General features: G+C 57.8%; 111 protein-coding genes and 2 pseudogenes (1 of these 113 only partly in view). 61 read left to right on the plus strand and 52 right to left on the minus strand.

Annotated elements, in window-relative coordinates:
- The 5 genes and pseudogenes from FHC52_RS10750 to arnF form a co-directional block, all read left to right on the plus strand.
- A partial coding sequence (locus FHC52_RS10750; RefSeq protein ID WP_000641146.1) for an IS1 family transposase occupies nucleotides 1–100 on the plus strand: 100 nt, incomplete at its 5' end.
- A gap of 9 nt (nucleotides 101–109) precedes the next feature.
- Nucleotides 110–307 (plus strand): annotated as a pseudogene (locus tag FHC52_RS10755) (4-deoxy-4-formamido-L-arabinose-phosphoundecaprenol deformylase); the annotation flags it as partial.
- A complete protein-coding gene (gene arnT / locus FHC52_RS10760; RefSeq protein WP_126288612.1) occupies nucleotides 304–1959 on the plus strand; it encodes a lipid IV(A) 4-amino-4-deoxy-L-arabinosyltransferase in 1656 nt (551 codons plus the stop codon). The pseudogene FHC52_RS10755 and the gene arnT, both read left to right, overlap by 4 nt.
- Complete coding sequence (arnE, locus tag FHC52_RS10765; RefSeq protein ID WP_023294741.1) at nucleotides 1959–2294, plus strand: 4-amino-4-deoxy-L-arabinose-phosphoundecaprenol flippase subunit ArnE; 336 nt, start codon at nucleotides 1959–1961, stop codon at nucleotides 2292–2294. Before arnT ends, arnE begins: the two co-directional genes overlap by 1 nt.
- Nucleotides 2291–2671, plus strand: a complete 381-nt coding sequence (gene arnF, locus FHC52_RS10770) for a 4-amino-4-deoxy-L-arabinose-phosphoundecaprenol flippase subunit ArnF (RefSeq protein ID WP_032675597.1) — start codon at nucleotides 2291–2293, stop codon at nucleotides 2669–2671. Before arnE ends, arnF begins: the two co-directional genes overlap by 4 nt.
- Here arnF and acpT read toward each other — a convergent pair.
- From acpT to FHC52_RS10870, 20 genes are all read right to left on the minus strand, one after another.
- Nucleotides 2628–3236, minus strand: coding sequence for a 4'-phosphopantetheinyl transferase AcpT (acpT, locus tag FHC52_RS10775; protein ID WP_021242167.1), 609 nt, complete (start codon nucleotides 3234–3236; stop codon nucleotides 2628–2630). The two genes, arnF and acpT, sit on opposite strands and share 44 nt — an antisense overlap.
- A gap of 2 nt (nucleotides 3237–3238) precedes the next feature.
- Complete coding sequence (locus tag FHC52_RS10780; protein WP_039024272.1) at nucleotides 3239–4468, minus strand: beta-ketoacyl-ACP synthase; 1230 nt, start codon at nucleotides 4466–4468, stop codon at nucleotides 3239–3241.
- Nucleotides 4465–5196 (minus strand): 3-ketoacyl-ACP reductase FabG2, encoded by a 732-nt coding sequence (locus tag FHC52_RS10785; RefSeq protein WP_126288614.1) that lies wholly within the window; start codon nucleotides 5194–5196, stop codon nucleotides 4465–4467. The genes FHC52_RS10780 and FHC52_RS10785 overlap by 4 nt, the downstream gene beginning before the upstream one ends.
- Nucleotides 5193–5666: a 3-hydroxy-fatty acyl-ACP dehydratase gene (locus FHC52_RS10790; protein ID WP_008503092.1), complete on the minus strand. Its 474-nt coding sequence runs from the start codon at nucleotides 5664–5666 to the stop codon at nucleotides 5193–5195. The genes FHC52_RS10785 and FHC52_RS10790 overlap by 4 nt, the downstream gene beginning before the upstream one ends.
- The gene (locus FHC52_RS10795; protein ID WP_032667186.1) at nucleotides 5663–6832 is read right to left on the minus strand and encodes a beta-ketoacyl-[acyl-carrier-protein] synthase family protein; all 1170 of its coding nucleotides are present in this window, start codon (nucleotides 6830–6832) and stop codon (nucleotides 5663–5665) included. Before FHC52_RS10795 ends, FHC52_RS10790 begins: the two co-directional genes overlap by 4 nt.
- Nucleotide 6833: 1 nt before the next feature.
- Nucleotides 6834–7412, minus strand: coding sequence for a DUF3261 domain-containing protein (locus FHC52_RS10800; protein ID WP_008503090.1), 579 nt, complete (start codon nucleotides 7410–7412; stop codon nucleotides 6834–6836).
- On the minus strand, nucleotides 7409–9733 hold the full coding sequence (locus FHC52_RS10805; RefSeq protein ID WP_220420069.1) for an MMPL family transporter: 2325 nt from the start codon (nucleotides 9731–9733) through the stop codon (nucleotides 7409–7411). The genes FHC52_RS10800 and FHC52_RS10805 overlap by 4 nt, the downstream gene beginning before the upstream one ends.
- Nucleotides 9702–10307 (minus strand): outer membrane lipoprotein carrier protein LolA, encoded by a 606-nt coding sequence (locus FHC52_RS10810; RefSeq protein ID WP_045372068.1) that lies wholly within the window; start codon nucleotides 10305–10307, stop codon nucleotides 9702–9704. The genes FHC52_RS10805 and FHC52_RS10810 overlap by 32 nt, the downstream gene beginning before the upstream one ends.
- Nucleotides 10304–10726, minus strand: a complete 423-nt coding sequence (locus tag FHC52_RS10815; RefSeq protein WP_008503087.1) for a thioesterase family protein — start codon at nucleotides 10724–10726, stop codon at nucleotides 10304–10306. The genes FHC52_RS10810 and FHC52_RS10815 overlap by 4 nt, the downstream gene beginning before the upstream one ends.
- A gap of 3 nt (nucleotides 10727–10729) precedes the next feature.
- Complete coding sequence (locus FHC52_RS10820; RefSeq protein WP_069598852.1) at nucleotides 10730–12421, minus strand: glycosyltransferase; 1692 nt, start codon at nucleotides 12419–12421, stop codon at nucleotides 10730–10732.
- A complete protein-coding gene (locus tag FHC52_RS10825) occupies nucleotides 12412–12765 on the minus strand; it encodes a hydroxymyristoyl-ACP dehydratase (protein WP_008503085.1) in 354 nt (117 codons plus the stop codon). The genes FHC52_RS10820 and FHC52_RS10825 overlap by 10 nt, the downstream gene beginning before the upstream one ends.
- On the minus strand, nucleotides 12752–14113 hold the full coding sequence (locus FHC52_RS10830; RefSeq protein WP_039267163.1) for an acyl-CoA synthetase: 1362 nt from the start codon (nucleotides 14111–14113) through the stop codon (nucleotides 12752–12754). Before FHC52_RS10830 ends, FHC52_RS10825 begins: the two co-directional genes overlap by 14 nt.
- Entirely contained in the window at nucleotides 14106–14645 is a 540-nt protein-coding gene (locus FHC52_RS10835; protein WP_023294735.1) for a hypothetical protein, read from the minus strand. Before FHC52_RS10835 ends, FHC52_RS10830 begins: the two co-directional genes overlap by 8 nt.
- A gap of 54 nt (nucleotides 14646–14699) precedes the next feature.
- Nucleotides 14700–14951 (minus strand): acyl carrier protein, encoded by a 252-nt coding sequence (locus FHC52_RS10840; protein ID WP_008503082.1) that lies wholly within the window; start codon nucleotides 14949–14951, stop codon nucleotides 14700–14702.
- 12 nt (nucleotides 14952–14963) lie between these two features.
- A complete protein-coding gene (locus tag FHC52_RS10845; RefSeq protein WP_008503081.1) occupies nucleotides 14964–15221 on the minus strand; it encodes a phosphopantetheine-binding protein in 258 nt (85 codons plus the stop codon).
- On the minus strand, nucleotides 15202–16017 hold the full coding sequence (locus tag FHC52_RS10850; RefSeq protein ID WP_008503080.1) for a 1-acyl-sn-glycerol-3-phosphate acyltransferase: 816 nt from the start codon (nucleotides 16015–16017) through the stop codon (nucleotides 15202–15204). Before FHC52_RS10850 ends, FHC52_RS10845 begins: the two co-directional genes overlap by 20 nt.
- On the minus strand, nucleotides 16014–16736 hold the full coding sequence (locus tag FHC52_RS10855; RefSeq protein ID WP_023326242.1) for a beta-ketoacyl synthase chain length factor: 723 nt from the start codon (nucleotides 16734–16736) through the stop codon (nucleotides 16014–16016). The genes FHC52_RS10850 and FHC52_RS10855 overlap by 4 nt, the downstream gene beginning before the upstream one ends.
- 68 nt (nucleotides 16737–16804) lie before the next feature.
- The gene (locus tag FHC52_RS10860) at nucleotides 16805–17869 is read right to left on the minus strand and encodes a class I SAM-dependent methyltransferase (RefSeq protein ID WP_008503077.1); all 1065 of its coding nucleotides are present in this window, start codon (nucleotides 17867–17869) and stop codon (nucleotides 16805–16807) included.
- Nucleotides 17870–17938: 69 nt separating this feature from the next.
- Nucleotides 17939–18328, minus strand: coding sequence for a hypothetical protein (locus FHC52_RS10865; RefSeq protein ID WP_008503076.1), 390 nt, complete (start codon nucleotides 18326–18328; stop codon nucleotides 17939–17941).
- A 336-nt stretch (nucleotides 18329–18664) separates the two neighbouring features.
- A complete protein-coding gene (locus FHC52_RS10870) occupies nucleotides 18665–19714 on the minus strand; it encodes an AI-2E family transporter (RefSeq protein ID WP_220420070.1) in 1050 nt (349 codons plus the stop codon).
- 145 nt (nucleotides 19715–19859) lie between these two features.
- On the opposite strand from FHC52_RS10870, the gene FHC52_RS10875 reads away from it, so the two are divergent.
- Nucleotides 19860–21077, plus strand: coding sequence for an MFS transporter (locus FHC52_RS10875; protein WP_023345043.1), 1218 nt, complete (start codon nucleotides 19860–19862; stop codon nucleotides 21075–21077).
- Nucleotides 21078–21081: 4 nt separating this feature from the next.
- Here FHC52_RS10875 and FHC52_RS10880 read toward each other — a convergent pair whose 3' ends face one another.
- Nucleotides 21082–21639, minus strand: coding sequence for a DcrB family lipoprotein (locus FHC52_RS10880; protein ID WP_008503073.1), 558 nt, complete (start codon nucleotides 21637–21639; stop codon nucleotides 21082–21084).
- Nucleotides 21640–21711: 72 nt separating this feature from the next.
- The gene (locus tag FHC52_RS10885; RefSeq protein ID WP_008503072.1) at nucleotides 21712–22377 is read right to left on the minus strand and encodes a 7-cyano-7-deazaguanine/7-aminomethyl-7-deazaguanine transporter; all 666 of its coding nucleotides are present in this window, start codon (nucleotides 22375–22377) and stop codon (nucleotides 21712–21714) included.
- A 167-nt stretch (nucleotides 22378–22544) separates the two neighbouring features.
- On the opposite strand from FHC52_RS10885, the gene tusA reads away from it, so the two are divergent.
- Together tusA and FHC52_RS10895 are read left to right on the plus strand one after the other, a co-directional pair.
- A complete protein-coding gene (gene tusA, locus FHC52_RS10890; protein ID WP_017693840.1) occupies nucleotides 22545–22787 on the plus strand; it encodes a sulfurtransferase TusA in 243 nt (80 codons plus the stop codon).
- A 44-nt stretch (nucleotides 22788–22831) separates the two neighbouring features.
- Nucleotides 22832–23092, plus strand: a complete 261-nt coding sequence (locus FHC52_RS10895) for a hypothetical protein (protein ID WP_032635425.1) — start codon at nucleotides 22832–22834, stop codon at nucleotides 23090–23092.
- A gap of 119 nt (nucleotides 23093–23211) precedes the next feature.
- Here FHC52_RS10895 and yhgN read toward each other — a convergent pair whose 3' ends face one another.
- Nucleotides 23212–23805 carry an NAAT family transporter YhgN gene (gene yhgN / locus FHC52_RS10900; protein ID WP_003861574.1) on the minus strand — a complete coding sequence of 198 codons (594 nt, stop codon included), beginning with the start codon at nucleotides 23803–23805 and terminating at the stop codon, nucleotides 23212–23214.
- 177 nt (nucleotides 23806–23982) lie between these two features.
- On the opposite strand from yhgN, the gene asd reads away from it, so the two are divergent.
- The 6 genes from asd (at nucleotide 23983) to glgP (ending at nucleotide 34703) form a co-directional block, all read left to right on the plus strand.
- On the plus strand, nucleotides 23983–25086 hold the full coding sequence (gene asd / locus FHC52_RS10905; RefSeq protein ID WP_021242179.1) for an aspartate-semialdehyde dehydrogenase: 1104 nt from the start codon (nucleotides 23983–23985) through the stop codon (nucleotides 25084–25086).
- 248 nt (nucleotides 25087–25334) lie between these two features.
- Nucleotides 25335–27521 carry a 1,4-alpha-glucan branching enzyme gene (gene glgB, locus FHC52_RS10910; RefSeq protein ID WP_126288618.1) on the plus strand — a complete coding sequence of 729 codons (2187 nt, stop codon included), beginning with the start codon at nucleotides 25335–25337 and terminating at the stop codon, nucleotides 27519–27521.
- Nucleotides 27518–29491, plus strand: a complete 1974-nt coding sequence (glgX, locus tag FHC52_RS10915) for a glycogen debranching protein GlgX (RefSeq protein ID WP_023326238.1) — start codon at nucleotides 27518–27520, stop codon at nucleotides 29489–29491. The genes glgB and glgX overlap by 4 nt, the downstream gene beginning before the upstream one ends.
- A 17-nt stretch (nucleotides 29492–29508) precedes the next feature.
- Nucleotides 29509–30804, plus strand: a complete 1296-nt coding sequence (gene glgC / locus FHC52_RS10920; protein WP_008503066.1) for a glucose-1-phosphate adenylyltransferase — start codon at nucleotides 29509–29511, stop codon at nucleotides 30802–30804.
- The gene (glgA, locus tag FHC52_RS10925; RefSeq protein WP_008503065.1) at nucleotides 30804–32237 is read left to right on the plus strand and encodes a glycogen synthase GlgA; all 1434 of its coding nucleotides are present in this window, start codon (nucleotides 30804–30806) and stop codon (nucleotides 32235–32237) included. The genes glgC and glgA overlap by 1 nt, the downstream gene beginning before the upstream one ends.
- An 18-nt stretch (nucleotides 32238–32255) precedes the next feature.
- Entirely contained in the window at nucleotides 32256–34703 is a 2448-nt protein-coding gene (gene glgP, locus FHC52_RS10930; RefSeq protein ID WP_008503064.1) for a glycogen phosphorylase, read from the plus strand.
- A gap of 86 nt (nucleotides 34704–34789) precedes the next feature.
- Here the strand turns inward: glgP and glpD are convergent, their stop codons facing one another.
- Nucleotides 34790–36298: a glycerol-3-phosphate dehydrogenase gene (gene glpD / locus FHC52_RS10935; RefSeq protein WP_220420071.1), complete on the minus strand. Its 1509-nt coding sequence runs from the start codon at nucleotides 36296–36298 to the stop codon at nucleotides 34790–34792.
- Between the two features lie 188 nt (nucleotides 36299–36486).
- Between glpD and glpE the strand changes: the two genes are divergently transcribed.
- Genes glpE through FHC52_RS10950 form a run of 3 tightly spaced genes read left to right on the plus strand, consistent with a single transcriptional unit; the run spans nucleotide 36487 to nucleotide 38472 of the window.
- Nucleotides 36487–36819 (plus strand): thiosulfate sulfurtransferase GlpE, encoded by a 333-nt coding sequence (gene glpE, locus FHC52_RS10940; RefSeq protein WP_008503062.1) that lies wholly within the window; start codon nucleotides 36487–36489, stop codon nucleotides 36817–36819.
- A gap of 47 nt (nucleotides 36820–36866) precedes the next feature.
- A complete protein-coding gene (gene glpG / locus FHC52_RS10945) occupies nucleotides 36867–37697 on the plus strand; it encodes a rhomboid family intramembrane serine protease GlpG (protein WP_063453584.1) in 831 nt (276 codons plus the stop codon).
- Between the two features lie 16 nt (nucleotides 37698–37713).
- A complete protein-coding gene (locus tag FHC52_RS10950; RefSeq protein ID WP_008503060.1) occupies nucleotides 37714–38472 on the plus strand; it encodes a DeoR/GlpR family transcriptional regulator in 759 nt (252 codons plus the stop codon).
- Nucleotides 38473–38557: 85 nt separating this feature from the next.
- Here FHC52_RS10950 and malT read toward each other — a convergent pair whose 3' ends face one another.
- Complete coding sequence (malT, locus tag FHC52_RS10955) at nucleotides 38558–41263, minus strand: HTH-type transcriptional regulator MalT (RefSeq protein WP_008503059.1); 2706 nt, start codon at nucleotides 41261–41263, stop codon at nucleotides 38558–38560.
- Nucleotides 41264–41850: 587 nt separating this feature from the next.
- On the opposite strand from malT, the gene malP reads away from it, so the two are divergent.
- A complete protein-coding gene (malP, locus tag FHC52_RS10960; protein WP_045353292.1) occupies nucleotides 41851–44244 on the plus strand; it encodes a maltodextrin phosphorylase in 2394 nt (797 codons plus the stop codon).
- A 9-nt stretch (nucleotides 44245–44253) separates the two neighbouring features.
- A complete protein-coding gene (malQ, locus tag FHC52_RS10965) occupies nucleotides 44254–46332 on the plus strand; it encodes a 4-alpha-glucanotransferase (RefSeq protein WP_126288622.1) in 2079 nt (692 codons plus the stop codon).
- Nucleotides 46333–46419: 87 nt separating this feature from the next.
- Here malQ and gntT read toward each other — a convergent pair whose 3' ends face one another.
- From gntT to gntX, 3 genes are all read right to left on the minus strand, one after another.
- Nucleotides 46420–47736: a gluconate transporter gene (gene gntT / locus FHC52_RS10970; protein WP_013099097.1), complete on the minus strand. Its 1317-nt coding sequence runs from the start codon at nucleotides 47734–47736 to the stop codon at nucleotides 46420–46422.
- Between the two features lie 316 nt (nucleotides 47737–48052).
- Complete coding sequence (gene nfuA, locus FHC52_RS10975; protein WP_008503055.1) at nucleotides 48053–48628, minus strand: Fe-S biogenesis protein NfuA; 576 nt, start codon at nucleotides 48626–48628, stop codon at nucleotides 48053–48055.
- A 61-nt stretch (nucleotides 48629–48689) separates the two neighbouring features.
- On the minus strand, nucleotides 48690–49373 hold the full coding sequence (gene gntX, locus FHC52_RS10980) for a DNA utilization protein GntX (protein ID WP_126288624.1): 684 nt from the start codon (nucleotides 49371–49373) through the stop codon (nucleotides 48690–48692).
- Between the two features lie 35 nt (nucleotides 49374–49408).
- Between gntX and bioH the strand changes: the two genes are divergently transcribed.
- The gene (gene bioH / locus FHC52_RS10985) at nucleotides 49409–50191 is read left to right on the plus strand and encodes a pimeloyl-ACP methyl ester esterase BioH (RefSeq protein WP_008503053.1); all 783 of its coding nucleotides are present in this window, start codon (nucleotides 49409–49411) and stop codon (nucleotides 50189–50191) included.
- Here bioH and feoC read toward each other — a convergent pair.
- The 5 genes from feoC to greB all read right to left on the minus strand — a co-directional run bounded on the left by feoC (nucleotide 50163) and on the right by greB (nucleotide 56203).
- Complete coding sequence (gene feoC / locus FHC52_RS10990) at nucleotides 50163–50402, minus strand: [Fe-S]-dependent transcriptional repressor FeoC (RefSeq protein ID WP_008503052.1); 240 nt, start codon at nucleotides 50400–50402, stop codon at nucleotides 50163–50165. The genes bioH and feoC overlap by 29 nt on opposite strands.
- A gap of 12 nt (nucleotides 50403–50414) precedes the next feature.
- On the minus strand, nucleotides 50415–52733 hold the full coding sequence (feoB, locus tag FHC52_RS10995) for a Fe(2+) transporter permease subunit FeoB (protein ID WP_021242189.1): 2319 nt from the start codon (nucleotides 52731–52733) through the stop codon (nucleotides 50415–50417).
- 30 nt (nucleotides 52734–52763) lie between these two features.
- Entirely contained in the window at nucleotides 52764–52991 is a 228-nt protein-coding gene (gene feoA, locus FHC52_RS11000; RefSeq protein WP_008503050.1) for a ferrous iron transporter A, read from the minus strand.
- A gap of 319 nt (nucleotides 52992–53310) precedes the next feature.
- Nucleotides 53311–55641 (minus strand): Tex family protein, encoded by a 2331-nt coding sequence (locus FHC52_RS11005; protein ID WP_150148273.1) that lies wholly within the window; start codon nucleotides 55639–55641, stop codon nucleotides 53311–53313.
- 88 nt (nucleotides 55642–55729) lie between these two features.
- Nucleotides 55730–56203 (minus strand): transcription elongation factor GreB, encoded by a 474-nt coding sequence (gene greB / locus FHC52_RS11010; protein ID WP_008503048.1) that lies wholly within the window; start codon nucleotides 56201–56203, stop codon nucleotides 55730–55732.
- Nucleotides 56204–56431: 228 nt separating this feature from the next.
- On the opposite strand from greB, the gene ompR reads away from it, so the two are divergent.
- Entirely contained in the window at nucleotides 56432–57151 is a 720-nt protein-coding gene (gene ompR, locus FHC52_RS11015) for a two-component system response regulator OmpR (protein WP_001157751.1), read from the plus strand.
- Complete coding sequence (gene envZ / locus FHC52_RS11020) at nucleotides 57148–58494, plus strand: two-component system sensor histidine kinase EnvZ (protein ID WP_008503047.1); 1347 nt, start codon at nucleotides 57148–57150, stop codon at nucleotides 58492–58494. Before ompR ends, envZ begins: the two co-directional genes overlap by 4 nt.
- Before the next feature lie 66 nt (nucleotides 58495–58560).
- Here envZ and pckA read toward each other — a convergent pair whose 3' ends face one another.
- The 5 genes from pckA to FHC52_RS11045 form a co-directional block, all read right to left on the minus strand.
- Nucleotides 58561–60180, minus strand: coding sequence for a phosphoenolpyruvate carboxykinase (ATP) (pckA, locus tag FHC52_RS11025; protein ID WP_021242192.1), 1620 nt, complete (start codon nucleotides 60178–60180; stop codon nucleotides 58561–58563).
- A gap of 353 nt (nucleotides 60181–60533) precedes the next feature.
- Nucleotides 60534–61418, minus strand: a complete 885-nt coding sequence (gene hslO, locus FHC52_RS11030; RefSeq protein ID WP_161495995.1) for an Hsp33 family molecular chaperone HslO — start codon at nucleotides 61416–61418, stop codon at nucleotides 60534–60536.
- Nucleotides 61419–61436: 18 nt separating this feature from the next.
- A complete protein-coding gene (hslR, locus tag FHC52_RS11035; protein WP_008503044.1) occupies nucleotides 61437–61838 on the minus strand; it encodes a ribosome-associated heat shock protein Hsp15 in 402 nt (133 codons plus the stop codon).
- Nucleotides 61835–62518: a GMP/IMP nucleotidase gene (gene yrfG / locus FHC52_RS11040; RefSeq protein WP_023345033.1), complete on the minus strand. Its 684-nt coding sequence runs from the start codon at nucleotides 62516–62518 to the stop codon at nucleotides 61835–61837. Before yrfG ends, hslR begins: the two co-directional genes overlap by 4 nt.
- Before the next feature lie 67 nt (nucleotides 62519–62585).
- Nucleotides 62586–64721, minus strand: coding sequence for an intracellular growth attenuator family protein (locus FHC52_RS11045; RefSeq protein ID WP_032653733.1), 2136 nt, complete (start codon nucleotides 64719–64721; stop codon nucleotides 62586–62588).
- Nucleotides 64722–65045: 324 nt separating this feature from the next.
- On the opposite strand from FHC52_RS11045, the gene nudE reads away from it, so the two are divergent.
- The gene (gene nudE / locus FHC52_RS11050) at nucleotides 65046–65606 is read left to right on the plus strand and encodes an ADP compounds hydrolase NudE (RefSeq protein ID WP_220420072.1); all 561 of its coding nucleotides are present in this window, start codon (nucleotides 65046–65048) and stop codon (nucleotides 65604–65606) included.
- Between the two features lie 80 nt (nucleotides 65607–65686).
- Here the strand turns inward: nudE and mrcA are convergent, their stop codons facing one another.
- A complete protein-coding gene (gene mrcA, locus FHC52_RS11055; protein ID WP_023326230.1) occupies nucleotides 65687–68239 on the minus strand; it encodes a peptidoglycan glycosyltransferase/peptidoglycan DD-transpeptidase MrcA in 2553 nt (850 codons plus the stop codon).
- 120 nt (nucleotides 68240–68359) lie between these two features.
- Here mrcA and pilM point away from each other — a divergent pair, with 120 nt between their 5' ends.
- The 12 genes and pseudogenes from pilM to trpS all read left to right on the plus strand — a co-directional run bounded on the left by pilM (nucleotide 68360) and on the right by trpS (nucleotide 78329).
- Nucleotides 68360–69136 (plus strand): pilus assembly protein PilM, encoded by a 777-nt coding sequence (gene pilM, locus FHC52_RS11060; RefSeq protein WP_123923220.1) that lies wholly within the window; start codon nucleotides 68360–68362, stop codon nucleotides 69134–69136.
- Nucleotides 69133–69627 (plus strand): PilN domain-containing protein, encoded by a 495-nt coding sequence (locus tag FHC52_RS11065; protein WP_045409130.1) that lies wholly within the window; start codon nucleotides 69133–69135, stop codon nucleotides 69625–69627. Before pilM ends, FHC52_RS11065 begins: the two co-directional genes overlap by 4 nt.
- A 3-nt stretch (nucleotides 69628–69630) precedes the next feature.
- Nucleotides 69631–70086 (plus strand): HofO, encoded by a 456-nt coding sequence (locus tag FHC52_RS11070; protein WP_126288628.1) that lies wholly within the window; start codon nucleotides 69631–69633, stop codon nucleotides 70084–70086.
- Nucleotides 70076–70480 carry a HofP DNA utilization family protein gene (locus tag FHC52_RS11075; protein WP_032664745.1) on the plus strand — a complete coding sequence of 135 codons (405 nt, stop codon included), beginning with the start codon at nucleotides 70076–70078 and terminating at the stop codon, nucleotides 70478–70480. The genes FHC52_RS11070 and FHC52_RS11075 overlap by 11 nt, the downstream gene beginning before the upstream one ends.
- Nucleotides 70407–71631, plus strand: a pseudogene (gene hofQ, locus FHC52_RS11080) (DNA uptake porin HofQ). The gene FHC52_RS11075 and the pseudogene hofQ overlap by 74 nt, the downstream one beginning before the upstream one ends.
- 286 nt (nucleotides 71632–71917) lie before the next feature.
- The gene (gene aroK, locus FHC52_RS11085; RefSeq protein WP_003861630.1) at nucleotides 71918–72439 is read left to right on the plus strand and encodes a shikimate kinase AroK; all 522 of its coding nucleotides are present in this window, start codon (nucleotides 71918–71920) and stop codon (nucleotides 72437–72439) included.
- 57 nt (nucleotides 72440–72496) lie between these two features.
- Nucleotides 72497–73585: a 3-dehydroquinate synthase gene (gene aroB / locus FHC52_RS11090; RefSeq protein WP_021242200.1), complete on the plus strand. Its 1089-nt coding sequence runs from the start codon at nucleotides 72497–72499 to the stop codon at nucleotides 73583–73585.
- A gap of 92 nt (nucleotides 73586–73677) precedes the next feature.
- The gene (damX, locus tag FHC52_RS11095; protein ID WP_220420073.1) at nucleotides 73678–74979 is read left to right on the plus strand and encodes a cell division protein DamX; all 1302 of its coding nucleotides are present in this window, start codon (nucleotides 73678–73680) and stop codon (nucleotides 74977–74979) included.
- Nucleotides 74980–75046: 67 nt separating this feature from the next.
- Nucleotides 75047–75859 (plus strand): adenine-specific DNA-methyltransferase, encoded by an 813-nt coding sequence (dam, locus tag FHC52_RS11100; RefSeq protein WP_008503033.1) that lies wholly within the window; start codon nucleotides 75047–75049, stop codon nucleotides 75857–75859.
- Nucleotides 75860–75900: 41 nt separating this feature from the next.
- A complete protein-coding gene (gene rpe, locus FHC52_RS11105) occupies nucleotides 75901–76578 on the plus strand; it encodes a ribulose-phosphate 3-epimerase (protein ID WP_008503032.1) in 678 nt (225 codons plus the stop codon).
- On the plus strand, nucleotides 76571–77332 hold the full coding sequence (gph, locus tag FHC52_RS11110; protein WP_220420074.1) for a phosphoglycolate phosphatase: 762 nt from the start codon (nucleotides 76571–76573) through the stop codon (nucleotides 77330–77332). Before rpe ends, gph begins: the two co-directional genes overlap by 8 nt.
- A complete protein-coding gene (trpS, locus tag FHC52_RS11115) occupies nucleotides 77325–78329 on the plus strand; it encodes a tryptophan--tRNA ligase (protein WP_023298773.1) in 1005 nt (334 codons plus the stop codon). Before gph ends, trpS begins: the two co-directional genes overlap by 8 nt.
- 143 nt (nucleotides 78330–78472) lie before the next feature.
- Here the strand turns inward: trpS and FHC52_RS11120 are convergent, their stop codons facing one another.
- From FHC52_RS11120 to nirB, 4 genes are all read right to left on the minus strand, one after another.
- The gene (locus FHC52_RS11120; protein WP_008503029.1) at nucleotides 78473–78643 is read right to left on the minus strand and encodes a YhfL family protein; all 171 of its coding nucleotides are present in this window, start codon (nucleotides 78641–78643) and stop codon (nucleotides 78473–78475) included.
- Nucleotides 78644–78786: 143 nt separating this feature from the next.
- Nucleotides 78787–80160 (minus strand): siroheme synthase CysG, encoded by a 1374-nt coding sequence (gene cysG / locus FHC52_RS11125; protein ID WP_172513995.1) that lies wholly within the window; start codon nucleotides 80158–80160, stop codon nucleotides 78787–78789.
- 134 nt (nucleotides 80161–80294) lie between these two features.
- On the minus strand, nucleotides 80295–80621 hold the full coding sequence (gene nirD / locus FHC52_RS11130) for a nitrite reductase small subunit NirD (RefSeq protein ID WP_049122957.1): 327 nt from the start codon (nucleotides 80619–80621) through the stop codon (nucleotides 80295–80297).
- Complete coding sequence (gene nirB / locus FHC52_RS11135) at nucleotides 80618–83161, minus strand: nitrite reductase large subunit NirB (RefSeq protein ID WP_063453068.1); 2544 nt, start codon at nucleotides 83159–83161, stop codon at nucleotides 80618–80620. Before nirB ends, nirD begins: the two co-directional genes overlap by 4 nt.
- A 239-nt stretch (nucleotides 83162–83400) precedes the next feature.
- On the opposite strand from nirB, the gene FHC52_RS11140 reads away from it, so the two are divergent.
- On the plus strand, nucleotides 83401–84702 hold the full coding sequence (locus tag FHC52_RS11140) for a cytosine deaminase (protein ID WP_126288636.1): 1302 nt from the start codon (nucleotides 83401–83403) through the stop codon (nucleotides 84700–84702).
- Nucleotides 84703–84720: 18 nt separating this feature from the next.
- Here the strand turns inward: FHC52_RS11140 and tsgA are convergent, their stop codons facing one another.
- Entirely contained in the window at nucleotides 84721–85905 is a 1185-nt protein-coding gene (gene tsgA, locus FHC52_RS11145; RefSeq protein ID WP_126288639.1) for an MFS transporter TsgA, read from the minus strand.
- 278 nt (nucleotides 85906–86183) lie between these two features.
- On the opposite strand from tsgA, the gene ppiA reads away from it, so the two are divergent.
- The 4 genes from ppiA to FHC52_RS11165 all read left to right on the plus strand — a co-directional run bounded on the left by ppiA (nucleotide 86184) and on the right by FHC52_RS11165 (nucleotide 89346).
- Entirely contained in the window at nucleotides 86184–86756 is a 573-nt protein-coding gene (gene ppiA, locus FHC52_RS11150) for a peptidylprolyl isomerase A (RefSeq protein WP_014885514.1), read from the plus strand.
- Nucleotides 86757–86861: 105 nt separating this feature from the next.
- Entirely contained in the window at nucleotides 86862–87446 is a 585-nt protein-coding gene (locus FHC52_RS11155; RefSeq protein ID WP_023294716.1) for a putative adenosine monophosphate-protein transferase Fic, read from the plus strand.
- A gap of 30 nt (nucleotides 87447–87476) precedes the next feature.
- The gene (gene pabA, locus FHC52_RS11160; RefSeq protein WP_008503021.1) at nucleotides 87477–88040 is read left to right on the plus strand and encodes an aminodeoxychorismate synthase component 2; all 564 of its coding nucleotides are present in this window, start codon (nucleotides 87477–87479) and stop codon (nucleotides 88038–88040) included.
- Between the two features lie 85 nt (nucleotides 88041–88125).
- Nucleotides 88126–89346, plus strand: a complete 1221-nt coding sequence (locus tag FHC52_RS11165) for an aspartate aminotransferase family protein (protein ID WP_021242207.1) — start codon at nucleotides 88126–88128, stop codon at nucleotides 89344–89346.
- Here FHC52_RS11165 and FHC52_RS11170 read toward each other — a convergent pair.
- Together FHC52_RS11170 and crp are read right to left on the minus strand one after the other, a co-directional pair.
- On the minus strand, nucleotides 89343–91430 hold the full coding sequence (locus FHC52_RS11170) for a YccS/YhfK family putative transporter (protein ID WP_126288657.1): 2088 nt from the start codon (nucleotides 91428–91430) through the stop codon (nucleotides 89343–89345). The two genes, FHC52_RS11165 and FHC52_RS11170, sit on opposite strands and share 4 nt — an antisense overlap.
- 57 nt (nucleotides 91431–91487) lie before the next feature.
- Nucleotides 91488–92120: a cAMP-activated global transcriptional regulator CRP gene (crp, locus tag FHC52_RS11175; protein WP_000242758.1), complete on the minus strand. Its 633-nt coding sequence runs from the start codon at nucleotides 92118–92120 to the stop codon at nucleotides 91488–91490.
- Between the two features lie 311 nt (nucleotides 92121–92431).
- On the opposite strand from crp, the gene FHC52_RS11180 reads away from it, so the two are divergent.
- On the plus strand, nucleotides 92432–92836 hold the full coding sequence (locus FHC52_RS11180; protein ID WP_008503018.1) for an OsmC family protein: 405 nt from the start codon (nucleotides 92432–92434) through the stop codon (nucleotides 92834–92836).
- Nucleotides 92837–92921: 85 nt separating this feature from the next.
- Here the strand turns inward: FHC52_RS11180 and FHC52_RS11185 are convergent, their stop codons facing one another.
- From FHC52_RS11185 to FHC52_RS11195, 3 genes are read right to left on the minus strand one after another with little or no spacing between them, the layout of a single operon-like run.
- Nucleotides 92922–93791 carry a phosphoribulokinase gene (locus FHC52_RS11185; RefSeq protein ID WP_008503017.1) on the minus strand — a complete coding sequence of 290 codons (870 nt, stop codon included), beginning with the start codon at nucleotides 93789–93791 and terminating at the stop codon, nucleotides 92922–92924.
- A gap of 30 nt (nucleotides 93792–93821) precedes the next feature.
- On the minus strand, nucleotides 93822–94040 hold the full coding sequence (locus FHC52_RS11190; protein ID WP_008503016.1) for a YheU family protein: 219 nt from the start codon (nucleotides 94038–94040) through the stop codon (nucleotides 93822–93824).
- Complete coding sequence (locus FHC52_RS11195; protein WP_008503015.1) at nucleotides 94037–95059, minus strand: hydrolase; 1023 nt, start codon at nucleotides 95057–95059, stop codon at nucleotides 94037–94039. The genes FHC52_RS11190 and FHC52_RS11195 overlap by 4 nt, the downstream gene beginning before the upstream one ends.
- Nucleotides 95060–95287: 228 nt before the next feature.
- On the opposite strand from FHC52_RS11195, the gene mdcA reads away from it, so the two are divergent.
- The 8 genes from mdcA (at nucleotide 95288) to mdcH (ending at nucleotide 102333) form a co-directional block, all read left to right on the plus strand.
- Nucleotides 95288–96943 carry a malonate decarboxylase subunit alpha gene (mdcA, locus tag FHC52_RS11200; protein ID WP_021242210.1) on the plus strand — a complete coding sequence of 552 codons (1656 nt, stop codon included), beginning with the start codon at nucleotides 95288–95290 and terminating at the stop codon, nucleotides 96941–96943.
- Entirely contained in the window at nucleotides 96943–97800 is an 858-nt protein-coding gene (locus FHC52_RS11205) for a triphosphoribosyl-dephospho-CoA synthase (RefSeq protein ID WP_021242211.1), read from the plus strand. Before mdcA ends, FHC52_RS11205 begins: the two co-directional genes overlap by 1 nt.
- A gap of 9 nt (nucleotides 97801–97809) precedes the next feature.
- Nucleotides 97810–98109 (plus strand): malonate decarboxylase acyl carrier protein, encoded by a 300-nt coding sequence (gene mdcC / locus FHC52_RS11210; protein WP_023294711.1) that lies wholly within the window; start codon nucleotides 97810–97812, stop codon nucleotides 98107–98109.
- Nucleotides 98102–98935, plus strand: a complete 834-nt coding sequence (locus FHC52_RS11215; protein ID WP_021242213.1) for a biotin-independent malonate decarboxylase subunit beta — start codon at nucleotides 98102–98104, stop codon at nucleotides 98933–98935. Before mdcC ends, FHC52_RS11215 begins: the two co-directional genes overlap by 8 nt.
- Nucleotides 98935–99735 carry a biotin-independent malonate decarboxylase subunit gamma gene (gene mdcE / locus FHC52_RS11220; protein ID WP_025910348.1) on the plus strand — a complete coding sequence of 267 codons (801 nt, stop codon included), beginning with the start codon at nucleotides 98935–98937 and terminating at the stop codon, nucleotides 99733–99735. The genes FHC52_RS11215 and mdcE overlap by 1 nt, the downstream gene beginning before the upstream one ends.
- 122 nt (nucleotides 99736–99857) lie before the next feature.
- Nucleotides 99858–100817 carry an AEC family transporter gene (locus FHC52_RS11225; protein WP_126288643.1) on the plus strand — a complete coding sequence of 320 codons (960 nt, stop codon included), beginning with the start codon at nucleotides 99858–99860 and terminating at the stop codon, nucleotides 100815–100817.
- 2 nt (nucleotides 100818–100819) lie between these two features.
- Nucleotides 100820–101437: a malonate decarboxylase holo-ACP synthase gene (locus FHC52_RS11230; protein WP_021242216.1), complete on the plus strand. Its 618-nt coding sequence runs from the start codon at nucleotides 100820–100822 to the stop codon at nucleotides 101435–101437.
- Nucleotides 101437–102333, plus strand: coding sequence for a malonate decarboxylase subunit epsilon (gene mdcH / locus FHC52_RS11235; protein WP_126288645.1), 897 nt, complete (start codon nucleotides 101437–101439; stop codon nucleotides 102331–102333). The genes FHC52_RS11230 and mdcH overlap by 1 nt, the downstream gene beginning before the upstream one ends.
- 93 nt (nucleotides 102334–102426) lie before the next feature.
- Here the strand turns inward: mdcH and FHC52_RS11240 are convergent, their stop codons facing one another.
- Nucleotides 102427–103359: a LysR family transcriptional regulator gene (locus FHC52_RS11240; RefSeq protein WP_045909314.1), complete on the minus strand. Its 933-nt coding sequence runs from the start codon at nucleotides 103357–103359 to the stop codon at nucleotides 102427–102429.
- A gap of 13 nt (nucleotides 103360–103372) precedes the next feature.
- Entirely contained in the window at nucleotides 103373–105277 is a 1905-nt protein-coding gene (locus tag FHC52_RS11245) for an ABC transporter ATP-binding protein (RefSeq protein ID WP_021242219.1), read from the minus strand.
- Between the two features lie 135 nt (nucleotides 105278–105412).
- Between FHC52_RS11245 and kefG the strand changes: the two genes are divergently transcribed.
- From kefG to slyD, 4 genes are all read left to right on the plus strand, one after another.
- A complete protein-coding gene (gene kefG / locus FHC52_RS11250; RefSeq protein WP_021242220.1) occupies nucleotides 105413–105967 on the plus strand; it encodes a glutathione-regulated potassium-efflux system ancillary protein KefG in 555 nt (184 codons plus the stop codon).
- Entirely contained in the window at nucleotides 105967–107772 is a 1806-nt protein-coding gene (kefB, locus tag FHC52_RS11255; protein WP_008503012.1) for a glutathione-regulated potassium-efflux system protein KefB, read from the plus strand. The genes kefG and kefB overlap by 1 nt, the downstream gene beginning before the upstream one ends.
- A gap of 13 nt (nucleotides 107773–107785) precedes the next feature.
- Nucleotides 107786–107986 carry a YheV family putative zinc ribbon protein gene (locus FHC52_RS11260; protein WP_008503011.1) on the plus strand — a complete coding sequence of 67 codons (201 nt, stop codon included), beginning with the start codon at nucleotides 107786–107788 and terminating at the stop codon, nucleotides 107984–107986.
- A 94-nt stretch (nucleotides 107987–108080) separates the two neighbouring features.
- Complete coding sequence (gene slyD / locus FHC52_RS11265) at nucleotides 108081–108671, plus strand: peptidylprolyl isomerase (protein ID WP_008503010.1); 591 nt, start codon at nucleotides 108081–108083, stop codon at nucleotides 108669–108671.
- 51 nt (nucleotides 108672–108722) lie between these two features.
- Here the strand turns inward: slyD and FHC52_RS11270 are convergent, their stop codons facing one another.
- Nucleotides 108723–108941, minus strand: a complete 219-nt coding sequence (locus tag FHC52_RS11270; RefSeq protein WP_008503009.1) for a protein SlyX — start codon at nucleotides 108939–108941, stop codon at nucleotides 108723–108725.
- Nucleotides 108942–109179: 238 nt separating this feature from the next.
- Between FHC52_RS11270 and fkpA the strand changes: the two genes are divergently transcribed.
- From fkpA to fusA, 8 genes are all read left to right on the plus strand, one after another.
- Nucleotides 109180–109998: an FKBP-type peptidyl-prolyl cis-trans isomerase gene (gene fkpA / locus FHC52_RS11275; RefSeq protein WP_008503008.1), complete on the plus strand. Its 819-nt coding sequence runs from the start codon at nucleotides 109180–109182 to the stop codon at nucleotides 109996–109998.
- 166 nt (nucleotides 109999–110164) lie between these two features.
- The gene (locus tag FHC52_RS11280; protein ID WP_003861697.1) at nucleotides 110165–110887 is read left to right on the plus strand and encodes a transcriptional regulator; all 723 of its coding nucleotides are present in this window, start codon (nucleotides 110165–110167) and stop codon (nucleotides 110885–110887) included.
- Nucleotides 110887–111273, plus strand: a complete 387-nt coding sequence (gene tusD, locus FHC52_RS11285; RefSeq protein ID WP_220420075.1) for a sulfurtransferase complex subunit TusD — start codon at nucleotides 110887–110889, stop codon at nucleotides 111271–111273. The genes FHC52_RS11280 and tusD overlap by 1 nt, the downstream gene beginning before the upstream one ends.
- Nucleotides 111273–111632 (plus strand): sulfurtransferase complex subunit TusC, encoded by a 360-nt coding sequence (tusC, locus tag FHC52_RS11290; RefSeq protein ID WP_008503006.1) that lies wholly within the window; start codon nucleotides 111273–111275, stop codon nucleotides 111630–111632. Before tusD ends, tusC begins: the two co-directional genes overlap by 1 nt.
- A gap of 7 nt (nucleotides 111633–111639) precedes the next feature.
- Nucleotides 111640–111927: a sulfurtransferase complex subunit TusB gene (gene tusB / locus FHC52_RS11295; protein WP_008503005.1), complete on the plus strand. Its 288-nt coding sequence runs from the start codon at nucleotides 111640–111642 to the stop codon at nucleotides 111925–111927.
- 124 nt (nucleotides 111928–112051) lie between these two features.
- Nucleotides 112052–112426 carry a 30S ribosomal protein S12 gene (gene rpsL, locus FHC52_RS11300; RefSeq protein ID WP_000246815.1) on the plus strand — a complete coding sequence of 125 codons (375 nt, stop codon included), beginning with the start codon at nucleotides 112052–112054 and terminating at the stop codon, nucleotides 112424–112426.
- Nucleotides 112427–112522: 96 nt separating this feature from the next.
- Nucleotides 112523–112993, plus strand: coding sequence for a 30S ribosomal protein S7 (gene rpsG, locus FHC52_RS11305; protein WP_004106370.1), 471 nt, complete (start codon nucleotides 112523–112525; stop codon nucleotides 112991–112993).
- A gap of 96 nt (nucleotides 112994–113089) precedes the next feature.
- On the plus strand, nucleotides 113090–113481 hold the beginning of the coding sequence (fusA, locus tag FHC52_RS11310; protein WP_008503004.1) for an elongation factor G. It continues 1723 nt past the right edge of the window; the window shows 392 of its 2115 coding nt (coding positions 1–392); it begins with the start codon at nucleotides 113090–113092; its stop codon lies beyond the right edge, outside the window.

Below are 113481 nucleotides of genomic sequence, written 5' to 3' on the forward strand. Positions count from 1 at the left end.
TCTGGCAAGGCTGGGCAGGAAGTCACTGTCGTTCTCAAAATCGGTGGAGCTGCATGACAAAGTCATCGGGCATTATCTGAACATAAAACACTATCAGTAAGTTGGAGTCATTACCGGGATTGCGTATCAGCATGATTTCGACGAACTGCTGACGATGGCCGCTCAGGAAGGCATTGCGTTTTGCCCGTTAAGCGAGCTGCTGCCAGACGACCTCAGCACCCTGCCCGTGGGCAAAGTGGTCCGTAATGAACTGGCTGGCCGGGAAGGCTGGCTTGGCTATCAACAAACCGTGAGTCCGGTCCAATGAAAACAGCCCGTTATGGCTTAGCGCTTCTCGCACTGTTTATCGTTTACTACCTCATCCCGGTTGATATCCGCCTGCTTTGGCAGCCTGATGAAACGCGCTATGCGGAAATCAGCCGCGAAATGCTGGCCTCCGGAGACTGGGTTGTCCCGCATTTTTTGGGGCTGCGTTACTTTGAAAAGCCGATTGCCGGCTACTGGATCAACAGCATCGGGCAGATGCTGTTCGGGCACACGAACCTCGCCGTGCGCGCCGGGTCTATCTTCTCCACCGGTTTAGCGGCGCTGCTAGTCATCTGGATGGCCTGGCGTCTCTGGCGGGATAAGCGGACAGCCATTTTCTCCGGCCTGATCTTCCTGACCCTGTTCCTGGTGTATGGCATCGGCACGTATGCGGTGCTGGATCCCATCATCACCCTGTGGCTGGTGGCGGCGATGTGCAGCTTCTGGCTGGCGTCACAGGCCCAAACCGTTGCCGGAAAAGCGGGCGGCTATGTGCTGCTTGGGCTGGCCTGCGGGATGGGGGTGATGACCAAAGGCTTCCTGGCGCTGGCGGTACCGGTGATTGGCGTGCTGCCGTGGGTGATCGCCCAGAAGCGCTGGAAAGAGGTGCTGATTTTTGGCTGGCTCGCGATCCTGAGCTGCGTGCTGATTGTTCTGCCATGGGGGCTGGCGATTGCGCAGCGTGAGCCTGACTTCTGGCGTTACTTCTTCTGGGTTGAGCATATTCAGCGTTTCGCCCAGAGCGATGCGCAGCACAAAGCCCCGTTCTGGTACTACGTGCCGTTCCTGATCGCGGGTAGCCTGCCGTGGCTGGCGCTGCTGCCCGGCGCGTTTCGTCTCGGATGGAATGACAGACAAAACGCGGGCGGCGGGTTCTATCTGCTGGGTTGGGTGGTGATGCCGCTGCTGTTCTTCAGCATCGCCAAAGGCAAGCTGCCAACCTATATCCTGCCGTGCTTTGCCCCGCTGGCGATCCTGATGGCGCGCTATGCCTGCCTCGCGGCGGAGAAGGGCGCCAGAGCGTTACGCATTAACGGCGGGATCAACCTGGCGTTTGGCGTTATCGGCATGGTGGCGGCGCTGGTGGTCTCTCCGTGGGGGTTCGCTAAGCATCCGGTCTGGTCCTCGGTTGAACTGTATAAAGTGTTCTGCGCGGTGGTCGCGTTCCTCATCTGGGCCGCGGTCGGCTGGTTTACGTTCAGGCAGAGTCAGCAGCGCTGGTGGCTTGCGGCGCTCTGCCCTGCGGGCCTGGCGCTGCTGATCGGTTTTGCCATTCCTAACCTGGTGGTGGATTCCAAACAGCCGCAGTCGCTGGTCGACACCGTGCGCGAGCCGCTTCAGGACAGCCGATTTGTCTTGGCCAATAACGTGGGCCTGGCCGCTGGCCTGGCGTGGGAGCTGAAGCGCAATGACATCACGCTGTTTGGTCAGAGCGGCGAACTGCGCTACGGGCTGGATTATCCTGATGTGAAAGATCGTTTTGTCGGTAAAGATGACTTCGCGCAGTGGCTGGCTGAGCACCGTCAGCAGGGACGCGTATCGCTGGTGATTCTGCTGTCAAAACGCGATGATCTTTCGCGGGCGAATCTGCCAGAACCGGACAGCCTGTATATCCAGGGCCGTCTGGCCTACCTGCAGTATCTGCCGAAGTGATGACCTGGATCTGGCTGATACTGGCAAGCCTGCTCAGCTGTGCAGGACAGCTGTGCCAGAAACAGGCTACCCGTCCGGCGAAAGCCGGGCGGCGTGGCGTGCATATCGCGCTGTGGCTTGGCCTGGCTCTGCTGGCGCTGGGCAGCGGGATGCTGGTCTGGCTGGTGGTGCTGCAGCGCCTGCCTGTCGGCATTGCCTACCCTATGCTGAGCCTCAATTTTGTCTGGGTGACGCTGGCGGCGAAGGTATTCTGGCGTGAAAACGTCGCCTTGCATCACTGGCTGGGGGTGGGGTTGATCATCATTGGGATTGTTATCCTGGGAGGGAGCCTGTGAAAGGGGCGTTCTGGGCCTTATGCAGCGTGCTGTTAGTCAGCGCCGCGCAGCTGCTGCTGCGCGAGGCCATGCAGGCTCTGCCTCCGGTCAGCGAGATTCTGACGTTTATTTCCGCGCTGTGGCACGTCTCGTCCGGCACGGGCGCGCTGCTGCTGGGGTTGATGGGGTATGTGGCTTCTATGGGCTGCTGGTACCTGGCGCTGCATCGCATGGCCCTCAGCAAAGCGTATGCCTTGCTGAGTCTTAGCTATATCCTGGTGTGGGGCGCCGCGATCCTGCTGCCGGGCTGGGGAGAAAGCTTCTCCTGGCACGGGCTGGTCGGCGTCGTGTTTATTATGTTGGGTGTACTGGTGATTTTCCTGCCCCGACGTGGATAATCGACTCGGTGGTCAGGGTGTAAGGGGTCGACGTACAAACGGCCAGGCTGAGTGAGCCGATCTGCACCTGGCTGACCGAGTGCGACGGCGCCGTGCTGTCAATGCTGACAATCTGCCAGGCGCTACCGCCACGCTGTTTGATGATCGCCTCTTTTCGCGTCCAGATACGCCAGAAGGCGGCAAGCCGTTCCTCTGGCGCTTCGCGCTCAAGCTCATCATGCTCCGTCATGCTGAAGACGGCATTCGCTAACGCCTGCCAGTTCTTCCTGGGGCGAATCACTTCGATATCACAGCCGACTTCGCCTTCATCGCTCATCAGCAAGGCGATATCGTCACCGCTGTGGCTCAGGTTGAACCACAGCGGATGGCCCTCCGCAAAGGCCGGTTTCCCCTGCTCGCCGTAAATAATGTCGGGGAGCGGATGAGGGGATAACGCTCTGGCGAGCAGCATCCTGCCAGCCAGCCATGAGGCATTGCGAGCACCCTGAGGTGCGCTGTCTGCGAACGTTGACGCCAGCGGGTCCGCGCAAAGGGTGGATATTTTTCCCAGTACAAACTGGTACATAGTTACGCCCAGCGTTTAATGATAATCGAGGTGTTGATGCCGCCAAACGCGAAGTTATTGCTCTGCAGATACTCGCAATCGATCTGGCGGGCTTCTCCCATAATATAATCTAAAGCACCACATTGCTCATCCGGTTGCCTTAAATTGAGTGTCGGGGCAAACCAGCCTTCACGCATCATCTGTAAACTCATCCATGCTTCCAGCGCGCCGCAGGCTCCGAGCGTGTGGCCAAAATAGCTCTTCAGCGATGAAATCGGCACGTTGTCACCATAGATAGCGGCAGTGGCCTGGCTTTCAGCAATATCACCGCGATCGGTGGCAGTACCGTGTGCGGAGATATACCCCATATCCAGGGCGCTCAATCCCGCCATGGCCAGCGACTGCTCCATACAAATCTGCATGGTTTCACGCTGAGGCTGGGTGATATGGGCCGCATCACAGTTAGTGGCAAAGCCCACGATTTCGCCGTAGATAGTGGCCCCGCGCGCTTTGGCATGCTCCAGCTCTTCGAGTATCAGGGTGCCCGCGCCTTCCCCAATCACCAGACCATCGCGCTGCGTATCAAATGGCGAAGGGGTGGTTTTGGGTTCATCGTTACGCTGGCTGGTGGCAAACAGCGTGTCAAACACCGCCGCTTCAGACGGACACAGCTCCTCAGCGCCCCCCGCAACCATAACGGTCTGATAGCCGTGGCGAATCGCCTCCCAGGCGTAGCCAATTGCCTGGCTGCCGGACGTACAGGCGCTTGAGGTCGGGATGACGCGGCCACGTAATCCGAAGAACAGTCCGGTATTCACCGCGGTGGTGTGCGGCATCATCTGCACGTAGGTTGTGCCGGTGATGTTATTGGTGTGCTTTTCGGTGAGCATAGTGGCGAATTCGCTGACGGGCCCGGTACTGCCTGTGGATGAGCCATACGCGATACCCGTTTGCCCATTGGTGAGCACCGTCTCGCCAATCAGCCCCGCCTGCTCCAGTGCCAGCTCCGTGGCGCGGGTCGACATCAACGACACGCGGCCCATGGCGCGGATCCGTTTGCGGGTATAATGTTCCGGCAGCGTGAAGTCATCAATCGGCGCGCCCAGCAGGGTGTGCAGGCCATCATAGACCTGCCACTCCGGCATTTTACGCACCGCGTTTTCATACGCCAGCAGCCTGCTGGACACGGATTGCCAGTTTTCGCCAAAGGCGGTCACGCCGCCCATGCCCGTAATCACCACGCGACGCGTCATAGCATTCCTCCGTTAATGGAAATGACCTGGCGGGTGACGTAACCCGCAATATCTGACATCAGATAGCTTGCCAGCCCGGCGACCTCCTCAGCCTGGCCCATGCGTTTCATTGGAATGATGGACATCGCTTCTTTCAGCGCGGCCTCTTCCATTTCAATCATTCCGGTATCAATCAGCCCCGGCGCAATGCAGTTCACGGTGATTTTGCGTTTTGCCAGCTCAATCGCCAGCGCTTTGGTGGCACCGATAATGCCCGCTTTTGCCGCGCTGTAGTTCACCTGCCCGCGGTTACCCATCACGCCGGACACGGACGATAGGGTGATAATGCGTCCCCCTTTACGGGTGCCAATCATCGGCATAATGCAGGGGTGAATGACGTTATAAAAACTGTCGAGATTGGTGTGGATCACGCTGTCCCAGTCGTCTTCACTCAATGCCGGAAAGGCGCCATCGCGGGTGATACCCGCGTTGCTGACCACGCCATACCATGCGCCATGGGCTTCAATGTCCTGTTCCAGCACCTCGCGGCACTGTTCGCGGTTGCCCACATCAAACGAGAGTAAACGGCCGTTGCCGCCCGCCTGCGTGATGGCGTCCAGCGTCTCCTGCGCGCCTGCGGCATCACGATGGTAATGCACGCCTAAGGTAAACCCGTCGGCGGCAAGCTGTCGGGCGATGGCGCGCCCTATGCCTTTGCTGGCCCCGGTGACCAGTACGGAACGACTCATGCGTTAGATCCCTGATTAAAAAGCGAGGTTAATTCTTCTGCGCTTGGCTGGAAGGTGTTGACCCGGCCCGTGGCCAGCGTCTCTTCATTAGCGGAAATTGCGCATTCAAAACTGCCGAAGCGTTCGTCCTGCATCAGCAGCTTAACGGTGATGTCCAGCGTCAAGCCTGCGGCGAAACGCCCGCTGGCGCAGATCAGTTCACGCGCGCCGAGCACCATGCCCAGCGCAATATGCTCCTGCCCCTGCTGCTGGCGATGCCAGCCGGACCAGACGCCGACGGTCTGCGCCATCAGCTCGAGCGCGTACCAGCCCGGCAGGTCGCCATCGGCATTCAGAAAGGGTGCCAGCACGCTTTGTCTGTCTATCGCGACGCGGCATACCGCCATGTCGTCCGTCACATTCTCAACGGACTCCAGCAACATCATGGGCGCATCGTGCGGCAAATAGGCTTCGGGTGATAAGTAGCTCATGACGCTCTCCCCAGCAGAATGCTGGCGTTGTTGCCGCCAAACGCGAACGAGTTAGACAGAATGACCGGCTTTGTCAGCGCGGTGCGCTGGTGCAGCAGACCGCACGGCGCCAGCGTGTCGTCCGGTGCGTAGCGGGCGAAGTCCTGCGGCGGTAAGGGAAGATCGCGCGTCAGAATCAGCCAGCTCAGGGCCGCTTCGGTGATACCGGCAGCGCCCAGCGTATGGCCGGTAAGGTGTTTAGTAGAGCTACAGGGCACGCTTTCCCCAAAGAGATCGTGTATCACCTGCGATTCAATCTGATCGTTAAGCGGCGTGGCCGTGCCGTGCAGGTTGATGTAGCCGATATCTCCGGGCTGCATACCCGCTTCGTTGAGCGCCTGCGTGATGGCCCTGATCGCCCCTTCGCCCTGCGGATGCGGAGCGGAAATATGGTACGCATCGCTGGATTCACCCGTCCCGAGCAGCGCCACGTCCGCGGGCTCACGGCTAAGCACCATCAGCGCGGCGGCTTCACCGATGGTGATCCCCCGACGGTCGCGACCAAAAGGCTCGCAGAGCGTAGGGGAGAAGGATTCAAGGCTGTTAAACCCGTTGACGGGCATCCGGCTCAGGGTATCTGCTCCGCCAACAATCGCGATGTCCACCAGCCCGGCTTCAATCAGACGTTTGCCGCCAATCATCGCCCGCGCGCTGGAAGAGCAGGCTGTCGAGATCGTATAGGCCGGGCCTTCGAGCTGAAGCCAGTTGGCGAGGAAGCGGGACGGATCGCCGAGCTCCTGCTGCGGGTACTGCCAGTGCGTGCTCGCTTCGCCATGGGTCATGCGCTGCACGTGCTCATCGCCTTCATCCAGCCCAGAGGTGCTGGTCCCCAGCACCACGGCCACCCGATCGCGGCCGACGCGGGCGATAGCCTCGTCGACGGTCGACTGAATCTGCGCCAGCGCGGCCAGCAGAAGCTGGTTGTTGCGGGTGCGGTGTGCGGACAGCGTTTCCGGGATGGGCGGCAGTTCGCCTTCCACACCGCCCAGCACGGCGTCGGGTGAACCCTGTAACCAGCCGGTTCGGGCATGCATACCCGGCGCTGCGCCCGTCACCAGGTTAGCAGCGATTTCATCATGCGAGTTGCCCAGCGCGTTGACCATGCCAACAGCGGAAATATAAATCATCTCAGTCACCCAGATATTGAATGGTGATGTGGTATTTAAAAACGTGTTGCTCGATGCTGATCGGCTCGCGCTTGCCTTTACGCTGCAGGTAGACAATCTCCGTCACCAGCTTGCCGCTGGCGTTACGCAGTTCGCGCCGATCGCCCGTGTCAGTCAGCGTCCAGCCCTTCGGCAACTGCGGCTGCCAGGCGCTAATCGGCCAGTGGCTGAGCATCACGTCGGCCAGCACCTGGCTGGCGGGCGGCAACTGCGGCACAACGATCGACTGCTCGGTATGAATACCGGTCTCATCGTACGTCGCCAGGAACAGACGAATGCCCACGGAAGAGAGCCCGGCCAGCGTCACTTTATGCGCATCCGCGTTGAGCATCACCAGCAGGGACTGCGTTTGCCCGTTAAAGCTGCCGGTCAGCAGCTGCTGGGAGCTTACCGCCGGGCTAATGCCGGGCGGCGGGAGCGTAACGCGGGTTCCCGGCTGGAGCCAGGCCTGGGGACGCGTCTCTTGGGTATCGGTCGAATGGCTGCAGCCTGCCAGCAGCAGCGCCGCGGTTAGCGCGACGGCGCGGTAAAAAGCGTTCATTTACGTTTTCTCTCTTTCTTATCCGGCATCGCCAGCGGCGCCAGCAGGAAGGCGGTAAAAATACCGCTCACCAGCACGATACCAAAGCTGCTGATGGCCTGCGTGGCGCTGAAGACGAGCATGCCCAGCGTCAGCAGCGTGGTCATCATCGCCAGCGTAATCGCCAGCATCGAGGTCAGCGGCGTGCCGCGCGGGTTGCTGAAAAACAGCGTGTAGTTAATGCCAATGCCGAGCACCAGCACCAGCGCCAGCAGTGAAAACAGGTTTACCGGGTGGCCCGTTGCGGCCAGTACCGCCAGCCCGCAGCTCAGCGACAGCACGGACGGCACCAGGCTTATCAGTCCCTTACGCCAGCCGAGGCGCACCATCGCCCCGCAGGCAATCACCGCCAGCGCGGCAAACAGGAGCCCCGTCAGCAGCGTGCGGTAGAGGGCAAACAGGGTGTCAAAACTGGCTTTGCGATCGACCCAGACGACACCGTCATGGCGCGCGGCCAGCTCGCCGAGGGCCGCGCTGTTTTTTGCGTCGTCCACCGGCACGAGCACGCCGCTTTGACCGTCGGGCAGGGTCAGCCAGAGCAGACGCCAGCCTTCGCTGGCCGGGCTTTTAAGCCACGCGTCCACGCTGACCGGCATGGCGTCCAGATTCGGGGAGACGGCGTTGAGCCCTGCGCTTTTCAGCACGTTCGTTACCGCAGGCGCGGCGTTTTGCAGCAGCGTAAGATCGCTTTTCTGGCGGGCCAGCGAGTTCAGCGGCAGGGTGCGCCAGCGGGTAATTTCTCCCGCTTTCTGCGCCTCTGCCAGCGCCGGGGTAAAGGCTTCCAGCCGCTCCAGCGTTTGCTGAGGCGAAGCGCCATGAACCTCAAACCATTTCTGATCCACGCTCTGTCCGGTCAGGGCGGTAATGGCCTTCTCCTGCGTCAGAATATCTTTCGGCAACGCCTGCAGCTGGGCGATGTCGTCGTCCACCTTCAGCGTGCTTATTCCCACGGCGGAGAGCAGCGCCAGCGCGACGGGAAGACCAATTGACAGTTTTTTACTGCGTCGCCAGGCGGCCAGCCAGCGCAGCATCAGGACCATAAAGGGAACCGGGCGCACCGGTAACCCGCGGCACAACCACGGATGCCAGAAAATCACCGTCAGGCAGGAGGCGCTCAGCCCCACGGCAGCGAACACCGCCATCTGGCGGATCCCGGGGAAGGGGGCCAGCATCATAATCAGGTAGGCGGCGACGGTCGTCAGCAGCGCCAGCAGCAGCGCATTGCGAACTTTGGCCAGGCTTTGCCAGGGAGAATGCTCCGCGCCGTGTACCATCCGTTCGGTCAGGTAGTAAAGCGTGTAGTCTGCCGAAATTCCGATGATGCTCATGCTCATCACCAGCGTCATCAGGTGCAGCTCGCCAAAGAGCAGCAGCGTCACCACCGTCCCCGCCAGCGCGCCGATGGCAATGGAGAGCACGCTCAGCAGCAGCGGGCGCAGAGAGCGGAACACCGCCACGATGAGCAGGAACACGCCAAGCAGGGTGGCGATACCCAGCGTCGAAACATCACGTTTGGCCTGCTGGCTGGCGTAATCGCTGTAGAACACGGTCCCGCGGGAAAGCAGCTGTGCCTGAGGGTAGTGGGCTTTCAGCGTCTCCTGCAGCGCGTTAAGCGTCGTCACGAGCCGGTGGGTCTGCTGCATATCAAATGATGAGCCCGCCAGCTCGCCGTGGAGCAGATACCAGTAGTTTCCCGCCTCATCTTTTGCGACCAGCCAGCCGTCCATCAGCCGCAGCTTCTGGCCGTTTTGCGCCAGAGCGAGCTGCGAGCCGCGCATCAGCATCAGGGGATCGTTTTGCAGCTCTTTACCGCTGACGCCGGAAAAGGCCGAGTAGAGCTGAGATAAAATCCACTGCGCCTGCGCTTCTCCGCCGTTTTGCAGGCGGGCGCGGGTGGCGGGGTCAATCAGGCCATTTCGGTGCTGCCAGAAGAACTCTCCCCAGGCCTTTTGCCCGGCGGCGTCCATCGGGCCTTTGACCTCGCTGAGCGAATCAGTGCTTTGCAGCAGCGCCAGCCACTGCTGTGCCACGCGCGGATCCGGCTCTTTGCCGGGGCTGACCAGCCAGACCAGCTGGCGGTCGAGACGCTGCATAAACCCGTCGTTGAGCGCCGGCGGGATTGCCCCCAGCGTCTGCTTCGGCAGCATGGCCAGCACGCTGCTGTTCAGTCGCGCGCCGGGCAGCAGCGACAGCAACACGCCCAGCAGAATCAGGCATAACGTGGCCCACAGCAGCGCCGGGCGCAGGGATTTACGGTGCGGCAAAGCGTTGGCGTTCGTCATCGGTCAGGCTGGCGGGCGTCAGTTGGTGGTGAGAAAGGGCGATATCGGTACGGTCGCCCTGTTTGTCGTTGAGGCGAATCGTTTCCAGATAGGTCGCGCCGCCCAGATCGAGGGTGGCGAAAATCTTGTCCAGCGGCGTCGTTTTTGGCGTAAGCACCAGCGACCAGCGGCCCGCTCCCAGGTCTTTAAAATCGATGCGGAAGTTCTCTTCCAGCACCTTGCGGTCCGCCTGGAACAGGGCGCGCAGAAGATGGTTGAACTGGAACATCTGCGGATTATTGTCGGCAGTGATGGTTTGCGGCGGCTGGCCGTTAATCGCCTGCACCATCCGCTTGTCGTCCAGCAGGAGCGTCATCGGAAACGGCGCTTTTTGATCCCACAGCAGGCCGCTGTCGCGGGCGATCAGCATCTCGCCCTGCGAGCGCAGCGGCTGCGGCATATCTTTTATCGTGCGAACCTGTTCGAAATGCGCGCGCACCACGGGCTGCTCGGTGAAGCGCTGCTGCAGCTCATCCAGCGTCACGGCGCTGACCAGCGGGCTGACGATCAGCGCCAGTAAAGGCAACCATTTCATGGTGTTACTCCCATACGTTCAAACAGTATTGCCGGGCTCACAAAGCACATTTCGCGGGTCGCTTCTTCCACCGCCACCTGAATGGTGTAACCGGTGGTCGTGCGTTTGCCGGTCTGCGCATCGAAAATTTGATAGGCAATGCGCAGGCGGTTTTCATACTCTTCAATGTGCGCGCGGACGCGAATACGCTGCTCAAAGGTCACCGCATCGCGGTATTTCACCCGGGTGTCGACGACGGGCCAGACGTAGCCGGAGGCCTTCATCTGGCGATAGCCATAATCAAACTGATTGAGCAGCGCCTCGCGGGCGATCTCAAAGTAGCGGAAATAGTTACCGTGCCAGACCACGCCCATCATATCGACGTCGTGGAACGGAACGGTGATCTCGACTTCAGTCGTAAAGCGGGGATCGGTTAGCACCCTTTACTCCTTCTCACTGGACTCTGGCAGATGCCAGAAATCGAAAAAATTAAACCAGTCGAGCGGCGACATGAGGGCGTAATGTTCCAGCCGCTGCGCATAGCGATCGACGGTATCTTGCAGTGCCTGCTGGCGTTCACCGCGCGGCAGGCGCAGCGGGTCGGCAAACGGCTCGCAGTGCAGGACGAGCTTACCCTGCTGGCGCAGGGCGAAAATCAGCACCACCGGGCAGCGCAGGATGGAGGCCAGGATAAACGGCCCCTGTGGGAACGGTGCAGGCTGGCCCATGAATCGGCTCCAGATCACGCGCCATTCGCCGCCGCGCTGCGGATTCACCGCGATGCGATCCCCCACAATCGCGACCCATTCACCGCGCTCAAGCTTCTCTTTGATGGCAATGGCGGTGTCCGGGCCGATGTCGGTGACCGACATCAAATTCACGCCAGCTTCGGGCGCCATTTCGCTCATGATTTGCTTAAAGCGCTGGGCGTTCTCGCTGAAAACCAGGGCGTTGATGATTTTACTGCCTTCCAGCTGAGCCAGGGCCCGGCAGGCCTCTACGTCGCCAAGGTGCGAGGCCAGCAGCAGTTTGCCCTGTGGAGCCGCGATGTTTAACGCTTCGCTCGCGCCGGGGGCAAAGACAATATCGCGATGAAGCTTCAGCTCGCCGCGCCAGCTGGCGACTTTATCCAGCATCGCGTTGCCGAAGCGCATGAAATGGAAAAAGCTGTTAAGCCGTGAGGGAACAGGCATGCTCCGCTGACGCAGTTCTTGCTTCACTCTCGCCATCCACTGCCGCGAGGCCTGCCGCGCCGGACGCGCGATAAGCCAGTACACGCCGATAACCGGCCACAACAGCACGGTAAAGGCCCGCCGACCCAGTAGTTCCCAGACGCGCAGCATCAGGCGCATCCCCCACAGACCCTTGACCTCGTCCTGCTGCGCCCAGTGCTGGCGGCGTCGACGGAAAAGCAGGCCGGGCATGCGGGGCAGCATGCCGAAGAAGAGCCGGGTATGCATCAGGGAGATCCGCACGTTATCTTTTAGCGCGTCGAAGTGGGACAAACCGTCCTGCGGATAGGTCACGCGCGTGGGCAGAAAGACGCTGGTGTTGCCCTGCCAGTAGAGACGAACCATCACTTCGGTGTCAAAGTCCATCCGCTTGCCGAGCGGTTCGCGCGCTGCCAGCCGCAGCGTGGGTGAAACCGGATAGACCCGAAAGCCGCACATGCTGTCTTTAAGCTGCAGCGATAAGGTTTCAATCCACACCCAAACGTGGGTGATCCAGCGCCCGTAAAGTCGGGAGCGCGGAATAGAGTCATCGTAAATGGGCTGGCCGGAAATCAGCGCGTCCGGGTGGCGCTCCGCCAGCGCCAGCAGTTTGGGGATATCTTCAATGGCGTGTTGACCGTCCGCATCCACCTGCACGGCGTGGGTGTAACCCGTCCGCGCGCACTCCTCCAGCCCTCTGATGACCGCGGCACCTTTTCCGGCGTTTTGCGCCAGACGAACCAGCGTCATCTGCGGCTGCTCCGCCGCCAGGCGCTCAAGCTCCTGACGGGTTACTGCGTCGCTGCCGTCATCCACCACCAGGCACGGCAGGCCGAACGGCGCGAGACGTGACAGCACGCTGGCAATCATCGCGCCGTGGTTGTAGCACGGGATCAGCACGCAGGGACGAAAGATTACTGACATAGACGAATTTTCCCGCTGCTGGCGGTGTGGCGCTCAGCCCCGGCATGGCGTTGATAGCTGAAGGTCAGCATCTGACGTTCGGCATGCCACTCAAGCATCAGCGTCACCGTGGTTTCCGGCAGCAGTGGTGCCTGAAACTTCACGTTTTGAATGCTGTGAAAGCGATAGCCCGGTGCCAGTAACGTCGTGGCGTAGTGCATCACCCAGTCAAGCTGCGCAACGCCGGGCAGCAGCGGTTGTACGGCGAAATGGCCCTGAAACCAGAACAGCGTTGCGTCGAGATGCAAAACGATCTCCAGCTTCTCCGGCTGTGTCTGGTGGCGCTCAATTTCATGAATTTTCATGAAATAACTCCTCTAACTGCGCATAGACACGCTTGTTCATACTGTTTACCGGCATTTCATCAACGATGCGCCAGTAGCGCGGCACCGCGACGGGTTCAAGCCACGGCAGCAGGGCGCGACGCCAGGCGAACTCCTGCGCTTTTTTATCCTGCACATACCCGCGCTGACGGGCCGTTTCATCCAGAACCAGCAGGGCGCCAATCCCCTGACGACCCCCGCGCGTGACCGGCAGGGCGGCCGCTTCGCAAATACCGTCGAGCTCCAGCAGGCGGCGTTCGATCTCGTTAAGCGAGATGCGTTTTTCTTCAATTTTGACCACTCGCCCGCGGCGACCGGCGATGCTGAAAAGCCCCTCGCTGTCGAAGTGCAGGATATCGTCGAGCTGGAGCCCTTCTGGCTCATGGATCAGTGGCGACGTAACGCGACAGGCGTCATCTTCCTGATGGAAGATCACGCCGGGGAACGGTAGCCAGGGCACGTTATCCTCCTGACGATGGCGCCAGGCGAGGATCCCGGTTTCGGTACTGCCATAAATTTCATCCGGCCAAAGGTTAAGCCAGCCGGAGGTGGTCGAGACGTCACGCCAGGGCAGCATTCCACCTGCTGAAATCAGCATCCTGACGGGCGGCGCGGCAAGCTCGGTATCCAGGCGCTTCAGGAACGCCGGGCTGCTGATGAACAGGTATTGCCTGTCAGGAGGCAGGGCGGCCAGTTGTTCTGCGTAATAGAGCATCGCGGCATGCAGCGGCAGGCCCAGCGCCATCGGCAAGACGATACGGAATGTCAGGCCATACAGATGTTGCGGTACGACCGAGGCCACAATGCTGCATCCGGCCAGACGCTCACCAAAGCGGTTAGCCAGCAGGCGGGCTTCGCGATCCAGACTGACGATGTGCTTAACCACCCGGCGCGGGGTGCCCGTGGAGCCTGAGGTGAACAGTTCAACGAAGCGGTTTTCGTCAATGATCGGCAGAGGCACCCAGTGGCTGGCTGTCTGGTGGCTGGAGGCCACCACAATCTGTTTCCCATGAAAACCAAGAGTCCGATCGCTCAGAACGCCGCTAAACAAAGATTGCTGTTCTTCAAGCTGCGAGACGCGGCTATGGCCGGGAATGACCGGTGTTTTACCGGCGTGCAGCGAGGCCAGCAGCGCAACAATAAACAGGTAGCTGTTTTCAAAGCACAGCGCCCAGCGCTCGCCTTCCTGCTGACGCAGGGTCTCGACCAGTAAGGTTACGTCGTGGCGCAACTGGCCCAGCGTCCAGGTACGATCGTCAAGCCAGGCAACAGGCGTGTCGTCAGGGCGCGGCGCATTTAACCACTGGCCCAGCGGAAGGGGGTTAGTCATTGTGCATCTCTTTTTTTATCACCCGCTGGCGCACCAGCCACTCTGCTGCCATCAGCATCCCCATCAGGATGTAAGCCACCATACCGTTCCATAGCGTCCACAGATGCATGTCGCCGTGGAGGACGGTAAACAGCGCCATCGTGCCGTTGCCGACGAAAAAACCGCACCAGACGAGGGTCACCTTACGGGTATAGCGCACGCCCTCCGGGGGCAAGTTTGGCTCGCGCAAGCGCGCCAGTCGTTCGACAAGCGGCATCGCTGTCCACAGCGAACCGCCAAACACGGCCAGCATGACAAGGTTGACGACCACCGGGTAGAGCAGCAGCCACTGGTGGGCTTTCAGCAGGTAGCTTGCCGTGCAGAGGGCGATCCCCGCCAGCGCCACGCACTGCACCACATACCGCATCGGGCTTGTGTTCCGCTGCGCCTGACGCAGCCGCAGCAGTAACACCAGAGCCATCACGGGTAATAGCCACTGCAGGCTGTTATGCGCCAGCCCAAATCCAATCAGGAAGGGCCACGCCAGCAGCATCAACCCCGTCAGAAGTGGGATGATCGGGAATGTCCGTCCGCCGCGCACGACGTCTTACTCTTCGCGCAGAAGCTGTTCGACGGCGTCTACCACATCCTGAACGGTACGAACCGATTTGAAGGTTTCCGGCTTGATTTTCTTGCCCGTTTTCTTCTGCAGATGAACAATCATGTCCACCGCATCAATGCTGTCCAGCTCCAGGTCTTCGTAAAGACGGGCTTCAGGGGTAATATCCTGCGGGTCGATTTCAAACAGTCGGGTCAGAAGGCCACAGACTTCCTGATAAATGGTTTCTTGTTCGGTCATCGTGATCACATCTCAGGCGCGTTGAGCGTTGATAAAGGACGCCAGCGTGGCGACGGAAAAGAAGTGCTGGCGCATCTCTTCGCTTTCAGCAGAAAGCACCACGCCATACTGGTTTTTCACGGCCAGACCCAGTTCCAGCGCGTCGATAGAGTCGAGACCCAGCCCATCGCCAAACAGCGCGGCATCGGTATCAATATCCTCTGCGGTAAGCTCGTCCAGATTCAGCGTGGTGATAATGAGATTCTTAATTTCAAGATAAAGCGCTTGCATCATTAATTCCTGACAAAGATTGAAGGCCTGATGTTAATCGATGCTGTAGATGCCGGTTTAACTGCCTTGCCGCCAGCGCCGGTTCTTGTTCATTTGCATCGTAAAATTCGTCGATGTTCACGCGGTCGCGGACATCCACGGTGAAGACAGGTTTTTCTGGCGGCACATCATACCAGCGACTTTTTTTATCCAGCAGATGTTCGCTACAGTGGATCAGCACCACCCGCAGATCGCTGTTACAGCGCACGGCGATATTTGCTGCGCCGCGCTGGAGGGAAATAGCTTCGCCAGACCGGGTACGTGTGCCTTCCGGGAAGATTAACAGCGTGTCGCCCTGAGCCAGACGCTGCTGGCTTGCAGCTAGCAGAGGCTCGGCTTCGCTGTTAATCAGGTAATCCGCCGCGCGGATGACGCCGCTGACAAACGGATTGCGCAGCAGCGCGCTTTTCACCAGACAGTCGGTTTCTGGCATCACCGATGCCAGAATCACGTAGTCAATTAACGTGGGGTGGTTAGCCACCACCAGACAACCCCGATCGTTGCGCAGGGCGTCAAGATTGTGAATGCGATAGTCCAGTACCCCGAGGCCACGGGCAACGGTCAGGAAGAAGCGGAAGCTGGCCGCAATGCTGCGCCGCGCAAGGCGACGGCGGTTGGTGCGGTCGCGCTGGACGATCAGCAGCAGGTTGAACCATACCAGTGACAGCAGCAGCCCGCCCACGCCAAACAGCACGAAGCAGAATCCGGTCATCACCAGACGCCATAACCAGTTAATTCGGGCAGTCAGGCGGTTCATGCGCGCGTCCATTGCCACAGCAAACGTTCGCCGGGTACCACAAACTGGCGTGCCTCGCTGAGATAGCGTTGCAGGAACATCAGGCTTTGCGGAAGGGCGGGTTCATCCCCCGTGCTGCCGCTGCGGGTTTCACACTGCAATTCCTTGCCGGATTCAATCACCAGCGCCAGCGCGTAGGGCCAGGTGGGCATCTGGTGCGGTAACGCCGGGTGGTAAAATTCCGGCAGTGCGCCGTCAAAATCGACCAGCAAGACGCGGGAGTAGCCCGCCTGCAGCAGGCTCAGGACTTCACATAATGCCTGCTGGAAGGTGTCCAGCCCGGCAGAAATGGATGACGAGACGATTGCCTGGCGTGCGGTAATCGTGAGATTGCCCACCGCCGAATTGTGCACGGACATGGCGAAGTCGGTAGGCGATACGGATTGCCCCGTCGCCAGAGCATGCAGAATACGGTAGTTGCGCTCCAGCTCGCCGTGGCGGCTGGAATAGACGACGGCATCAATGGCGTGGTGTTGCAGCATAGCGAGACCAATGTCCACCGCCAGCTTACTGCCTGAATTGAGGCGGCGCGCGGTCATCATGGGTAAAGCGGTCAGCCGGGGAAGCGGGGCCGCTGGATCGACGGGCAGCTGCAGGCGTGACCACGCCTGCCACTCTGTGGCATCGCTGAGTCCTGGGGCTCTCGCCTGCCAGTCGATAATGTTCAGTGAAAATTTCATCTACGCGCGTCCGCGAAAAAAAACCGTATTCAAAGGGCAGACCTGGCCACCCGGGCAGCTAAGCTGCTCTATTGTTCACGTTTGGTGCAAATCAGCAGGGTATGACCGACCCCAAGGTTATCCAGACGCTGTTCAACGCTGAAACCTGCGCTCTCCAGGTAACGATAAAACGCCTCTACGCTGTAAAACCGGCTATTGCCATTCGCCATACAGGTGAAATAGAGCGAGGTGGCATTCAGGCTGAAAGAGGCCGCTTCAAACTTCTGGGCATCCCAAAAAAGCTCCATGATGCACAAACGTGCGCCTGGCTTCATGACCTGTGCGACGCGCGTCAGCATGGCGACAATCTGATCCGGAGAGAAACAATCCAGAAACTGGCTCATCCACCAGACGTCGGCCTCACCCGGCAAGGCTGCTGGGCTAAGCATATCGACAGCATGGAATCCAATACGATGAGAAAAACCTGCTTTTGCGATGTTTTCCTGCGCCAGCGCTATCTGCTGCGGCAGGTCGAGGATCGTCACGGCAACATTTTCGTCATAGCGGCAGCAGCGTAACGCCCATTTACCCGTATTTCCGCCCACATCGTACAATTTTGTCGGCGAGCTTGCGAATATATATGGCAAAGCGGCGTCAAACGCGGCGTCGGAATAGTAATGATCAAAGGCGAACCAGCTCTCTTTCGCCTGAGCCGGTAATTGGGATAATGCCGGATAGATGGTTGGCCAGTTGCCAAACACCGCTAATCCCGCAGGTTTTTCTTCCTTCAGGGCGTCCGCCAGGTGAAATAGTCCTTTGTAACAAACGTCCTGAGTGAAATCCATATTTACGCGGGTCATTTCATCGTGCAGTAAAAAGTGGCCCACTTTCGCCAGAAAATAACGTCCATGCTGTTGGGTAACGATCCGCCCGCTTAATCCCATATCCAGCAGTACGCTGACGCCATAGCTGCCGAGCGTGCTGTGTTCGGTTATTTCCTCGAGGCTGGCACCCTCTTTACCTTGTTTATCGAGCCAGGCGAGAATGCCTGAGTTACGCAGACAAAGCGCGGTCTGAAATAACATCGGAGCAAAAGCGATGCGTTGCGCTTCGGTAATGGCATCCAGTGCGCTGAGCGTATCCTTTTCGTACATTGCTGCGTAACCTTTCAGGGCAAGAAATAAGGGTTATCGGGCCATATGCGGCCCGACTTTAGAAAAATATTACAGTGCGGCGCCCGCGGAGAGGTTCAGCTGAATATCGTGGTCGAGGTTATTCACCCAACGGTTATAATTTTTGTGAATTTTACCGTCAGCCGCTTTCAGGTTCATACTGCTTTCGTAGTTAATGGAATAGCTTGTTGCGGAATAAGGAATACGAACGTCGACCGAGTGGTCGCGCGCCTGCAGACGACCTTTGATAACGCCCGGACCGGCTTCCGTCATGATCCAGTCACGTTTTTGTCCTGCTTTCAAAATCGCTGTTTTTACCTGGTCGGCGGTATGACCCGCGCTCACAGTAGAGTGAACCTGAGCGATTGGGGCAGTACGCGCACAGCCTGCCAGTGCGCCAACGAATACGGCGGCAGCACACCATTTAACGATCTTTTTCATCAACAACTCCATATCAATAATAACAATTAAAGGTAGTGGTTTTTACAAATAATATTCATCCGGCGTTTCTTTTGTGCCAGATGTTTTTTTAATCAATATTAAGGTTTGCATTACGTTGACGCGAAGGCGGGCATAATAACATGGAAAATAATTAACAATTTCATTTTTTTTAATTTGCGTTAAATCATGATTTGCGTTTCAACGTAATGCGACTGACGTAAACAAAAACAGAATTAATATTTCCTTAACGCAAATAAAAATACCGCGACAGGTTATGAACGCGGTAATTTAAGGCGGATTATTGGCGGTTTAAACCTACCTATAAAGGTAGGTCAGCTACCCGGGCAACCGGCTTTTCGGCCTTCCCGGCCCGAGCAAAATGGCCAGCTTGCTGCCGCCTTTGGTGGTCTCCATCCAGATCTTACACACGCTGGTCAGGGGGACCGAGAGCAGCATACCGACCGGGCCCAGCAGCCATCCCCAAACCAGTAAAGATAAAAAGACGACCAGCGTCGACATGCCGAGCCGGTGCCCCATCATGCGTGGTTCGAGAATATTGCCCAGCACCATATGCACGACGAGAAATAACGCGCCGACCAGCATACATTCGTAGAAACCGTTAAACAGAAACGCCTGAATCATTGGCGGCACGGCGGAAAGCACCGCGCCAATGTTGGGCACGTAGTTCAGCAGAAACGCCAGCACGCCCCACATTAGCGCGAACTGCACGTTCATCAGCATCAGCCCCAGCCAGACGATGATCCCGGTCCAGACGCTCAGCAGCGTTTTCAGCGCCAGATATTTAGAGACGCCCTTCAGCGCCCGGTGTAAGCCAGCAATGTGAATTTGTGGGTTATTCAGTGCAAAGCGCAGCTTATACGGGACGTGGCGGACTTCAAACAGCATAAACACCACCGTCATGACCAGCAGCAGAATGCTGGCCATCGCGCCGGAAAGTCCCGTCATCAAGGTGGTGGCGTAGGTCATGACCTTCTCGGAGTCCATCCTGCGCAGCATCCGTTCGGGTGAGATATGCAGATTAAGGAGAGGCACCATCTCCTGGAGTGCGACGATCTTACGCGTCAGCTCTTTGTTGTACTGCGGCAGCATGGTGGAGAATTCACTCAGCGAGGCCGCCAGCACGCCGAAGAGCGCCGTCAGGGCAATCAGCATCACGATGACGACGATAGTGATGGCGACCGGGCGGCTAACGCCCCGGCGCAGAAACCAGGTGACCAGAGGATTAAGCACAATGGCAAAAAAGAGCGCCAGCAGGAGCTGAACTATGATGTCGGCGGCCGCATGGATACCCGCAAGGATAACCACCAGACAGGCGAGCTTTAATAAGATGTGGAGTCCTGCTTTGTCGGACGGGTTAGCGATCATGCGCGTTCCTTAATGTGATGACCCGGTAAGTGTAGTGCCCGGGCCTCGCTTCGTCTGGCACCGTTAATCTGAAAGTCGCTGCTGATTTTCTTATTGGGGCGTGGTAATAGTGAAACACTGTTGTAAAAAATCCAGGTAGAACCCCATGCCCGAACCTGCCGCTGAACCGGCACTGAGCGGACTGCGCCTCAATCTGCGCATCGTTTCCGTTGTGATTTTTAACTTTGCCAGCTATCTCACCATCGGCCTGCCGCTGGCGGTTCTGCCGGGCTATGTCCATGACGTCATGGGCTTCAGTGCCTTCTGGGCGGGGCTGGTGATTAGCCTGCAGTATTTCGCCACGCTCCTGAGCCGCCCGCATGCCGGGCGCTACGCGGACACGTTCGGTCCAAAAAGCATCGTGGTGGTGGGATTGTGCGGCTGCTTCCTCAGTGGCCTGAGCTATCTGCTGGCTGCCTCAGCCAGCCACTGGCCGCTGGTCAGCCTGGCGCTGCTCTGCCTGGGCCGCGTCATCCTCGGTATCGGGCAAAGCCTGGCGGGAACCGGCTCGACGCTCTGGGGCGTGGGGGTTGTCGGGACGCCACACATTGGTCGGGTGATCTCCTGGAACGGGATTGTCACCTACGGCGCGATGGCGCTCGGCGCGCCGCTCGGCGTGGCCTGCTATGCGTTTGGCGGGCTGTATGGCCTGGCCGTCACCATTATGGCGGTCGCGCTTGTGGCGATACTGTTTGCGCTGCCGCGCCCGACAGTGAAGGCCAGCAAGGGCAAACCGCTGCCGTTCCGGGCGGTGCTCGGGCGGGTCTGGCCATACGGGATGGCGCTGGCGCTGGCGACCACCGGCTTCGGGGTCATCGCCACCTTCATTACCCTGTTCTATGACGCCAAAGGTTGGGACGGCGCGGCCTTTGCGTTAACCCTGTTCAGCTGTGCGTTTGTTGGGGCGCGCCTGCTTTTCCCTAACGGCATCAACCGTCTGGGCGGGCTGAACGTGGCGACGATCTGCTTTGCGGTAGAGATTGTCGGGCTGCTGTTGACCGGCGTAGCCAGCGCGCCGTGGATGGCGAAAATGGGCGTATTTCTCGCGGGAGCCGGTTTTTCACTGGTCTTCCCGGCGCTGGGCGTGGTCGCGGTGAAAGCGGTGCCGCAGCAGAACCAGGGGGCGGCGCTGGCGACCTATACGGTGTTTATGGATATGTCGTTGGGCATTACCGGGCCGCTGGCAGGGCTGGTAATGGCCTGGGCGGGGGTACCGGTGATCTATCTTGCCGCGGCGGGTCTGGTCATGATGGCATTGCTGCTGACGTGGCGGCTAAAAAAATGGCCCCCGGTGCAGGCACCGGAGGCCACGTCATCATCGTGAAACGTTACTGGATTACGATGGTGTTAATGATGTTTTCAGCAGCCGTCTGCGCTTTCTGCTGATCTTCCGCTGGCAGGGTGATCTGCAGGGTCAGGAGTTTGTTATCGACCTTGCCCAGCACGACAGAGGAGTAAGCGGTCTGGCCTTTCGCAGAGATGATGCTGTCCAGCTGCTGCAGCTTATGGCCTTTCAGCTCGATGGATTTATTGGTCACGACCTGCAGCTGCGGGTCGCGGCCGCGCTGCTGATCTTCCAGACGTTTGGACAGGACCGCCAGATCTTCGCTGGTGTCGTCGCCCACAATCACAATGACCGCTTTCTGCCCGGTTGCGTCGGAGTAAACGTGCATGTTATTCGCCTGAGTGCCCAGCTTGCCGCTCTGGTCAGTCATATCGGCTGGCAGAGAGAAGCTGAGTTTGCCATCCATCAGATTCACCGGCTGGCCGGTCGCATTGCTCTCTGCGGATGCGCCCTGAGCAGGCGTTTTCGTGTCGCTGTTATCACAGGCTGCAAGACCCACAACCAGCAGGCCAATCCCGACATATTTAACCAGATTGCGCATTGACTTCTTCCTTTCGATAAACGGCCATAACGGCTCATTCGCTCATCTTATCACAACTGATAAAGCGAACCCTTAACCAGCCTGCAATGCCGTGATTTCAGATTTATCTGCCAGCCTTTTCAGCAGCATATTCAGCAGCACGCCGTACATGGGCAGGAAGAAGACAATGCTGATGAGCACCTTGAAGCAGTAGTCCACCAGCGCGATTTCCATCCAGTGTTCGGCCATGAACGCATCCGGGCTACGCCAGAAGGCGATGAAGAAGAAGGCCAGCGTATCGCTCACGTTACCGAACAGCGTGGAGGCGGTGGGTGCCATCCACCAGCGATGATTCTGACGCAGGCGGTTAAACACGTGCACGTCCAGAATCTGCCCCAGCGCGTAGGCCATAAAGCTTGCTGCGGCGATACGGGCGACAAACAGGTTGAAGTGGGTTAACGCCTCAAAGCCCTGCCAGCTTCCCATATAAAACAGGGACGAAACCCCGTACGAGATGAACAGCGCCGGGAGCATGACCGCAAAAATAATGCGGCGAGCCAGCGGTGCGCCAAAAATACGCACGGTCAGATCGGTGGCGAGGAAAATAAACGGAAAACTGAACGCACCCCAGGTGGTATGAAAACCAAAGATGGAGATAGGGAGCTGCACCAGATAGTTGCTGGAGGTGATCACCAGCAAATGGAAAAGCGAAAGCCAGAACAACGCTTTTACGCGCTGTGATTCAGAAAACTGCGTCATATTGTGACCTTTTTATACGTTGGGGTGAGGGAACCCAATAAAAACCGCAGCATGATACTGCTTTGGCGGGACATTGCAATGGTTAGTTTTTACGCAATCGTTAACCTGGTTTGCATTGACCGCAACGGGGCGTAAACTACAGCCGTTTTTACCTGACCGAGAAGATCATGACCGACCTGTTTTCCAGCCCAGACCACACTCTTGATGCCCAGGGCCTTCGCTGCCCGGAACCGGTAATGATGGTACGTAAAACCGTGCGCAACATGCAGACCGGTGAAACGCTGCTGATCGTTGCCGACGACCCTGCCACCACGCGCGACATTCCCGGTTTTTGTACCTTTATGGAGCATGAGCTGGTGGCGCAGCAGACGGAAACGCTGCCGTACCGGTATTTGATTCGTAAGGGGTAGCCCTCACTTATTTGGGGGGAGGTTGAGGGTATCAGGCCGCACCCATGCTTGAACCTGTTCCTGAATATTTAAAAGCGAGTTTAACGGTAGATGACCTGCCTCTGGACGTCCCTGCCTTCGAACCGGAAGTTGATCAGTTGGGAAGCTATTGCCCGCTATTAACGCAGTTGCTGTTGGCTTGTTCACTTTCAGAGAGTGATGAAAGAGTGGCTGGAGATTTGTTGCAAGGCTTAGTTGGGCTGTATAGCGGTATGTTGAAAGCACCGCGCTGGTTGCGTACAAATGAAGGCATCTTGCCACTGTGAAAAAAGTCGGGTGGCGCTAACGCTTACCCGACCTACGGGACTAGAGCCGTTGTAGGCCGGGTAAGGCGAAGCCGCCACCCGGCAAGAATACGGCCTCTCCCACAGGGAGAGGGAGAACGTCAGCCTTTCATCCACGCCCGGATCCCATCCAGGAACATCTGCGTTGCCATCATCACCAGAATGAGCCCCATCAGGCGCTCCAGCGCGTTTACCCCTTTTTCGCCCAGCAGGCGCAGGAACAGGGACGACTGCAGCAGGATGATAAACGTCCCGCCCCAGGCAATCAGCAGGGCAATGACCAGATGGCTCATCTGGTTCGGATACTGGTGCGACAGCAGCATCAGCGTCGCCAGAATGGTTGGCCCCGCGACGAGCGGGATCGCCAGCGGCACAATAAACGGCTCTTCACCCGCAGGCAGGCCGCTGCTGCTGCCTTCCGCGCTCGGGAAAATCATCTTAATCGCAATCAGGAACAGAATAATCCCACCGGAAATCGACACGGTTTCAGCGCGCAGGTTCAGGAAGGCGAGGATTTTTTCACCCGCAAACAGGAAGATAAACATCACCAGCAGGGCGATGAGCAGCTCGCGGATCATGATCGCCCGGCGGCGCTTCGGCTCGGTGTGCTTCAACACCGACATGAAGATCGGCAGGTTACCCAGGGGATCCATTATCAGGATCAATAAAACCGCGGCGGAAATGATTTCACTCATGTAAATTATCCCTGAAACTCTCTAAGGTTATTATGATAATTAGCTGTATTTCTGATTGCCGGGCAATCATCGATTAATTTCGCTTGCGACTTTGGCAGCATTTTGTAATGTGAAGCATATCCCAGTTCAATACTGGCTTGCACAATCAGCACACACCCTCAGCAGGAAAAAAATGCTATGAAAAACGTTGGTTTTATCGGCTGGCGCGGTATGGTCGGCTCTGTACTCATGCAACGCATGGTTGAAGAGCGCGATTTCGACGCTATCCGCCCGGTCTTCTTCTCCACTTCCCAGCTCGGCCAGGCTGCTCCGTCCTTTGGTGGTACCACAGGCACGTTGCAGGATGCTTACGATCTGGAAGCGCTGAAGGCACTCGACATTATTGTGACCTGCCAGGGCGGCGATTATACCAACGAAATCTATCCAAAGCTGCGTGAAAGCGGCTGGCAGGGCTACTGGATTGACGCGGCCTCGTCGCTGCGCATGAAAGACGATGCCATTATCATTCTCGACCCGGTTAACCAGGGCGTGATCGCCGATGGCCTGAACAACGGCGTAAAAACCTTTGTTGGCGGTAACTGCACCGTCAGCCTGATGCTGATGTCCCTCGGCGGCCTGTTCGCGCAGGATCTGGTGGAGTGGGTCTCCGTGGCGACCTACCAGGCGGCGTCCGGCGGCGGCGCGCGTCATATGCGCGAACTGCTGACCCAGATGGGCCAGCTGCACCAGAGCGTCGCGACCGAGCTGGCAAACCCGGCGTCGGCTATTCTCGATATCGAGCGTAAAGTGACCGAGCTGACCCGCAGCGGCGAGCTGCCGGTGGATAACTTTGGCGTACCGCTGGCCGGCGGCCTGATCCCGTGGATCGACAAGCAGCTGGATAACGGCCAGACCCGCGAAGAGTGGAAAGGCCAGGCCGAGACCAACAAAATCCTCAATACCGCGAACACCATTCCGGTTGACGGTCTGTGCGTGCGTATCGGCGCGCTGCGCTGCCACAGCCAGGCTTTCACTATTAAACTGAAAAAAGATGTGTCTATTCCGACCGTGGAAGAGCTGCTGGCCGCGCACAACCCGTGGGCGAAAGTGGTGCCAAACGATCGCGATATCACCATGCGCGAGCTGACCCCGGCAGCGGTGACCGGCACGCTGACCACGCCGGTTGGCCGTCTGCGTAAGCTGAACATGGGGCCGGAGTATCTCTCTGCGTTCACCGTCGGTGACCAGCTCCTGTGGGGCGCCGCTGAGCCGCTGCGCCGCATGCTGCGCCAGCTGGCGTAATAATTTGTTAAATACCGGGGGTGATTTTCACCCCTTTTTTTTGCGTACTACATGGAGTAACACGCGTATGTCTTATTTTTTATCAGGAGTCATTTAGAGCGTTGGCTATGCTTTAAGGAAGAGTCATTTCTTACCTGAGGTTCGAACGGAGCAGAATGGATGCACATTTTTGTGCTGTCCCGTTCAGGTCACATTAAAAGTCGTCCCGGAGCGCTTAAAAAGGACGACATAAAAACAGGATGAATACCATGTCCGATCGTGTGGATAGAGACGTGATTAATGCGCTTATTGCGGGTCATTTCGCTGACCCCTTTTCTGTGCTTGGGATGCACCGTACTGAGGCAGGCCTGGAAGTTCGTGCCCTGTTGCCGGATGCCACAGAAGTCTGGGTGATTGAACCCAAAACCGGCCGCAAAGTCGGTAACCTTGAATGCCTCGATTCCCGTGGCTTCTTCTCGGGCGTGATGCCCCGTCGTAAAAACCCTTTTCGCTATCAGCTCGCCGTTCTCTGGCACGGCCAGCAGAACCTGATTGACGATCCCTACAGCTTTGGCCCTCTGCTTAAAGAGATGGATGCCTGGCTGCTCTCCGAGGGGACCCATCTGCGTCCTTATGAAACGCTGGGCGCCCATGCCGATACCATGGACGGCATTACCGGCACGCGGTTCTCCGTGTGGGCGCCCAATGCCCAGCGTGTCTCCGTTGTCGGCCAGTTCAACTACTGGGATGGCCGCCGCCACCCGATGCGCCTGCGTCGGGAAACCGGCATCTGGGAGCTGTTTATCCCCGGGGCGCACCACGGGCAGCTTTATAAATTCGAGATGATTGACGCCCACGGCAAGCTGCGCATTAAAGCCGACCCGTATGCCTTCGAAGCGCAGATGCGTCCGGATACCGCATCGCTGATTTGCGGCCTGCCGGAGAAGGTTATCCAGACGGAGGATCGTAAGCAGGCTAACCGCTTTGATGCGCCGATCTCCGTTTATGAAGTCCATCTCGGCTCCTGGCGTCGCCACACCGATAACAACTTCTGGCTCAGCTACCGGGAGCTTGCCGACCAGCTGGTGCCATACGCCAAATGGATGGGCTTTACCCACCTGGAGTTGCTGCCGGTCAACGAGCACCCGTTCGACGGCAGCTGGGGCTATCAGCCCACCGGGCTGTATGCGCCGACCCGCCGCTTCGGCACCCGCGACGACTTCCGCTATTTCATTGATGCCGCGCACGCCGCCGGGCTGAACGTGATCCTCGACTGGGTGCCGGGCCATTTCCCGGCGGATGATTTTGCGCTGGCAGAGTTTGACGGCACGAAGCTGTACGAGCATAGCGATCCGCGCGAAGGCTATCACCAGGACTGGAACACGCTGATCTACAACTACGGTCGCCGTGAGGTCTCAAACTACCTGGTCGGGAATGCCCTGTACTGGATCGAGCGGTTTGGCATCGATGCCCTGCGCGTGGATGCGGTGGCGTCAATGATCTACCGCGACTACAGCCGCAAAGAGGGGGAGTGGATCCCGAACGAGTTTGGCGGCCGTGAAAACCTGGAAGCCATTGAATTCCTGCGTAATACCAACCGCATTATCGGCGAGCAGGTGGACGGTGCCGTGACCATGGCGGAAGAGTCCACCGACTTTGCGGGCGTCTCCCGTCCGCCGTCATTGGGCGGCCTGGGGTTCTGGTATAAGTGGAACCTGGGCTGGATGCACGACACGCTCGACTACATGAAGCTGGATCCGGTTTACCGTAAGTATCATCACGATAAGCTGACGTTCGGGATGCTCTACAACTACACCGAAAACTTCATGCTGCCGCTGTCGCACGATGAGGTGGTACACGGTAAAAAATCGATTCTCGACCGCATGCCGGGCGACGCGTGGCAGAAGTTTGCCAACCTGCGCGCCTATTACGGCTGGATGTTTGCCTTCCCGGGCAAGAAACTGCTGTTCATGGGCAATGAGTTCGCCCAGGGGCGCGAGTGGAACCACGACGCCAGCCTCGACTGGCATCTGCTGGAAGGCGGCGACAACTGGCACCACGGGGTGCAGCGTCTGGTGCGCGATCTGAACCTGACCTATCGCCACCACAAAGCGCTGCACGAGCTCGACTTCGATCCGTACGGCTTTGAATGGCTGGTGGTGGACGACCATGAGCGCTCGGTGTTTGTCTTTGTGCGTCGTGACAAGGCGGGTAACGAGATCATCGTCGCCAGCAACTTCACCCCGGTGCCGCGCGAACACTACCGCTTCGGCATTAACCAGCCGGGCAAATGGCGTGAAATTCTGAATACCGACTCGATGCACTACCACGGCAGCAACGCCGGTAACGGTGGGCTGGTACAGAGCGACGCCATTGAAAGCCACGGGCGACCCAACTCCCTGAGCCTGACGCTGCCGCCGCTTGGCACCATCTGGCTGATGCGGGAGGGCGAATGACGCAGCTTACGGCAGGTAAACCCGAACCGCTCGGGGCGCATTTTGACGGAAAAGGGGTGAACTTCACCCTCTTTTCCGCTCACGCCGAGCGGGTTGAACTGTGCGTGTTTGACGGGGAAGGTAACGAGCACCGTTACGATTTACCCGCGCGCACGGGGGATACCTGGCACGGCTACCTGGCCGGAGGACGGCCCGGTATGCACTATGGCTTTCGCGTTCACGGTCCGTGGGATCCCGCGCAGGGGCACTGGTTCAACCCGGCGAAGCTGCTGATTGATCCGTGCGCGCATCGCGTGGACGGCGAATTTAAAGATGATCCGCTCTTCCACGTGGGCTACGGCGAGCCCGACCACCGCGACAGCGCGCCCGTCGCGCCAAAAAGCGTGGTGGTGAACGATCTTTATGACTGGGAAGACGATGCCCCGCCGCAGACGCCGTGGGGCAAGACCGTTATTTATGAAGCCCACGTCAAAGGGCTGACGTACCTGCATCCGTCGATCCCCAAAGAGATGCGCGGCACCTACAAGGCGCTCGGGCATCCCACCATGATCGCCTACCTGAAACACCTCGGCATCACCGCTCTGGAACTGCTCCCCGTCGCCCATTTTGCCAGCGAGCCGCGTCTGCAGCGGCTGGGGCTGAGCAACTACTGGGGCTATAACCCGCTGGCGATGTTCGCGCTCGAGCCGCGCTATGCCGTCCATCCGGAAAAGGCGCGGGACGAGTTCCGCGATGCGGTGAAGGCGCTCCACGCGGCGGGCATTGAGGTCATTCTGGACGTGGTGCTGAACCACAGCGCAGAAAGCGATCTCGACGGCCCGACGCTCTCCATGCGCGGAATTGATAACCGTAGCTATTATTGGATCAGGCACGATGGCGATTATGAGAACTGGACCGGCTGCGGTAACACGCTCAATCTCAGCCATCCGGCGGTCACGCATTTTGCGTATGAATGCCTGAAATACTGGGTGGAGACGTTCCACGTCGACGGTTTTCGTTTCGACCTGGCGCCCGTCATGGGACGCACGCCGGCGTTCAGCCAGCAGGCGCCATTGTTTGAGGCGATAAAAAACTGTCCGGTGCTCTCGCAGGTGAAGCTGATTGCCGAGCCGTGGGACATCGGTGAAGGCGGTTATCAGGTCGGGAATTTCCCGCCGCTGTTTGCCGAGTGGAACGACCACTACCGCGACGCCGTACGCCGCTTCTGGCTGGAGCGGAACCTGTCGCTGGGGGAATTTGCCGGGCGCTTTGCCGCGTCGAGCGATCTCTTTAAGCGCGACGGCAAACGCCCGTCGGCCACCGTTAATCTGTTGACGGCGCACGACGGTTTTACGCTCAGGGACTGCGTTTGTTTCAATCAGAAACACAATGAGGCGAACGGCGAAGAGAATCGCGATGGCACTAACAATAACCATAGCTTTAATCATGGTATAGAAGGGTTAGGCGGAAGTCTGGATGTGATAGAGCGGCGACGCGCCAGCGTTCATGCGCTGCTGACAACGCTTTTACTGTCGCAGGGCACGCCGATGCTGCTGGCAGGCGACGAGCATGGTCACAGCCAGCACGGTAACAACAACGCCTATTGCCAGGACAACACCTTAACCTGGCTCGACTGGGGTGAAGCCAACAGCGGGCTGATTCATTTTACCGCTGCGCTGATCCATCTTCGCCAGCAGATCCCCGCGCTGACCGCCAACAGCTGGTGGGAAGAGGGTGACGGCAACGTTCGCTGGCTGAATAAAGACGCGCAACCGTTAAGCGCGCAAGAGTGGCAACACGGCGTACCACGCCTGCAAATCCTGCTGTCGGATAAATGGCTGGTCACGCTGAACGCGACGGATGACGTCGCAGAGATTGTTTTACCTGACGGGGAGTGGCGAGCCGTTCCCCCCTTTGCCGGAGCGGATAATCCGGTAGTAATGGCTGTCTGGCACGGGCCTGCGCACGGAGTGTGCGTATTCCAAAGATGATAAAAAAGGAGTTAGTCATGGTTAGATTAGAGAAGAACGATCCCTTAATGTTGGCACGCCAGCTACCATTAAAAACGGTTGCCCTGATACTTGCGGGCGGGCGTGGTACCCGTCTGAAAGATTTGACCATCAAGCGCGCCAAGCCGGCCGTTCACTTTGGTGGTAAGTTCCGTATTATCGACTTTGCGCTCTCCAACTGCCTGAACTCGGGCATTCGCCGCATTGGCGTCATCACGCAGTATCAGTCGCACACCCTGGTGCAGCATATTCAGCGCGGCTGGTCATTCTTCAGCGAAGAGATGAACGAATTTGTCGATCTCCTTCCTGCGCAGCAGCGCGTTCACGGCGAGAACTGGTATCGCGGAACGGCGGATGCGGTGACCCAGAACCTCGACATCATTCGTCGCTATAACGCGGAATACATTGTGATCCTCGCCGGGGACCACATCTACAAGCAAGATTACTCCCACATGCTGATCGACCACGTCGAAAAAGGGGCGCGCTGCACCGTGGCGTGTCTGCCTGTGCCCGTTGCTGAAGCGACGGCGTTTGGCGTCATGCACGTGGATGCCGACGACAAAATTATCGACTTCGTTGAAAAACCGGCGAACCCGCCAACCATGCCGGGCGATGACACCAAATCGCTCGCCAGCATGGGGATCTATGTCTTTGACGCAGATTATCTTTATGAGCTGCTGGAAGAAGACGACAAAGACGAAAACTCAAGCCACGACTTCGGTAAAGACATCATTCCGAAAATCACCAAAGCTGGCATGGCGTATGCACATCCTTTCCCGCTGTCCTGCGTGCAGTCCGACCCGAATGCGGAACCGTACTGGCGCGATGTGGGCACGCTGGAAGCGTACTGGAAAGCGAACCTCGATCTGGCATCGGTCACGCCTGAACTGGATATGTACGACCAGAACTGGCCGATTCGTACCCATATGGAGTCGCTGCCGCCAGCCAAATTCGTGCAGGACCGCTCCGGTAGCCACGGTATGACGCTGAACTCGCTGGTGTCCGGCGGGTGCATCATCTCCGGTTCGGTCGTGGTGCAGTCGGTGCTGTTCCCGCGCGTGCGGATAAATTCATTCTGTAATATCGATTCGGCAGTCTTATTGCCGGATGTCTGGGTAGGGCGCTCGTGTCGTCTGCGTCGCTGCGTGATCGACCGTGCCTGCGTCATCCCTGAAGGGATGGTCATTGGGGAGAATGCGGAAGAAGACGCGCGTCGTTTCTACCGTTCGGAAGAGGGGATCGTGTTAGTCACACGGGAAATGTTGCGGAAGCTGCAAATCAAACAGGAGCGATGATGCAGGTTTTACACGTATGTTCTGAGATGTTCCCGTTATTAAAAACGGGCGGTCTGGCAGATGTGCTTGGCGCATTACCGGCGGCGCAAATCGCCGGAGGCGTGGATACCCGAGTCCTGCTGCCCGCCTTTCCGGATATCCGGCGCGGTATACCCGATGCAAAAGTGGTGACCCGCCGTGAAACGTTTGCCGGACGCATTACCCTGCTGTTTGGACATTACAATGGCGTAGGGATTTACCTGATTGACGCGCCGCATTTATACGATCGCCCGGGTAGCCCGTATCACGATACGAACCTGTTCGCCTATACCGACAACGTGCTGCGCTTTGCGCTCCTCGGCTGGGTTGGAGCAGAAATGGCGACGGGGCTGGATCCGTTCTGGCGTCCGGATGTGGTGCATGCGCACGACTGGCACGCCGGGCTTGCTCCGGCGTATCTCGCCGCGCGCGGCCACCCGGCGAAATCGGTCTTTACCGTGCATAACCTGGCCTATCAGGGGATGTACTACGCCCATCACATGAATGACATCGATCTGCCATGGTCGTTCTTTAACATGCACGGTCTGGAGTTTAACGGGCAGATCTCGTTCCTGAAGGCGGGGCTGTACTACGCCGATCACATCACGGCGGTGAGCCCAACCTACGCGCGTGAGATCACCCAGCCGGCATTTGGCTACGGCATGGAAGGGTTGCTGCAGCAGCGCCACCGCGAAGGCCGCCTGTCGGGCATTCTGAACGGCGTGGATGAACAGATCTGGAGCCCGGAAACCGATCTCCTGCTGGCGGCGCGCTATGGCCGTGATTCCGTGGAAGACAAAGCGGAAAACAAACGCCAGCTCCAGATTGCGATGGGCCTGAAGGTTAACGACAAAGTGCCGCTGTTCGCCGTCGTAAGCCGCCTGACCAGCCAGAAAGGGCTGGATCTGGTGCTGGAGGCGTTGCCCGGTTTACTGGAGCAGGGCGGGCAGCTGGCGCTGCTCGGCGCGGGCGACCCGGTATTGCAGGAAGGTTTCCTTGCCGCCGCCGCGGAACATCCGGGGCAGGTGGGCGTTCAGATTGGCTACCACGAGGCGTTTTCGCACCGCATTATGGGCGGCGCGGACGTCATCCTGGTGCCGAGCCGTTTCGAACCCTGCGGCCTGACGCAGCTTTACGGCCTGAAATACGGCACCCTGCCGCTGGTGCGCCGCACGGGCGGACTGGCGGATACGGTATCGGATAGCTCACTGGAAAACCTGGCGGACGGTATCGCCAGCGGGTTTGTCTTTGAGGACAGTAATGCCTGGTCGCTGCTTCGGGCGATTCGGCGTGCTTTCGTCTTGTGGTCCCGTCCATCGCTGTGGCGCTACGTCCAACGCCAGGCGATGTCCATGGACTTTAGCTGGCACGTTGCGGCGCAGTCATACCGCGATCTCTATCAACGCTTGATGTAACGAGGCGAAGTTACTGATATGAACGCTCCATTTAGCTACTCTTCACCCACGCTCAGCGTTGAGGCGTTAAAGCACTCCATCGCCTACAAGCTGATGTTCACCATCGGAAAAGATCCGGTTATTGCCAACAAGCACGAGTGGCTGAACGCCACCCTGTTTGCGGTGCGCGACCGCTTAGTTGAACGCTGGCTGCGCTCAAACCGCGCCCAGCTCTCGCAGGAGACGCGTCAGGTTTACTATCTGTCGATGGAATTTTTGATTGGCCGCACGCTGTCCAATGCGCTGTTGTCGCTCGGTATTTATGACGACGTCAAAACCGCACTGGAAGAGATGGGGTTAGATTTAGAAGAACTGATCGACGAAGAGAACGACCCGGGCCTCGGTAACGGCGGTCTGGGACGTCTTGCCGCCTGCTTCCTCGACTCGCTGGCGACGCTGGCGCTGCCGGGCCGCGGCTACGGTATTCGCTACGATTACGGCATGTTCAAGCAAAACATCGTCGACGGGCGTCAGAAAGAGTCCCCGGACTACTGGCTGGAGTACGGCAACCCGTGGGAGTTCAAGCGCCACAACACGCGCTACAAGGTGCGCTTTGGCGGGCGTATTCAGCAGGAAGGAAAAAAATCCCGCTGGGTGGAAACGGAAGAGATCCTGGCCGTGGCCTACGACCAGATCATCCCCGGCTACGACACCGATGCCACCAACACGCTGCGCCTGTGGAGCGCTCAGGCCAGTAGCGAAATTAACCTCGGTAAATTTAACCAGGGTGACTACTTCGCGGCGGTGGAGGATAAAAACCACTCCGAGAACGTATCCCGCGTGCTGTACCCGGATGACTCGACCTACTCAGGCCGCGAGCTGCGCCTGCGTCAGGAGTATTTCCTCGTTTCGGCGACCATTCAGGACATCCTCAGCCGCCACCATCAGCTGCACAAAACCTACGCCAACCTGGCGGAAAAAACCGCGATCCACCTTAATGACACCCACCCGGTGCTCTCTATTCCGGAGCTGATGCGCCTGCTGATCGACGAGCATAAGTTCAGCTGGGACGACGCCTTTGAGGTGACCTGCCAGGTGTTCTCGTACACCAACCACACGCTGATGAGCGAAGCGCTGGAGACGTGGCCGGTGGACATGCTTGGCAAAATCCTGCCGCGCCATCTGCAGATTATCTTTGAGATTAACGACTACTTCCTCAAGACGCTGCAGGAGCAGTATCCGAACGATACCGGCCTGCTGAGCCGCGCGTCCATCATTGATGAGTCGAACGGTCGTCGCGTGCGCATGGCCTGGCTGGCGGTTGTCATCAGCCACAAGGTCAACGGCGTGTCCGAGCTCCACTCGAACCTGATGGTGCAGTCGCTGTTTGCGGACTTCGCGAAGATCTTCCCGACGCGGTTCTGCAACGTGACCAACGGCGTCACCCCGCGGCGCTGGCTGGCGCTGGCCAACCAGCCGCTCTCTGAGGTACTGGACGAGAATATTGGCCGCACCTGGCGTACCGATTTGAGCCAGTTGAGCGAGCTGGAACAGCATATTGATTTCCCGACGGTGAACAAAGCCGTGCGCGAAGCCAAGCTGCTGAACAAAAAACGTCTGGCGGTCTGGCTGGCGATGCACCTCAACGTGGTGGCAAACCCGAAAGCGCTGTTCGACGTACAGATCAAACGCATCCATGAATACAAGCGTCAGCTGATGAACGTGCTGCACGTGATCACCCATTACAACCGCATCAAGGCCGATCCGACGGCCGAATGGGTGCCGCGCGTGAAGATCTTCGCCGGTAAGGCGGCGTCGGCCTATTACATGGCGAAGCACATTATTCATCTCATCAACGACGTGGCGAAGGTGGTTAACCAGGATCCGGACATTGGCGACAAGCTGAAGGTGGTGTTCATTCCGAACTACAGCGTCAGCCTGGCGCAGCTGATCATCCCGGCAGCGGATCTTTCTGAGCAGATTTCTACGGCGGGCACGGAGGCGTCCGGCACCAGTAACATGAAGTTTGCCCTTAACGGCGCGCTGACCATCGGCACGCTGGACGGGGCGAACGTCGAGATGCTGGAGCACGTGGGCGAAGAGAATATCTTTATCTTCGGTAATACGACGGAAGAGGTAGAGGCGCTGCGCAGGAAAGGCTACTCGCCCCGTCAGTATTACGAAGAGGATGAAGAGTTGCGTCAGGTACTGACGCAGATTGCAACCGGCGTGTTTAGCCCTGATGAACCGAGCCGCTACCGCGATCTGGTGGATTCGCTGATTAACTTTGGCGATCACTACCAGGTGCTGGCGGATTACCGCAGCTACGTCGACTGTCAGGATAAGGTGGACGAACTGTATCGCCAGCCTGAGAAGTGGACCAGCGCCGCGATGTACAACATCGCCAATATGGGCTATTTCTCGTCAGACAGGACCATCAAGGAGTATGCCGAGACGATCTGGCATATTGATCCGGTGAGGTTGTAAAAACAAAGCCCGGTGGCGCTGCGCTTACCGGGCCTACGGGATCGAGTAGGCCGGGTAAGGCGGAGCCGCCACCCGGCTTTTTTGTATTAGGACGCCAGCGACAGCTCGCGTTTCGCCGCATGTTGCAGCAACCACTGCGCCACGCGAGACTGCTGTTCGGCGTTGAGCCACATCCCTTCTTTGGTACGGCGCCAGATAGCATCATCCAGACGACGCACCCACTCGTGCTCAACCAGATAACGCAGCTCGGCTTCGTACAGCTCGTGGCCGAAATGCTCGCCCAGATCGGCAATCTCTTTTGCATCACCCAGGATCAGCTCGGTATTGCTGCCGTAGGTGCGGGCATAGTGGCGCGCCATCCCTTCAGTGAGGAACGGGAAGCGACGGCGCAGCTTCGCGGCGTAATCATCGCGGTTATCGCCGATATCACCGCCGGGCAGTACCGCGCCTTTGGTCCATGCCGGGCCAATGCCTTTGTAGTACGGCGCCAGTTTTTCCAGCGCGTGCTCGGCCAGCTTGCGGTAGGTGGTGAGCTTACCGCCAAATACGGAGAGCAGCGGCGCCTGACCGTCAACGTCGTGAATATCGAGCGTATAGTCGCGGGTGATGGCCTGCGGTGAGTCGGATTCGTCATCGCACAGCGGACGCACGCCGGAGTAGGTCCAGACCACGTCGTCGCGCGACAGCTGTTTCTTAAAGTGCGCGTTATACACTTTAAGCAGGTAGTTCACTTCACTCTCGTCGATCTCAACGTTCTTCGGATCGCCTTTGTACTCCACGTCGGTGGTGCCGATGATCGAGAATTCGTCCATCCACGGGATGACGAACACGATGCGCTTGTCTTCGTTCTGCAGGATGTACGCCTGCTTCTGGGTATGCACGCGCGGCACCACAATGTGGCTGCCCTTTATCAGGCGAATGCCGTACGGGGATGGCAGATGCATGCCGTCGTCAAAGAACTGTTTCACCCACGGGCCGGTGGCGTTCACCAGGCCGCGCGCTTTCCAGCTGAATTTCTCGCCGGTATCGATATCTTCCGCTTCGACAATCCACAGGCCGTTTTCACGACGGGCAGCGGTCGCGCGGGTGCGGGTTTTCACCTCGCCGCCTTTCTTCTCAACCATCTGCGCGTTCGCCAGCACCAGGCGGGCATCATCCACCCAGCAGTCGGAATATTCGAATCCGCGCACGATTTCCGGCTTAAGGACCGATTCTGAGCCAAAACGCAACCCTTTCGAACCCGGGAGACTGGTGCGTTTACCCAGATGATCGTACATAAACAGACCAATGCGGATCATCCACGCCGGACGCAGATGCGGGCGATGGGGCAGGCGGAAGCGCATCGGAATCGCCAGATGCGGGGCCATTTTCAGCAGCACTTCACGTTCGGCCAGCGCTTCACTGACCAGGCGGAATTCGTAGTGTTCCAGGTAGCGCAGGCCACCGTGAATCAGTTTGGAGCTGGCGGACGACGTCGCGCAGGCGAGATCGTTAGCTTCCAGCATCAGTACGGATAAACCGCGTCCTGCGGCATCGACCGCAATACCGGCACCGTTGATGCCACCGCCTATCACAATCAGATCTTTGGTTTCCATAACACCCTCATGCACTTTCGTTAAAGCTCAGAAATGTTCGATATCGCTCATAATAGCAAAGGAACGCGCTTTTGGTAACATCAAAAAAACAATTTAGAGTGATATGGATAACATAATGGCGTTTACCCGCCGCCAGGACGTACACTACGGGGTAAAATCTTGTCGTTGACCACTGTTAAGAGAACACCATGGATCAGTTTGAATGTATTAACGTAGAAGAAGCCCACCAGAAGATGCACCAGGGAAAAGCGGTGCTGGTGGACATCCGCGATCCGCAGAGTTTTGCGATGGGCCATACGCCGGGCGCGTTTCATCTCACCAACGACACGCTGGGCGCGTTTATGCGCGATAACGACTTCGACACGCCGGTGATGGTCATGTGCTACCACGGCAACAGCAGCAAAGGCGCGGCGCAGTATCTGCTTCAGCAGGGTTACGACGCGGTTTACAGCGTCGACGGCGGTTTCGATGCCTGGCATCGTCATTTCCCGGCGGAAGTGGAATACGCGTTTGAGCGCTGATCCCGCTATACTGTCCCCTTTTGTGTGGAAATAAGCGACCGCTGCCCATGTTGATGATCACCTCTTTTACCAACCCGCGCGTCGCCCAGGCGTTTGTCGACTATATGGCGACGCAGGGCGTTATTCTGACTATTCAGCAACATACGCAAACCGACGTCTGGCTGGCCGATGAGAGCCAGGCCGGGCGGGTAAACGAGGAGCTGGCGCGTTTTCTTGAGAACCCTGGCGACCCGCGCTATCTCGCGGCCAGCTGGCAATCCGGCCAGACCGGCAGCGGATTGCACTACAGCCGCTTTCCCTTCCTTGCCACCCTTCGCGAGCGCGCGGGCCCGTTTACGCTGCTGCTGATGGCGGCCTGCATCATCGTCTTTATTATCATGAACGTGGTCGGCGACCAGAGCGTGATGATTGCCCTGGCGTGGCCCTATGATCCGTCGCTTGAGTTTGACGTCTGGCGCTACTTTAGCCACGCGCTGATGCACTTCTCGGTGATGCATATCCTCTTTAACCTGCTCTGGTGGTGGTATCTCGGCGGTGCCGTTGAAAAGCGTCTGGGCAGCGGCAAGCTGATCGTTATCACCATCATCAGCGCGCTGTTGAGCGGCTACGTACAGCACAAGTTCAGCGGCCCGTGGTTTGGCGGGCTGTCGGGTGTCGTCTATGCCCTGATGGGCTACGTCTGGCTTCGCGGGGAGCGCGATCCGCAAAGCGGCATCTATCTGCAACGCGGATTGATAACCTTTGCGTTAATATGGCTAATTGCCGGATGGTTTGATCTGTTTGGTATGTCTATCGCCAACGGTGCGCACGTCGCCGGGCTGGCCGTGGGGCTGGCGATGGCCATTGCCGACACGCTCCATGCGCGAAAACGAACATAATTCTCAGGGATAATTGATGAAACAAACACAACGTCATGACGCCATTATCGAACTGGTAAAAAAACAGGGATACGTCAGCACCGAAGAGCTGGTGGAGCAGTTTGCCGTCAGCCCACAAACCATCCGTCGTGACCTGAACGACCTGGCCGATCAGAACCGTATTCTTCGCCACCACGGCGGCGCGGCGCTGCCGTCCAGCTCGGTCAACACCTCCTGGCACGACCGAAAAGCGACGCAGACGGCGGAGAAAGAGCGCATTGCCCGCAAGGTCGCCAGTCAGATCCCGAACGGGGCGACGCTGTTTATTGATATCGGCACCACGCCGGAAGCGGTCGCCCATGCGCTGCTGGATCACGAGAACCTGCGCGTGGTCACCAACAACCTGAACGTCGCCAATACCCTGATGCAAAAAGACGATTTCCGCATCATCCTCGCGGGCGGCGAGCTACGCAGCCGCGACGGCGGGATTATCGGTGAAGCGACCCTCGACTTTATCTCTCAGTTCCGCCTCGACTTCGGCATTCTGGGCATCAGCGGCATCGACAGCGACGGTTCGCTGCTGGAGTTTGATTACCACGAGGTGCGCACCAAGCGCGCGATCATTGAAAACTCACGCCACGTGATGCTGGTGGTGGATCACTCGAAGTTTGGCCGTAACGCGATGGTGAACATGGGCAGCATCAGCATGGTGGATGCGGTCTATACCGACGTGATGCCGCCAGCGGGCGTGATGCAGGTAATTAAAGATAATAATTTGCAGCTGGAACTGTGCTAACGGTTGTGTCGGGTGGCGCTGCGCTTACCCGACCTACAAATTGTTTTCCCTCTCCCTGTGGGAGAGGGCATCAGACCGCACAAAACTAAACGCCGTACCCCATCATCTTCAACAGCTGCTGCGCATGCTGCACCGCATCCTGTCGATGCGCCACGCCCAACTTCTGGTACAGGTTGCGGATATGCGTTTTGATGGTGGTCGCCGCCACCGCCAGCTCGCCGGCAATCTGCTCGTTGCTGTAGCCTGAATAGATCAGCCCCAGAACCTGCCATTCGCGCTGGGTAAGCGGACTGGTGCGGATAAGCTCCGGCACTTCCGGGTGGTTCAGCAGACGTTCAACGAAGTTCTCATCGAAATGCGCAAACTTGTGCCGATGATGCTGGTTAATCTCGCGCAGAATGCGCTGGGCGCGATGCTGATCCAGCTCCGGCAGCGTGTTGAGCTGAATGAGCTGACGCAGCTGCTGCGCCATCACTTCCCCTTCAATCACAAAGTGGCTGATAAACCCGGTGCGGTTTGCCAGCTGTAGCGCCTCCAGCAGCACGCGCTGGGCATCGTTTTTACGGCCCGCCTGCCAGTAGAGCTGGTTTTGCAGCAGCAGGTTGCGGTTCAGGTCGCTCATCAGGCGCAGGCTGCGCGCGTTTTCGTTCAGCTCTTCCAGCACAATCTCTGCGGGCTCTAATTCACCGAGCAGGATCTGCGCGCGGGCAATGTTGCGCCACTGGCTCTGCAGGAAGTGGTTGTTGGCAAATTCCGGTTTTGGCGTCTGACGCAGCCAGTTGGCGGCGGATTTTTTATCGCCGGTCATCTGCCAGTAAATCACCCGGACCTTGTCGGCGTTTGACACCCAGTCGCTATGATACTGGCCGTTGCCGAGCAGGTTTTCCAGGCGGTTAAGATGGTTGCGGGCGTTATCGAGATCGCCGCGCGCCAGCGAGCACTGCACCAGCAGCGCCAGGCACTGCAGCTGCTGCTGAGGCTGGAAACTGGAAAGGACGTCCACACCCTGGCGGGCGCAGCTTTCTGCTTCATCCAGACGCGACCATGCCCACAGTAATTGAGCGCGAATACGCAGCAGGAACTCGTGCATCGGCAGCTGTTCCAGATGCTGCTCGCGAATCAGCTGGAACGCTTTCTCCTGGTTTTCCCAGGCGGCCTGCAGGAACCCCTGCGCGAATAAAATCTCGCTCTGCTGGATCAGGCTCCACAGCGCGTAGTGCCAGACATCATGACGACGCGCCATCTGTTCGGTTTGCTGCATCAGTGAAAGCGAGCGCGTGAGATCGCCTTTGCAGTGCAGCACTTCGCCGTGTACGGAGGTCGCAACGATGCGGCTGTAGAAGTTGGCCAGCGGCAGTTCATCCAGCGCGACCATCGCCAGCCGTTCCGCTTCGTCCGGGTCGCCGTCGTTAATGGCCACCTGAGCGCGCAGCGCGTTGAACTCGCCGTGCAGGGTAGTATCCATCTCGCTTTCCATCTCCTGCTCGGCGCGCGCCAGCAGGGTGTTCACTTCGCTGTAGCGATGCTGGCTCTGCATCAGCCAGGCCTGCAGCAGCACCAGACGCGGATTCTCCAGCAGGCTTTCCCACGGCAGGGCTTTCAGGGACTCTTCCAGCAGGGTCAGCTCGCTGTGGTTAAACAGGCCCCACGCGTGATTGAGGAGGATATCGCGCAGCATGCTGGCGTCACCGGCGGCCAGCGCGTGGTGGATGGCCTCGCTCGGGAAGCCCTGTGCCATCCAGCTTTCGGCAGCGGCGCGGTGGATCTCCGGCAGTTCAACCGCCAGCTCCCACTGACAGCGCTGGCGCAGGAAGCTACCAAACAGCGGATGATAGCTAAACCACTCGCCGGGATCGTCCATGCGCGTCAGGAAAAGGCCCTGACGTTCAATCTCTTCGAGCTGAAGCTGACCGTTTTCACAGCCCGTCACCCGCACGATCAGCGCATCGTTCATGGAGCGCAGCAGCGAGCTTTTCAGCAGGAAATTACGCGTCGAGGGATCGACGCTGTCCAGCACCTCATCCACCAGGTAATCAGAGAGGTGGCTGGCGTTGATGCCGGCCAGTCGGCGCGCTGACTGATGCGCCGGGCTGTTGTTTTGCCGGGCAGAGAGGGCAATCAGCTGCAGCGCCGTTGCCCAGCCTGCGACGTCATCACACAGACGGCTGCTTTCGGCGGCCTCAATCGGTGAGTTCAGGCGGCAGTCGAAGAACTGTTTCGCTTCCTGGTGGGTAAAAGCAAGCTGTTGGCTACCCACTTCCAGAAGCTGATCGCGCACGCGCAGGTTGGCAATACCCAACTGCGGCAGGTTGCGTGACAGCACCACTAACGTCAGGTTTTCCGGCTGATGGCGCAGGAAGAAACGCATCGATTCATGAATCACCGGGTTAGTGATGAGATGGTAATCATCAATCACCACGTAAAGCGGGCGATGCCATTCAGCCAGTTCGATAAACAGCTGAGAGAAAAGGGAGGACAGGCTGGCGTACTGGCGCTTTTGCACCATCACCTCACTGGCGACGCAGTGTCCATGGGTGGCTTGCTGTATGGCGGCAATCAGATAGCTGGCAAAACGTTCTTGCTGGTTATCGCCCTCATCAAGGGAGTACCAGCCAAGATCGCTCTTACCTGCGGCCCATTGCGAGATGAGCGTTGTTTTTCCATAACCTGCAGGGCTCGTAACCAGCGCCAGTCGGAAATTATGCGCGCCGGAAAGTTTAGCCAACAGACGCTCGCGGACCACTGTATGGTCAAGACGAACCGGGCGACTTAATTTAGACGGAATCAACATAGGTTTCACTTCACTGTGGGGAACGAGAGATTTTATTTTTTTGCGCTTCGTAATTAATACGATATAAGGTCGGTCAGAAAGAGAACTATTGCAAGTTATGTCTGGATTTGGTGGCTCTGAATTTGCACTCTGTCACAAAACATTCAGGCAGATGATGGAACTTTCTGGAAAGGGCTTTAATGCCGCGTCAATGCTGGCTTGTATGGTTGTGCTGCGGCTGCGCTGAAACTGGTTTCAGGCAGGGATAGTGACGTCAAATTTAATAAAGTGTGGGTAAAGTTCAGTGAGAATAATACCTTTCCTGGTCATGACATCCTGTTGCAAAAATATTATTCCGGGTAAGTAATTATTTCGGCTGGGTTTAATTTCATCCGAAACTGCATTTCATTTCTTTGACATTCTCCTCGGTTACTTTTTTATCTTCCGGGCACACTCGAACTATGCTCTGAGAGTGGCCTTGATCACACTTTTCTGCTCATCCCCGCTACTCCTCCCTGTCTAATCCCCTACGGGAGGAGGAAGAGGTGAAATGAGCCAGGCACACTAGCGCCAACTTGTGTTTTCTTTCTAAAGGATGCCGATCCCCTATGTCACAGCCTACCTTCAACAAAGCTCAATTCCAGGCTGCCCTGACGCGTCAGTGGCAGCGTTTTGGCCTTCATGCTGCTAACGAGATGACGCCTCACCAGTGGTGGCAGGCAGTGAGCGGTGCGCTCGCAGAGCAGCTGGATGCTCAACCTCTGGCAAAACCGGCAAACGGGCAGCGCCATGTAAACTACATTTCAATGGAGTTCCTGATTGGCCGTCTGACGGGCAACAACCTGTTGAACCTCGGCTGGTATCAGGAGGTTGGTGACGTTCTTAAAGAACACGACATTAACCTGACCGATCTGCTGGAAGAAGAGATTGACCCGGCGCTGGGCAACGGTGGCCTGGGGCGTCTGGCGGCCTGTTTCCTGGACTCCATGGCGACCGTCGGCCAGTCGGCGATTGGTTACGGTCTGAACTACCAGTACGGCCTGTTCCGTCAGTCCTTCGCTGACGGCCATCAGATGGAAGCGCCGGACGACTGGCATCGCAATACCTACCCGTGGTTCCGCCATAACGCGCAGCTGGACGTGCAGGTTGGCATTGGCGGGAAAGTGACGAAACAAGGTCTCTGGGAGCCTGCGTTCACCATTACCGGCGAAGCCTGGGATCTGCCGGTGCTTGGCTACCGTAACGGCGTGGCGCAGCCGCTGCGTCTGTGGCAGGCGAAGCACGCCCATCCGTTTAACCTGACCAAATTTAACGACGGCGATTTCCTGCGTGCCGAGCAGCAGGGCATCGACGCCGAGAAGCTGACCAAAGTTCTCTACCCGAACGACAACCACCTGGCCGGTAAAAAGCTGCGCCTGATGCAGCAGTACTTCCAGTGCGCCTGCTCCGTGGCGGACATTCTGCGTCGCCATCACCTGGCGGGCCGCAAGCTGGCGCAGCTGCCGGACTTCGAAGTCATTCAGCTCAACGACACGCACCCGACCATTGCCATCCCGGAACTGCTGCGCGTGCTGATTGACGAGCATCAGCTGAGCTGGGACGACGCCTGGGCCATCACCAGCCGTACCTTTGCCTACACCAACCACACCCTGATGCCGGAAGCGCTCGAGTGCTGGGATGAGAAGCTGGTGAAAGCGCTGCTGCCGCGCCACATGCAGATCATCAACAAGATTAACGACCAGTTTAAAACCCTGGTGGATAAAACCTGGCCGGGCAACAAAGCGGTCTGGGCGAAGCTGGCGGTGGTTCACGATAAGCAGGTACGCATGGCGAACATGTGCGTAGTGAGCGGCTTTGCGGTGAACGGCGTGGCGGCGCTGCACTCGGATCTGGTGGTCAAAGATCTGTTCCCGGAATACCACCAGCTGTGGCCGACCAAATTCCACAACGTGACCAACGGCATTACGCCGCGTCGCTGGATCAAGCAGTGCAACCCGCTGCTGGCTGGCCTGCTGGACAAGACCCTCAAGAAAGAGTGGGCGAACGATCTGGACCAGCTCATCAACCTGGAAAAATACGCTGACGACGCGAAATTCCGCGAACAGTACCGCGCGATTAAGCTGGAGAACAAAGTTCGCCTGGCGGCGTTCGTGAAAGCGCGCACCGGGATTGAGATCAACCCGAATGCGATTTTCGATATCCAGATCAAACGCCTGCACGAGTACAAACGTCAGCACCTGAACCTGCTGCACATTCTGGCGCTGTACAAAGAGATCCGCGAGAACCCGCAGGCTGACCGCGTGCCGCGCGTGTTCCTGTTCGGCGCGAAGGCGGCGCCGGGCTACTACCTGGCGAAAAACATTATCCTCGCCATCAATAAAGTGGCGGAGGCGATCAACAGCGATCCGAACGTGGGCGACAAGCTGAAGGTGGTATTCCTGCCGGATTACTGCGTCTCGGCGGCTGAAATGCTGATCCCGGCGGCGGATATCTCCGAGCAGATCTCAACCGCAGGAAAAGAAGCCTCCGGTACCGGCAACATGAAGCTGGCGCTGAACGGCGCGCTGACCGTCGGCACGCTGGACGGGGCGAACGTCGAAATCGCCGAGAAGGTGGGCGAAGAGAATATCTTTATCTTCGGTCATACCGTGGAAGAGGTGAAAGCCATCAAGGCCAAAGGCTACGACCCGGTGAAATGGCGTAAGAAAGACAAAGTGCTGGACGCGGTGCTGAAGGAGCTGGAGAGCGGCAAATACAGCGACGGCGACAAGCACGCGTTTGACCAGATGCTGCACAGCATGGACAAACACGGCGGTGACCCGTATCTGGTCATGGCGGACTTCACGGCCTACGTTGAAGCGCAAAAACAGGTCGACGTGCTGTATCGCGACCAGGAAGCGTGGACCCGCGCGTGCATCCTGAACACCGCCCGCTGCGGCATGTTCAGCTCTGACCGCTCAATCCGTGATTATCAGGCCCGTATCTGGCAGGCAAAACGCTAAGGAAGCGCGATGGAGAGTAAACGTCTGGACAGTGCCGCGCAGGCGGCGGGAATTAGCCTCAGTTACATTAATGCTCACGGCAAACCACAGTCTATTGGCGCCGACACCAAAAGACGTTTGCTGGATGCCATGCACAAAACCGACGCGAAAGCGTCGGCTGCGCCGGTGCCGAACGTGAAGGTATTCACCGCAGGTAAAAAGATGCCGCTCGCGGTGGAAGGGCGCGGCGAGTTTAGCTGGCTGCTCACGACCGAAGAGGGGCATCAGCACAAAGGCCACGCCACCGGCGGCAAAACCCTTAACCTTCCGGCGAAGCTGCCGGAGGGCTACCACACCCTGACGCTCACCCAGGACGATCGGCGTTTCCACTGCCGGGTGATCGTCGCGCCAAAACGCTGCTACGAGCCGCAGGCGCTGCTCGAAGGGAAAAAGCTGTGGGGCGCCTGCGTGCAGCTCTACACGCTGCGCTCCGACAGCAACTGGGGGATCGGTGATTTTGGCGATCTGAAGAACATGCTGGCATCCGTGGGCGAGCGCGGCGGCGCGTTTATCGGCCTCAACCCGATCCACGCCCTCTATCCGGCCAACCCGGAGAGCGCCAGCCCGTACAGCCCGTCCTCCCGTCGCTGGCTGAACGTGATTTATATCGACGTTAACGCCTTAGATGACTTCAAAAACAGCAAAGAGGCGCAGGCCTGGTGGAAACTCAGTACCACGCAGCAGGCGCTGAAGCAGGCGCGCGAAGCCGACTGGGTGGATTACTCCACCGTCACGGCGCTGAAAATGGCCGCGCTGCGTCTGGCGTGGAAAGGCTTTTCGCAGCGCGATGACGAGCAGATGGCGGCGTTCCGCCAGTTCGTGACGCAGGAGGGCGAGAGCCTGTACTGGCAGGCGGCGTTCGATGCGCTGCACGCGTATCAGGTGAAAGAGGACGAAATGCGCTGGGGCTGGCCGGTCTGGCCTGAAGCGTATCAATCCGTCGACACGCCGGAAGTGAAAGCGTTCTGTAAAAAATATGCTGATGAAGTGGACTTCTACCTGTGGCTGCAGTGGCTGGCGTACAGCCAGTTTGCCGCCTGCTGGCAGGTGAGCCAGGGCTACAAGATGCCGATTGGCCTGTATCGTGACCTGGCCGTCGGCGTGGCGGAAGGCGGCGCGGAAACCTGGTGTGACCGCGAGCTTTACTGTCTGAAAGCCTCCGTCGGCGCGCCGCCGGATATCCTTGGCCCGCTCGGCCAGAACTGGGGCTTGCCGCCGATGGATCCGCACGTGATGGCGGCGCGCGCCTACGAGCCGTTTATCGACCTGCTGCGCGCCAACATGCAGAACTGCGGGGCGTTGCGTATCGACCACGTGATGTCCGTGCTGCGCCTGTGGTGGATCCCGTACGGTGAAACGGCGGATCACGGGGCATACGTGCAGTATCCGGTTGACGATCTGCTGTCGATCCTGGCCCTGGAAAGCAAGCGTCACCAGTGCATGGTGATCGGTGAAGATCTCGGTACCGTGCCGGTGGAGATTGTCAGCAAGCTCCGCGACAGCGGCGTCTACTCCTATAAAGTGCTCTATTTTGAAAACGACCATGAGAAAACCTTCCGCGCGCCGCAAGCGTACCCTGAACAGTCAATGGCAGTCGCGACGACGCATGACCTTCCTACGCTTCGTGGCTATTGGGAAAGCGGCGATCTGACCCTTGGCAAAACGCTGGGCCTGTATCCTGACGAAGAGGTGTTACGCGGCCTGTATCAGGATCGCGAGCTCTCTAAACAGGGGCTGCTGGATGCGCTGCATAAGCATGGCTGTCTGCCGAAGCGCGCCGGGCATAAAGCGTCGCTGATGGCGATGACTGCGACACTCAACCGCGGTTTGCAGCGCTATATTGCCGACAGCAACAGTGCCCTGCTGGGCCTGCAGCCGGAAGACTGGATTGATATGACGGAGCCGGTGAACATTCCGGGTACCAGCTATCAGTACAAGAACTGGCGTCGCAAGCTGTCCACCACGCTTGAGGCGATGTTTGCCGATGATGGGGTGAACAGGCTGATTAAGGATTTGGATAAGCGGCGAAAAGCTGCTGGTAAGAAGTAATAAAAAACCCGCCAGTGGCGGGTTTTTTATTATCAGGTGGTGCTCATGTAGGTCGGGTAAGGCGTAGCCGCCACCCGACTTAGGGCATCAGACCACCATATTCAGCAGCAGCACCCCGACCAGACCGCACACCGAAATAATGGTTTCCAGCGCGGACCAGGACTTGATGGTTTCACCGATCGTCAGGTTGAAGTACTCCTTGAACAGCCAGAAGCCCGGATCGTTTACGTGAGAGAAAATCACGCTACCGGAACCGACGGCGATAACCATCAGCTCAGGGCTCACGCCCGTGGTGGCAATCAGCGGCGCAACGATGCCGCCTGCGGTGATCGCTGCAACGGTCGCAGAACCCAGCGCAATACGCAGAACCGCGGCAATAGACCAGGCCATCAGAAGCGGCGACACGTTGGTTTCATGCATCATGGCAGCGATGTATTTGTCCACGCCGCTGTCGACCAGAACCTGTTTGAACGCACCGCCACCGCCGATGATCAGCAGCATCATGGCAATGATTTTGATGGAAGAGGTCAGCGTGTCGTTGATCTGATCCATGGAGCGGCCGCGGTTCAGACCGAAAGTGAACATCGCGATCAGCACGGCAATCAGCGTTGCCATCACCGGGTCACCCAGGAATTCTGCAACGGACAGGAACGCATGACCTTTCGGCAGAACCATCTCTGCCACGGCGCGCATCGCCATCAGGATCACCGGTACCAGAGAGGTCCAGACGCTGACGCCAAAGCCAGGCATCTCTTCTTCGGTGAAGGTTTTGGCGCTGTACAGACCTTCCGGAATCGGCTTATCAATGCCTTTCAGGAAGCGGGCATAAACCGGGCCTGCCAGAATCACCGTTGGGATCGCCAGAATAGTACCGAACAGCAGGGTTTTACCCATGTCGGCGTGGAAGATGGTCGCGATAGCGGTTGGGCCCGGGTGCGGCGGCAGGAAGCCGTGGGTCACGGACAGCGCCGCGGCCATTGGCACACCGACATACAGCAGCGGGATGCTCGCGGCAGCCGCAATGGTGAACACCAGCGGCAGCATCAGCACGAAGCCTACTTCATAGAACAGCGCGAAACCAACGGTAAAGCCGGTTAACACCACTGCCCACTGAATGTTCTTCTTACCAAATTTGTCGATAAGCGTGGTGGCAATACGCTGCGCGCCACCGCAGTCCGCCAGCATTTTACCGAGCATGGCGCCGAAGCCCATGATCAGCGCCAGGCTGCCGAGCGTGCCGCCGACACCGGCTTTAATCGAGCTGATAACTTTTACCAGCGGCATCCCCTGCATCAGACCGACTGCAAGTGCCACCAGAACCAGAGCGATAAATCCGTTCATTTTGAAGCGGATCATCAAGAGCAGTAATAACACAACACCGATAGCAACGATGACTAATGGCATGATTTACCTGGCCTTTGAATTGTTATGGGTAACGTCATTGTTTCAACGACAAATTCCGGTTGTCCCAACTGGGAACAGAGAAGTAACGGCACTAATACTGATGCCTTTTAAACGATTAAGTTTAGTCGGCTGTTATGAGTGTGCTTAGTGCCCATGAGAATGATACGGGTAACATGGCGTGATTGAGAATCACCCTGGAAGGCAAAATGTGAATTATGAGACGCAGGTCAACATATAGAGGGGAGCGAAGAGGGGGAGCAGGGTTTTGTAGGCCCGGTAAGCGCAGCGCCACCGGGCAATACAGACGGGCAATGAATCAGTAGTAAGAGTGCTCGCCGCGCTGGTGTTCGGTCAGGTCACGCACGCCTTTCAGTTCCGGGAACTCGTTCAGCAGCTGCTTCTCGATCCCTTCTTTCAGGGTGACATCGACCATTGAACAGCCGTTACAGCCGCCGCCAAACTGCAGAATGGCAAAACCTTCGTCGGTGATTTCCATCAGGGAAACACGACCGCCATGGCCAGCCAGCTGCGGGTTAATCTGGGATTGCAGCAGATACTCAACGCGCTCCATCAGCGGGGCATCGTCAGACACTTTACGCATTTTCGCGTTCGGCGCTTTCAGGGTCAGCTGAGAACCCAGCTGATCGGTGACGAAGTCGATCTCCGCATCTTCAAGATACGGTGCGCTCAGCTCATCAACATAGGCGGTGAGCTGTTCAAATTTAAGGGCAGTGTCGGTGGCTTCCACGGCGTCCGGAGGACAATAAGAAACACCACATTCTGCATTCGGCGTGCCTGGATTGATCACAAACACACGGATCTGCGTCCCTTCTTCCTGATTTGCCAGCAGTTTGGCAAAGTGCGCTTGTGCAGAATCGGAAATACGGATCATAGCTTTGGCCTAATAGTTGACTAAATTACCTGGGTATAATCATACGCCCATTGAAGAAGGGCTACAAGGTACGGCACAGACACCATACCTGAACCGACGCGGCGCCGCTTTGCAAAAGCAGTCGGGAAAGTTCAGCAACGGTACTGCCTGTGGTGACGACATCATCCACAATCGCGATATGGAGACCGTCGACCTGCAATTCAAGGCGAAAGGCATTTTTGAGGTTTCTTTTGCGAAGCCGGGCGCTGAGCTGATGCTGGATGGCGGTGGCATGAACACGCGTCAGCGCGCGGGCATCATACTGACAGCCAAGCCACCGGGCGAGGGGACGGCAGATCAGGTCGCTCTGATTGTAACCGCGTCGCCAGTGGCGGCGTCGGTAGAGGGGAACATTCACCACCCTGTCGATTTTCGGCAATGCGCGGTGGCGCCGCGCCTGCAAAACCGCCAGCAGTAGCAGTCGCGCAAGGGGCTGTGCCAGGGAACTTTGACCGGAAAACTTCAGCGCGTGAATCAGCCTGCTCAGCGGCGGAACATAATCATCCACCGCCACCAGCGCGCTCCACGGCGGGGATTTTTTCAGGCACCGGCCACAGGGCAAAGAGGGATTTGTGGCCGGTAAACCACATTGTGGACAGATCCCGATACGCCATTGCAGCGATCGCGTACAGACGGAGCAGATGCCCCACCTGCTGAGTGCCAGCGGCATTCGGCATAGCCAGCACAACCCAGGTACTGTTAGCATGTGCAACCTCCATGTGAAAAAGAGAACAGTAACTGATGAAGACGCTGTGGTGGCAGACCGTCGGAACGGGAAATTGCCATCTTGTGCTGCTGCACGGATGGGGACTGAATGCTGAAGTGTGGCGTTGCGTAAGCGAGGAACTTGCCTCGCAATTTACGCTGCATCTGGTGGATTTGCCGGGTTATGGCCGCAGCCGCGGCTTTGGCGCGATGTCGCTTGATGAGATGGCGCAGCAGGTTCTGGACGCCGCGCCGCAAAACGCTGTCTGGCTGGGCTGGAGCCTGGGCGGGCTGGTGGCAAGCAAGATTGCGCTGGATAACCCCGGGCGCGTGAGCGCGCTGGTCACCGTTGCCTCGTCACCCTGCTTTAGCGCGCAGGACGCGTGGCCGGGGATCAAGCCTGAAGTGCTGGCAGGATTCCAGCAGCAGCTAAGCGACGATTTCCAGCGGACGGTGGAGCGTTTTCTCGCGCTGCAGACGATGGGTACAGAAACCGCGCGTCAGGATGCGCGCACGCTGAAGCAGACCGTGCTGTCGCTGCCGATGCCTGACGTTGAGGTGCTTAACGGGGGGCTTGAGATACTCAAGACGATCGATCTGCGTGAACCGCTGGCGTCGCTGGCGCTTCCGCACCTGCGTATGTATGGCTATCTGGACGGGCTGGTTCCGCGTAAGGTGGTTCCACTGCTGGATAACCTGTGGCCGGAAAGCCAATCAATGGTGGTCGCTAAAGCGGCACACGCGCCATTTATTTCACATCCTGGCGAGTTTTGTTCGGCGCTGTCCGCCTTTATTCGCGCAGTGCCCACCACTCCCTGAGGCAGGCTTTTCCTTCCGGGCAATGTTTACAGCTGCCGGACAGACAACCGTCCGGCTCTTCCTGAATGCGCACCGCTTTCCCCATGGCTTCCAGTCTTTCCAGCATGGCGTCGATCATCGGCTGCGGCGTATGCAGGCTGAGGCTCAGCTGTTTCGCCTCCATTCGCCCCTGCAGTGCCAGCAGGTCACGAACCTGAATCAACGATGCCATGGGGTGTGCTCCTTAGTGACAGTCGCCTGCCGGGCTGTTGCAGCAGGTCGCCGCGGTTTTACGGTTTGCCAGCAGGTCGATGTCGACGCGGCTGCGTGCCCGCCGCAGCAGGCCGAGAACGATCACGTTAAACAGCACAACCGCGAGAATGCAGACCAGGCTGTAGCGCGGGTGCTGGCTGAAATTAACGGTTTGATAAAACAGCGTCGCCAGCGAATACGCGATGTTTAATCCCCACAGGATGGAGAAGCCCATCCAGCCGCGGCTGGACTCGCGGGCAATCGCCCCCATCACGGAGATGCATGGAATATAGAGCAGAACGAAGATGAGGTAGCTGTAGGCCGCGGACGCGCTGCCAAACTTCTCGCCCATCACGCCCATGGCACCGGTCGCCATCTCGCCGTCGCCTTTGCTCGCCTCAATCGGGTTCGCCAGCACGCTCAGGCTGAAGGTGTCCTTCAGGCTTTGCCAGGTTTCCTCTACGGCACCCAGCAGTTCGTCACCGAGGTGAAACTCCGCCGGGTTAAATTCCTGCTCCTGAATGTTCTCGGCGGTGTAGAGCGTGTTCAGGGTACCGACAACCACCTCTTTTGCCATCGCGCCGGTAAACAGCCCGACGGTTGCCTGCCAGTTATCCTCATGCACGCCAATTGGTTTGAAGACCGGCGTGATGACGCGGCTGACGGAGGCGAGGGCAGAGTCGTTAATGTTATCCGCTGCCTGTCCACTCAGGGTAAAGCTGTTCAGCGCGCTCAGGAAAACGCTGACGATGACAATCACCTTACCGGCGCGCAGGACGAAGCCTTTCAGGCGCTGCCAGGTCTGGATCGCCAGGCTTTTCAGATGGGGGACGTGGTAAACCGGCAGCTCCATCACGAACGGTGACGCTTCACCGCGCATGATGGTGTGTTTCAGCATTAAGCCGGTCAGGATCGCCATCACGATGCCCAGGACATACAGCGAGAAGACCGCCAGCGCGCCCTGCTGGCCAAAGAAGGCTGCCGCAAAGACCGCAAAGATCGCCAGTCGGGCACCGCAGGACATAAACGGCGCCATCATGATGGTCATCAGACGCTCGCGCGGGGCATCCAGCGTGCGCGCGCCCATCACCGACGGCACGTTACAGCCGAAGCCGACGATCAGCGGGACGAAGGATTTGCCCGGCAGGCCCAGCGCCTGCATCAGACGATCCATCACGAACGCCGCGCGCGCCATGTAGCCGGAATCTTCCAGGAACGAGAGGAACAGGTACATCATGCCGATCTGCGGCACCAGCGGCAGAACGGTATTGATACCGCCGCCGATCCCCTGCGCGAGGAAGATGGTGAGCCATTCCGGGAAATGCAGGGTATAGCCCACCCACTGAATGCCGTGCACGAAGACCGCGACGGAACCGGCGTCAAAAATCGGCTGCAGCGCGCCACCGATGTTAATGGCGAGCAGGAACATCACGTACATCACCAGCAGGAAGATCGGCAAACCGAGGAAGCGGTTGAGCACAATCTTATCCACCGCCGCCGTAAAGCGGCTGGGTTCTGCCGTCAGCGCGTTACTGACCACGTCGCAGATCGAGGCGATAGCCTGGTAACGGGCATCGGCGATGTGCAGCGCCGGGTCGTCCAGCTCGTCGCTAAGACGGGCCACCGTCACGTCCAGCTTATCGGCCGCATGACCGGCATAAGCGCGGCTGTAAATATCCCCTTCCAGCATCTGCAGGCCAAGCCACAGGCGCTGTTTCGCAGGCATGGCTTTGTCCATCTCCTGCGCCAGCACGTTGGCTTCGCGCAGGAGAGGCTGGGCGTAATGCACCAGCTCAACGTCGCGATTTCCCGCGTGACGGTCAATGGCCAGCTTCAGCGCATCAATACCGCGCGCGCGCGTCGAGACCAGCGGAACGACCGGGCACCCGAGGCGCGCGGAGAGGGCATCAACGTCGATGCGTAGCTTTTGTTTCTCTGCGATGTCGAGCATGTTGAGCGCCACGATGCAGGGGATACCCAGCTCCAGCAGCTGCAGCGTCAGATAGAGGTTACGCTCGAGGTTCGAGGCATCGACCACGTTGATCAGCAGATCCGCATCGCCGCCAAGAATGTAGTGACAGGCGATTTGCTCATCGAGCGAAGTTTGCGACGAAATGGTGGTTAAGGAGTAGGTGCCGGGAAGGTCAACCAGCGTCACCTGGTTGTCTGTCGTCGTGAACTGGCCCTCTTTACGTTCAACCGTTACGCCCGCCCAGTTGCCCACGCGCTGGCGAGCCCCGGTCAGCTGGTTAAAAAGCGTAGTCTTGCCGGAATTAGGATTGCCAATTAAGCCAATAGTTAACTTTTTCATTTTTCTGGACTCACTGAAACCGCTGGCTTGTTATCGGGATAAGGCTTCGACTTCTATTAACGCGAGGTCTTTTTTACGCAGGACCAGATTCACGCGTCGGGTTTCGATATGAACCGGATCGCCTAACGGCGCCACGCGTACGACCTGGAATGACGAGCCGGGCAGCATGCCAAGCGACAGCAGCTTTTGCCGATAGGCCGGGCTAATTTCGCGGGTAAAACCGGTAATCTTCCATGCACTGTCTGGAGTGAATTGCATAACGCCTGATTCCACGAAAGGTTAAATTATCTACTATGCGATGATAATGAGAATAGTTTTTATCAGCAATATTAAAACTGTGACGGAATGTTGTTTACGGTATTAATTTACGGCCTGTTTGACCTTGCTCAATATTTGCTGAAATGCCGGGAAAACGAAAAGAGAGGTATTTGTTAACGTGGTGATAATTCGTGGTTTAAATATGGCTACACGCTATTTATTTTAATTCCCTGCGGCCTGCTTGCCGGGCGGCACTGCGTTTGCCCGGCCTACAAAACCGTAGGCCCGGTAAGCGTAGCGCCACCGGGCATGTACAACCTTAGCGTTTTTTACCCATCGCGGCCGCCAGCGCATCCATCATCGCGCTGTTGCCTGCAGGCTGGGCGTCACGTCCACGCGGCTTCGCGGCTTTCGCGGCCGGACGCTGCGGCTCGCGGCCCCCGCCGTTGCCGCCGCGGCGCGCGTTGGTGTCACCCGGCTGCTCGTCCAGACGCATGGTCAGGGCGATACGCTTGCGCTGCAGATCCACTTCCAGCACTTTGACCTTCACGATGTCGCCCGCTTTGACCACGGTGTGCGGGTCTTCAACGAACTTGTCGGCAAGGGATGAGATATGGACCAGGCCATCCTGATGCACGCCGATATCCACAAACGCGCCAAAGTTGGTGACGTTGGTCACCGCACCTTCCAGCACCATCCCTGGCAGCAGGTCGTTCATGGTCTCGATACCGTCAGCAAAGGTCGCCGTTTTGAACTCAGGACGCGGATCGCGGCCCGGTTTTTCCAGCTCTTTAATAATGTCGGTAACGGTTGGCACACCAAATTTGTCGTCAGTGAAATCAACGGCTTTCAGGTTGCGCAGGGCGCTGCTGTCGCCCATGAGATCCTTCAGCGCCTGCTGGGTGGCGGCCAGGATGCGTTCCACCACCGGGTACGCTTCCGGGTGAACGGTGGAGGCATCGAGCGGGTTATCGCCGTGGTTGATGCGCAGGAAGCCCGCGCACTGCTCAAACGCTTTTGGCCCCAGACGGCTTACCTTCAGCAGCTGCTGACGGTTCTGGAACTGGCCGTTCTCATCGCGCCAGGCGACGATGTTTTGCGCCATCATGCGGGTTAAGCCCGCTACGCGGGTCAGCAGAGGGACGGAGGCGGTGTTCAGGTCAACGCCAACGGCGTTTACGCAGTCTTCCACCACCGCGTCCAGCTTGCGCGCCAGCTGAGTCTGGCTCACGTCATGCTGATACTGGCCCACGCCGATCGATTTCGGATCGATCTTCACCAGTTCCGCCAGCGGATCCTGCAGGCGGCGAGCGATCGAGACCGCACCGCGCAGGGAAACGTCCAGGTCCGGGAACTCCTGGGCCGCCAGCTCGGACGCAGAATAGACGGACGCCCCGGCCTCGCTGACGATCACTTTCTGCGCCGTCACTTTCGGGAACTGCTTCTGCACGTCGAGATAGAAACGTTCGGTTTCGCGGGACGCCGTACCGTTGCCGATGGCGACAAGTTCGACGTTGTATTTTTCGCACAGCGCCGCCACCACGACGGCCGCTTTCGCTGCCTGGCCGGTGTGCGGATAGATGGTGTCGGTGGCGACCAGCTTGCCGGTGCCGTCAACGACAGCGACTTTTACACCGGTACGCAGACCCGGATCGAGACCCATGGTCGCGCGCAGGCCAGCAGGGGCGGCCATCAGCAGGTCGTGCAGGTTGCGGGCGAAGACGTTGATGGCTTCATCTTCGGCGCGTTCGCGCACGGTGCCCATCAGCTCGGTTTCGAGGTGCATCAGCACCTTGATGCGCCAGGTCCAGCTCACCACGCCTTTGCGCCAGCTGTCAGCCGGGGCGTTGTTCAGGCGCAGGCCAAGATGGTCGATGATGATCTGCTCGCAGTGGCTCTCTTTCGGCGGCTCGTCAAACTGCGGGTCGGCGTTCAGGGAGAGCTGCAGCACGCCTTCGTTACGGCCGCGGAACATTGCCAGCGCGCGGTGGGAAGGGGTGGTGGAAATCGGTTCGTGGTGATCGAAGTAGTCGCGGAATTTCGCGCCTTCTTCCTCTTTACCCGCGACGACGGTAGAGACGATGTGGGCGTTCTTCCACAGATAATCACGCACTTTAGCGAGGAGGGCGGCATCTTCAGCGAAGCGCTCCATCAGAATGTAGCGTGCGCCGTCGAGGGCGGCCTTGGTGTCCGCTACGCCTTTGTCGGCGTCGATGAATTTCGCCGCTTCGGTATCCGGATCGTGGGACGGCTCGTTCCACAACAGGTCGGCCAGCGGCTCAAGACCCGCTTCAATTGCAATCTGTCCGCGCGTGCGGCGCTTCGGCTTGTACGGCAGATAGAGGTCTTCGAGTTCGGTTTTGCTCAGGGTGCCATTGATGGCGCTTTCCAGTTCGCTGGTCAGCTTGCCCTGTTCGCCGATGGATTTGAGGATCGCCTGACGACGTTCTTCCAGTTCGCGCAGATAACCGAGACGGGTTTCCAGGTTACGCAGCTGCGTGTCATCCAGACCGCCGGTGACTTCCTTACGATAGCGTGCAATAAACGGCACGGTGTTCCCTTCATCAAGCAGGCGAACGGCAGCTTCTACCTGTTCGGCTCTGGCCTGAAGTTCACCCGCAATAATGCGGCAGAGCGAATCTTTCATCATGGCTTTATCATCTGTTGAGTCGAAAAAATCAGGGGATAGTTATACGGGCTGACACGGCAAAATGCCAGCCGGGGAGGGCGCTCTCGGACTATTTTACGTAGACGATCTCATTAACGTACCAGCTGGCTTCACCGGCTGGGGTTTGCACGACGGCCAGATCGCCCACTTCCTTTTTCAGCAGCGCGCGGGCCATCGGGGAGTCGATGGAGATGTAATCCTTACGACCAAAAATTTCATCGTAGCCGACGATGCGAAAACGCAGGGTGTCACCGTCGTCGTTTTCAATCTCCACCCACGCGCCGAAGAAGACTTTGCCCTCCTGCTGCGGGGAGTAATCGACGATTTTCAGGTTCTCAAGGCACTTCGTCAGATAGCGTACACGGCGGTCAATTTCGCGCAGCCGCTTCTTGTTGTACTGGTAGTCAGCGTTTTCGCTGCGATCGCCCAGGCTCGCGGCCCAGGTCACCTTTTTGGTCACCTCAGGACGCTCTTCGCGCCAGAGGAAATCCATCTCTTTTTTGAGCTTCTCGTACCCTTCGCGGGTGATCAGGGGCGTTTTCATGGTGCTGCCTTTGCTGCCGGTTCTCTGTTTTGCGCACAATACGTACCACACAGTGTAACAGACAGGATTAATAATAATTTATGTGGTGAAATGAAAAGATAAGCTGCTGTTAAATATGCTTTGTAACAATTTCGACTAGAATTTATACCAGAATTAACTGGTCGAATACGTGCACTTTTTTAGAATACGCTGTTACAAAGACTATCCGAACCTTTGGGAGTACACACAATGCAAGAAAACTATAAAATTCTGGTCGTGGATGACGACATGCGCCTGCGTGCGCTGCTGGAGCGTTATCTGACCGAGCAGGGCTTCCAGGTTCGCAGCGTCGCGAACGCTGAGCAAATGGATCGTCTGTTGACCCGTGAATCTTTCCATCTGATGGTTCTCGACCTGATGCTGCCAGGCGAAGACGGGCTCTCTATCTGCCGCCGTCTGCGCAGCCAGAGCAACCCGATGCCGATCATTATGGTAACGGCGAAGGGCGAAGAAGTTGACCGTATCGTGGGCCTCGAAATCGGCGCCGACGACTACATTCCAAAACCGTTTAACCCGCGTGAACTGCTGGCGCGCATTCGCGCCGTGCTGCGCCGTCAGGCGAACGAGCTGCCGGGCGCACCGTCGCAGGAAGAAGCCGTTATTGCCTTCGGCAAGTTCAAGCTGAACCTCGGCACGCGCGAAATGTTCCGTGAAGACGAGCCAATGCCGCTCACCAGCGGCGAGTTCGCGGTGCTGAAAGCGCTGGTCAGCCACCCGCGTGAACCGCTCTCCCGCGACAAGCTGATGAACCTGGCGCGCGGTCGCGAATACTCCGCAATGGAACGCTCTATCGACGTGCAGATCTCCCGTCTGCGCCGCATGGTGGAAGAAGATCCGGCGCATCCTCGTTATATTCAGACCGTATGGGGTCTGGGCTACGTGTTCGTCCCGGACGGCTCTAAAGCATGAGGCGAATGCGCTTCTCGCCGCGAAGCTCGTTTGCCCGCACCCTGTTACTGATCGTCACCCTGCTGTTCGTCAGCCTGGTGACGACCTACCTGGTGGTGCTGAACTTTGCGATCCTGCCGAGCCTCCAGCAGTTTAATAAGGTCCTGGCCTACGAAGTGCGTATGCTGATGACCGATAAGCTGCAGCTGGAGGACGGCACGCAGCTGGTTGTTCCCCCGGCGTTTCGTCGTGAAATCTACCGTGAACTGGGCATCTCGCTCTATTCGAATGAAGCGGCGGAAGACGCGGGTCTGCGCTGGGCGCAGCACTATGAATTCCTCAGCCAGCAGATGGCGCAGCAGCTGGGTGGCCCGACGGAAGTGCGCGTCGAGGTCAACAAAAGCTCGCCCGTTGTCTGGCTGAAAACCTGGCTGTCACCCAACATCTGGGTGCGCGTCCCGCTGACCGAAATCCATCAGGGCGATTTCTCGCCGCTGTTCCGCTATACCCTGGCGATTATGCTGCTGGCGATAGGCGGAGCCTGGCTGTTTATCCGAATACAAAACCGACCGCTGGTCGACCTGGAGCACGCTGCGCTGCAGGTCGGTAAAGGCATTATTCCTCCTCCGCTGCGTGAGTATGGCGCCTCGGAAGTCCGCTCGGTGACGCGTGCGTTTAACCATATGGCGGCAGGCGTGAAGCAGCTGGCGGATGACCGTACGCTGCTGATGGCGGGCGTGAGCCATGACCTGCGCACCCCCCTGACGCGTATTCGTCTGGCGACGGAGATGATGGGGGAAGAGGACGGTTATCTCGCCGAGTCCATCAACAAGGACATCGAAGAGTGCAACGCCATCATCGAGCAGTTCATCGACTACCTGCGCACCGGCCAGGAGATGCCGATGGAAATGGCGGACCTGAACGCGGTGCTGGGTGAAGTGGTGGCGGCAGAAAGCGGCTACGAGCGTGAAATTGATACTGACCTTCAGGCCGGTGAAATTCAGGTTCGTATGCACCCGCTCTCCATTAAGCGCGCGGTGGCGAACATGGTGGTCAACGCGGCGCGCTACGGTAACGGCTGGATCAAAGTTAGCAGCGGGTCTGAACTCAACCGCGCCTGGTTCCAGGTGGAAGACGACGGTCCGGGCATCAAGCCCGAGCAGCGTAAGCATCTGTTTCAGCCGTTTGTGCGCGGCGACAGCGCGCGCAGCACCAGCGGTACGGGCTTAGGCCTGGCGATTGTGCAGCGTATTGTGGATAACCATAACGGGTTGCTGGAGATTGGTACCAGCGAGCGGGGTGGATTGAGCATTCGCGCCTGGTTGCCGGTTCCGGTCACGCGGGGGCAGGTGAAAGAGAGTTGAAAAAAGGGTGGCACGAGCCACCCTTTTTTGCAGGTCGGGTAAGGCGAAGCCGCCACCCGACATGGACTACAGTTTTGGACCCGCGCTCACCAGCGCAGCACCCGCCGGGGTATCGGTATACTTCTCGAAGTTCTCGATAAACAGCTTCGCCAGCGATTCCGCTTTCTCGCGCCACTGTTCAGGCGAACCGTACGTATTGCGCGGGTCGAGGATATGCGTATCCACACCCGGCAGCGACGTTGGGATCGCCAGGTCAAACATCGGCAGCGTGAAGGTTTCGGCGTCGTCCAGAGAACCATCCAGAATAGCGTCGATAATGGCGCGGGTATCTTTGATGGAGATACGTTTGCCGGTGCCGTTCCAGCCGGTGTTCACCAGGTATGCCTGCGCGCCGGATGCCTGCATGCGTTTCACCAGCACTTCAGCGTACTGCGTCGGGTGCAGCGACAGGAAGGCTGCGCCGAAGCAGGCGGAGAAGGTTGGGGTTGGCTCCGTCACGCCGCGCTCGGTACCCGCCAGCTTGGCGGTGAAACCGGAGAGGAAGTGGTACTGCGTCTGGCTGGCCGTCAGGCGAGACACCGGCGGCAGCACGCCAAACGCATCCGCCGTCAGGAAAATAACCTTCGTGGCATGACCCGCTTTTGACACCGGCTTCACGATGTTGTCGATGTGGTAGATGGGGTAAGAGACGCGGGTGTTTTCCGTTTTCGACGCATCGTCGAAGTCGATGGAGCCGTCGGCACGCACGGTGACGTTTTCCAGCAGCGCATCGCGACGGATCGCGTGGAAGATATCCGGCTCGGCCTCTTCAGACAGGCGAATGGTCTTCGCGTAGCAGCCGCCTTCAAAGTTGAATACGCCGTCGTCATCCCAGCCGTGTTCGTCATCACCAATCAGACGACGTTTTGGATCGGTAGACAGGGTGGTTTTCCCGGTGCCGGACAGGCCGAAGAAGACCGCCACGTCGCCTTTTTCACCGACGTTAGCCGAGCAGTGCATGGAGGCGATGCCCCGCAGCGGCAGCAGGTAGTTCATGACCGAGAACATCCCTTTCTTCATTTCGCCGCCGTACCAGGTACCGCCGATCAGCTGGATACGCTCGGTCAGGTTGAAGGCAACAAAGTTTTCGGAGTTCAGACCCTGCTCTTTCCACTGTGGGTTGGTGCATTTCGCGCCGTTCATCACGATGAAATCAGGGGTGAAGTCCTGCAGCTCTTCGTCGGTTGGACGAATAAACATGTTTTTCACGAAATGCGCCTGCCAGGCCACTTCGGTGATAAAACGTACGGAGAGACGGGTGTCGGCATTAGCGCCGCAGAAAGCGTCGACAATAAACAAACGCTTGCCGGAAAGTTGATGGGTGACGAGCCCTTTCAGGTGCTGCCAGGTTTCCGGAGAGAGCGGTTTGTTGTCGTTCTTCCCTTTGCCCTTGTCAGCCCACCACAGCGTATCGCGGGTGGTTTCGTCTCGGACGATATACTTATCTTTCGGCGAACGACCGGTAAAAATACCGGTATCGACGGCGATAGCACCAAGGTTCGTCAACACACCGCGCTCGTATCCTTCCAGTGCTGGATTGAGCTCTTCCTGATACAGCGTATCGTAGTCGGGGTTGTAGACGACTTCCTGGACGTCGTGAATACCATAAGCCTTGAGATCTTGCGGGGTTAAACCAGTAACACGCATATCACTGCTCCTTAGCCAATATGTACTGCCTGAAATTGTAGGGTTTTTCTGAGGTTGTTTACCGCGACGGGGCTCATAGATTCACGCATCTGGACAAAACCCTTACTAACGGAAAACGCTGCGACTCCAGTCACAGCGCAGGCGGATTATCGCAGGAATCGCTTTTTTGTTGGGGAAAATGTTCCGAAAAGGTTAAAGGCTGGTGATTTTATCGGAAAGAATGTGAATGTAATCGCATACACGTAAGAAAATTACGTAAGAGTTACATTGGGAAAACGATTCAGCTTGGGGGGTGTTTTTTACCCCTCAACCCAGCCCTCTTCCCAAACGGAAGAGGGTGAGGGGAAAGAGGTTTAGTGAACCTGCGGATCCGCCGGGGAGGCGTTGTTGCGGATCTCAGCGATATCCATCGAATTGAACACATAGTGCGTACCGCAGTAGTCACAGTGCATATCAATTTCGCCGTCTTCCGCCATGATGCTGTCGATCTCTTCATCCGGCAGGGTTTTCAGTGCGCCAGCGCAGCGCTCGCGGGAGCAGGTGCACTTAAACTCCACGGACTGCGGGTCGTAGACGGTCACTTCTTCTTCGTGGTACAGACGCCACAGCACGTCGGTCGCCGACAGGTTGAACAGCTCTTCCGCCTTGATGGTTTCGGTCAGTGTTGCCAGGTGCTCGAAATCATTGGTCTGCGCGTCCTGCGCAGGCAGAACCTGCAGCAGCATGCCGCCAGCAGCAGGCTGACCGTCCACTTCACCGGTGCGGATGAAGAGACGCGTCGGCAGCTGTTCAGAACGCATGAAGTAATCTTCCAGGCAGGCTGCCAGGGTATCGCCTTCCAGACCGACCACGCCCTGATAGCGTTCACCTTCCTCCGGGGAGATGGTGATCACCAGGTAGCCATTACCTACCAGCGTTTTGAGGTCAGCATTTTCAGGCACGTCGCCCTGAACGCGCGCCACGCCGCGCATCTGCTGCTGGTTATTGCCGTTGATCACCGCCAGCGTCATCGGGCCGTCACCCTGCAGCTGCACGGTGATATCGCCGGCAAACTTCAGCGTTGCGGTCAGCAGGCTGGTGGCAACCAGCAGTTCGCCCAACAGGGTCTTCACCGGCAGCGGGTAGTTGTGGTTTTCCAGAATCTGTTTCCAGGTTTCGGATACGGTGACCAGCTCGCCGCGCACGGCGAATTGTTCAAACAGATAGCGGTGTAATTGGTCGTGTTGGGCCATTTTCATCTCTCGTGCGGGTGAGGGTTACTCGCTCTCACCGTGTTTAAATTTCATCAGATCGCGGCGCTCTTTTTTATCCGGTCGCCGGTCCGGGTGGGGCATGGTCAGCGCATTCATTTTGCGCGCCAGCGCGGTCTTCTCGCGCTTTTCAATGCTTTCCGCCGTCTCTTCATAAAGCAGGACGGCTTCCGGGGCGGGCCGTCGTTGTTCGGTAATGGCTTTAATCACTACCGTACGTTCATCGTTGCCCTGACGCAGCGTTAAGGTGGCATTCAGCTCAACCAGCTTGCTTGGTTTGCTGCGCTGGCCGTTGTAATGCACCTTTCCGCCGTCAATCATCTCGCGGGCAAGGGCGCGCGTTTTATAAAAACGCGCCGCCCACAGCCATTTATCCAGTCTTACCCCGTCAGAGGGTTTTTCTTTCATGGCCTCTCCTTCACGGTCAGTGAGGGGATCATCTGGCGGTAGTCGTTCAGTCCCGGGTGGCGCAGATAGCTTTTTTCAGCCAGGCCAGAGTCAGGATTGGTGACGCCCAGACAATAGCGAATGCCAAACCTTGCCGCGGAATCCAGAATGGGCTCGCTGTCGTCAATGAACAGCGTACGTTCCGGCTGCAAGCCCGTCTCTTCCGTCACCGCATGCCACAACCGCTGATCCTCTTTCGGATAACCAAATGTGTGGGTGGAAAGTAATAAATCAAGGTGTGATGCCAGACCCGTATGCTCCAGCTTCACGGCCAGGTTATGGGGATGCGCATTGGTCAGCAAAATACGGCGTTTGCCGCTGGCTTTCAGCGCATCCAGGAACGGAACCGTATCCTCGCGCAGCACGGCGCGTGGACCCTGGGCGGTGGTCATGGCACAAATATCCAGACCGAGGCGCTCGCTCCAGTAGTCCAGACAGTACCAGTTTAGCGTATGTTGCACGGCGCTATATTGCGAACGAATGAATGCCTGCGCTTCTGCCGGGGAGATTCCCTGCTGCTCGCCATAGGTTTCCGGCACCAGCGTTTGCCAGAAATAGTTATCAAAGGCGAGATCGAGCAGCGTGCCGTCCATATCCAGCAGAACGGTGTCGACCTGCTGCCAGTCGATATCAAGATGCATAGGGGGGAACTCCAGCCAGAAGAATCGTGCGCGACAGGGTAGCACATCTTGTCGCGCAACGACGTTATCAGATCAGGCTCTCAGAGGAGGGGATCAGCTTAGGATTGAGGCAATTTTCATAATATTGCTGGATCTCTGCAAGCCGGGTGCGCGAGCGCTGGTAGCGTCGCAGGGCCATAAAGCCGTTCCAGAAAATGGCGATCAGCATCGCGGTCATCAGCAGAGAGGTGCCGATGTAGCGCCATAAACCTGCGCTATCCGGCATCCGGTGCAGGCCGATATGGCGCGTGCCGTTGGCGTCGGTATAAACACTCGTGACAATCCCTTCTGCGCTGAACGGCGTTTGCATTAGCATCTGCGCCAGGCGCTGGAACTGGCTCCACTGCTCCTGCGCCGGGTAGTCATAAAGCGCAACCTGTGGGTAAGGCTGATCGACCAGGTCGCTGCCTTCATCGCTTGCAATCACAAAGCCTCCCGGTGCCGGGCTGTTCAGCGCCTGAGCCGCCCGGGTGGTTTCGCGCATCATAAACGGTGATGTGGAGGTGGCGACCAGGTTATCCAGCGATTCAGCACTCACCGGACGCAGCAGCACGTTGACGCCATCCAGTCGTCCCGCTTCGGCGCGCTTTACCAGCGAGTCCCAGTCTTTACTGTTCCCCAGGTTGACCAGGGCATTTTTAAGACGTATGCACTCATCCTGCGAAGAACAGAGATCCTGCGTTTTCAGAACGATGTCACCAAAATCATCCAGCAGAACCATGCCTGATTTTTGAATGGCCGAACGCAGTGCGGGACTAACGCGTGAATCATCGTCCGGTTTCGGGTGCAGCTGGCGGTTAACCGTCTGGGTAAGCGCCGTGGCTTTATTCACCACTTCGGATTCCGGCAGCGGCAGCGGCGGTGCGTCGTTCCAGATAATTTGCGAGCAATCGAAAGGCATGAACGGCGAGTTCTGGCGCGTGTTCCATGCCCCTGGGGTGTGAATATTACACATCCCGGTTCCCTTCAGGCGCAGCGTGTCCCCCACGCGCACACCGGCTTCATCCAGCTTGTTGACGCTGGTCGCTTCAATGGTTTGCGCCCCTTTGATCCACGACAGGGTGAATTTGATGGGCATATCCAGCGGCACGAAAAGCAGCAGCATGACTAAGACCAGCGCCGCGCCCCCGGCAATGACCGTGCTGCGAAGCCAGTGCTGAAGCGGGAAATTTTTCACTTCATCATGCAGGGATAAGAAGCGTCCCTGACGCACGACGTGGCGGTCAAGGTAGATATCAATATCGGTTTTCTGGCCTAGATCCTGCGCGATCCACGGTTGCCAGTGGCGCGGGTAAATCAGGTCAATAATCCCGAGCGAGATATTGTTGAGGTGTTCCTGATCGTTTTCACCGAACAGACCCCAGCGCTTTGGCGTCCCGCGCAGGCAGTGGATCTCGCGCAACGAGGTTTTGGCCGGCGGAGCAAAGAGCCCCCAAAGCCCGCCCGCCAGCAGCAGCACCGCACCGCCCGCCAGCCAGGGGACAAACACATCCGGCGTCAGCAGGCAGAAAAAAAAGAGCAGGAAGGCGGCGACGATCAGCAGGGCTTCACGAATGCCGTCCGGGCGGCTCAGGGCGTACTCTTCATGCGTCTCCTGGCGAATGTTCAGCAGTTCGATCTGCTCTGTCTCTTCACCACGAATAGAAGCCTGCGTCGAACTGGCGCGTTCCAGCGCAAAACGCGGGGCTTCCTGAAGATATTCATTCAGCGTGTGACCGTTAAGCGAGATAACCAGAGGCAATGAATCGGTGTGAATCAGCTCAACGCTGTTTTCGTCATTAATGTATTGCTCCCAGGACGGAGGGAGATGCACTTCGACGGAATCCAGGTAATAGCGCCACTTGTTGGGGTCATCAGTCGTGATGCCATAGCGCGTGATGGAGCGCGTCACGCAGAGCACGGTATCACTCTGCGCATTAAGCTTTAACGCCACGGGCGCAGCGGTGGCACCCGTTGGCCCAGGCGTGAGCTGAGTACGGTTCAGGATTTCGAGATAGTTTTCAACCGCATCGCGCTCGTCTTGCGTGAGTTTACGCGTGGTCGCGCCCGCAAATGCAGTTAAAAAAGGCAGGCGATAACGGCGCTGTACGCGGCGCCTGTACAACCACCCTGCAACCAATGCGCCGGCCAGCATAGCAGCGAGAACAATCAAAATGGTGCTCATGCTTTCCCCATCTTACTTATCTTCTTACAGGTGTAGTCAGTAGCACCTTTACATTGAATGAGAGTCTGTGGCTGGCTATCGGCAAGTATGGAGTCGAACTTGAGCATTCTGAAGCGCATCCCAGTGACCGGTGATGATAGCAAAGCCTGTTATGGCGCGATATCAGCAAATTCCTGGAAACATTTCAACCTCTTGACATTTGTTTTGAATTGAGGATTGATCCCTGCTACGTTGCATAAATGTAAATAAAGAACGATTGACATTGCCGAAACCGTGCGGCGTATCGCACAATAACGCCAGTTCTCACTGCTAAGACCCATCACGATGAGCAAACCACTACAAAAACCCACCATTCTGAATGTTGAAACAGTCGCCAAATCGCGCCTGTTTAATGTCGAAAGTGTGGATCTGGAGTTCAGCAACGGTGTGCGTCGCGTTTATGAACGTATGCGCCCCTCGTCGCGCGAAGCGGTGATGATTGTGCCGATTGTCGACGATCATCTGATTTTGATCCACGAATACGCTGTGGGAACGGAATCTTACGAGCTTGGGTTCTCAAAAGGGCTGATCGACCCGGGCGAAACCGTCTTTGAAGCGGCAAACCGCGAGCTGAAAGAAGAGGTGGGGTTCGGGGCGAATGAGCTTTCATTCCTGAAAAAACTGAGCATGGCGCCGTCCTATTTTTCCAGCAAAATGAATATCGTGGTGGCGGAAGATCTCTATCCTGAATCGCTGGAAGGGGATGAGCCGGAGCCGCTGCCGCAGGTTCGCTGGCCGCTGGCGCACCTGATGGACCTCCTGGAAGACCCTGACTTTAATGAGGCTCGCAACGTGAGCGCGCTGTTCCTGGTACGGGAGTGGTTGAAAGGGCAGGGGCGACTGTAGCCCATAAAAAATGCCGGGTGGCGGCTTCGCCTGACCCGGCCTACGCTGTGTTGCCCGGTTTTTACCGGGCATTTTTACATTTAGAACAGCTCGTGCGTTTCGCCGTTATCGATAATCTCTGTACCCACCTCATGCACCGCCTGTGTGGTTGGCTGTGTGCCCTCGATGAAATACTCCTCGCGACTATTACCGCCGTTGGCGAGCTGGCCCGTGCTGCGGTCGATATTGACCGTCACCACGCCAGGCGGTGGCGTCAGCGGCTGCTCCGGCACGCCTTCAAGAACGGCCTTCATGTAGGCGTCCCAGGCTGGCTGCGCGCTCTTCGCGCCGCCTTCGTAGCCGGAAATCTGATCTTTAATCGCGCCGGAGGCCGTGGTACGCCCTAAATCGCGGCGGTGATCGTCGAAGCCGATCCAGACCGAGGTCACCACGCCCGGACCGTAACCGGAGAACCACGCGTCTTTCGAGCTGTTGGTTGTCCCCGTTTTACCGCCGATATCATGGCGCTGCAGATCGCGTCCTGCGCGCCAGCCGGTACCCTGCCAGCCTGGCTCACCGAAGATGTTGGTGTTCAGCGCGCTTTTGATCAGGAAAGACAGCGGCGTGTTGATCACATGCGGGGCGTATTCCTGCGCGCCGGTCTGCGCCACCAGCGCCTGGTTCGCCTGCTCGAGCTGCGGCTGCGGCACCACGCCGTTCTGCTGCTCCTGCGACACGGCAGGGTCTTCCATGTCCTTGTTTTCAAGTACTTCAGATTTCGGCGTATTGCCATAAATGACCGGAATATCGCAGTCAGGGCAGGCAATTTTCGGCTTCGCCTCGAACAGCACGCCGCCCTGATCGTTCTCGATCTTGCTGATGAAGTACGGGTCAATCAGGAAGCCGCCGTTGGCCATCACCGAGTATCCACGCGCGACCTGAAGCGGCGTAAAGGAGGCTGAGCCTAACGCCAGCGACTCGGTGCGAACGATGTTCTGCGCCGGGAAACCGAAGCGCTGCAGATACTCTGCGGCATAGTCGACGCCCATGGCGCGCATGGCACGCACCATCACCACGTTTTTCGACTGTCCCAGACCCTGACGAAGACGAATCGGGCCGGCATATTCCGCAGGGGAGTTTTTAGGCTGCCAGTCGGAACCCGCCCCCGCATCCCAGCGGGAGATTGGCACGTCGTTGAGGATGCTGGCGAGGGTCAGGCCCTTATCCATCGCGGCCGTGTAGAGGAACGGTTTGATATTCGAACCGACCTGACGCAGCGCCTGGGTGGCGCGGTTAAATTTGCTCTGGTTGAAATCGAACCCGCCGACCAGGGCCAGTACAGCGCCGTTCTGCGGATTGATAGAAACCAGGGCCGAGTTGACGTCCGGCACCTGCGCCAGCCACCAGGATTCGCCAACCTTGCGCACCCAGATTTGCTGCCCGGTCTGTACCGCATCGGTCACTTTACGCGGCGTGGCGCCCTGCAGGGTATCCGAGCGGTACGGACGCGCCCAACGGATACCGTCCATGCGCAGGGAGACGGACGTACCGTCCGCCAGCGTTGCAACGGCTTCCTGAGGATCGGCCTGCGTCACCACGGCAGGAAGGAGCGGCCCGTAGGTAGGCAGTGCTCTCAGCGTACTGATGATTTTTTTGCTGTCCCACGCGCTTTCGCCCACCTTCCAGAGCACGTTTGACGGGCCGCGATAGCCGTGACGCATATCGTAGTCCATCACGTTGTTGCGCACCGCGTCCTGCGCCGCCTGCTGCACTTTACGGGTGACGGTGGTGTACACGCGATAGCCATCTTCATAGGCCTTGTCGCCATAACGGTTCACCATCTCCTGGCGAACCATTTCGGTCAGGTAAGGCGCAGAGAAGGCGATCTCCGGGGCGTGGTAGTTAGCGTCAATGACGTCGTTGCGCGCCTGGTCGTACTCGCTCTGGCTGATATAGCCTTCGCTCAGCATACGTGACAGGACGACGTTACGACGCGCGGTGGCGCGATCGAGCGAGTAGAGCGGGTTAAAGGTGGACGGCGCTTTTGGCAGACCGGCGATGGTGGCCATTTCGCTTAAGGTGAGTTGCTCAACAGGCTTACCGAAGTACACCTGCGCGGCCGCCCCCACGCCATAGGCACGGTAGCCCAGGTAGATTTTATTGAGGTACAGCTCAAGGATCTCGTCTTTGCTCAGCAGCTGCTCAATACGGATCGCCAGGAACACCTCTTTGATCTTACGGGTCAGCGTCTTTTCAGGGCTGAGGAAGAAGTTACGTGCCAGCTGCTGCGTAATGGTACTCGCCCCCTGAGAGGCGTGACCAGAGAACAACGCAATGCTCGCGGCACGGAAAATCCCCACCGGATCGACACCGTGATGCTCGTAAAAACGGCTGTCCTCCGTGGCGATAAAGGCTTTCACCATCACGGGTGGAATTTGGTTTAAGGTCAGCGGGATACGACGCTTCTCGCCATACTGCGCCATGAGCTCGCCATCGGCGCTATAGACCTGCATCGGGATCTGGAGACGCACATCGCGAAGCGTAGCGACATCAGGTAGCTGTGGCTCAATATATTTGTACAAACCGTAAATCGAGCCTGCTCCCAGCAGAATGCAACAGACTGCAAGGATGAATAAATACTTTACGAACTTCACCGGAGATTTCCCATTTGGTTTCACTTGGGCAGTTTCTAAACAATCGCGCGGTAGTATAAAGGCAAGCCTGATTCATTGATATAGCCGTCAGGGCGACGGACGATAAGGAGATCGTGAAGCATGGCCTTCAAAACATGGCAAACGGGCGTTCATATTCAACAGGATAGGGTGCTGATCGTGGCGCTGGACCGGGAGAAGTCCGGCTGGCGTCTGCGGCGCTGGTGGGCAATCCCGCTGGGCGAAGGCATCATTCGTGACGGCAAAATTTGCCAGCCAGAACAGCTGGTTGATGCGTTGCGCGACTGGCGAAAAACGCTGCCGCACGCTCATCGGGTGTTCCTCTCTTTCCCGGCAGCACGTACCCTGCAGCGGTCGCTTCCCCGCCCGACCGTTGCGCTGCGCGACAGCGAGCAGCTCTCATGGCTGGGTAGCGCGCTCGCCCGCGAACTGGAGATGTCTGCCGATACCCTCTGTTTCGATTACGCCCAGGATACCTTCAGCAATACCTTCCACGTGACGGCCGCACAAAACAACGAGGTCGATACCCTTCTGGCGCTGGCGAAAACGCTGCGTTTGCGGCTGGTGACCATTACCCCGGATGCCAGCGCGCTGACGAATCTTCTTCCCGCAGTGGCGCCAGCGAAGTGCGTCGCCTGGCGGGACGATCGGCAGTGGCTCTGGGCGATGCGCCACCAGTGGGGACGCCGCTTAACTGCCGAAGCAGAAAACGTGGCCGAGCTGGCGGCGCTACTGGCGCTTGGTCCGGATGACATCGCGCTGTTTGATTGCCAACGTGATCCGTGGGAAATCCTGGAACGCTGCCATGCACCGCTGCCGGAATGCGGGGCTGATTATACCGTCGCGCTGGCGTTGGCCATGAGCGAGGTGCCCGGATGAGCATCCTGAATTTTCTGCCCTGGCGACAGCAGCGGCGCGCGCGATGCCTGCGTTTCTGGGGCGCAATGTGTATCGGCACAGTACTGTTGATGTTCGTAGTCATTGTTTGTCTGCGGATGAACCAGTTCGTGAAACTGCGCGCGCTGCAAACGGATCTGACGGGAATGCAGTCCGTGCAGCACGCGCTTGTCGCCCGGCAAAAACTGGCCGCACAGGCGCAGCTACCCGTGCAAACCAGGCAACGACGCGCATGGCAACCGGTGCTGGCCTCCCTTTCCCGCGCCATTCCTTCACAGGTCTGGCTGACAGAGCTGCGCTATCAGCCGCCTGCGCTGATATTGACCGGTTACGCTATCACCCTGCCGGCCCTCTCTACTCTGCGCGATGCGCTTGGCCAAATAGCGGGCTTTACGCCCGGGACGCCGGGCGAGCTTCGTCAGGATAGTCGGGGGCACTGGCTGTTTACGCTTCATCTCAAAAGCGAGGGGTAACGCGTGAATACCTTGTTAGAACGCTGGTGCGAAAGCCGTCCCTGGCATCGGCTACTCTGCTGGTGCCTGGGGAGTCTCCTGGCAGGACTGGTCGCGTGGGGGGCGTTGCTCAGACCGATAGACAAGCAGTGTGCTGAACAACAACGCCAGCTGATTGAAGATGTAAGCACTAACGCATCGTTATGGCCTGCCGTCAGAAAGGGGCCGTTTCGTCCGGACGCTGCGAAGGCTCGGGCGCTGACGCCGTTCTCCCCGCTCAATTTTCAGGGCGATGAGACGACGCTGGTTCACTGGAAGCCGCTGCAGAATGGAGGGGAGCTGACGCTGGATGCGGAGTGGCAGGCCATTCCAGCGCTTTTTTCCCGGCTGGCACAGCAGGATGTGGAGATCGCCGCTTTCGCAATTGCGCCACAAGGTACGGCGTTACGCCTGCAGCTGGAGCTGGAACATGCGAAATAGCGCGCGATGTTTGCTGGTTTGCTCAGTGCTGCTATTGACCGGTATGCGCGATCCGTTTCGTCCTCCGGACGATCCTTGCGCCATTGGCGAGCTGGCGCAGTGGCGCTTTCGCGGCCTGGTGGAAGGGCAGGAGACTATCGGCATTTTACAGGATGGGGAAAAGCGCTGGCACCGGCTGAAAATGCATGAGCGCTTCCCGGCTGGCTGGAGGATAACCGCCGTCAATGCAGCGGAGCTGGCGGTTGATGTGGGTGACACCTGTGACCCGGGAAAATGGACGTGGCAACGAGAAGGAACGGACAAAAATGAATTTACGGATAATGCTGTGGCTGCTGGCGTTCAGCCAACCGCTGTGGGCCGCCGCGCCAAAACCGGTCACGCTGGTGGTGGATGACGTGCCTGTGGTCCAGGTGTTACAGGCCCTGGTCGCACAGGAGAACCGTAATCTGGTGGTATCGCCTGATGTCAGCGGTACGCTTTCGCTTAACCTGACGCACGTTCCCTGGAGGCAGGCGTTACGGACGGTCGTCTCCAGCGCCGGACTCGTCTTGCGCGAGGAGGGCGGTATTTTTTATGTGCATACCGCGGCCTGGCAGCGTGAACAGCGGGAGCGTTCAGAACAGGAACAGGCGCGTCGACAGCTTGATGCCCCGCTGGTCACTCAGGGCATTCCCTTTTCTTATGCGGATGCCGGGGAGCTGCAAAAAGCCGCGGAAAAACTCCTGAGCCCAAAGGGGAGTTTATCCGTCGACAAACGTACTAACCGTCTGCTGATTCGGGATAACCAGGCTGCGGTGGATACGCTGCAGCGCTGGGCCGCGGAGATGGATATTCCCGTCGAGCAGGTCGAACTGGCGGCGCATATTGTGACCATCAACGAAAAAAGCCTGCGCGAGCTGGGGGTGAAGTGGAATCTCGCCGACGCTACCGACGCGGGCAAGGTGGGGCAGCTCACGACGCTGGGCAGCGATCTTTCTGTTGCCAGCGCCACCAGCCACGTGGGGTTTAATATCGGTCGGATTAACGGCAGGTTGCTTGATCTGGAACTTTCAGCGCTGGAGCAAAAACAGCAGGTCGATATTATCGCCAGCCCGCGGCTGTTGGCCTCGCATATGCAACCTGCCAGCATTAAGCAGGGCAGTGAGATCCCGTATCAGGTCTCAAGCGGGGGAAAGCGGCGCCACCTCCGTTGAGTTTAAAGAGGCGGTACTCGGAATGGAGGTCACACCGGTAGTATTGCCGAGGGGACGCGTGCGCCTGAAATTACACATCAGCGAAAATATGCCGGGACAGGTTCTGCAGCAGGCCGATGGCGAAACGCTGGCTATCGATAAGCAGGAGATCGAAACCCAGGTGGAGGTAAAAAGTGGAGAAACGCTGGCGTTGGGCGGAATATTTTCCCAGAAGAACAAAACCGGCACTGACAGCGTACCGGGGCTTGGGAGCATCCCGTGGATTGGGTCGCTTTTCCGCCATGACGGGAAAGACAACGAACGGCGTGAATTAGTGGTGTTTATTACACCACGTCTGGTCGGTATTCGCTGACGGGTAACGATCCCCGCAATGATTTTGCATTCAGTTTGTTGCAGATGTTTGACGTGGGGCATGAATTAGCATACAAGGAGTACCGATTTGAGTTGGACTTACGTCTTATTACCTTATGCGCCCGGCGCGGTGATTTAATCAGTTGCCAAACAAGCCGGAGTATTGAGATAATTTTTAGTCTGACTCTCGCTCTATTGCATATGAGGTTTCAGTTCATGTCCTGCTACGCCGGGTGTCTGCGAAGCGGGGATTACCATTAACGAATAGTCTTAGTAGTACCGATAAAATGGCAGAGAAACGCAATATCTTTCTGGTTGGGCCTATGGGTGCCGGCAAAAGCACTATTGGGCGTCAGTTAGCTCAACAACTCAATATGGAATTTTACGATTCTGATCAAGAGATTGAGAAACGAACCGGAGCTGATGTGGGCTGGGTTTTCGACGTAGAAGGCGAAGAAGGTTTCCGTGACCGAGAAGAAAAAGTGATCAACGAACTCACGGAAAAACAGGGCATCGTTCTGGCAACAGGCGGCGGCTCTGTGAAATCTCGCGAAACCCGCAACCGTCTCTCCGCCCGTGGCGTAGTGGTCTATCTTGAGACGACCATTGAGAAACAGCTGGCACGTACGCAGCGCGATAAAAAGCGCCCGCTGCTGCAGGTTGAAACGCCACCACGCGAAGTTCTGGAAGCGTTGGCCGATGAACGCAATCCGCTGTATGAAGAGATTGCCGATGTGACCATTCGTACCGACGACCAGAGCGCTAAAGTGGTTGCAAACCAGATTATTCATATGCTGGAAAGCAACTGATTCTGGCTTTATATACACTCGCCTGCGGGTAATAGCATTAAAGGTGGATGTCGCGTCATGGAGAGGATTACAGTTACTCTCGGGGAACGTAGTTACCCTATCACCATCGCGGCTGGTTTGTTTAACGACCCAGCTTCCTTTTTACCACTGAAAGCGGGTGATCAGGCGATGCTGGTCACCAACGAGACGCTGGCTCCGCTTTATCTCGACCGCGTACGCCACCTGCTTGAGCAGGCGGGCGTAAAAGTCGACAGTGTGATTCTCCCCGATGGCGAGCAGTATAAAAGCCTGACGGTACTGGATACCGTCTTTACCGCATTGCTGCAAAAACCGCATGGTCGCGATACAACACTGCTTGCCCTGGGCGGCGGTGTTGTGGGCGATCTGACCGGCTTTGCGGCCGCAAGCTATCAGCGTGGTGTCCGCTTTATTCAAATCCCTACCACGCTGCTGTCCCAGGTCGACTCCTCTGTCGGTGGCAAAACGGCAGTCAACCATCCGCTCGGCAAAAACATGATTGGCGCGTTCTACCAGCCCGCATCGGTGGTGGTGGATCTCGACTGTCTGAAAACCCTGCCGAAGCGCGAACTGGCTTCGGGTCTGGCGGAAGTGATCAAATACGGCATTATTCTGGACGGCGAGTTCTTTAACTGGCTTGAAGAGAATATGGATGCGCTGCTGGGCCTCGATGAGGCAAAACTGGCATACTGCATTCGTCGTTGCTGTGAGCTGAAAGCAGAAGTTGTTGCCGCAGACGAGCGTGAAACGGGCTTACGTGCTTTACTGAATCTTGGGCATACGTTTGGTCACGCGATTGAAGCCGAAATGGGTTACGGCAACTGGCTGCACGGTGAAGCCGTCGCGGCCGGCATGGTGATGGCTGCCCGCACCTCTGAACGCCTTGGGCAGTTCAAACCGGAAGAGACGGCACGTATCATTGCGCTGCTTGAGCGTGCAGGTTTGCCGGTGAACGGGCCGCAGGAGATGTCGGCGCAAGCGTATTTACCCCACATGATGCGCGATAAAAAAGTATTGGCAGGTGAGATGCGTCTTGTACTCCCGCTTGCAATAGGGAAGAGTGAAGTGCGCGGCGGAGTGCCGCACGATGTCGTTCTTGGCGCTATCGCTGACTGTCAGCAGGCGTAACAACTAGAAAGGTCAGGCCACTGTCGCAGGTGGTCGTTTAGCTTCAGGTGAAATGCAAAGTCGTTGGCATAAGCCTTTGAGTGGGGTGTTAAATGGATGAATTCAAACCAGAAGACGAGCTGAAACCCGATCCCAGCGATCGTCGTACTGGTCGTTCTCGTCAATCTTCAGAACGTGATAACGAGCCGCAGATCAACTTTGACGATGTTGATCTGGATGCAGACGATCGTCGCCCTTCGCGCAGCCGCAGCGCGCACGAAGAGCGAGCAGAAGAGGATTATGAGTCCGAAGAAGATTCAATGGACGAACAGCCTGTAGAGCGTCGCCCGCGTAAACGTAAAAAAGCCGCTGCGCCAAAACCGGCTTCCCGCCAGTACATTATGATGGGCCTTGGCGTTCTGGTGCTTGTGCTGCTGATTGTCGGCATTGGCTCCGCGCTTAAAGCACCGTCAACGAACTCAACCGAGCAAACGGCTTCCGCTGAGAAGAGCATCAGCCTTTCCGGTAACGATGCGTCCAATCAGGCGAATGGCGCACAGCCAGCGCCGGGTGCTACTTCCGCAGAGCAGACCGCCGGTAACACCACAGCGCCGCAGGATGTTTCTCTGCCGCCCGTTTCTTCAACCCCAGCTCAGGGTCAGGCACCTGTTGCGCCAGAAGGTCAGCAGCGTGTGGAAGTTCAGGGAGACCTGAACAATGCGCTGACGCAGCCGCAGAACCAGCAGCAGGTTGATAACGTCGTGGTTAACTCTACGCTGCCAACTGAACCTGCAACCGTTGCCCCGATTCGCGGCGGTAACGCTCAGCCGCAAACGGCCGCGACGGAAACCAAACCGCACCAGACGCAGACTACAACACGTCCTGAGCGTAAGCAGGCAGTGATTGAGCCTAAGCGTGAAACCAAACCTCAGGCAGTGGTAAAAGCGCCTGAAGTGAAAGCCGTACCGGCCCAGCCGAAACGCACGGAAACGGCTGCGGTGAGCGAGCCTGCTAAAGCGCCCGTCACGCAGACTGCGCCGAAAGCCACGGCGACCACCACGGCACCGGCTGCCACAGCGGCACCAGCCGCGACGGCAACCGCATCCAGCAGCGCGGCAGGTAAAACGGCAGGTAACGTCGGTTCGCTGAAGTCTGCGCCTTCCAGCAACTACACGCTGCAGCTGAGCAGTTCGTCTAACTACGACAACCTCAACAGCTGGGCGAAGAAATCAAATCTGAAAAACTATGTTGTTTATCAGACGACCCGTAACGGTCAGCCGTGGTATGTGCTGGTGAGCGGTGTTTATTCGTCAAAAGATGAAGCAAAACGTGCCGTAGCGGCGCTGCCAGCTGACGTTCAGGCGAAGAACCCATGGGCGAAGCCGATTCATCAGGTTCAGGCCGATCTGAAGTAATGTTTAAAGCGCAGGATGCTGTCGGAGCTTTCTCCACAGCCGGAGAAGGTGTAATCAGTTAGTCAGCATGAAAAAAAATCGCGCTTTTCTGAAATGGGCAGGGGGGAAATACCCCCTGCTCGATGATATTAAAAAGCACCTGCCTGAAGGCGAGTGTCTTATCGAACCTTTCGTGGGTGCGGGATCGGTGTTCCTCAACACCGATTTTTCTCGTTATATCCTGGCGGATATCAACAGCGACCTTATCAGCCTCTATAACATCGTTAAGCTCCGTACCGATGAGTATGTCGCAGAGGCGCGCAAGCTGTTTACGCCCGAGAACAATAATCCGGACGTTTACTACCAGTTCCGCGCGGAGTTTAACCAGAGTCAGGATCCGTTCCGCAGAGCCCTGCTGTTCCTCTATCTTAATCGTCATGGTTACAACGGCCTGTGCCGGTATAACCTGCGCGGGGAATTTAACGTGCCGTTTGGTCGCTACAAGCGCCCGTATTTCCCACAGGACGAGCTTTATCACTTTGCTGAAAAAGCGCAGAACGCGGAGTTTCATTGCCTCTCCTATGAAGAGTGTATGGAACTGGCAGGCGTCAATTCGGTGGTTTACTGTGACCCCCCATACGCGCCGCTGTCTGCGACGGCGAACTTCACCGCCTACCACACCAACAGCTTCAGCCCTGCCGAGCAGGCGCGTCTGGCGGAGATGGCGGAAAAGCTGGTCAGCAAAAGAATTCCGGTGTTAATTTCGAATCACGACACGCCTGATACGCGCGAATGGTACAAAGCCGCGAAGCATTTTCAGGTTAAGGTGCGGCGTAGCATTAGCAGCAACGGCGGCACACGTAAAAAGGTGGACGAACTCCTGGCTCTTTATCGCCCCTGAGCCGTTTTGCCCGCCGGTAAACACATTTCAAGGAGAAGCGGATGAAACAGTTTTTGATTGCTCCCTCAATTCTGTCGGCCGATTTTGCCCGCCTGGGTGAAGATACCGCCAACGCACTGGCGGCTGGCGCGGATGTCGTCCATTTCGACGTGATGGATAACCACTACGTTCCTAACCTGACCATCGGTCCGATGGTGCTCAAGGCGCTGCGTAACTATGGCATTACCGCCCCGATCGACGTTCACCTGATGGTGAAACCGGTTGATCGCATCGTGCCTGACTTCGCCGCGGCGGGTGCCAGCATCATCACCTTCCATCCGGAAGCCTCTGAACATGTGGATCGCACGCTGCAGCTTATCAAAGAGAACGGCTGTAAAGCGGGTCTGGTGTTTAACCCGGCCACGCCGCTGAGCTATCTCGACTATGTCATGGATAAGCTGGACGTGATCCTGCTGATGTCCGTTAACCCCGGTTTTGGCGGCCAGTCATTCATTCCTCACACGCTGGATAAGCTGCGTGAAGTCCGCCGTCGTATCGACGAGTCAGGCTACGACATTCGTCTGGAAGTAGACGGCGGCGTGAAAGTGAATAACATTGGTGAAATTGCGGCGGCAGGCGCGGATATGTTCGTTGCTGGTTCAGCCATTTTCGACCAACCGGATTATAAAAAAGTCATTGATGAAATGCGCCGCGAGCTGGCGAAGGTAAGTCATGGATAAATTACAGGCTATTCGGGGTGTGGCATTCGACCTCGACGGCACGCTGGTTGACAGCGCGCCGGGCTTAACGAGCGCCGTCGACCAGGCGCTGTATGCACTTGAACTCCCCGTTGCGGGTGAAGAGCGCGTCGTCACGTGGATTGGCAACGGCGCCGATGTTCTGATGGCGCGCGCGTTGACGTGGGCGCGTCAGGAGCGTGCGTCGCAGCGTTCCGCCCAGGGTAAACCGAGCGTCGATCACGCGGATATCCCGCAGGAAGAGCAGCTGCGTATTCTGCGCAAACTGTTCGATCGTTTCTATGAAGAGACCGTCGAGGAGGGCAGCTTCCTGTTCCCTGACGTTCAGGAAACGCTGAGCGCGCTGCACGCGAAGGGCATCCCGCTGGGTCTGGTGACCAACAAACCCACGCCGTTTGTCGCACCGCTGCTGGAAGCGCTCAATATCTCGAAGTATTTCTCCGTGATTGTGGGCGGCGACGACGTGCAGAACAAAAAGCCCCATCCGGAACCGCTGCTGCTGGTGGCAGGAAAATTATCCTTAACGCCTGCGGAGCTGCTCTTTGTCGGCGATTCCCGCAATGATATTCTGGCTGCCCGCGCGGCCGGGTGTCCTTCCGTGGGGTTAACCTATGGCTACAACTACGGTGAAGCCATCACGCTGAGTGAGCCGGACGTCGTTTTCGACCACTTCAAAGATTTGTTGCCCGCACTCGGGCTTTCGCACAGTGAACATCAGGAATTGAACAATGACTAAGCCCATCGTTTTTAGTGGCGCACAGCCTTCAGGTGAATTGACCATTGGTAACTACATGGGCGCGTTACGTCAGTGGGTCAGCATGCAGGATGACTACCATTGCATTTACTGCATCGTCGATCTCCATGCGATTACCGCCCGTCAGGATCCTGAGAAGCTGCGCAAAGCCACGCTGGACACCCTGGCGCTGTATCTGGCCTGCGGCATCGATCCAGAGAAGAGCACCATCTTCGTTCAGTCTCACGTGCCGGAGCACGCGCAGCTGGGCTGGGCGCTGAACTGCTACACCTATTTCGGCGAGCTGAGCCGCATGACGCAGTTCAAGGATAAATCCGCGCGCTACTCTGAAAACATCAACGCCGGCCTGTTTGACTATCCGGTGCTGATGGCGGCAGACATCCTGCTGTACCAGACTAACCAGGTTCCTGTCGGCGAAGATCAGAAGCAGCACCTGGAGCTGAGCCGCGATATCGCCCAGCGCTTCAACGCGCTCTACGGCGATGTGTTTAAAGTACCAGAGCCATTTATTCCGAAGTCCGGCGCACGCGTAATGTCGCTGCTGGAGCCGACCAAGAAGATGTCCAAGTCTGACGATAACCGCAACAACGTTATCGGCCTGCTGGAAGATCCGAAATCGGTTGTCAAAAAGCTCAAGCGCGCGGTCACGGACTCCGACGAGCCGCCTGTTGTGCGCTACGACGTGCAGAACAAAGCGGGCGTCTCCAACCTGCTGGATATCCTCTCGGGCGTCACCGGCCAGAGCATCCCTGAGCTGGAAAAACACTTCGAAGGCAAGATGTACGGCCACCTGAAAGGCGAAGTGGCAGATGCCGTTTCCGGCATGCTTACCGAGCTGCAGGAGCGTTATCACCGCTACCGTAACGACGAAGCGTTCCTGCAGAAAGTGATGAAAGAGGGGGCGGAAAAAGCCAGCGCGCGCGCGTCCGAAACCCTGAAAGCGGTGTATGAAGCGATTGGGTTTGTGGCGAAACCTTAAGCCGCTGTGCCGGGGGGCGGCTTCGCCTTACCCGGCCTACGGGACCGTGTAGGTCGGGTAAGCGTCAGCGCCACCCGACAAAAAAACGCTCCGCATCAACAAAAAAACCGGGACATCCCGGTTTTTTTACGCCTGTAAAACGCTTACTGCTGTGCCGCCGGGCCGCAACCACCGATGATCTTCGAAATGGAGATCGCCGGGTGCAGCAGGTAATCGTAGCTGCAGTTATTTTTGGTGTTTTGAACGTGACCGGTGCAGGCCGTCAGCGTCGATAACAGGCCAACCAGAACGGCGGCCTTTGCCAGTTTGAACATACGCATTCCTTGTCTTTAAAACGAAAATTGGATGTAACTCAAGGGAATAAAGGGAAAAGTTCCACTTCGGGGCGGTATGTTATCGGTAGCGGTAAGAGGGGAGTAGTCCGCTTAAGGACTACTCCAGGAAGGGAGAATATGCGTTAGTGATTCGAGAACCAGTTCAGCCTGTCGCGCAGTTCAACCACGCGGCCCACCACAATCAGCGCCGGGCTTTCGACCTGCTGCGCCAGCTCGCCTAACTGCGTCAGCACGCCATTCACCACGCGCTGCGTAATGGCGGTGCCGTTTTCGACCAGCGCGACGGGCATATCCGCATCCATACCGTGCTCCAGCAGCTTCGCTTGAATCGTGGCGGCCTGATTGAGCCCCATGTAGAACACCAGCGTCTGCTTTTCGGCGGCCAGGTTATGCCAGTCCAGCTCGCTGCCGGTCTTCAGATGGCCCGTCACCAGACGCACGCTCTGAGCGTAGTCGCGGTGGGTCAGCGGAATGCCAGAGTACGCTGAACAGCCGGACGCCGCCGTAATGCCGGGCACTACGGAGAACGGAATACCCGCGTCGCACAGGGTTTCCAGCTCTTCACCGCCGCGTCCAAAGATAAACGGATCGCCCCCCTTCAGGCGGACCACGCGTTTTCCCTTTTGCGCTTCGCGCAGCAGGATCTGGTTAATCTCCTCCTGCGGCACGCAGTGGTAGCCCGCGCGCTTGCCCACGAAAACGCGGTCGGCGTCGCGGCGCACCAGGTTCATGATGTCATCGGAGACCAGACGGTCGTACACCACGATATCCGCCTGCTGGATCTGCTGTAGCCCTTTCAGCGTCAGCAAGCCCGCATCACCGGGGCCTGCGCCTACCAGCACCACTTCACCGCGATGGTCCAGCGGTTCGCTCAGCAGCTGTTCGGTCGTCTCTTCAACGGCTTTGGTGTCCTGATTCGCCAGCGACTGCGCCAGCCTGTCGTTCACAAAGAATTTTTCCCAGAAGCGACGGCGCTCGCCCACGGTCGCGAAGGTTTGCTTCACGCGTGAGCGCAGCTGCCCGGCATAATGCGCAATCTGGCCAAGATGCTGGGGCAACAGGGCTTCCAGTTTTTCCCGCAGCAGACGCGCGAGAACCGGCGAACGTCCCCCGGACGATACCGCAATCATCAGCGGCGAGCGGTCGATAATCGACGGCATGATAAAGCTGGCTTCTTTCGGCGCATCCACCACGTTGCAGAAGATACGGCGCGCCTCGCAGGCGTCGCTCACGCGCTGGTTCACTTCATCGTCATCCGTCGCGGCAATGGTCAGCCAGCAGGTGTCCAGCAGGGATTCATTAAACGCGCCCTGTTCCAGCGTAAGCATCCCTTCCTGGGCCCAAACCTCAAACTGGGGGGCGAAGGACAGGGCATTCACGGTCAGGCGGGCGCCAGCCTCTAGCAGCAGGCGCGCTTTGCGCTCGGCCACGTCGCCGCCGCCCACGAGCAGGCAGTCGCGGTTGCGTAATTGACAAAAAATCGGCAGGTGATCCACGACGTTACCTCACAGCATTCATGGCGGGGGAAGAATTGACGTCAGGATAACAGCAGGAATAGTACAGAACATACGGTTTTTCCTGCCGTTACCCATAAGGGGTCATAAGCCTTTCCTATTGAAAAGGCGAGGGGTTACGCTTTCAGCTGCACCTCGCCGTCCTTCACGCGGACGTCGTAGTGTTTGACCGAGAAGCTTTCATCTTCCATGCAGAGTCCGTCGGTTAAGCGGAAACGCTGCTTTTTCAACGGGCTGGCGACCCACAGTTCCCCCTGGTGCTCGGCAATCAGGCCGCGGGAGAGCACGCTGGCCTCAAAGAACGGGTCAATATTGCTGATGGCAAAGACCTGATCATCGTGGCGAGGGCGGAAAATCGCCACCTGCTCGTTGCCCAGCAGCGCACAGACGCCGGTGGCGGGGAGAATGTCGTTAATATTGCAGATGTTTACCCACTGGCTCATGCGTTTTCCTCCACCAGCGTGACCGGAATACGTTCATACGGCGTGGCCGGACGATGCTGTTCGCGCTCCGGCACAACCTGTACGTTCGGGTCGCGCTGGGTGCTGTTGATAAAGTGTTTGAAGCGCGTCTGCGCCGCCGGGGTGTTGACGGTTTCCGTCCACTCGCAGATCACCGCCTCGCGCAGGCGGGCCATCTCCGCTTCCAGATGTTCGTTCAGGCCCAGCTTGTTGTCGATAATGACCGATTTCAGGTAGTCGATGCCACCTTCGAGGTTATCGAGCCAGGAGGCGGTACGGGTCAGCTTATCGGCGGTACGGATGTAGAACATCATGAAGCGGTCGAGATACTGAATCAGCGTGTCGCGATCGAGATCCGCCGCCAGCAGGTCCGCGTGGCGCGGTTTCATCCCGCCGTTGCCGCACACATACAGGTTCCAGCCTTTCTCGGTGGCAATAATACCCACGTCTTTACCCTGCGCTTCCGCACATTCGCGGGTACAGCCGGAGACGCCGAACTTCATTTTGTGCGGGGTACGGATGCCTTTGTAGCGGTTTTCCAGCTCAACGCCGAAGCCCACGCTGTCGCCGACGCCGTAGCGACACCAGGTGCTGCCCACGCAGGTTTTCGCCATGCGCAGCGCTTTGGCGTACGCGTGGCCGGTTTCGAAGCCCGCTTCAATCAGCTGACGCCAGATTTCCGGCAGGTCGTCCTTCTGCGCACCAAACAGGCCGATACGCTGGGAGCCGGTAATTTTGGTGTAGAGGTTAAATTCACGTGCGATACGGCCCACCGCGACCAGCCCTTCCGGCGTGATTTCACCACCGGCCGAGCGTGGAATCACGGAGTAGGTGCCGTCTTTCTGGATGTTGGCCAGGAAGTTGTCGTTGGTGTCCTGCAGCGGCGTGTGTTCCGGCTTGAGCACGTACTCGTTCCAGCAGGAGGCCAGCAGGGAGCCGACGGTCGGTTTACACACTTCACAGCCGTAGCCCTGGCCGTGCTTCGCCAGCAGTTCGTCGAAGGACTTGATGCCTTCCACGCGGATCAGATGGTACAGCTCCTGGCGAGAGTAAGCGAAGTGCTCGCACAGGTTGTTGTTCACTTCGATGCCCTGTTTCGCCAGCTCGGCGTTCAGCACCTGAGTGACCAGCGGAATACAGCCGCCACAGCCGGTACCGGCTTTGGTTTCCGCTTTCAGCGCCGCAACGGTGTGGCACCCTTTGTTGATCGCGGAGATCAGCATGCCTTTGGTGACGTCGAAGCAGGAGCAAATCTGCGCGCTGTCCGGCAGTTTATCCACGCCGATGGACGGCTTGCCGCTGGAGGCGTGCGCCGGGAGGATCAGCGCGTCCGGGTTTTCCGGCAGCTCGATGGCGTTCAGCACCAGCTGGAGCAGGTTGCCGAAGTCGCTGGTGTCGCCCACCAGCACCGCGCCGAGCAGGGTTTTGTTGTCCTGGCTGACGATGAGACGTTTGTAGACTTCTTTGCTTTCGTCGAGATAGACATAGCTGCGCGCGCCGGGCGTGCGGCCATGCGCATCGCCAATACCGCCTACGTCCACGCCCAGCAGCTTCAGCTTGGCGCTCATGTCTGCGCCGGTGAAGGCGTTTTCGCTGCCCAGGATATGATCCACGGCGACCTGCGCCATTTTGTACCCGGGCGCGACCAGACCGAATACGCGGTTGTTCCAGCTGGCGCATTCGCCGATGGCGTAAATATCCGGGTCGGAGGTCTGGCAGGTGTCGTTAATCATGATCCCACCGCGCTGCGCGACGGCCAGGCCGCACTGCGTTGCCAGCTTGTCGCGCGGGCGGATGCCGGTGGAGAAGACGATGAAGTCCACTTCCAGCTCGCTGCCGTCAGCAAAGCGCATGGTTTTGCGTGCTTCAGTCCCTTCCTGAACGATCTCTTTGGTGTTTTTGCTGGTGTGAACCTTCACGCCCATGCTTTCGATCTTACGGCGCAGCTGATCGCCACCCATGTGGTCGAGCTGTTCGGCCATCAGCATCGGCGCAAATTCGATGACGTGGGTTTCAACGCCGAGGTTTTTCAGCGCGCCCGCCGCTTCCAGACCCAGCAGGCCACCGCCAACAACCGCACCGCGTTTGCTTCGACGCGCACAGGATTCGATGGCGTTGAGGTCTTCAATGGTACGGTAAACGAAGCAATCCTGCGTTTCCGAGCCTTTAATGGGTGGGATCCACGGATACGAGCCCGTCGCCATGATCAGCTTGTCGTAAAAAACCGTACGGCCGGCGCTGGAGTGGATCACTTTTTCCTGACGGTTGATGGTGATAGCGCGTTCGCCCACCAGCACTTTTACGCCATGCTTCTCGTAGAAACCTTCACGCACCAGAGAGAGCTCTTCGGCGGTATGATGGGAGAAGTAGGAAGACAGGTGCACACGGTCGTATGCCTTGCGGGGTTCTTCACAGAACACGGTAATATCGAACTGCTCAGCATCGGCTTTATCGAGAAGATCCTCAATAAAGCGGTGGCCGACCATGCCGTTACCGATGATAGCGAGTCTGACTTTGCTCATTATTGCCTCGATTTCTTTTCTATTATTGCCTACCTTAACGATTCAGCAGGGGCGCTTATTGATGCAAATCAAATACGCCTTCGCCTACTCCTTAGGTGGTATATAGCTGATTTGTCAGGATTTTTATAAGTGGCGGAAATCGCAGGCTTTTCGTGTTCGTTGAATTTGTGTACAAATCAGGGGCGGTTTTGCAAAAATCGATACGCCTGAATATCAGCTGCGTTTATGAGGGGAAAGGTATGTCTACATCACCGTTATGGCTTGTTCAGAATGTGCGTTTACCGGGTCGGGATGGGCTGTGGCAACTTGCCATTGAGAACGGGCGATTTGGTGACATCACCCCGATGGACGACACCCACGCCGAAAGTTATGAGGTACTGAACGCGCGCGGTGGGCTGGCTATTCCCCCGTTCATCGAGCCGCATATTCATCTTGATACCACCCAGACGGCGGGTGAGCCGAACTGGAACCAGTCCGGCACGCTGTTTGAGGGCATTGAGCGCTGGGCGGAGCGCAAGGCGCTGCTCAGCCATGACGACGTGAAAGCACGCGCCTGGAAAACGCTGAAGTGGCAAATCGCTAACGGCATTCAGTTTGTCCGCACCCATGTGGATGTCTCTGACCCAACGCTTACCGCCCTGAAGGCGATGCTGGAGGTGAAGCAGGAGGTGGCCCCGTGGGTAACGCTGCAAATCGTCGCGTTTCCTCAGGAAGGTATTCTCTCTTACCCGAACGGCGCGGCGCTGCTTGAAGAGGCGTTAAAACTGGGGGCCGACGTGGTGGGGGCGATCCCGCACTTCGAATTTACCCGGGAATATGGCGTGCAGTCGCTGCATATCGCTTTTGAGCTGGCGAAGAAGTATGACCGCCCGCTGGATATCCACTGCGATGAAATTGACGACGAACAGTCGCGATTTGTCGAGACGGTGGCCACGCTGGCGTACGAGGCCGGCATCGGCCCGCGCGTGACGGCCAGCCACACCACCGCCATGCACTCCTACAACGGCGCTTACACCTCGCGGCTTTTCCGTCTGCTGAAGATGTCGGGGATTAACTTCGTCGCTAACCCGCTGGTCAACATCCACCTGCAGGGGCGCTTTGATGACTATCCGAAGCGTCGCGGTATAACCCGGGTGAAAGAGCTGCAGGAGGCAGGTATTAACGTCTGCTTTGGTCATGACGACGTCTTCGACCCGTGGTACCCGCTCGGCACCGGCAACATGCTGCAGGTGCTGCATATGGGGCTACACGTCTGCCAGATGATGGGCTATCCGCAAATCGACAGCGGCCTGAACCTGATTACCCATAACAGCGCCCGCACCTTTGGCCTGAGCGATTACGGTATTGAAACGGGAAATCCGGCAAACCTGATTATTCTGCCTGCGGAGAGCGGGTTTGAAGCGGTGCGCTGTCAGGTGCCGGTGCGCTGGTCGATTCGTCAGGGGCGGATTATTGCCACTACGCAGCTGGCGCAGACCTGGATCCAGATGGATACCGGAGGAGAAGAGGTCAGTTTCGCCAGAAACAGCCCCTCTGCGTAATGCAAAGGGGCGCAGGGTTTAGTGCGATGCCGCTGCCGCGTTGTGCTGGCGGTGGCGGGTCACAAAGCCCAGGATGAAGCACATGATGAACACCACGGCGTACAGACCGTTCGCGGTCTGCAGTGCGGCCAGCGGGCCGCTGTGGGCAACGATCGGGCCCGTCACCACGAAGGTCAGCATGGTACCGATGGTGCCGCAGGTCAGAACGAAGTTAACCAGCTTCGGCGAGGCCACTTTGGTCTGCAGGGAGCCCAGGGTGATGATCGAGGTGTAAATCGCGCTGGAGAAGAAGCCCAGGGTCAGAATGAACCACGGCATATGCTCCGGGGAACCGTTGATGAACAGATACATCAGCACGGTCGCCAGGCCCGCCAGCACGGTCAGAATGCGCTGCAGGTCGAAGAAGCGCAGGATGAAGCTAAACGCCCACATGCCGAACATGTAGGACATCCAGAAATCGCTCACCAGTTTGCCCGCGTCGTTCAGGCTCATGCCCAGACCTTTGGCATATTCCGGTACCCAGGAGATAAAGCCCAGCTGGCCCAGGATGTAGCACAGGGCGGCGATGGAGAGGAACAGCACGCCGATACCCCATTTCTCTTTTGCGACAGGCTCTGCGGTGGTTTGCGCTTTTTTGCCCAGCACCGGGAACTCGCAGCCGAAGGTCAGAATAAAAATAGCAACGTAGACCAGACCGATGCAGGCGTAGACCCAGTACCACTCAATGCTGCGCGCCAGCAGAACGGCAGCGACCATCGGAAAGATCATTCCGGCCATGCTGAAGAAGGAGTCGGTAAACAGCAGGCGCGCGCCGCGCTGGCGGCCTTCATACATATGGGTAATCAGGAACGTCCCGATCGACATGGTGATCCCGCTGACCAGGCCGAGCACGAACATGGCGGCTGAGAACAGGGCGATGCTGTGGCTGAGCATCAGACCCGCCACGGCGGCAACCATCAGCACGAAGCCGAAGCGAAGCTGGGTTTTCAGCGGCACGATTTCCATCAGCCAGGCATTCAGGAAGATAGAGATCAGGATCCCTGCGTTGAGGAAGGTGAAGGTGTTACTCATGCTGGAAACGGGCAGCTGGAAGTAGTCTGCGATATTCCCCATCACCATCCCGGTGACGATCACCAACGCGCCGGTCAGGGCGTAGGAGAAGAAGCTGATCCATGTGAGCTTGATGCGATTGCTGTTAGTCATGTCTGGCCTGTTCAAAAAAAGAAAAGCGCCGAAGGGGCGCTGAGAGCGGGCAGATTTTAGTCGCTAAAGTGATCCATTCCTATCTTTTAAGGGTAATGATTATGTCATTGCAGGTTTTAATGTGATCTAAATCACATTAAGTGGCGGTCTAACCAATCGTTTGCGCAGTAATAATTGTTTCAATTTCGTAAAATTAGGTAAAAGGCTGGTCTACGTTCATACTGCTCTTTAGAATCAAGCCATTCGCTTTTTATACTGCGCTTTGTTAAGGAATTCTCATGCTCAAATCAACACTGGCGGCTGTCGCAGCTGTGTTTGCTCTTTCTGCCGTTTCCCCTGCTGCGCTGGCAGCAAAAGGGGACCCTCACGTTCTGCTGACCACCTCCGCCGGGAATATTGAGCTGGAACTGAATAGCCAGAAAGCTCCGGTTTCTGTGAAAAACTTCCTCGACTATGTGAACAGTGGTTTCTATAACAACACCACCTTCCACCGCGTGATCCCGGGCTTCATGATTCAGGGTGGCGGCTTCAACGAGCAGATGCAGCAGAAACAGCCGAACCCGCCAATCAAAAACGAAGCGGACAACGGCCTGCTGAACAAGCGCGGCACGATCTCTATGGCGCGTACCGCAGACAAAGATAGCGCGACCAGCCAGTTCTTCCTCAACGTGGCGGATAACGCCTTCCTCGACCACGGCCAGCGCGACTTCGGCTATGCGGTGTTCGGTAAAATCGTGAAAGGGATGGATGTGGCCGATAAGATTTCTCAGGTGCCTACCCATGACGTCGGTCCGTATCAGAATGTGCCGTCCAAACCTGTCGTGATCCTCTCCGCAAAAGTGCTGCCGTAACGTTCTTCGACGCGGGCGATGCTCGCCCGTGTTGTGACCCCTCCCTGCGAAAGCGCGTTTTGCTGCTTATACTTGTGGCAAACGGACTATTCAGGGAGGCGTTAAGTGAAAAAACTCACCGACAAGCAAAAATCCCGTCTCTGGGAGCAGCAGCGTAGCGTCAACTTTCAGGCCAGTTGTCTCCTTGAGAAAGGTAATGGTCCATCGGATCCCGACATTGAGAGCCTGGCGCTTGGGCCTTCCGCGCCCGGGTTACCCCATCTGTGCCTTATTCACCGCCATCTCTACCGCAGAGAGATGAAGCGGGCAGGTGAGTTCCGTACCGACGATATTTTCAAAGGTGATATTCCCTTCTGCCATTTCGAATACATCGAAAAGATGGGTAATGAACTGATGGCGGCGCTGGAAAGCGAAAAGTATCTGGCTGGCCTTGAGAAAGCGGCGTTCATTGAAAAAATTAGCCATTATTATTGTGAAATCAACATGCTGCATCCTTTTGCGAGTGGTAACGGTATCGCTCAGCGCGTTTTCTTTGAGCAGCTGGCGATCCATGCGGGCTATTCACTGGACTGGCGCGATATCGATCCCGAGGAGTGGGTGTCCGCTAACCGCAGCGGCGCAACGGGGGATTTAACCGCGCTAAACGCGATCTTTGCCAAAGTAGTGAGCGAAGCGCGGGAATCTGAGTAGAATAGGGCGGCATTTTTTTCGGGAGCCGCCATGATTCTGCTGATTGATAACTACGATTCCTTCACCTGGAACCTTTACCAGTATTTTTGCGAACTGGGTGCAGAGGTGGTTGTCCGACGTAACGACGAGATTGGCCTGGCCGATATCGAGACGCTGGCTCCGCAGAAAATCGTGATTTCACCCGGCCCCTGCACGCCGTCGGAATCAGGTATTTCGCTGGAGGTTATCCAGCACTATGCCGGCAAGCTGCCGATCCTCGGCGTTTGTCTGGGCCATCAGGCGATTGCCCAGGCCTTTGGTGCCACCATCGTGCGCGCCGCCAAAGTCATGCACGGTAAAACCTCGCCGGTCACCCACACGGGCACCGGAGTGTTCACGGGGCTCAATAATCCGTTAACCGTGACGCGCTACCATTCGCTGGTGATTGACCCGTCGACGCTGCCCGACGGCTTTGAGGTGACCGCCTGGAGCGATACGCAGGAGATCATGGGGATTCGTCACCGCGAATGGGATCTCGAAGGCGTGCAGTTCCATCCGGAAAGCATCCTCAGCGAGCAGGGGCACGCGCTGCTGGCAAATTTCCTCCATCGCTGAATATCTGTTGCCTTGCTATGATTTTTTATGCATATTTTGTGATTATATTTTCACAATCAATGTGACATAAATGGATGGGCATGACATGGCAACTGAACAACCAGCAATTACCCGCGCGACATTCGATGAAGTGATTCTGCCGATTTATGCACCGGCTGAATTTATCCCGGTGAAGGGGAAAGGCAGCCGCGTCTGGGATCAGCAGGGCAAGGAGTATGTGGATTTCGCGGGCGGTATTGCGGTCACGGCGCTGGGTCATTGCCATCCCGCGCTGGTGGAGGCGCTGAAAACCCAGGGCGAAACCCTGTGGCACACCAGCAACGTGTTCACCAACGAACCGGCGCTGCGCCTGGGCCGTAAGATCATTGATGCCACGTTTGCCGAGCGCGTGCTGTTTATGAACTCCGGCACCGAAGCCAACGAAACCGCCTTTAAGCTGGCGCGCTACTACGCGACCACGCGCCACAGCCCGTACAAAACCAAAATCATCGCCTTCCACAATGCCTTCCACGGACGCTCCTTCTTTACCGTCTCCGTTGGCGGCCAGCCGAAGTATTCCGACGGGTTTGGTCCGAAACCGGCCGACATCATCCACGTGCCGTTTAACGATCTGCACGCGGTGAAAGCGGTGATGGACGACCACACCTGCGCGGTGGTGGTCGAGCCTATTCAGGGGGAAGGCGGCGTGACCGCGGCAACCCCGGAATTCCTGAAAGGGCTGCGCGCGCTGTGCGACGAGCATCAGGCGCTGCTGGTGTTTGATGAAGTGCAGTGCGGGATGGGGCGTACCGGGGACCTGTTTGCCTATATGCACTACGGCGTGACGCCGGATATTCTGACCAGCGCGAAAGCGCTCGGCGGCGGTTTCCCGGTAAGTGCGGTCCTGACGACGCAGGAGATCGCCTCCGCGTTCCACGTCGGTTCTCACGGCTCTACCTACGGCGGTAACCCGCTGGCGAGCGCCGTGGCGGGGGCCGCGTTCGACATCATCAACACGCCAGAGGTGCTAAACGGCGTTAGCGCGAAGCGCGAGCTGTTTGTGAAGCACCTGAAGCAGATTGACGAGCAGTACGACGTGTTCAGCGAGATCCGCGGGATGGGGCTGCTGATTGGCGCCGAGCTGAAGCCGCAGTACAAGGGCCGGGCGCGCGACTTCCTGCACGCCGCCGCTCGCGAAGGGGTGATGGTGCTCAACGCCGGGCCGGACGTCATGCGCTTTGCGCCGTCGCTGGTGGTGGAAGACAAAGACATCGAAGACGGCTTAACCCGCTTTGCCGCGGCGGTTGCAAAGATCGTTAAAGGCTAATATTCGGTTCGTTTCAACCGGCGCGTTAACCAAACCCCATGATGCGGACGCTGACGCCATGCCACCGACGAAATGGTGTGCATGGTGTTCAGATGCCCCAGCACGCGCTGCAAGTGTTGCTCCAGGGTGCTCATTGGCCCGTGGGTTAACGTCTCCGGCGCTTCCAGAATATTTAAATCCCCCGACTCGCCCGGTGAGTCATACTCCAGACGCTGCTGGCAGCGCTGCAACGCAATTTCACACGACTGCAAATAGCGCTGCGCCAGATCCGGCGTCAGTATCGTATGCTCGCGCGCCAGCGTCGTCATGGCGTTAATGTGCTCAACGATAAACTGACTGTGCGTTACCCACAGCTTCATGTCCGCCAGATAGTGCGAATTAAAGCCCGGCTCCTGCATCGCCTGGTTGAGCGAGTTGAACAGGGCGTTGTGCGCCTGGTTGACCTTCATGCGTTGATACGCCAGCGGGGAGGGCTGCGGGTCGTCGCTCAGGATGAGGCGAATGGCCTGCTGGTCGGCCTCCAGCGCGTCGTGGGCGTTCTGCCTGAGCAGCCCGCTCTGCCACTGCGGCCACAGCCAGACCATGCCGCCGAAGGCAATCAGGCAGCCGATCAGGGTATCAATCAGCCTGGCGACAATAAACTGTTCGCCGTTCAGCGTAAGCAGCTGCAGGGTGTATACCGCCGTCACCGTAAAGCCCACCATCGCCCAGCCGTAATTTTTGCGGATAATCAGGTAGCTCACCAGCGTGATCGCCAGCATGCCTGCCAGGGTATAGCCTTCCGGCACGTGGAAGTGCAGCGTTACGCCTGCAATGATCAGCCCGGCCATGGTGCCGCCCGCCCGGTGCAGAATACGCACCCGCGTGGCGCCGTAGCCGTTCTGGGTGACGAACAGCACGGTCATTAAGATCCAGTAGGGCTTCGGCAGATGCAGCGCCATGCCCATCAGGCTGGCGATACTGAGCATCACGCTAATTCGTGCGGCATTGCGCAGGGCGGACGATTTGAGAGACAGATAGCTTTTGAGCGCGGGCAACAGGGGAAGCCGTTTTTGTTTATCCGCCATCAGGTCGCGGGAATAAAGCGGGCGCTGGGTGCGCAGCACGCGGGCGATGCGGCTGAAGTGCCAGGCGGCAAACTGGCCGACCGGGTTATCCGGATGCTGACGGGCGATTTTCTCCAGCGCGCCGAGCTGTTTTTCCATATTAAAGCGCGTGGGATAGCGGTGGTAGAGAATATCGTCAGCCAGCACGCGCAGGCGTGCCGAGACGGTCTGCGCGTTCCAGCGGATCACCGCTTCGGCGTGGCTGCGCTCAACCAGCTTTTGCACCTCCTGCGGGTGGTGCAGGCTAACGGAGATATGCTCCTGCAGATCCAGGCCTACCTGGAAGGTGCGAAGCAGCCGTTTGTACTCGTGGTTCTTGTTGGCGGCGAGCATATGCAGCTGCTGATAGCACTGGCTTATCAGATCCACCACCTTCTGCTGGCGCGTCAGCAGCGGCGGTAAGGCTTTTTCCGGATCGGTATGCTGGGTGAGCAGGGTGTATTTGGCTTCGCAGTATTCCGCCAACTGCACATAGAGCAGGCTCAGGGATTCGCGCAGCGGCTGTTCCCGCCACAGCCAGAACCAGAACCAATTAAACAGCCCGTACCACAGTGTCCCCAGCGCGTAGATCAGTAACGGCTCCCACACCGGCATATTCCCGGCGAGGCTCAGCGTGAAGATGGCCGCAATCAGCGAGGCGGGAAGCAGGCGGGCGTGCAGCGAGCTGATTTCTGCCGTGACGCCGAGCGTCATCGCCAGCACCGTCAGGATCAGCGGCAGCGGGATATCCCGGGCCAGTAAAAGCTGTACGGCAAGGCTACAGCCAGCAAACAGGCAGCCGCCCACGATCAGTCGTTTGAAAAAGCGCTTATGCGGTGTGTCCAGGCCAGCAATGTTGCAGCAGGCGGGCACGAGGGAAAAAAGCAGGCCTTGCTGAAGGTGTCCGAGGATCAGGCCGATGGCCACGGGTAGACACAACACCAGCGTTTGTCGCAGTGCGTAGTTAACTTCCGGGTGATAGATCAGCCTGCGCCACATGAGGAGTAGAGACAAAAACGGCGTGACACCTTGCGATGGCACGCCGTTTAAGCGGAATTAACGCGTTCCGTAGACCACGATGGTTTTACCGTGGGCGGAGATCAGGTTTTGATCTTCCAGCATTTTCAGGATACGACCCACTGTTTCACGGGAGCAACCGACGATCTGACCAATTTCCTGACGGGTAATTTTAATTTGCATGCCGTCCGGGTGGGTCATGGCGTCCGGCTGTTTCGCCAGGTTCAGCAGCGTCTGCGCGATACGACCGGTTACGTCCAGGAAGGCGAGGTTACCTACCTTCTCAGAGGTCACTTGCAGACGGCGTGCCATTTGGGAAGAGAGACGCATCAGGATGTCAGGGTTAACCTGAATCAGCTGACGGAACTTCTTGTAAGAAATTTCAGCCACTTCACATGCTGTCTTTGCACGAACCCAGGCGCTACGTTCCTGGCCCTCTTCAAACAGGCCCAGTTCACCGATGAAATCGCCCTGGTTCAGATAAGAAAGGATCATCTCTTTCCCTTCTTCATCTTTGATCAGCACTGCCACCGAGCCTTTAACGATGTAATACAACGTTTCCGCTTTTTCACCCTGGTGAATCAGCGTGCTCTTTGATGGGTACTTATGAATGTGGCAATGAGACAAGAACCATTCGAGAGTCGGGTCTGTTTGCGGTTTGCCAAGCACCATGCGCTGTTATCCTCTGTTATAAGCTGTCACCAGAGTCATCAGATGCATCCGGACTCTGGGGTTGCAATCGAATTCTTACCCATACCCTGGGAAGTCGGCTACCGTAACGTTTCGCAGCCAGTAAAGTTTGATGTCCTCTGCATACATGTGTAACGTCAATGTATTACTGTAGCATCCTGAGTGTTTTAGCATAGCTTTCGCCGCGTGTCTCCTGGTGTCTCGCTTCAGCATGATGCAGGTCGCCTTCCATTGCGAGAAATGTAACGCACGCGTAATCTGTCACCAAAAATGCAACGTTGGAGTTTAAGAATATGCAAGCGCGCGTGAAGTGGGTTGAAGGTTTAACGTTCCTGGGCGAGTCCGCGTCAGGGCATCAGATTTTGATGGATGGTAACTCCGGCGATAAAGCGCCCAGCCCAATGGAAATGGTGCTGATGGCGGCAGGGGGATGCAGCGCCATTGACGTGGTGTCGATTCTGCAAAAAGGCCGTCATGACGTGACGGATTGTGAGGTCAAACTCACGTCAGAACGCCGCGAAGAGGCGCCACGCCTGTTCACCCACATCAATCTGCACTTTGTGGTCACCGGTAAAGAACTGAAAGACGCGGCGGTTTCACGTGCGGTGGACCTGTCTGCGGAGAAGTACTGCTCTGTCGCGTTAATGCTGGAGAAAGCGGTAAAAATCACCCATTCGTATGAAGTGATCGAGGCTTAATGTTTTGGCGGGTGGCGCTTCGCTGACCCGCCCTACAAAAGCACGACCGTAGGCCCGGTAAGCGCAGCGCCACCGGGCAAAAAACTCACGCGATCTGTTTCCCTTCCATCAGTCGCTCCACCAGCGGCGTCATGATGAGCTCCATCGCCAGCCCCATTTTTCCGCCCGGTACGACTAATGTATTCATGTGAGAAATAAACGAGCCCTGCAGCATCGCCAGCAGCCAGGGGTAGTCAATGCCTTCGAGATTGCGGAAATGGATCACCACAAAGCTCTCATCCAGGGATGGGATACTTTTGGCCGCGAACGGGTTGGAGGTGTCCACCGTCGGCACGCGCTGGAAGTTGATATGGGTGCGGGAAAACTGCGGCGTCAGGAAGTTGATGTAGTCTTCCATGGAGCGCACCACCGAATCCATCACTGCTTCGCGCGAGTGGCCGCGCTCGCTCATGTCACGCGTCAGCTTCTGGATCCACTCCAGGTTAACGATAGGCACCACGCCAACCAGCAGATCCACGTGGCGCGCCACGTCGTGCTGCGGCGTGACCACGCCGCCGTGTAATCCTTCGTAGAACAGCACGTCGGTAGGTTCCGGCAGGGGCTGCCAGGGGGTAAAGGTGCCAGGCACCTGATTCCAGGGAACGGCTTCATCATAGGTATGCAGATACTTGCGGGACTGCCCTTTACCGCTCTGGCCGTACTCAATAAAGGTTTGTTCCAGCAGGCCGAAGTCATTGGCTTCCGGACCGAAGTAGCTGATGTGTTTACCCAGATCGCGCGCCTTACGGATGGCCATGTCCATCTCCGGGCGCGTGTAGCGGTGAAAGCTGTCGCCTTCGACCTCCGCCGCACGGAGATTCAGCTGGGCGAAAATCTTGCGAAATGCGAGGCTGGTGGTGGTGGTTCCCGCACCACTCGACCCCGTAACGGCAATAACCGGATGTCTGGCAGACATAGCAACTCCCTGACTGAAAAGGGTGGAAGATCAGCCGTGAAACGCGTTGCGGGGCATGATATTCACCGTCTCATGCAGTTCTGACCACACCAGCACCACGTCGCCGCTTTTCAGCTGGCGCTTTACATCGTTGACCTTTTGCTCAAGCGAGCGTTCCTGTTCACCATAATCGGTGCCTTCGCGTAATACAAAGCTTTCAATCAGATTATCGAGCGTTTCGGGAGCCAGATCCTGCCAGGGAATAATCATGTTGCACCGTCCAGATAAGGGGTTAGCCAGTCAGGAATACGCGCCTCAAGCCACATTTTCGGGCGGCGCAGCGTGCCGCCGATAAACCCGACGTGGCCGCCGTGCTCGGTCAACTGATAATGAACATTGTCGGGCAGGAATTCCTGAGCGGGAATCGAGTGATGATCCATAAATGGGTCATCTTTGGCATGAATGATCAGCGTCGGCTGCGTGATCTTGCTGAGCAGCGGCATGGCGCTGCATTGACGATAATAGTCAATTGCATCGGCGAAGCCGTGAATTTTCGCGGTGATCAGATCGTCGAATTCGCGTATGCGGCGCACTTTTTTCAGCTGGCGCAGGCTTACCGGGAGAGTATCCGGGTAGGCTTTCAGTTTACGCGCGGCATTGGCCTTCAGCAGGTTGAGCAGGTAGCGCTGATAGACGCGGGAAAAGCCTTTGTCCATGTGGTAGCTGCACTGCTCCAGCATGAACGGGGCGGAGACGATGACGGCGGCATCCAGCGGGACGCTTTCCCCTTCTTTAGCTAACAGGCAGGCCAGCATATTTCCGCCTAACGAGTAGCCTACGGCCGCGGTGGGCACGGTGCCAAAGTTGTCCCGCAGCCAGTGTAAAAACCACGTGCCGTCTTCTGTTTCACCCGAGTGATAGATACGCTTCTGCCGGTTCGGCTCGCCGCTGCAGCCGCGAAAATGCATCACCACGCCGAGCCAGCCGCGCGCTTTGGCCGCCTCAATGAGCCCGTGTGCATACGGGCTGTGCAGGCTGCCTTCCAGACCGTGAAAAACCACCAGCCGCGGCTTATGTCGAGCCTGATCCGGCGCTTCGCTCCAGGCGAGATCCAGAAAGTCACCGTCTGGCAGATCTAGCCGCTGCCAGTGTGGGGTGAACTGAACCTTGCGGCGGATCAGTCGCGGCAGCATGGTCTGCAAATGGCGATTGGCGACGCCGCGCATAGGCACGAACTCAGTGCTGTCTTCGGCGGCAATGTCGAAGCCTGATGGAATGATTTGGGTCATAGGCGCGATGCTGATTCTTGTCGGAAATTAACGATACTTTCCGAATTGTACCCCGTTTAGCCTGGTTTTCCGAAACATGAACTGATCCCGATCACAAATATTTACCTTGATTATTACTCTCAGGCTAATGATTCAGCTCTACGCTTAATTGATGCCTTTCTCACCAGAGCGCACACTCTACTCAACGTTAAGCAAATCAAAATGATTAGCTGAATCAGGAGGTTAATAATGTTATCTGGGCAAACACCCACCCGGCAATGGAACACGCGACGCAGCGAAAAAGCGCGTCGTCTGGCCTCCGTACCGGTGCAGGGCAAGGTACTGCCAACCGGCGATCTCGTCGCCATGCTGGAAAAACTGATCGCGCCAGGCGACAAGGTCGTGCTGGAAGGTAACAACCAGAAGCAGGCCGATTTCCTTTCCCGCTCGCTGGCCGAAGTGAACCCGCAGATCGTCCACGACCTGCATATGATCATGCCGAGCGTTGGCCGTAGCGAACATTTGGATATCTTTGAGAAAGGCATCGCCCGCAAGCTGGATTTCTCCTTCTCCGGGACGCAGAGCCTGCGCATCTCCCAACTGCTGGAGGATGGTCAGCTCGAAATCGGCGCGATTCACACCTACATCGAACTCTACTCCCGTCTCTACGTCGACCTGTCGCCCAACGTGGCGCTGATTGCTGGCTTTAAAGCTGACCGCAAAGGCAACCTCTATACCGGGGCGAGCACCGAAGATACCCCGGCGCTGGTGGAAGCCGCCGCGTTCCATGACGGCATCGTCATCGCGCAGGTGAACGAGCTGGTGGATGACGAGTGTGACCTGCCGCGCGTGGACATTCCGGGTTCGTGGATTGACTTTGTGGTGGTGGCCGATAAGCCGTTCTTTATCGAACCGCTGTTTACCCGCGACCCGCGCCTGATTAAACAGGAACACATCCTGATGGCGATGATGGCCATCAAGGGTATTTATGCGGAACACCAGGTGCAGTCCCTGAACCACGGGATCGGCTTTAACACTGCGGCGATTGAGCTGCTGCTGCCTACCTACGGTGAACAGCTCGGCCTTAAAGGCAAAATCTGTAAACACTGGACGCTGAACCCGCATCCGACGCTGATCCCGGCTATTGAAAGCGGCTGGGTCGAGAGCGTGCACTGCTTCGGCGGCGAGCTGGGGATGGAAGAGTACATCCGCGCGCGTCCGGACGTCTTCTTTACCGGTGCCGACGGCTCCATGCGCTCCAACCGCGCGTTCTGCCAGCTGGCAGGTCAGTACGCGGTGGATATGTTCATCGGCTCTACGCTGCAGGTGGACGGCTACGCCAACTCCTCAACCGTGACCCGTGGTCGTCTGTCCGGCTTCGGCGGTGCGCCAAACATGGGTCACGACCCGCACGGTCGTCGCCACGCCACGCCAGCCTGGCTGAACATGATCACCGAACCTGACCCAATGCAGCGCGGCAAAAAACTCGTCGTGCAGATGGTGGAAACCTTCCAGGCGGGCGTGAAGCCGACCTTCGTGGAAAAACTCGATGCCGTTGACGTGGCGAAAGCCTCCGGTATGCCGCTGGCGCCGGTGATGATCTACGGCGATGACGTCACCCACGTGCTGACGGAAGAGGGGATTGCCTACCTCTATCGGGCGAAAGATCTGGAAGAGCGTCGCGCCATGGTCGCCGCCGTCGCGGGGATCACCGACATCGGTCTGGGCGTGGATGCCAAACGCGTGGCGGAACTGCGTCAGAGCGGCAAGGTGCTCTATCCGGAAGATATGGGGATTCGCCGCACTGATGCCACCCGCTCTCTGCTGGCGGCAGGCAGCGTGTCTGATCTCGTGGAATGGTCCGGCGGTCTCTATAACCCACCTGCGAAATTCCGGAGCTGGTAATGAAACTTCTCCCCCAGATTCAGGTTGAAGGCGGTGCCGAATGGCTGGCGCGAACCGCCACGCAGTGTCTGATTGACGAAGCACGTTTAAGCCCGAAACCCGGTCTGGTGGACAGTCGGGGGAACGGCGCGCACCACGATTTATCCCTTGCGCTGATGGAGTGCTCCGCGCACAGCCTGACCTCCACGTTTCAGGCACTGGCGCTGCAAAGCTGGCAGCGCCCGGCAGATATCGCACTTCGGCAAACCGTCGGGCGACTCGGTCGCGAAGGCGAGCAGCAGATGATGGCCGCAACCGGTGGCGTAAACACCCATCGCGGCGCGATTTGGGCGCTGGGGCTGCTGGTCAGCGCGGTGGCGATGCTCGGCGGTGATGCCAGGGCGCAAGACGTCGCCCGCACCGCCGCACAGCTGGCGAGACTGCCGGACGACGCGGCGCCGAAGGTGTTCAGTAAAGGCCTGCGCGCCACGCACCGTTACCGCGTGCCGGGCGCGCGTGAAGAGGCGCAGCAGGCGTTCCCGCACGTTATGCAGCGCGCGCTGCCGCAGCTTCGTCTGAGCCGCCTCAACGGCAGCAGCGAAACGCACGCCAGGCTCGACGCGCTGATGGCCATCATGACCTCACTCACCGACACCTGCGTGCTGTCACGTGCCGGAATGGAAGGGCTTGATGCTATGCAGGACGGCGCCCGTGCGGTGCTGAATGCCGGCGGCAGCGCAACGCCTGCGGGCCAGCAGGCGCTGGCGAGGTTAGACCGTCAGATGCTGGCGCTCAACGCCTCACCGGGCGGCGCTGCCGACCTGCTTGCCGCCACGCTGTTTCTCGACCGCATCGAAACGCCAAATTCAAAGCATTAAGAGGATGTTATGGAAAAAATCACATTGACCGTGCCAGCCAGCCGCACGTTAAGCGGCAGGGCGCTGGCAGGGGTAGTCGGTTCCGGGGATATGGAGGTGCTCTTCACCGCCGAACCGGGCCAGACGTTAACCATTGATATCACCACCTCCGTGGACAACAGCCGGGGGCGCTGGGAGGCGCTGTTCAACCGTCTGCAAACCGTCAGCAGCCTGCCCGCAGGGAAGCTGACCATCCACGACTTCGGCGCGACGCCGGGCGTGGCGCGCATTCGCATCGAACAGGTTTTTGAGGGGGTGAGCCATGCGTGATGACAGCAGCTTTATCGAACTGAAAGCGCGCCAGCGCGCGCAGGCCCTGCTCGACGAGGGCAGCTACCGCGAACTGCTGGATCCGTTTGAAGGCATTATTTCTCCGTGGCTTGGGCCACAGGGCATTGTGCCGCAGGCGGACGACGGCATGGTGGTGGCGAAGGGCACCATCAACGGCAAGCCTGCCGTCGTCGTGGCGATTGAAGGCGCGTTCCAGGGCGGCAGCATGGGCGAAGTGTCCGGCGCCAAAATGGCGGCGGCGCTGGAGCTGGCGGCGGAGGATAACCGCAACGGCATTCCGACTCAGGCGGTACTGTGCCTCGAAACCGGCGGCGTGCGTCTGCAGGAGGCGAACCTCGGCCTGGCGGCGATTGCCGATATTCACGCGGCGATTGTGGACCTGCGTCGCTACACGCCGGTTATTGGCATTGTGGCCGGAACCGTGGGCTGCTTCGGTGGGATGTCCATCGCGGCGGCGCTCTGCAGCTACCTGATCGTGACCCGCGAAGCGCGTCTTGGCCTCAACGGCCCGCAGGTTATCGAACAGGAGGCGGGCATTGAGGAGTACGACTCCCGCGATCGTCCGTTTATCTGGAGCATGACCGGCGGTGAAGTGCGCTATCAAAGCGGGCTGGTGGATGCGCTCGTCGGCGACGGTATCAACGCGGTGAAACAGGCGATGAACGACGCGATTGCTAAAGGCGTTCCCGCGAAACATCGCACCGATAACTACGACGATTACCTGAACCGTCTGACGAATTTCGACACCCGCAAACAGGCTGATGCCGAACAGATTAACGCGCTTTTTGCCCGGGAGGTGAAATGATGAGTAACGCAATAAGCCGTGGCGAACGCTGGCTGGACATCCTCGCCCCGAACGCCAAACGTATCGAGGGGCTATGCCCGTCCGTCCAGGCGGCAGACGGCGAGCTGAACGGCGAGGCGGTGCGCTTTGTTGCCGTGGTGCCGGATGCCAACAACCACTTCCCGCGTGCGGCGAAAGGGGAAGTGGGGCTGCTGGAAGGCTGGACCCTGGCGAAAGTGGTCAGTGAAACCGTCGCGGCGGATGCTGACAAACCCGTGAAGCGCCCGATTGTGGCGGTGATCGACGTCCCAAGCCAGGCCTATGGCCGACGCGAAGAGGCGTTTGGGATTCATCAGGCGCTGGCCGGTGCGGCAGCAGCCTATGCGAATGCCCGCCTGGCCGGTCACCCGGTGATTGGGCTTATCGTCGGCAAGGCGATGTCCGGCGCGTTCCTGGCGCACGGCTACCAGGCTAACCGTCTGATCGCCTTTAACGACAAAGGCGTGCTGATCCACGCGATGGGCAAAGAGTCTGCGGCGCGCATCACGCTGCGTACCGTCGAGGCGCTGGAAAAACTGGCGGCGACCATTCCGCCAATGGCCTACGACATCAGCAACTACGCCACGCTGGGGCTGCTCTCTAACCTGCTGGATATCAGCAACCCGGATGCCCCCTCCGATAACGATCTGACGCTGGTGAAATCCACCCTGCAACAGGCCATCAGTGACGCTCGTCAGGACACCACGTTGAAAAACCGTCTGGGTGCTGACAATCGCCGCAGCTCGGCGCTCGTACGCGAACGTATGCGAGCCAGCTGGTAAGTAAAAAGAGACCTGCCAGATGCATCAACCCGTGGGCGCGTGACAGCGCCCACGCGGGAACCTGCATCCTGAAAATAATAATCATCGCGCCAGTGCTAAAACTTTTTTACTACAGGTGATTTATGACTTACGTAATTGTTCATGCTCTTGCACCGATTTTCGTCATCATGCTGCTGGGATTCTGGGCCGGCAAGGCAAAGATGGTCGATAACAAAAATGTTTCCCTGCTTAATATCTTCGTAATGGATTTTGCACTCCCTGCCGCGCTGTTCAGTGCCACCGTGCAAACCCCGTGGACCGGCATCGTTGCCCAGTCGCCGCTGATCCTGGTGCTGACGCTGGCGATGTGGATCACATATGCGGTCATCTATTTCCTCGCCACCGGCGTCTTTAAGAAATCGCCACAGGATGCGGCCGTGCTGACGCTCACCGTCGCGCTGCCCAACTATGCAGCGCTGGGTCTGCCGATTCTGGGCAGCGTGCTGGGCGAAGGTTCCTCTACGTCGCTCTCCGTCGCGGTCTCCATCGCCTGCGGTTCGGTGCTGATGACCCCGTTCTGCCTGCTCATTCTGGAGCGTGAAAAAGCGCGCGCTGAAGGCAATAGCTCCGGCTCAACGCTCTCGATGCTGCCGGAGCTGATGTGGCGTTCCATTAAAAAACCGATCGTGATGGGCCCGCTGCTGGGCGTGATTTTGTCCGCCATCGGCATCAAAATGCCGGAGCTGGTGCTGGCGGCGATCAAACCGCTGGGGCTGTCCGCGACCGCTGCAGCGCTGTTCCTGACCGGGGTGATCCTCTCTGCCCGTAAGCTGCAGATTAATACCATGGTCATCACCTCCACGATCGCCAAGCTGCTGATTCAGCCAGCCATTGCCTGGGGTATCGTCTTGATCTTTGGTCTGCACGGCTCCGTGGCGATCACCGCTATCCTGATGATTGCGCTGTCTGCGGGCTTCTTCGGCGTCGTGTTCGGTAACCGCTTTGGCGTGCAGTCGCCGGATGCAGAAGCCGTGCTGCTGTTAAGCTCCGTCCTGTGTATCCTGTCGCTGCCGCTGTTTATCTCGCTAACTTCAGGAATGTAACCATGACCACCCCATTACGCCCGCACGACCTTATCTGGCTTACTTCCCGCGATGCGCTGGAAGGCATCACTGAATCCTGGGTGGAGGCCGCCTGGCATACCGGCCTGCCGGTGGTGGTGCGGCGTGATGTGGATAGCGAAGGCCGGATCCCCGTTGGCGTGCGCGGTTTACGTCGCGACCAGCGGGCGGCCGGATGGGGGAAGCCCGAAAACGTGTTACGCGTGGTTTCACCAGAAGACCTGAGCGTTGCGGCCGAATTGCTGCGCTCGCCCTTTGTGACTCAGCCACCCGTTCAGGTGGCGCTTCAGCTTTCTCAGCAGGCGTGGCCGTGGACGTGGGGCATTACCGGCAGTACCGGCTACGCTCTGGCGACCGGTATCCCGGTGATCCATGCCGACAGCGATCTCGATCTGCTTATCCGCGCTCCGCTGCCGATCTCACCGGACGCCCTGACGACGTGGCAGTCCCGGCTAAGCCGTGCGCTGTGTCGTGCCGATACGCAGGTGGATACGCCCGAGGGCGGTTTCGCGCTGGCGGAGTGGCTGCGCGACGGCAAAACGCTGCTGAAAACCCGCCGTGGACCGCGCCTGGTGGCGGATCCGTGGCGCAGGGAGGAGTGATGAAAATAGTGTTTACCTTTCCAGGGCAGGGCACGCAGCACGAAGGCATGCTGCAAAACCTGCCGGGAACGGAACTGGCTCAGGCGCGTGAGGTGCTTGGCGCCGAAGTGGATACGCTGGATAGCGCAGACGCGTTAACCCACACCCGCGCGGTTCAGCTTTGCCTGCTAATTGCAGGCGTGGCCTGGGCGCGCGAGCTGGAACGGCGCGGCGTGACGCCGGATATCGTCAGCGGGCTGTCCATCGGCGCTTATCCGGCGGCGGTCATCGCAGGCGCGCTGGACTTCACGGATGCGCTGAAGCTGGTGGCGCTGCGTGGCGATCTGATGGAGCAGGCGTATCCGCACGGCTACGGCCTGACGGCAATTATGGGGCTCACTCTGCCGCAGGTGGAAGACCTTATCCAGGGCACCGGGACCTACATAGCCAACCTGAATGCCGAAACGCAGATCGTGATTGCCGGAGCCGATGAAGGAATGGCGGAGGCGGCGTTGCGCGCGCTGGCGAAAGGGGCGAGCAAGGCCAAACAGCTGGCGGTCAGCGTGCCGTCGCACTGCGAACTGCTGACAGCACCCGCGCAAAAGCTGGCAACGGCGTTTGAATCGGTCACGCTTTCACGCCCACGCTGCGCCTACCTGAGCGGCAGCACCGGGCGCGTGCTGTGGCAGCCGGAAAAGATCGCCGACGATCTGGCGATGAACATGGCGCGTACGGTGCGCTGGCAGGAGGCGATGATTTCAGCGAATGAACGCGAAGCCCGGCTGGCGATCGAGATGCCCCCCGGCGGCGTACTGACCTGCCTCACGCGTCAGGCGCCGTGGGAAGGAGAGACCATTTCGCTGGAGCGCAGCGGAGTTGATGTGGCGGTACATCTGGCGAAGCGACTCCGTGCGTGATGGCTTAGCCCGGTGGCGGCTGCGCCTTACCGGGCCTACAACTGCACGAACGTAGGCCGGGTAAAACGCGACGCGTCGTCACCCGGCACGACCTCAGGCTCCGTCCTGCAAACTGCGGGCATACATCCGCCCTTCGGCGGCCAGCGCCCGCAGGCTTGGATCCTGCTCGCGGTTGCGGGCAAAGACGATGGCGATCAGCTGTTGCATCTGGTACGGCTCAGCCAGCTTCAGGAGCTGCACGGAATTCTCATAGACCTTTTTCATCCTGCCCGGCATCAGCGTAAAGCCCACGCCCGCCTGCACCAGACTGAGCATTGAGAAAATGTCATTCACCCGGGTAACAATCTCCGGCTCGAACCCGGCGATATGAAACGCCTCCTGGAAGCCTGCATAGGTGGCGAACCCTTCCGCAAGAGAGACAAATTTTCGATCTTTATAGTCGCGCAGATCGGCCGGGCCGCGGGTATTGAGCGTCGCCGAGGCCGGTGCGGCAAGGAAAATATCGTCGTGGAACAGGGGGAGCACTTCGAGGCTGTTACGGTCGATATCGCTCTCGGAAATGGAGATAAGAATGGCGTCCAGCGAGCCTTCATCCAGCATGTGCAGCAGGGTTTCGTTGGAGCCCATCGTCAGATCCATTTCCAGATCCGGACGACGTAGCTTCATGCCCATGATCAGACGCGGCACGGTTTCCAGGGTGAGCGAGTAGAGCGTTCCCACGCGCAGCCGCCCCTGGCCGATCCCGGCAATTTTGCGCGACGCTTCCAGCCCGCGCTCCATCACCTGCATCACTTCCTGACAATATTCCAGCAAGGTCCAGGCGGAAGGGAGAGCAATCAGGTTGCGCCCCTTATGGGTAAAGAGCGGACAGCGCACGTTCTCTTCCAGCGTGTGCAGCGCACGGTGAACGCTGACGCCGCTCAGGCCCAGAGTTTCGGCGGTACGCGCGATATTCCCCTTCTCCATAAACGTCATGAAGATGCTGAGCTTGCGGAATGTAATCTCGCTCGTGTTATCGAAACTCATAGCCCTCCCGGTATCAGTCAGCCTGCAGCATCGCTTCCAGCTGTTCCTGCGCGTCCAGCCACGCCATCTCACACTCTTCAAGGCTGGATTTGGTCTTCGCCTGGGTTTGCAGGCAGTCCGTCAGTTCGGCTTTACGGCTCTGGTCATACAGACCGCTGTCGCCGAGCTTCTCTTCAACGGTAGCAAGCGTGGCGTTGAGCTTTTCCATCTCTTTTTCGAGACGGGCAATCTCTTTACGCAGCGGCTGCGTCTGGGTGCGCAGCTCCGCTTCACGGCGCTTCTGGTCTTTACGTGCCTGCGCGCTGTTGGCGTTGTCTTTCGCCGACTCCTCCGGCTGGTTCTCCTGCTTCTGCACGTCCGTCAGCCACTGCTGGTAGTCTTCCAGATCGCCGTCGAACGGTTCGACTTTGCCGTCGTGCACTAAGTAGAGATCGTCCGTGGTGGAGCGGATCAGGTGACGGTCGTGCGAAACCACCACCAGTGCGCCTTCGAACTCAATCAGCGCTTCGGTCAGCGCCTGACGCATATCGAGATCCAGGTGGTTGGTCGGTTCATCGAGCAGCAGCAGGTTCGGGCGCTGCCAGACGATCAGCGCCAGCACCAGACGGGCCTTTTCGCCGCCGGAGAAACGCTCGGTGTTTTCGGTGACCTTATCGCCCTGGAAGCCGAAGCCGCCGAGGTAGTCGCGCAGCTTCTGCTCCATCTCCTGCGGCGCCAGACGCGCAAGGTGCTGAATCGGGGATTCATCCGCGCGTAAAAATTCCAGCTGATGCTGGGCGAAGTAACCCAGCTTGATGCCCTTCGCCAGGCCGATTTCACCCTTGACCGGATTAAGCTCACCCGCCAGCAGTTTGATCAGCGTGGATTTACCGGCACCGTTGCGCCCGAGCAGACCAATACGTGAACCCGGCACCAGGTTGAGCTTGATGGAGTCGAGAATAATGCGGTCGGCATAACCCGCGCTGACCTTTTCCATTTTCAGCAGGGGATTTGGCAGGCTTTCCGGGGCCCGGAAGCTGAAGTGGAACGGGTTGTCGACGTGCGCCGGGGCGATCATCTCCATGCGCTCCAGCATCTTGATGCGGCTCTGGGCCTGCTTCGCCTTTGACGCCTTGGCCTTGAAGCGATCCACAAAGCTTTGCAGGTGCGCCACGCGCTGCTGCTGGCTTTCATACATCGACTGCTGCTGGGCAAGGCGCGTCGCGCGCTGGCGCTCGAAGGAGCTGTAGTTGCCCGTGTACTCGAACATCGTTTGCTGTTCGATATGAATGATTTTATCCACCACCGGGTCGAGGAAGTCGCGGTCGTGGGAGATCAGAATCAGAGTGCCCTGATAGCTCTTGAGCCACTTCTCCAGCCAAATAACCGCATCGAGATCGAGGTGGTTAGTCGGTTCATCGAGCAGCAGCAGGTCAGAGCGGCAGATCAGCGCCTGCGCCAGGTTGAGGCGCATACGCCAGCCGCCGGAGAAGTCGCTGACCGGGCGTTCCAGCTGCTCATTGCTGAAGCCCAGGCCATGCAGCAGGCTGGAGGCGCGGGAGCGAATGGTCCACGCGTCAATGGCGTCCAGCTTGCCGTGAACGGTGGCGATGGCGTGGCCGTCATTGCGCTCGTTAGCGGCGTTAAGTTCCGCCTCGAGCTTGCGGTATTCCCGGTCGCCATCAATAACATAGTCGAGTGCCGGTTCGCTCAGGGCGGGCGTCTCCTGGTTCACCCAGGCGAGCTGCCAGTTCCCCGGGAAGGTGAAGTTACCGCCATCCGCGCTAATCTCGTTTTTCAGCAACGCCAGCAGCGTGGATTTACCACAGCCGTTTTTGCCGACCAGACCCACTTTTTGGCCTGGGTTGATGGTAGCAGTGGCGTTATCCAGCAGGACGCGCACGCCGCGACGAATTTGTAACGAGGAGAAAACAATCATAGAAGCGCCGTATGTTCCGACTATGTTAATTTGTCATTATGATAATGTAAGGTGTGGGCCATTTTCCGCACCGGGCCGCCATGGTAGCCCAAAACAACAACGATACACAAAAACAGAAACAAGACCGGGAGGGGAATGATGTCTCAGACAGCAAAAGTGCTGCTGCTGTATGCCCATCCGGAATCTCAGGACTCGGTGGCAAACCGGGTGCTGCTTAAGCCGGCTACTCAGCTCAGCAACGTGACGGTGCACGATCTCTACGCGCACTATCCTGATTTCTTTATTGATATTCCTTACGAGCAGGAACTGCTGCGTCAGCATGACGTGATTGTGTTCCAGCATCCGCTTTATACCTACAGCTGTCCGGCGCTGCTCAAAGAGTGGCTGGACCGCGTGCTGAGCCGGGGCTTCTCCAGCGGGGTGGGGGGCAACCAGCTGGCGGGAAAGTACTGGCGTAGTGTGATTACGACCGGTGAACCCGAAAGCGCCTACCGCCACGACGGGCTGAACCGCTATCCGATGAGCGACATTCTGCGGCCTTTTGAGCTGACGGCGGCCATGTGCCGTATGCACTGGATGAGCCCGATTATTGTCTACTGGGCCCGTCGTCAGGATCCGAAAGAGCTGGCCAGCCACGCCAGAGCCTACGGTGAATGGCTGGCGTCACCGATTCCGGCAGGAGGGCGTTAATGGAAGGATCGAATTTGCTCCTCGCCGGGGTGCTGTTTTTATTTGCGGCCGTCGTCGCGGTGCCGCTTGCCGCCCGTATCGGCATCGGGGCGGTGCTGGGGTATCTGCTGGCGGGGATCGCCATTGGCCCCTGGGGACTGGGATTCATCAGCGATGTGGATGAAATACTCCACTTCTCCGAGCTGGGCGTGGTGTTCCTGATGTTCATCATTGGCCTTGAGCTTAACCCTTCAAAATTGTGGCAGCTCCGACGCTCCATCTTTGGCGTAGGTGCCGCTCAGGTGTTGCTCAGCGCCGCGATTCTGGGTGGCCTGTTAATGCTGACGAATTTCTCCTGGCAGGCGGCGGTGATCGGCGGGATAGGCCTTGCGATGTCGTCGACGGCGATGGCCCTGCAGCTGATGCGCGACAAGGGGATGAACCGTAACGAAGCCGGTCAGCTGGGTTTTTCGGTGCTGCTGTTCCAGGATTTGGCGGTCATCCCGGCGCTGGCGCTGGTGCCGCTGCTGGCGGGCTCCGGCGACGACCACTTCGACTGGGCGAAAATCGCGATGAAGGTGCTGGCCTTCGCGGGGATGCTGATTGGCGGACGTTTCCTGTTACGTCCGGTGTTCCGCTTTATTGCCGCGTCCGGCGTGCGCGAGGTGTTTACCGCCGCGACGCTGCTGCTGGTGCTGGGGTCGGCATTGTTTATGGACGCGCTGGGGCTGTCGATGGCGCTCGGGACCTTTATCGCCGGGGTGCTGCTGGCGGAAAGTGAATACCGCCACGAGCTGGAAATTGCCATCGATCCCTTCAAAGGGTTGCTGTTGGGGTTGTTCTTTATTTCGGTGGGGATGGCGCTCAATCTTGGCGTGCTCTATACCCATCTCCTGTGGGTTGTGGTGAGCGTCGCTATCCTGGTGGCGGTGAAAACGCTGGTGCTGTACGTTATGGCGCGCATTTACGGCCTGCGCAGTTCGGAGCGCATGCAGTTTGCGAGCGTGTTGAGCCAGGGAGGTGAGTTCGCGTTTGTGCTGTTCTCTACCGCCTCGTCCCAGAAGCTGTTTAAAGACGATCAGATGGCGCTTTTGCTGGTAACGGTCACGCTGTCCATGATGACCACGCCGCTGCTGATGAAGATGGTGGATAGACTGCTGTCGCGCCGCCTGAACCCGGCAGACGACGAAGACGAAGCGCCGTGGGTGGAAGACGATAAGCCCCAGGTGATCGTGGTGGGCTTTGGCCGCTTTGGACAGGTAATCGGACGTTTGCTGATGGCGAACAAAATGCGCATTACGGTGCTGGAGCGGGATATCAGCGCGGTCAACCTGATGCGCAAATATGGCTATAAGGTTTACTACGGCGATGCGACCCAGCTCGAGCTACTGCGCTCGGCGGGGGCAGAGGCGGCAGAGTCCATCGTCATTACCTGTAACGACCCGGAAGACACGATGAAGCTGGTGGATCTGTGCCAGCAGCATTTCCCGCATCTGCATATTCTGGCGCGTGCGCGGGGACGTGTTGAAGCTCACGAATTATTGCAGGCGGGTGTGAAACACTTCTCCCGTGAGACGTTCTCCAGTGCGCTGGAGCTGGGGCGCAAGGCGCTGATCTCGCTTGGCATGCATCCGCATCAGGCGCAGCGCGCCCAGATGCACTTCCGCCGGCTGGATATGCGGATGCTGCGCGAGCTGATGCCGGTACATACCGATACGGCGCAGATCTCCCGCGTGCGGGAAGCGCGTCGCGAGCTGGAGGAGATCTTCCAGCGCGAGATGCAGCAGGAACGACGCCAGCTCGATGGCTGGGATGAATTTGAATAAAGGGTAACGAAAGATGGCTGTACGTAAACGCTTTATCGCGGGTGCAAAATGCCCGACCTGCCAGGCGCAAGACACCCTGGCGATGTGGCGGGAAAATAATATTGATGTTGTTGAGTGTGTTAAGTGCGGTCACCAGATGCGTGAGGCCGACAAAGAGGCGCGCGAGCACGTTCGCAAAGAAGAGCAAGTTATCGGGATTTTTCATCCGGACTAGCGATATGCCCTGAGTTTTTTTAAGCTAAAGGGTACACAGGTGCAGATTTCCGCTACAATCTGCGCCAGCAATTTTCCCACGCTCAGGAGATATCATGAAAGTAGCAAAAGACCTGGTGGTCAGCCTGGCCTATCAGGTACGTACAGAAGACGGTGTGTTGGTTGATGAGTCTCCGGTGAGTGCGCCGCTTGACTACCTGCATGGTCACGGTTCCCTGATTTCCGGCCTGGAAAACGCGCTGGAAGGTCATGAAGTTGGCGACAAATTTGACGTTGCTGTAGGCGCGAACGACGCTTACGGTCAGTATGACGACAACCTGGTTCAGCGCGTTCCTAAAGACGTGTTCATGGGCGTTGACGAACTGCAGGTTGGCATGCGCTTCCTGGCGGAAACCGACCAGGGCCCGGTTCCTGTTGAAATCACCGAAGTGGAAGATGACCACGTCGTGGTTGACGGCAACCATATGCTGGCTGGCCAGAACCTGAAGTTCAACGTAGAAGTTGTTGCGATCCGCGAAGCGACCGAAGAAGAGCTGGCTCATGGCCACGTTCACGGTGCGCACGGTCACGACCATGACCACGATCACGGCCACGACGGCTGCTGCGGTGGTCACGGCCACGACCATGGTCATGACCACGGCCACGGTAAAGGTGGTTGCGGTAACGGCGGCTGCGGCTGCCACTAATTCCGTCATGCGGAAAATAAAAAAGCGGGATTATCCCGCTTTTTTTACGCCTCAATAATGAGGAGGTGGCGTCTCTTCTGACTGAGAGGCGATGTTCGACGGCTGCGTAGCCTTCAGCTTTTCCGTCAGCAGGCGCATATGATCCCGCAGTTTCGCCATTTCGAGCTCATGTGCGGTCACGGTCTGGTTTAGCTCTTCGATGGTGATGTCCTGAAAAGCCAGGCGGCTTTCCAGCTCAGCCATTCTCGCTTCTATCGTTGTATCCTTCATCATTCACCTCGTTTATTTCAGATTCGCCATAATGGCCCAGCGGCGGCGCAGTTTAACTGAGTTTATCCTTAAGTACAGTTCGCATCCCTCTGGCAAGAAACTTATTTAAACAAAAATAGTCTGAAAAGTGGCGAGAATTGGACGTGTCTGTCTGTAGATTTCTTCTGCAACGTTTTATAGTACGTCACTCATTTACGTTTAACGCTGGGGTGAGAGTCCCCAGGCCCTGGAGATATGGATGAAATCACTGTTTAAAGTAACGCTGCTGGCGACGACGATGGCTGTTGCGCTGAACGCGCCGCTGTCATTCGCTGCTGATACTGCTGCGAAGCCTGCTGCCACTGCAGACAGCAAAGCAGCGTTCAAAAATGACGACCAGAAATCCGCCTACGCACTGGGCGCATCTCTGGGTCGTTACATGGAAAACTCTCTGAAAGAACAAGAGAAACTGGGCATCAAACTGGATAAAGCTCAGCTGATCGCAGGCGTTCAGGACGCATTTGCCGATAAGAGCAAGCTGTCTGACCAGGAAATTGAACAGACTCTGCAGGCGTTCGAAGCGCGTGTGAAGGGCGCCGCGCAGACTAAGATGGACGCGGACGCAAAAGACAACGAAGCGAAAGGCAAAGCCTACCGCGATGCTTTCGCTAAAGAGAAGGGTGTGAAAACCTCTTCGACTGGCCTGGTGTACAAAGTTGAGAAAGAAGGCACCGGCGATGCGCCTAAAGACAGCGACACGGTTGTCGTGAACTACAAAGGTACGCTGATCGACGGTAAAGAGTTCGATAACTCTTACACCCGTGGTGAGCCGCTCTCCTTCCGTCTGGATGGTGTGATCCCTGGCTGGACTGAAGGCCTGAAAAACATCAAGAAAGGCGGCAAGATCAAGATGGTCATCCCACCGGATCTGGCCTATGGCAAAACCGGCGTTCCGGGGATCCCTGCCAACTCTACGCTGGTCTTTGACGTAGAGCTGCTGGACATCAAACCGGCACCGAAAGCGGATGCCAAGGCAGACGCACCGGCTGACGATAAAGCCGCTGCTGCTAAGAAGTAATGCTGAAAAAAAACCGCCGCCTTTAAGGCGGCGGTTTTTTATTGTGGGGCAGATATAATTAACACTGGAAAGCGTTAGGCACGCTGTATTAATTTAGTTGTCCGTGTAGATAATGAGCCTGCCCTGAAAACCTAACGACAGGCTCCTGAAAAGGAGTGTTTTTTTCATGTCCAGGTCGCTTTTAACCAACGAAACCAGTGAACTTGATTTGCTGGATCAACGTCCTTTTGACCAGACCGACTTCGATATTCTGAAATCCTATGAAGCGGTAGTGGACGGGTTAGCGATGCTCATTGGCTCCCACTGCGAAATCGTATTGCACTCCCTGCAAGATCTGAAGTGTTCCGCCATCCGCATTGCGAATGGTGAGCATACTGGCCGTAAAATTGGCTCGCCAATTACCGACCTTGCATTGCGTATGTTGCATGACATGACCGGCGCGGACAGCAGCGTCTCCAAATGCTATTTCACCCGCGCCAAAAGCGGCGTGCTGATGAAATCAGAAACCATCGCGATTCGAAACCGCGAGCATCGTGTTATTGGGCTGCTGTGCATCAACATGAACCTTGATGTGCCTTTCTCGCAGATCATGAGCACCTTTATTCCACCCGAAACGCCGGATGTTGGCTCTTCTGTTAACTTTGCCTCTTCCGTCGAAGATCTCGTCACGCAGACGCTTGAGTTCACCATTGAAGAGGTGAATGCCGACCGCAACGTCTCGAACAACGCCAAGAATCGCCAGATCGTGCTCAATCTCTATGAAAAAGGGATTTTTGATATTAAAGACGCTATCAACCAGGTGGCCGATCGTCTCAACATCTCCAAGCACACGGTCTACCTCTATATTCGCCAGTTCAAAAGCGGTGATTTCCTGGGACAAGACAAGTAATGCGTTATGCGCTAATGGTGACAGGCCCGGCGTACGGGGCTCAGCAGGCCAGCAGCGCGCTGCAGTTTGCGCATGCGCTGCTGGCAGCCGGACATGAGCTGGCGAGCGTCTTCTTCTATCGGGAAGGGGTGTATAACGCGAACCAGTTTACGTCGCCGGCGAGCGATGAGTTTGATGTGGTGCGCGGCTGGCAGGCATTAAACGAAAAGCAGGGCGTAGAACTGCACATCTGCGTGGCGGCGGCACTGCGCCGCGGCGTGACCGATGCAACCGAAGCCGCCCGTCTTGGTTTGTCGGGTTCTAACCTCCAGCCCGGTTTTTCGTTAAGCGGTCTGGGCGCGCTGGCACAGGCGGCGCTCACCTGCGACAGAGTGGTGCAATTCTGATGAAGCGCGTGGCATTTGTTTTTGCGTCTGCGCCGCACGGGAGCGCTTCTGGCCGCGAAGGGCTGGATGCGTTACTTGCGACGTCCGCGCTGACCGAAGATATCGGCGTCTTCTTTTTAGGGGACGGTGTGTTTCAGCTTCTGGCGGGTCAGCAGCCACAGGCCATTCTGGCGCGGGATTACATCGCTACGTTTAAAGTGCTGCCGCTGTATGACATTGAAACCCTTTATGTCTGCGCCGACTCGCTGGCCGCTCGCGGTTTGGATGAGAAGACGCCTTTCGTGCTGGATGTGACCGTCGTGTCTTCTGCGGCATTGCGCGAACACCTTTCCCACTACGACACCGTTCTGACCTTCTGAGGCTGCCATGCTCCATACTCTGAGCCATTCACCATGGCAATGTGATATCGACGCGTTACTGAGTATGCTGCGCGACGGTGATGACCTGCTGCTGATTCAGGACGGCGTGCTTGCCGCACTTGAAGGCAGTCGCTTCGTTGAAATGCTCACGAATGCCCCCATAACAGTTTCTGCGCTGAAAGACGATCTGGATGCGCGGGGTCTTTCTGGTCAAATTTCAGCCAAAATTGACGTGGTTGGCTATACTGATTTCGTCAATCTTACTGTGACGCACGCCAGTCAAATGAACTGGTGATTTGAGATCGCTGTATATTTCTTGACACCTTTTCGACGTAGCCCTAAAATTTCGCGTCCTCATATTGTATGAGGTCGTTTTATTACGTGTTTACGAAGCAAAAGCTAAAACCAGGAGCTATTTAATGGCAACAGTTAACCAGCTGGTACGCAAACCACGTGCACGCAAAGTTGCGAAAAGCAACGTGCCTGCGCTGGAAGCCTGCCCGCAGAAACGTGGTGTATGTACTCGTGTATATACCACCACTCCTAAAAAACCAAACTCCGCACTGCGTAAAGTATGCCGTGTGCGTTTGACTAACGGTTTCGAAGTGACTTCCTACATCGGTGGTGAAGGTCACAACCTGCAGGAGCACTCCGTGATCCTGATCCGTGGCGGTCGTGTTAAAGACCTTCCGGGTGTTCGTTACCACACCGTTCGTGGTGCGCTGGACTGCTCAGGTGTTAAAGACCGTAAGCAGGCTCGCTCCAAGTACGGCGTGAAGCGTCCTAAGGCTTAATGGTTCTCCGTTAAGTAAGGCCAAACTGATTTATCTTAATGTCATACTAAACTCTTTGAGTTTTGGACAATCCTGAATTAACAACGGAGTATTCCCATGCCACGTCGTCGCGTCATTGGTCAGCGTAAAATTCTTCCAGATCCGAAATTCGGATCAGAACTGCTGGCAAAATTTGTAAATATCCTGATGGTAGATGGTAAAAAATCTACTGCAGAAGCAATCGTATACAGCGCGCTGGAGACCCTGGCTCAGCGTTCTGGTAAAAATGAACTGGAAGCTTTCGAAGTCGCTCTCGACAACGTTCGCCCAACTGTAGAAGTTAAGTCCCGCCGCGTTGGTGGTTCTACTTATCAGGTTCCAGTTGAAGTTCGTCCGGTTCGTCGTAATGCCCTGGCAATGCGTTGGATCGTTGAAGCTGCTCGTAAACGCGGTGATAAATCCATGGCTCTGCGTCTGGCGAACGAACTTTCTGATGCTGCAGACAACAAAGGTACTGCAGTTAAGAAACGTGAAGACGTTCACCGTATGGCAGAAGCCAACAAGGCGTTCGCACACTACCGTTGGTAATCCCTTCGGAGTCTTAGTCACCAGGCGGGCGCTTCAGAGAAGCCGCCCGCTCTGGGTAACTTAACTGAACGCCTAAAGATATAAACGAGGAATCAAATGGCTCGTACAACACCCATCGCACGCTACCGTAACATCGGTATCAGTGCGCACATCGACGCCGGTAAAACCACTACTACCGAACGTATTCTGTTCTACACCGGTGTAAACCACAAAATCGGTGAAGTTCATGACGGCGCAGCCACCATGGACTGGATGGAACAGGAGCAGGAGCGTGGTATCACTATCACCTCCGCAGCGACTACTGCATTCTGGTCAGGTATGGCTAAGCAGTACGAACCGCATCGCGTAAACATCATCGACACCCCAGGGCACGTTGACTTCACCATCGAAGTAGAACGTTCCATGCGTGTTCTTGACGGCGCGGTAATGGTTTATTGCGCAGTTGGTGGTGTTCAGCCACAGTCTGAAACCGTATGGCGTCAGGCGAA

This window comes from Enterobacter sp. EC_64 (genome assembly GCF_019584165.1).
In the GTDB taxonomy this organism is placed as follows: Bacteria; Pseudomonadota; Gammaproteobacteria; order Enterobacterales; family Enterobacteriaceae; genus Enterobacter; species Enterobacter roggenkampii.

Bases quoted from the DNA above. Each gene is read 5' to 3' on its own strand.
- envZ (WP_008503047.1), top strand. From the start codon at position 57,148: ATGAGGCGAATGCGCTTCTCGCCGCGAAGCTCGTTTGCCCGCACCCTG.
- FHC52_RS11215 (WP_021242213.1), top strand. From the start codon at position 98,102: ATGCGTGATGACAGCAGCTTTATCGAACTGAAAGCGCGCCAGCGCGCG.
- FHC52_RS10820 (WP_069598852.1), bottom strand. From the start codon at position 12,421: ATGTCAGTAATCTTTCGTCCCTGCGTGCTGATCCCGTGCTACAACCAC.
- malQ (WP_126288622.1), top strand. From the start codon at position 44,254: ATGGAGAGTAAACGTCTGGACAGTGCCGCGCAGGCGGCGGGAATTAGC.
- FHC52_RS11140 (WP_126288636.1), top strand. From the start codon at position 83,401: ATGTCTACATCACCGTTATGGCTTGTTCAGAATGTGCGTTTACCGGGT.
- ppiA (WP_014885514.1), top strand. From the start codon at position 86,184: ATGCTCAAATCAACACTGGCGGCTGTCGCAGCTGTGTTTGCTCTTTCT.
- FHC52_RS11170 (WP_126288657.1), bottom strand. From the start codon at position 91,430: ATGTGGCGCAGGCTGATCTATCACCCGGAAGTTAACTACGCACTGCGA.
- yhgN (WP_003861574.1), bottom strand. From the start codon at position 23,805: ATGAGTGAAATCATTTCCGCCGCGGTTTTATTGATCCTGATAATGGAT.
- mdcE (WP_025910348.1), top strand. From the start codon at position 98,935: ATGAGTAACGCAATAAGCCGTGGCGAACGCTGGCTGGACATCCTCGCC.
- FHC52_RS10855 (WP_023326242.1), bottom strand. From the start codon at position 16,736: ATGAAATTTTCACTGAACATTATCGACTGGCAGGCGAGAGCCCCAGGA.
- aroK (WP_003861630.1), top strand. From the start codon at position 71,918: ATGGCAGAGAAACGCAATATCTTTCTGGTTGGGCCTATGGGTGCCGGC.
- FHC52_RS11005 (WP_150148273.1), bottom strand. From the start codon at position 55,641: ATGATGAAAGATTCGCTCTGCCGCATTATTGCGGGTGAACTTCAGGCC.
- yrfG (WP_023345033.1), bottom strand. From the start codon at position 62,518: ATGCATCTTGATATCGACTGGCAGCAGGTCGACACCGTTCTGCTGGAT.
- glpD (WP_220420071.1), bottom strand. From the start codon at position 36,298: ATGGAAACCAAAGATCTGATTGTGATAGGCGGTGGCATCAACGGTGCC.
- FHC52_RS10780 (WP_039024272.1), bottom strand. From the start codon at position 4,468: ATGACGCGTCGCGTGGTGATTACGGGCATGGGCGGCGTGACCGCCTTT.
- FHC52_RS11185 (WP_008503017.1), bottom strand. From the start codon at position 93,791: ATGTCTGCCAGACATCCGGTTATTGCCGTTACGGGGTCGAGTGGTGCG.
- fkpA (WP_008503008.1), top strand. From the start codon at position 109,180: ATGAAATCACTGTTTAAAGTAACGCTGCTGGCGACGACGATGGCTGTT.
- gph (WP_220420074.1), top strand. From the start codon at position 76,571: ATGGATAAATTACAGGCTATTCGGGGTGTGGCATTCGACCTCGACGGC.
- rpsG (WP_004106370.1), top strand. From the start codon at position 112,523: ATGCCACGTCGTCGCGTCATTGGTCAGCGTAAAATTCTTCCAGATCCG.
- FHC52_RS10860 (WP_008503077.1), bottom strand. From the start codon at position 17,869: ATGTACGAAAAGGATACGCTCAGCGCACTGGATGCCATTACCGAAGCG.
- feoA (WP_008503050.1), bottom strand. From the start codon at position 52,991: ATGCAATTCACTCCAGACAGTGCATGGAAGATTACCGGTTTTACCCGC.
- FHC52_RS11165 (WP_021242207.1), top strand. From the start codon at position 88,126: ATGGCAACTGAACAACCAGCAATTACCCGCGCGACATTCGATGAAGTG.
- FHC52_RS10870 (WP_220420070.1), bottom strand. From the start codon at position 19,714: ATGATCGCTAACCCGTCCGACAAAGCAGGACTCCACATCTTATTAAAG.
- FHC52_RS10875 (WP_023345043.1), top strand. From the start codon at position 19,860: ATGCCCGAACCTGCCGCTGAACCGGCACTGAGCGGACTGCGCCTCAAT.
- kefB (WP_008503012.1), top strand. From the start codon at position 105,967: ATGGAAGGATCGAATTTGCTCCTCGCCGGGGTGCTGTTTTTATTTGCG.
- ompR (WP_001157751.1), top strand. From the start codon at position 56,432: ATGCAAGAAAACTATAAAATTCTGGTCGTGGATGACGACATGCGCCTG.
- tusD (WP_220420075.1), top strand. From the start codon at position 110,887: ATGCGTTATGCGCTAATGGTGACAGGCCCGGCGTACGGGGCTCAGCAG.
- FHC52_RS10845 (WP_008503081.1), bottom strand. From the start codon at position 15,221: ATGCAAGCGCTTTATCTTGAAATTAAGAATCTCATTATCACCACGCTG.
- FHC52_RS10950 (WP_008503060.1), top strand. From the start codon at position 37,714: ATGAAACAAACACAACGTCATGACGCCATTATCGAACTGGTAAAAAAA.
- FHC52_RS11280 (WP_003861697.1), top strand. From the start codon at position 110,165: ATGTCCAGGTCGCTTTTAACCAACGAAACCAGTGAACTTGATTTGCTG.
- FHC52_RS10800 (WP_008503090.1), bottom strand. From the start codon at position 7,412: ATGAACGCTTTTTACCGCGCCGTCGCGCTAACCGCGGCGCTGCTGCTG.
- gntT (WP_013099097.1), bottom strand. From the start codon at position 47,736: ATGCCATTAGTCATCGTTGCTATCGGTGTTGTGTTATTACTGCTCTTG.
- feoC (WP_008503052.1), bottom strand. From the start codon at position 50,402: ATGGCATCGTTGATTCAGGTTCGTGACCTGCTGGCACTGCAGGGGCGA.
- arnE (WP_023294741.1), top strand. From the start codon at position 1,959: ATGACCTGGATCTGGCTGATACTGGCAAGCCTGCTCAGCTGTGCAGGA.
- FHC52_RS10795 (WP_032667186.1), bottom strand. From the start codon at position 6,832: ATGATTTATATTTCCGCTGTTGGCATGGTCAACGCGCTGGGCAACTCG.
- trpS (WP_023298773.1), top strand. From the start codon at position 77,325: ATGACTAAGCCCATCGTTTTTAGTGGCGCACAGCCTTCAGGTGAATTG.
- dam (WP_008503033.1), top strand. From the start codon at position 75,047: ATGAAAAAAAATCGCGCTTTTCTGAAATGGGCAGGGGGGAAATACCCC.
- FHC52_RS11260 (WP_008503011.1), top strand. From the start codon at position 107,786: ATGGCTGTACGTAAACGCTTTATCGCGGGTGCAAAATGCCCGACCTGC.
- FHC52_RS10880 (WP_008503073.1), bottom strand. From the start codon at position 21,639: ATGCGCAATCTGGTTAAATATGTCGGGATTGGCCTGCTGGTTGTGGGT.
- arnT (WP_126288612.1), top strand. From the start codon at position 304: ATGAAAACAGCCCGTTATGGCTTAGCGCTTCTCGCACTGTTTATCGTT.
- greB (WP_008503048.1), bottom strand. From the start codon at position 56,203: ATGAAAACGCCCCTGATCACCCGCGAAGGGTACGAGAAGCTCAAAAAA.
- FHC52_RS11270 (WP_008503009.1), bottom strand. From the start codon at position 108,941: ATGAAGGATACAACGATAGAAGCGAGAATGGCTGAGCTGGAAAGCCGC.
- hslO (WP_161495995.1), bottom strand. From the start codon at position 61,418: ATGAAAATGGCCCAACACGACCAATTACACCGCTATCTGTTTGAACAA.
- FHC52_RS10810 (WP_045372068.1), bottom strand. From the start codon at position 10,307: ATGAAATGGTTGCCTTTACTGGCGCTGATCGTCAGCCCGCTGGTCAGC.
- damX (WP_220420073.1), top strand. From the start codon at position 73,678: ATGGATGAATTCAAACCAGAAGACGAGCTGAAACCCGATCCCAGCGAT.
- aroB (WP_021242200.1), top strand. From the start codon at position 72,497: ATGGAGAGGATTACAGTTACTCTCGGGGAACGTAGTTACCCTATCACC.
- nirB (WP_063453068.1), bottom strand. From the start codon at position 83,161: ATGAGCAAAGTCAGACTCGCTATCATCGGTAACGGCATGGTCGGCCAC.
- rpe (WP_008503032.1), top strand. From the start codon at position 75,901: ATGAAACAGTTTTTGATTGCTCCCTCAATTCTGTCGGCCGATTTTGCC.
- asd (WP_021242179.1), top strand. From the start codon at position 23,983: ATGAAAAACGTTGGTTTTATCGGCTGGCGCGGTATGGTCGGCTCTGTA.
- bioH (WP_008503053.1), top strand. From the start codon at position 49,409: ATGAAGACGCTGTGGTGGCAGACCGTCGGAACGGGAAATTGCCATCTT.
- pckA (WP_021242192.1), bottom strand. From the start codon at position 60,180: ATGCGTGTTACTGGTTTAACCCCGCAAGATCTCAAGGCTTATGGTATT.
- mdcH (WP_126288645.1), top strand. From the start codon at position 101,437: ATGAAAATAGTGTTTACCTTTCCAGGGCAGGGCACGCAGCACGAAGGC.
- FHC52_RS10805 (WP_220420069.1), bottom strand. From the start codon at position 9,733: ATGACGAACGCCAACGCTTTGCCGCACCGTAAATCCCTGCGCCCGGCG.
- tusC (WP_008503006.1), top strand. From the start codon at position 111,273: ATGAAGCGCGTGGCATTTGTTTTTGCGTCTGCGCCGCACGGGAGCGCT.
- nudE (WP_220420072.1), top strand. From the start codon at position 65,046: ATGAGCAAACCACTACAAAAACCCACCATTCTGAATGTTGAAACAGTC.
- nfuA (WP_008503055.1), bottom strand. From the start codon at position 48,628: ATGATCCGTATTTCCGATTCTGCACAAGCGCACTTTGCCAAACTGCTG.
- slyD (WP_008503010.1), top strand. From the start codon at position 108,081: ATGAAAGTAGCAAAAGACCTGGTGGTCAGCCTGGCCTATCAGGTACGT.
- tusB (WP_008503005.1), top strand. From the start codon at position 111,640: ATGCTCCATACTCTGAGCCATTCACCATGGCAATGTGATATCGACGCG.
- glpG (WP_063453584.1), top strand. From the start codon at position 36,867: ATGTTGATGATCACCTCTTTTACCAACCCGCGCGTCGCCCAGGCGTTT.
- FHC52_RS10790 (WP_008503092.1), bottom strand. From the start codon at position 5,666: ATGAGCTACTTATCACCCGAAGCCTATTTGCCGCACGATGCGCCCATG.
- glgB (WP_126288618.1), top strand. From the start codon at position 25,335: ATGTCCGATCGTGTGGATAGAGACGTGATTAATGCGCTTATTGCGGGT.
- FHC52_RS10785 (WP_126288614.1), bottom strand. From the start codon at position 5,196: ATGAGTCGTTCCGTACTGGTCACCGGGGCCAGCAAAGGCATAGGGCGC.
- FHC52_RS11245 (WP_021242219.1), bottom strand. From the start codon at position 105,277: ATGATTGTTTTCTCCTCGTTACAAATTCGTCGCGGCGTGCGCGTCCTG.
- glgX (WP_023326238.1), top strand. From the start codon at position 27,518: ATGACGCAGCTTACGGCAGGTAAACCCGAACCGCTCGGGGCGCATTTT.
- pabA (WP_008503021.1), top strand. From the start codon at position 87,477: ATGATTCTGCTGATTGATAACTACGATTCCTTCACCTGGAACCTTTAC.
- FHC52_RS11190 (WP_008503016.1), bottom strand. From the start codon at position 94,040: ATGATTATTCCCTGGCAGGATCTGGCTCCCGAAACGCTCGATAATCTG.
- FHC52_RS11195 (WP_008503015.1), bottom strand. From the start codon at position 95,059: ATGACCCAAATCATTCCATCAGGCTTCGACATTGCCGCCGAAGACAGC.
- glgC (WP_008503066.1), top strand. From the start codon at position 29,509: ATGGTTAGATTAGAGAAGAACGATCCCTTAATGTTGGCACGCCAGCTA.
- FHC52_RS11230 (WP_021242216.1), top strand. From the start codon at position 100,820: ATGACCACCCCATTACGCCCGCACGACCTTATCTGGCTTACTTCCCGC.
- kefG (WP_021242220.1), top strand. From the start codon at position 105,413: ATGATGTCTCAGACAGCAAAAGTGCTGCTGCTGTATGCCCATCCGGAA.
- acpT (WP_021242167.1), bottom strand. From the start codon at position 3,236: ATGTACCAGTTTGTACTGGGAAAAATATCCACCCTTTGCGCGGACCCG.
- FHC52_RS10840 (WP_008503082.1), bottom strand. From the start codon at position 14,951: ATGACCGAACAAGAAACCATTTATCAGGAAGTCTGTGGCCTTCTGACC.
- malP (WP_045353292.1), top strand. From the start codon at position 41,851: ATGTCACAGCCTACCTTCAACAAAGCTCAATTCCAGGCTGCCCTGACG.
- glgP (WP_008503064.1), top strand. From the start codon at position 32,256: ATGAACGCTCCATTTAGCTACTCTTCACCCACGCTCAGCGTTGAGGCG.
- gntX (WP_126288624.1), bottom strand. From the start codon at position 49,373: ATGCTAACAGTACCTGGGTTGTGCTGGCTATGCCGAATGCCGCTGGCA.
- rpsL (WP_000246815.1), top strand. From the start codon at position 112,052: ATGGCAACAGTTAACCAGCTGGTACGCAAACCACGTGCACGCAAAGTT.
- FHC52_RS10885 (WP_008503072.1), bottom strand. From the start codon at position 22,377: ATGACGCAGTTTTCTGAATCACAGCGCGTAAAAGCGTTGTTCTGGCTT.
- FHC52_RS11120 (WP_008503029.1), bottom strand. From the start codon at position 78,643: ATGTTCAAACTGGCAAAGGCCGCCGTTCTGGTTGGCCTGTTATCGACG.
- FHC52_RS11075 (WP_032664745.1), top strand. From the start codon at position 70,076: ATGCGAAATAGCGCGCGATGTTTGCTGGTTTGCTCAGTGCTGCTATTG.
- FHC52_RS10865 (WP_008503076.1), bottom strand. From the start codon at position 18,328: ATGAAAAAGATCGTTAAATGGTGTGCTGCCGCCGTATTCGTTGGCGCA.
- FHC52_RS10830 (WP_039267163.1), bottom strand. From the start codon at position 14,113: ATGACTAACCCCCTTCCGCTGGGCCAGTGGTTAAATGCGCCGCGCCCT.
- FHC52_RS11045 (WP_032653733.1), bottom strand. From the start codon at position 64,721: ATGAGCACCATTTTGATTGTTCTCGCTGCTATGCTGGCCGGCGCATTG.
- mdcC (WP_023294711.1), top strand. From the start codon at position 97,810: ATGGAAAAAATCACATTGACCGTGCCAGCCAGCCGCACGTTAAGCGGC.
- FHC52_RS11225 (WP_126288643.1), top strand. From the start codon at position 99,858: ATGACTTACGTAATTGTTCATGCTCTTGCACCGATTTTCGTCATCATG.
- FHC52_RS10835 (WP_023294735.1), bottom strand. From the start codon at position 14,645: ATGCTGCTGGCGTGGCCCTTCCTGATTGGATTTGGGCTGGCGCATAAC.
- tusA (WP_017693840.1), top strand. From the start codon at position 22,545: ATGACCGACCTGTTTTCCAGCCCAGACCACACTCTTGATGCCCAGGGC.
- FHC52_RS10895 (WP_032635425.1), top strand. From the start codon at position 22,832: ATGCTTGAACCTGTTCCTGAATATTTAAAAGCGAGTTTAACGGTAGAT.
- malT (WP_008503059.1), bottom strand. From the start codon at position 41,263: ATGTTGATTCCGTCTAAATTAAGTCGCCCGGTTCGTCTTGACCATACA.
- nirD (WP_049122957.1), bottom strand. From the start codon at position 80,621: ATGAGCCAGTGGGTAAACATCTGCAATATTAACGACATTCTCCCCGCC.
- glgA (WP_008503065.1), top strand. From the start codon at position 30,804: ATGCAGGTTTTACACGTATGTTCTGAGATGTTCCCGTTATTAAAAACG.
- FHC52_RS11205 (WP_021242211.1), top strand. From the start codon at position 96,943: ATGAAACTTCTCCCCCAGATTCAGGTTGAAGGCGGTGCCGAATGGCTG.
- feoB (WP_021242189.1), bottom strand. From the start codon at position 52,733: ATGAAAAAGTTAACTATTGGCTTAATTGGCAATCCTAATTCCGGCAAG.
- FHC52_RS10825 (WP_008503085.1), bottom strand. From the start codon at position 12,765: ATGAAAATTCATGAAATTGAGCGCCACCAGACACAGCCGGAGAAGCTG.
- FHC52_RS10850 (WP_008503080.1), bottom strand. From the start codon at position 16,017: ATGAACCGCCTGACTGCCCGAATTAACTGGTTATGGCGTCTGGTGATG.
- pilM (WP_123923220.1), top strand. From the start codon at position 68,360: ATGGCCTTCAAAACATGGCAAACGGGCGTTCATATTCAACAGGATAGG.
- crp (WP_000242758.1), bottom strand. From the start codon at position 92,120: ATGGTGCTTGGCAAACCGCAAACAGACCCGACTCTCGAATGGTTCTTG.
- tsgA (WP_126288639.1), bottom strand. From the start codon at position 85,905: ATGACTAACAGCAATCGCATCAAGCTCACATGGATCAGCTTCTTCTCC.
- FHC52_RS11240 (WP_045909314.1), bottom strand. From the start codon at position 103,359: ATGAGTTTCGATAACACGAGCGAGATTACATTCCGCAAGCTCAGCATC.
- mdcA (WP_021242210.1), top strand. From the start codon at position 95,288: ATGTTATCTGGGCAAACACCCACCCGGCAATGGAACACGCGACGCAGC.
- FHC52_RS11065 (WP_045409130.1), top strand. From the start codon at position 69,133: ATGAGCATCCTGAATTTTCTGCCCTGGCGACAGCAGCGGCGCGCGCGA.
- glpE (WP_008503062.1), top strand. From the start codon at position 36,487: ATGGATCAGTTTGAATGTATTAACGTAGAAGAAGCCCACCAGAAGATG.
- FHC52_RS11180 (WP_008503018.1), top strand. From the start codon at position 92,432: ATGCAAGCGCGCGTGAAGTGGGTTGAAGGTTTAACGTTCCTGGGCGAG.
- hslR (WP_008503044.1), bottom strand. From the start codon at position 61,838: ATGAAAGAAAAACCCTCTGACGGGGTAAGACTGGATAAATGGCTGTGG.